Here is a 115,036-nt window from a genome sequence, read left to right on the forward strand (position 1 = left end):
TGGCGTCGCTGGCCGGTTATCGGCTCCACCTGAACATTCCACGCGCAAAAATATGGATTTAACAGGCCAAAGCGCCGTTTCAAATCCCAGCTTCCGGCGAAAAAGCCCTTACCCTGACACGCGTGACCAGTTCGAATGAATCGCCATGGCAGCGGCCTGACCTCATCGGAGGTCCAACCGCAGTGCCAACCTCAAGCCGTCCCACCTCGGCAAGCCTGGTCGACCCCGAAGATGATCTGACGCCGGCGGGCTATGCGGGCGACTTCGGCAACACCGGAACCACCACGATCATCCCGCCCTATGACGCCAACTCCGGTGCCGTCCCGGGATACAGCCCGCTGGACTCGCAGGAGCCGCTGCCTTACGTCGCGCCGCAGGCCGCACGCCAGGTGCCGGCGGCGCCCGCGGCGATCGACTTTGACGACGAAGACGACCGAATCCGCGCTGCGGGCCGGCGCGGCACGCAGAACTTCGGCCTGCTGGTGCTGCGCGTCGGCCTCGGCGTGGTGCTGATCGCGCACGGGCTGCAGAAACTGTTCGGCTGGTGGGGCGGATCGGGCCTACACAGCTTCAAGAACGCGCTGACCGACGTCGGCTTCCAGCACGCCGACATCCTGGCCTACGTCGGGGCTGGAGGCGAGATCGTCGCCGGCGTGCTGCTAGTCCTGGGACTGTTCACGCCGATTGCCGCCGCGGGTGCGCTGGCATTCCTTATCAACGGCTTGCTCGCGTCGGCCTCAGCGCGGCCGCGCTCGCACACCTTCACCTATTTCCTGCCGGACGGGCATGAATACCAGATCACCCTGATCGTCATGGCCGTCGCCGTCATCCTGGTCGGCCCGGGCCGCTACGGGCTGGACGCGGGACGTGGCTGGGCAACCCGCCCGTTCATCGGCTCGTTCGTGGCGTTGCTGAGCGGCATCGCCGCCGGTATCGCGGTGTGGGTGCTGCTCAACGGCGTCAACCCGCTCGCCTGATCAGCGATACGGGTTCGGCACCCGTCCCGAACTGGCCTCGGTCAGCTGCGGCAGCGTCGCGAAGGTGACCGCGGGCAACCGCACCTCCGACCCGTCCTTGAGCTTGGCGCGGGCCCAGTTCCCTCTGTGGAACCGCAGTCCGTCGATGTCCTCCCAGGCGAGCGTCCGGCTGCCCAGCAGCGTCCGCACCCTCACCCCCCGGTCGTCGGCGACAGTACGCAGCCGGACGATCATCGCCGACAAGAGGATGGGAATGACCAGCAGTGGCAGCGTCCAGGGAAAGGCCGTGACCGGCACCAGCAGGCACAGCGTCAGAAAACCGACCGCGATATGCGCCACCGGCGAGACCTTGATCACCACGGGTGAGTCAGTAACCACCCTCGCATCATCCCATCGTGGCCCAAACGCACCGGATTTGACTGCTGAGCTGTGCGAAGACTACCGTCGGACGCTATGCAACACGGAATGCTCGTAGTAATTAGTCGGCGCGTTGGTGCCTGACTAGCTCTATCGAGCACCAACGCGACCCTCGTGCAGCAGCTCAGCTGGCGGGGGTTTTTTCTTGCCCCGAGACGCCAAAGCAGAAAAAGACCTAAGAGGAAACAGTGAGCGCACCCACCAAGTCAGCGGCACCGGCCCCGACGCCCGCCTCGCGCGAGGCCGCCGAAATCGCCTCGGACGCCGGCAAAGCGGCGTCCAGGCCGGCCACCGGCCAGCCCAAACGCATTGCACCGCAACAACTTACCGGTGCACAGGCGGTAATCCGGTCGCTAGAGGCGCTCGACGTCGACGTCATCTTCGGGATTCCGGGTGGCGCGGTGCTGCCGGTGTATGACCCGCTGTTCGACTCGCAGCAACTGCGCCACGTCCTGGTGCGCCACGAGCAGGGCGCCGGCCACGCTGCCAGCGGCTACGCGCACGCCACCGGCCGGGTCGGGGTTTGCATGGCGACCTCGGGTCCCGGCGCCACCAACCTGGTCACCCCACTGGCAGACGCGCAGATGGACTCCATCCCGGTGGTCGCGATCACCGGTCAGGTCGGCCGGCAGCTGATCGGAACCGACGCCTTCCAGGAGGCCGACATCTCTGGCATCACTATGCCGATCACCAAGCACAACTTCCTGGTGCGCACCGGCGACGAGATCCCGCAGGTGATCGCCGAGGCGTTCCACATTGCGGCGAGCGGACGTCCCGGGGCTGTTCTCGTCGACATCCCGAAGGACGTGTTGCAGGGCCAGTGCACCTTCAGCTGGCCGCCGCGCATGGAGCTGCCGGGCTACAAGCCCAACACCAAACCGCACAACCGGCAGATCCGTGAGGCCGCCAAGCTGATCGCAGCGGCGCACAAACCGGTGCTGTACGTCGGCGGCGGCATCATCCGCGGCGAGGCGACCGAAGAACTCCGCGAGCTGGCCGAGCTGACCGGCATCCCGGTGGTCACGACCCTGATGGCCCGCGGTGCCTTCCCCGACAGCCATCGGCTGAACATGGGCATGCCGGGCATGCACGGCACCGTCGGCGCGGTGGCCGCGCTGCAGCGCAGCGACCTGCTGATCGCGCTGGGCACCCGCTTCGATGACCGGGTGACCGGCAAGCTGGAATCGTTTGCACCCGAGGCCAAGGTGATCCACGCCGACATAGACCCGGCCGAGATCGGCAAGAACCGGCACGCCGACGTGCCGATCGTCGGCGATGTCAAGAACGTCATCACCGACCTCATCGAGATGCTGCGGCATTACGAGGTGCCCGGCAATATCGAAATGAGTGACTGGTGGGCCTATCTGGAGGATGTCCGCAAGACCTACCCGCTGAGCTACGACCCGCAGAGCGACGGCAGCCTGGGCCCGGAGTTCGTCATCGAGAAGCTGGGTCAGATTGCCGGTCCGGACGCCATCTATGTGGCCGGCGTCGGCCAGCACCAGATGTGGGCAGCGCAGTTCATCAAGTACGAAAAGCCGCGCACCTGGCTGAATTCCGGGGGTCTGGGGACCATGGGCTTCGCCGTCCCGGCGGCCATGGGCGCCAAGATCGCCCTGCCGGACACCGAGGTGTGGGCGATCGACGGTGACGGTTGTTTCCAGATGACCAACCAGGAACTCGCTACCTGCGCCATCGAGGGGATCCCGATCAAGGTGGCGCTGATCAACAACGGCAACCTGGGCATGGTGCGGCAGTGGCAGACCCTCTTCTACGAAGAGCGCTACTCGCAGACCGACCTGGCCACCCATTCTCACCGCATCCCGGATTTCGTGAAGCTGGCCGAGGCGCTGGGCTGTGTCGGAATGCGTTGCGAGCGCGAGGAAGACGTCGAAGAGATGATCAACCGCGCGCGGGAGATCAATGACCGCCCGGTCGTCATCGACTTCATCGTCGGCGCCGATGCGCAGGTCTGGCCGATGGTCGCCGCAGGCACCAGCAACGACGAGATCCAGGCCGCCCGCGGCATTCGTCCGCTGTTCGACGACATCACCGAGGGACACGCCTGATGGTTACCAGTTCGACGAAGACCCACACGCTGTCTGTTCTAGTCGAAGACAAGCCAGGTGTGCTTGCCCGCGTGGCAGCACTGTTCTCCCGACGGGGCTTCAACATCGAGTCACTGGCGGTCGGTGGTACCGAACAGAAGGACATGTCGCGGATGACCATCGTGGTCTCCGCCGATCAGACACCGCTCGAGCAGATCACCAAGCAGCTCAACAAGCTGATCAACGTGATCAAGATCGTCGAGCAGGATTCCGACAACTCGGTGGACCGGGAACTGGCGCTGATCAAAGTCCGCGCCGACGCGGGCACCCGCAGCCAAGTTATCGAGGCGGCAAACCTGTTCCGGGCCAACGTGATCGACGTATCCCCGGAATCGCTGACCGTCGAGGCCACCGGCAATCGCGGCAAACTTGAAGCGTTGCTGCGGCTGCTGGAGCCGTTCGGCATCAAGGAGATCGTCCAGTCCGGTGTGGTGTCGATGGCCCGCGGTCCGCGCGGTATCAGCAACGCCAAATAAGTTCGCACTAGTGAAAAGACAGATTAGAAGGAGATATTGACGTGGCAGATGTGCCGGCGCAGACGCTGGAGATGTTCTACGACGACGACGCAGACCTGTCGATCATTCAGGGCCGCAAGGTCGGCGTGATCGGTTACGGCAGCCAGGGGCACGCGCACTCACTGAGCCTGCGTGACTCCGGCGTCGAGGTGAAGGTTGGCTTGAAAGAGGGTTCGAAGTCCCGCGCCAAGGTGGAGGAGCAGGGGCTGGAGGTCGACACTCCCGCCGAGGTGGCCAAGTGGGCCGACGTGATCATGCTGCTCGCGCCGGACACCGCGCAGGCCGAGATCTTCACCAACGACATCGAGCCCAATCTGAAGGACGGCGACGCGTTGTTCTTCGGCCACGGCCTCAACATCCACTTCGATCTGATCAAGCCGCCGGCCAATGTCACCGTCGCGATGGTCGCACCCAAGGGGCCGGGCCACCTGGTGCGGCGCCAATTCGTCGACGGCAAGGGCGTTCCCGCGCTGATCGCCGTCGACCAGGACCCGACCGGTGAAGGCCAGGCGTTGGCGCTGTCTTATGCCAAGGCGATCGGCGGCACCCGCGCCGGGGTCATCAAAACCACCTTCAAGGACGAGACCGAGACTGACCTGTTCGGTGAGCAGGCCGTATTGTGCGGTGGCACAGAGGAACTGGTGAAGACCGGCTTCGACGTGATGGTCGAGGCGGGTTACCCGCCGGAGATGGCCTACTTCGAGGTGCTGCACGAGCTGAAGCTGATCGTCGACCTGATGTACGAGGGTGGCATCGCGCGGATGAACTACTCGGTGTCCGACACCGCGGAGTTCGGCGGCTACCTTTCTGGGCCGCGCGTGATCGACGCCGACACCAAGGAGCGGATGCGCGCGATCCTGCGCGATATTCAGGACGGCACGTTCACCAAGAAGCTGGTCGCCAACGTCGAGGGCGGCAACAAGCAACTCGAGCAGCTGCGTAAAGAGAACGCCGAGCACCCGATCGAGGTCACCGGTAAGAAGCTGCGCGACTTGATGAGCTGGGTTGACCGCCCAATCACCGAGACCGCCTAGCGCTTGAACACTTAACGCCGAGTGTCACGCCAGCGTGGCGCTCGGCGCCAGCGGTCACGCTGGTGTGACGCTCGGCGGATTACGACGACGCTAGGCGTCCGGCAACCCGGACCACCCGCCGCGCCAGGTGGTCAAGCGCGTTGGCCGTGGCCTCGTCGATGTCGGTGATGTTCTCGCGGTTGGCGACGAGACTTGCCCCGTACGGGTTTCCATCGACGAACTTCAGTGGGTCGGTGTACCCAGGCGGCACGATGATGCCGCCCCAGTGCATCAGCGACAGGTAGAGACTGACGAGGGTCGTCTCTTGGCCGCCGTGCGGGGATTCCGTCGACGTCCATGCCGCGTACACCTTGTCGGCCAGCTTGCCCTGCGCCCACAAGCCGCCGAGTGAGTCCATGAACGTCTGAAATTGTGATGAGGTGGAGCCGAAGCGGGTCGGCGAGCCGAAAATCACCGCGTCCGCCCAGACAATGTCGTCACCGGTGGCAGCTGGAAGATCTTTGGTTGCTTCGTAATTCGCGGTCCAGGCGGGGTTCTGCGCGAACGCCTCCGGGTCGCGAGTTTCGGCGATGTGGCGGACGCGAACTTCGGCGCCTGCAGCTTCGGCCGCCGCCGCGACGCGCTTTGCCATCGACGTGCCATGCCCGGTGGCCGAGTAGTAGATGATCGCAAGTTTCGTCATGGAAAGAGCTTAGGCATCTCTTTGATCCCGAACTCACGCCGCAGCAGCGTTCGTGCCGCGTAGTAGCCGCCCATGCCGTGCACACCGGCGCCCGGCGGGGTCGCCGCTGAACACAGGTACGCCTTGGGAATCGGTGTGCTCCAGGGGTTTAGCCGTGGCGTAGGACCCAGCGTCGCGCGGAACACCGAGGCGCCGCCCACGGCGATGTCGCCCCCGACATAGTTCGCGTTGTGCTCGGCCATCCGCGCGGCCGGCACACTGCGCACCCCCACCACGATGTCACGGAATCCGGGCGCAAACCGCTCGACTACGGTGGTGACAGCCTCGGTCGCGTCGACGGTCGATCCCGCGGGCACGTGGGCGTATGTCCAGAACGGCCGATGACCGTCGGCGTCCACCCGGCCGGGATCGGCAAGGTGCGGCAACGATCCGAGCACCATCGGCAACTGCGCGTGGCGCCCCGCGGCGATGTCTGCTTCGGCCCGCGCCATCTCCGCGCGGGTACCTCCGAGATGCAGGGTCGGCGCCTGATTGAGTCGCGGATCCGACCACGGAATCTCGTCATTGAGGACGAAGTCAACCTTGGCCGCACCGGATCCAAAGCGGTAGTGCTGCAACGCTTTTGCGTAGCGATGGGGGATCGAGTCGCGGTACACCCGCAGCAGCGCCGTCGGTGCCGTGTCGAAGACCGCGACGCCTTCGGGCGGGGAATCGACTTCCACGCCCGACGTCAATGAGCCACCGTGCGCCCGCAAATCGGCGATCAGGGCGTCCGAGATCTGCTGGGTGCCGCCCACCGGTATCGGCCAGCCGACCGAATGGGCAAGCGTGGAAAGCAACAGCCCCGCACCCGCCGAGGCCAGCGACGGCAATGGCGTGATCGCATGCGCGGCAACGCCGGTGAACAGAGCGCGCGCGTCGTCGCCACGCAGTGTGGCCCAAGCGGGGGTGCCTTGACTGAGCATGCGCAAGCCCAGTCGCATCGGGGTCAGTATCGACCTCGGCACCGAACGTTTGTCGCCCAGCAAGAAGGCGACCACCGCATCGGAGTTCGTCAACAACGGGCCCAGGAAGCGTCGCCACGCCGCGCCGTCGTCCAACTCAGCGCAGGTCCGCTCCAGGTCGCGATACGCGATTGCCGCGGGCCGGCCGGGTAGTGGGTTGGCATAGGAAATCTCGGGCACCGCCAACTCAACCCCGCGCGCGGACAGGTCGAACTCTGCGAAAAACGGCGAGGCGTAACCCAGCGGGTGCACCGCCGAGCAGACGTCGTGCAGGATTCCGGGAAACTCAGAGTCGGCCTGCGTTCGTGCCCCACCGCCAAAAGTCGGCTGAGCTTCGACAACTTGCACCTTCAGGCCCGCGCGTGCGCATATGACGGCCGCGGCGAGCCCGTTGGGTCCGCTGCCGACGACGGTGACGTCCATGTGTGAATTACAGCCGACGACGCCATCGAAGGGAATCCGGGGCAACTACCCCGAGGCCGACTGGATGCACAGCACCTCGTCGAGGGTGGCGGTCGCCAGCCCGGCCGCTGCGGCCCGCCGGCCCAGTCCGGCGAGGGGATCCGGATCCGTGTCACGGATACTGCCGGCGCGATCGAGTAGGGCGGTGTTGAACATTGCCGGGCCGTGCGCGGCTTGACTGCCCAGCACATAGCGTCCGGCGCCGGGCGCTCGGCGCACCGTGTCCTCTGCCGCGCTCGCGGCGCTCAGCGTGACCGCATCGCCGAAATTTATCCCCACCTGGTACACGTGCTCCTCGGCCTCCAGCACGCTGATCAGGCGGGTGATCAAGCGCTCCGGGACATAGAGCTGCCAGCCTTGGCCCAGGTGCAGCCAGAATCGTCCGTGGATCTGAGCCCGCAGGTAGGTGAGGTGGGCAGCCGGCCCATTGGCGGGGGCGGCGTCGGTGAACTCGAGAAACCCGTAGCGCTCGAGGAGGTCGGCCCGATCTGCGGCGGACAGGCCGGCATCAACCACCAAGAAGCGTCCGACCTGCGACACGTCGGTGCAGCAGTTCAGGAATGAGTTCAGGGTCAGATCGGTGCCGGCGCGATCCGGGCCGGCGACCAGGCTGACGGTGACCTCGGCGTCGCGCGGACCGGCAAAAAGGCCCTGCGCCAAGGCCTCCGGGTAGCGGGACGCCGCGTCGATCACTGGCGGTGCACACACGTCGAGGTTCGCGGCCATCCGCTTGCGGTCCTCCTCGGGGATGTCAGGCCGCGCCAGCACCCGCCGCCAGATCGCGAACGCATCGGCCTTCTTGTCGATCCACGACGCGCACACCGCCAGTTCGTCGAGCGCGCGCCAGTTGTAGACATCCGCGGCGACGAAGACGATGTCGTCTTCGGGGTAGGGGATCTCGGTCGCGCGCTTGGCAAACAAGTAGCCAGGGTGATAGCGCTGCTGCCTGCAATACCACCGCGCAATGGCATATAGAGGCTCGGCCCGGCTCGGCCGGTATTCCCAAGCCTTCAGGTAACTGTGCTGTACCTGATCCCACGGCTCGCCGAGTTCGGCCATCGACGCCGCGGCCCGCAAGAGCGAGTAAAAGACCTCTTCATCCCAGCCCCCCATCTCGACGCGCCGTTCATACCACTTTCGCGCGTTGGCGTAATCGCTCAGGCAGAAGTAGCTCTGAGCGAGGTAGAAGACGGACCGAGAATCGCTGGGATTGCGTTCGACCTCGGCAAGCAGCAAATCGCGGTCGCTGGCGTGCTTGCGTTTCGGGTCGCTGTTGCGTGCGCCGAGTCGACGAGATTCGACGTGGTAGTCGCCGTCCAATCGGTCGTGGCGGAAACTCACGTCGTCCGTGACGTATTCATGTACAACGCCTTCGTAGCTCACCGCCAACCCGTCTCGAAATAAATGCGGTCGCCAAAAGGTGTTGGTGTCTGAGTCCCGGCAGCGCAGCCAGTAGACGTCGGCGCTGAGCCCGGTGAAGTCGATCGTGCCTTCGATGGTGTCGTCAGCATCCATGACCCAGATGTAATCGCCATGGCCCTGGGCCAGGGCCAGCGCCTCGGTGCGGTTGTGGCCGAAGTTGCGCCAGGGCCGCTCGTGCAGCTCGCCGGGGATGCCGAGCCGGGCCATCTGGTTGCAAACCAGCTCTTGGGTGCCGTCGTCGGAGCCGGTGTCCACAATGACCCACGCACTGATGTATGGGGCCACCACGTCAAGCACTTCGTGGAGGATATGAGCCTCATTGCGCACGATCATGTTGAGGCAGATCGCGGGCTGGGCGGGCACGGCGAGATCCTATGTCTGCGTCGGTGTGTCGCTGCTCAGCGGTCGGCCGACAGGCTCGCCGGTGGCACCGTATTGATGCACAGCACCTCATCCAGGGTGGCAGTCGCGAGACCGGCGGCGGCTGCCCGCCGGCCCAGTTCGGCGAGGGGATCCGGATCTATGTCACGGATCCCGCCAGCACGATCCAGTAGGGCGGTGTCGAACATTGCCGGACCGTGCGCCACTTGACTGCCCAGCACATAGCGTCCGGCGCCGGGCGTGCAGGACACAATGTCATCCGTCGCGCTCGCACCGATCAGCTTGTCCGCATCGGTGAAGTTGACCGCCACCTGATAGACGCTTTCCTCTGCCTCCAGCACGCTGGTCAGACGGGTGATCAGGCGCTCATGGGCATAGAACTGCCAGCCCTGGCCCAGGTGCAGCCAGAATCGTCCGTAGATCTGGTCTCGGATCCGCGACAGTAGGGCGCCCGCAGGCTCTCCGACCGCAATCGGAGAAAACTCCAGAAACGGATACCGTTCGAGCAGCATCGCGCGATCGCCCGCGGCCAAGCCGGCATCGACCACCAGGAATCGCCCGATTCGCCACACGTCGGTGCAACAGTTCAGCAATGAGTTCAGTGTCACCTCGGTGCCGTCGCGGTCCGGCCCGGCGAGGAGGCTGAGCACCACTTCGGCGTCGCGGCGACGGCCCATCAGCTCGGGCGCCAACTCACTGGGATACGCGACGGCCGACTCAAGGAGCCTCGGCGCACTGTTGTCGCAGTTGGCGGAAATACGTTGCCGATCTTCGACCGGAATGTTGTCCTTGGCCAGGACTCGTCGCCAGAGCGTGACCGCCTCGGCATGCTCGCCGATCCATGATGCGCAGACGGCGGCCTCGTCGAGCGCACCCCAGGTATAGGTGTCCGCACTGACAAACAACGTGTCCTCGAGGGGAAACGGGATCTCGGCGGCGTGCTTGGCGAACAGATAGCCGAGCCGGTAGCGCTCGTCGAGACGGTACCGAAAAGCAATGGCGTACAACGGTTCCGCGCGGCTCGGCCGGAACTCCCAGGCCTGCAGGTAGGCGCTTTCTACCTCATGCCATGGCGCGCCCATCGACCACATCGACTCCGCGACGCGATACATCGATTGGTAGACCTCTTCGGCCCACCCGCCCATGTCGACGCGGTGCTGGTACCACTTGCGGGCGTTCTCGAAATCGCCGAGGTCGAAATAACTCTGCGCCAGATAGAAAACCGACCGTGCATCCTCGGGATTGCGTTCGAGCTCGGCGAGCAGCAGGTCGCGGTCGCTCTCGTATTTATGCTGTGGATTCAGGTTGCGCGCTCCGAGGCGGCGAGAATCGATGAAGTAGTCACCGTCGAGTCGGTCGTGACTGAAATCGGAGTCGACCATGACGTATTCATGGACCACGCCTTCATAACGGACCGGCAACCCGTCGCGGAAGAGGTTCGGCCGCCAGAAGATATCGGTCACTTGGCCATAACGAAGCTGGTAGAGATCTTTGCCCAACTCCCCGAAATCGAGGTCGCCCATGACCTTGTCGTCAGCGTCGAGGACCCAGATGTAGTCGCCGTGTCCCTGGGCGAGGGTCAACGCCTCGGACCGGTTGTGCCCGAAATTGCGCCACGGCCGCTCGTGGAGTTCGCCCGGAATGCCGAGATGCGCCATGTGGTCGCGGACAATGTCCTGGGTCCCGTCGTTGGAGCCGGTGTCCACGATCACCCAGGCGCTGATGTACTGCGCGATGTTGTCGAGAGTTTCCCGGATGATCGCCGCTTCATTGCGGACGATCATGTTGACGCAGATCGTCGGGCGTCGCGAGGAGGACACGGCCGGATCGTACTCAGCGCCGCCGGTTGTGGTTAAGGGATTTACGCGAGTGATGTGTGGCCGCGCTCGCGATCCCCGACTACGCCGATGGCGGCGACCCGCATCGCCCGGCTCCGCCGCGCTCGCGATCCCCGACTATGCCGATGGCGGCGACCCGCTTCGCCCGGCTCCGCCGCGCTCGCGATCCCCGACTATGCCGATGGCGGCGACCCGCTTCGCCCGGCTCCGCCGCGCTCGCGATCCCCGACTACGCTGTCCGCGTGAACCTGCCTGTTGTATTGATCGCCGACAAACTTGCCCAATCAACTGTCGCTGCCCTGGGAGACCAGGTTGAGGTGCGCTGGGTAGACGGGCCTGACCGGGAGAAACTTCTGGCCGCGGTGCCCGAGGCGGACGCGCTGTTGGTCCGGTCGGCCACCACGGTGGACGCCGAGGTGCTGGCCGCCGCCACCAAGCTCAAGATCGTTGCCCGAGCCGGCGTCGGTCTGGACAACGTCGACGTGGATGCGGCCACCGCTCGTGGGGTGCTGGTGGTCAACGCCCCGACGTCGAACATTCACAGTGCCGCCGAGCACGCGATCGCGTTGCTGCTGGCCGCCGCGCGCCAGATCCCGGCCGCCGACGCGACATTGCGCGAGCACACCTGGAAGCGGTCGAAGTTCTCCGGCACCGAAATTTTCGGCAAGACCGTCGGCGTGGTGGGACTGGGCCGGATCGGGCAGCTCGTCGCCCAGCGGATCGCCGCCTTCGGCGCCCACATCGTCGCCTACGACCCCTACGTCTCATCGGCTCGCGCCGCCCAGCTGGGCATCGAACTGCTGTCCCTGGACGACCTGCTCGCCCGCGCCGACTTCATCTCGGTGCACCTGCCCAAGACGCCGGAGACGGCGGGACTGATCGACAAGGAGGCGCTGGCCAAGACCAAGCCCGGCGTCATCATCGTCAATGCCGCCCGGGGCGGCCTGATCGACGAGGCTGCGCTGGCCGAGGCCATCAACAGCGGCCACGTGCGCGGCGCCGGGCTCGACGTGTTCGCCACCGAGCCCTGCACGGACAGTCCCTTGTTCGAGCTGCCGCAGGTGGTCGTCACCCCGCACCTGGGCGCCTCCACCGCCGAGGCCCAGGACCGGGCCGGCACCGACGTTGCCCAGAGCGTGCGGTTGGCGCTGGCGGGGGAGTTCGTCCCTGACGCGGTCAACGTCGGCGGCGGCGTCGTCAGCGAGGAGGTGGCGCCTTGGCTGGATCTGGCCCGCAAGCTCGGGGTGCTGGCGGCCGCGTTGTCCGATGAGTTGCCGGTGTCGTTGTCGGTACAGGTGCGCGGTGAGCTGGCCGCCGAGGAGGTCGAGGTGCTGAAGCTCTCGGCGCTGCGCGGCCTGTTCTCGGCGGTCATCGAGGAGACCGTGACGTTCGTCAACGCGCCGGCGCTGGCCGCCGAGCGTGGGGTGACCGCCGAAATCGGCAAGGCCACCGAGAGCCCGAACCACCGCAGTGTGGTCGACGTACGGGCCGTGGCCGCCGACGGCTCGGTGGTCAACGTCGCGGGCGCGCTGTCCGGGCCGCAGCTGGTGGAGAAGATCGTGCAGATCAACGGCCGCAACTTCGACCTGCGCGCCCAGGGCATCAACCTAGTGATCAACTACGCCGACCAGCCCGGTGCGCTGGGCAAGATCGGCACGCTGCTCGGAGCCGCCGGGGTGAACATCCAGGCCGCTCAGCTGTCCGAGGACACCGAAGGAGACAGCGCCACGATCCTGCTCCGGCTGGATCAGGACGTGCCCGCCGAAGTGCGGACGTCGATCGCCGACGCGGTGGGTGCCAACAAGCTCGAAGTGGTTGACCTGTCATGAATCGCGCCGGCGACGATGCAGAGTTCCCCGGTGAGGAGGAGCGGCGCAGATGAAATTGGCGGTCATTGGCGGCGACGGCATCGGTCCGGAAGTCACCGCGGAGGCGCTTAAAGTCCTCGATGTCGTGCTGCCCGGGGTCGAGAAAACCGAATATGACCTCGGTGCCCGGCGGTATCACGCGACCGGCGAGGTGCTGCCGGATTCGGTGGTGCCCGAGCTGCGCGAGCATGACGCGATTCTGCTCGGCGCGATCGGTGATCCGTCGGTCCCCAGCGGGGTATTGGAGCGGGGTCTGCTGCTGCGCATGCGCTTCGAGCTTGACCATCACGTGAACCTGCGGCCCGCGCGGCTGTATCCGGGGGTGCGGAGCCCGTTGGCCGGGGACCCCGAGATCGACTTCGTGGTGGTGCGCGAGGGCACCGAGGGGCCTTACACCGGCAATGGTGGCGCGATTCGCGTCGGCACGCCCAACGAGGTGGCGACCGAGGTGAGCGTCAACACGGCGTTCGGGGTGCGCCGGGTGGTCACCGACGCCTTCGAGCGGGCGCAGGCGCGGCGCAAGCACCTGACCCTGGTCCACAAGACCAACGTGCTGACGTTCGCCGGTGGGCTGTGGTTGCGCACGGTGCAGGAGATCGGCGAGAAGTATCCCGACGTCGAGGTGGCCTATCAGCACGTCGACGCCGCCACGATCTTCCTCGCCACCGACCCGGGCCGATTCGACGTGATCGTCACCGACAACCTGTTCGGCGACATCATCACCGACCTGGCCGCGGCGGTCTGCGGCGGAATCGGGTTGGCGGCCAGCGGGAACATCGATGCGACGCGCACCAATCCATCCATGTTCGAGCCGGTGCACGGCAGCGCGCCCGACATCGCCGGTCAGGGCATCGCCGATCCGACGGCGGCGATCATTTCGGTGGCGCTGCTGCTTTCCCACCTCGGCGAGACCGACGCGGCGGCCCGGGTGGACCGGGCGGTCGAGGCCCACTTGGCAACTCGCGGGACCGAACGGCTCGCCACCACCGATGTCGGCGAACGGATTGTCGCCGGGCTGTGATCTCCAGGCCCGGCGGCAGCACGCGGGCCGGCACCAACGCCGCCGCCACCAGAGGGAACAGACCGCATAGCGCCCACGCCAACGGGTAGGCGGCCGTGGTGATCAAGGCGCCGAACATCGGCGGACCTGCCGCGGCCATTAGGCGCTGAGTGGTGTTCTGGGTGCCCAGGGCTCGTCCGCTCCAGTACGGCCCGGCGAATTCGGTGATGGCGGTGGCTTCCAGCCCGTTGTCCAGGACCGCAATGACGGAGATGACAACCATCAGCAGCACGTCGTAGCGCGAGCCGATGTTGTCGGCGAGGGCCAACAGGAACAGCGTCAGCGCGGAGGCCAGCGCGATGAAGCGGACCGGTCGCATCCGGGAGCCGACGCGATCTGACCAGCGGCCCACCAGAATTCGGCCACCCGCGCCGATCAACTGCGAAATCGTCACCAGGCCACCGGCCGCGGCCACCGACCAGCCGTGGTGATTGATCAGCCACACCAGCATGAAGGTCACCGTCACCGTCTGCGGCATCATCAGCAACGCCGAGGCCGCGTGTATGCGCCACAGCACCCAGGAGCCGCGGTACGGGCTGGCGAGTTCTTCGTCGCTGGCCGACGCGCGCGACTTGCGCGGCGGGTCGGTGACACCGATCAGGCTGATCACCGCGGCGATGCCGCATGCCACCGCCGGGAACATCAGCGCGGTGTGGGCGCCGTGCTCGGCCAGCCCCGGAATCACCAACGCGCCCACTGCGATTCCCACCGGTTGTGCGGTCTGGCGGATACCCATCGCCAGGCCGCGTTGGTGCGGCGGGAACCAGCCGGAGACCAGCCGGCCGCCCGCGCTGTTGCAGCTGGCTGCGGCCATGCCGCCGAGGAACAGGAAGACACCCATCAGAAGTAGCGAGTGCACGGAGGCCGCGGCGTAAGCCGCCGCAGCGGTGAGCGCGGAGCCGACCGTCAACACGATCCGCTCACCGACGCGGTCCAGCACATACCCCCAGGCGACCAGCGTGACGACCATGCCCCAGCTGGGCATGGACGCCAATAGACCCGCCTGCGTCAGCGGCGTTCCGCGCGCGGCTTCCAGCCGCGGTATCAGGAACGCGACGCCGTTGATAAACAGGAATGAGCTTGCCGTGACGAACAGCGAAACGACCACGATCGTCCAGCGAGCGGCGGGGCTGGTCGGCTCCCTGGGCATTTATCCATGCTTGCACAGGTTCGGGGATCGCCCCGTGCGCTAGCTGCGCGACCGGACCAGCCGGTCGCGAAGGCGGCCGGTGGCGGGTTGCTGACGCGCCCGTTCCTCCAACCCGGGCGCGACCAGTCCGGTTGGCACTACCGGTACGGCCGCCAAGGGGAACAGGCCACACAGCGCGAACGCGGCCGGGTAGCCGAAGGCACCGATGATCGCGCCGAACATCGGCGGCCCGGTCAGCGTCATCAGCCGCTGGATGGTGTTTTGCACCCCCAGCGCGCGTCCACTCCAGAACTGACCGGCGAACTCGGTGATCGCGGTCGCTTCTAATCCGTTGTCCATCACCGTAATAACCGACGTCGTGACCATCAGCGACACCGCCAGGGGACCGTAGAAGTTGTTGGTGACGGCCAGCAGCAGCATCGTCACGCCGGTGCCGGTTGCGATAAACCGAATCGGACGCATGCGGGATCCGACGCGGTCCGACCACCGGCCCGCCGCGATGCGGGTGACAGCGCCGAGCAGAGCCGTGAGCGTCACCAGGGTGCCGGCGGCCTCCACAGACCAGCCTTGGTTCTTGTTCAGCCAGACCAGCATGAACGTCACCGTCATCGACTGCGGCATCACCATCAACGCGGAAAGCGCATGGATGCGCCACAACACGGTGGTTCCTTGGTAGGGGTTGGCCAGTTCGCCGTCCCGCGCGACCGCGCGCGGCTTACGCGGCGGGTCATGCGCGACGACGGCGGCGACCACCGCCGAGAATGCGCATGCCAGCGCTGGAAACAACAGCCCGTGGGCCGGTGGCCCGTGTTCGGCCAGATGCGGAATCATGAAGGCGCCCATGGCAATCCCGAGCGGCTGCGCGGTCTGGCGGACCCCCATGGCCAGACCCCGCTGCTCGGGCGGAAACCAGCCGGCGACCAGTCGGCCGCAGGCGGGGTTGCAGCTCGCCGCACCCATGCCGCCGAGAAATAGCAAAATTCCCATTGTCAGCAGCGAGTCAACTGTCGACGCCGCATACGCGGCCACCGCCGTCACCATCGAACCCACTGTCAGCACGATCCGTTCGCCGATGAGATCGGCCACGTAGCCCCAGCCGATGAGCGTCACCACCATGCCCAGGCTCGGCATCACCGACAGCAGACCGGATTCCGACAGCGGGGTTCCATGCGCGGCTTCCAGCGCCGGGATCAGGAATGGGACCGCGTTGATGAAGCTGAACGCGCTGGCAGTCACCACGAGCGCGACGGCCACCATCGACCAGCGCGTCGCCGCGCTGACCGCGTGCGATGACATCAGGCAATGCTTGCACAGATATGACGTCATAAGGAGGGCGGATTTGAACGGAGGGTTTCAGGTACAACGACGCCGAGACTGCAAATTTGCAGGGCTCCACTCGCACTTTCGCTGCAGATTTGCAGTCTCGGCGAGTGTGCGGTTGATAAGCGGGCCCTGCGGGCCCGCATCGTCACCCGGCTCGGCTTGATCGCCGGGCTCCTCCTCGGGCCCTGCGGGCCCGCATCGTCACCCGGCTCGGCTTGATCGCCGGGCTCCTCCTCGGGCCCTGCGGGCCCGCATCGTCACCCGGCTAGGCTCATCCGAATGCGCCTTGGTCGAATCGCCAGCCCAGACGGAGTCGCCTTCGTCAGCATCGAAGGCCAACTGGATGAACCCGCCAGCCTCACGGCCCGCGAAATCGCCGAGCATCCGTTCGGCACCCCGACTTTCACCGGCCGCTCCTGGCCCTTGGCCGACGTCCGGCTGCTGGCCCCCATACTGGCCAGCAAGGTGGTCTGCATCGGCAAAAACTACGCCGACCATATCGCCGAGATGGGCGGTCAGGCGCCCGCCGACCCAGTGATCTTCATGAAGCCCAACACCGCGATCATTGGGCCGAACGTGCCGATTCGCTTGCCGGCCAACGCCTCACCCGTGCACTTCGAGGGGGAGCTGGCGGCGGTGATCGGGCGGGCCTGCAAAGACGTCTCCGCAGCGCAGGCCGCCGACAACATCCTTGGGTACACCATTGGCAACGACGTGTCGGCCCGCGATCAACAGCAGGCGGACGGTCAGTGGACTCGTGCGAAGGGCCACGACACCTTTTGCCCGATCGGGCCCTGGATCGTCACCGATGTCGACCCCGCCGATCTGGCACTGCGCACCGACGTCAACGGCGAGGTCAAGCAGAACGCCCGCACCTCGTTGATGATTCACGACGTCGGCGCCATCGTGGAATGGATCTCGGCGGTAATGACGCTGCTGCCGGGCGATCTGATCCTGACCGGAACACCGGCCGGAGTGGGCCCGATCGAAGATGGTGACACGGTCTCCGTCACCTTGGAAGGAATCGGTACCCTTACCAATCCCGTTGTCCGCAAAGGAAAGCCGTGACCGCAACCGACCACGTTCGGGTTCGCTTCTGCCCGTCGCCCACTGGCACCCCGCACGTCGGGATGGTCCGCACGGCGCTGTTCAACTGGGCCTACGCCCGGCACACCGGCGGCACCTTCGTCTTTCGCATCGAAGACACCGACGCCCAGCGTGACAGCGAGGAGAGCTACCTGGCCCTGCTCGACGCCCTGCGCTGGCTGGGCCTGGACTGGGACGAGGGTCCCGAGGTGGGCGGGCCGTACGCGCCATACCGACAGTCCCAACGCGCCAACCTCTACCGCGACGTGGTGGCGCGACTGCTGGAAGCCGGCGAGGCCTACTACGCGTTCTCGACGGCGGAGGAGGTCGAGGCACGACATATCGCCGCAGGCCGCAACCCGAAACTGGGTTACGACAACTTCGACCGTCATCTCACCGACTCGCAACGCGCGGCATACCTAGCCGAGGGTCGCCAGCCGGTGGTGCGGCTACGTATGCCCGACGAAGACCTCAGCTGGGATGACATGGTGCGCGGCCCGACCACGTTCGCGGCCGGCACGGTGCCCGACTTCGCGCTCACCCGCGCCAACGGAGATCCGTTGTACACCTTGGTCAATCCGTGCGACGACGCGCTGATGAAGATCACCCACGTGTTGCGGGGTGAGGATCTACTCCCGTCGACGCCGCGCCAGCTGGCCCTGTATCAGGCGCTGATCCGGATCGGGGTGGCCGAACGCATCCCGAATTTCGCCCATCTGCCAACGGTATTGGGTGAGGGCACCAAGAAGCTTTCCAAGCGGGACCCGCAATCCAACTTGTTCGCCCATCGCGATCGCGGGTTCATTCCCGAGGGCCTGCTGAATTACCTTGCCTTGCTCGGCTGGTCGATCGCCGACGACCACGATCTGTTCAGCCTCGACGAGATGGTCGCGGCGTTCGACGTGGTCAATGTCAATTCCAACCCGGCCCGCTTCGACCAGAAGAAGGCCGACGCGCTCAATGCGGAGCACATCCGGTTGCTCGCCGTCGACGACTTCACCCGCCGGCTGCGCGATTACCTGGAGACACACGGGCATCATCTCGCCTTGGACGAGCAGAGCTTCGCCACCGCCGCCGAACTGGTGCAGACCCGCATCGTCGTACTCGGAGACGCGTGGGCGCTGCTCAAATTCCTCAACGACGACGAATACGCCTTGGACCCGAAGGCGGCAGCCAAGGAGTTGAGCTCGGATTCGGCCGCGGTGCTGGACGCTGCCATCGCCGCGCTGACGGGCGTCGCGGACTGGACCACCGCGCAGATCGAGGAGGCGCTCAAGGAAGCCCTGATCGAAGGCTTGGCGCTCAAACCACGCAAAGCATTCGGTCCGATCCGTGTCGCCGCCACCGGAACCACGATCAGCCCGCCGTTGTTCGAATCTCTGGAGTTGCTGGGCCGCGATCGCAGCCTGCAGCGGCTGCGATCCGCGCGTGAGCAGGTGCCAGGGCTGTAGGCATGCGGATCGGGCCGCAAGTCTTTGGTAGTCTGCACTTCGGCTTCGAAAGGCCTGCAACGGCTGGCAGCAGTGGATCCGGAGACCTGAGATAGGTTTCGGTAGCGCTCTGACCAGCGGTTATAGGTAGCCGATGGGGTATGGTGTAATTGGCAACACAGCTGATTCTGGTTCAGCCATTCTAGGTTCGAGTCCTGGTACCCCAGCAAAACCTCGCCAGCTCAAGCGATTAGGTGGGGTTTCCGGGGTGAGCTATGCTGGCACTCCGGATTGTGTCTGGCCCCGTCGTCTAGCGGCCTAGGACGCCGCCCTCTCACGGCGGTAGCGTGGGTTCGAATCCCATCGGGGCTACAAATCGAAATTCTGCGGTTATTCGCCGCCTCGCCTCGCCGCCGGTGCGGTGGTCCCGCCCACCGGCATGCTGGGCATTCCCAACTTGCGGTGGTCCCAGGAACGGGCACGTCTGCTGACAATGCGGACACAGACCCGCTTGTTCATCATCTGCTCGACGAACGGCTTCATATCGTCGGTGTAGGGACCGGTGTAACGCTCCCAGACGCTGACCCCAACCCGGTGAGCGGTTTCTGGATCATCGACGATCTCGGCAACGCCCTCGAAAGACACCCCGCGCAGCGTGTCATAGGTGTCCCCGTCCTCTATGAGGAAACTCACCCGCGGGTCCCGCTTGAGGTTTACCGCCTTCTGCGACTTGGCTTTGGTCTCCAACCAGATCTCGCCATCTACCACGGCGTACCACATTGCCGTCAGGTGCGGCTGACCATCGGAGCCGATGGTGGCCAGCGTGCCGGTCCGGCTGTTGTTCACGAAGTCGGTGATTTCCGCCTCGGACATGACGATGCTTGCGCGCTGATTGGTTCCCATAGGCGTCAGTCTGACAGGCGGGCGGTTGCGCGTCTGCGCCGGTGGCGCTGAGACTCTCACCTACAGCAGGCGAGTGATCGCGTCCGCGGCGGCCAATAGGTCGGCGGCCCAACGCGCCCCGGGCCGTCGCCCCATCCGATCGACCGGTCCCGAAACCGAAATCGCAGCCACCACCGCACCGCGGCTATCGCGCACCGGGGCGGATACGCTCGCGACGCCCGGTTCGCGCTCGGCGACGCTCTGCGCCCACCCGCGCCGGCGCACCTCGGCCAGCACCCGGTCCGTGAACATCGCCTGCGGCAGGACCGCCTGCTGGGTGGCGGCGTCGCTGTGGGCAAGCAGCACTTTGGCGCCCGAGCCGGCCGTCATCGGCAGCCGTGCCCCGACTGGCACCGTATCGCGAAGCCCCGCAGGGGGTTCCAGGGCGGCGATGCAGACGCGCGAGGTGCCCTCCCGGCGGTACAACTGCACACTCTCACCCGTCGTCTCGCGCAATTGCGGTAGCACGGCAGCGCTCGCCGCGAGCAGGGGATCGTTGACGTGCGCGGCCAGTTCGGTCACAGCAGGGCCAAGCCGCCAACGGCCGTCCTCGTCGCGTCCCAGCAGCCGATGGACTTCCAGGGCGGCCGCCAGTCGATAGGTCGTCGCCCTCGGCATACCGGTTCGTTCGCAGAGTTCGGCCAGACCACAGGGGGATTCCGCGACCACCTGCAGGATGCCGACGGCTTTGTCCAGAACGCCGATGCCGCTATGCTGTCTCACAAGGAGATACTAGCGTCTCGCATTATGAGATCCCAGTCCTGGATCATCGCGAGCCGTGAACGAGCGAATCGAGGCAAACCGAGATGGCGGATCAGACGCAAGCCGCGGCCCGGCCGCGCACTTTGGCCGAGAAGGTATGGGACGACCACGTTGTCGTATCGGGCAACGGGACCGAACCGGACTTGATCTACATTGACCTGCACCTCGTTCACGAGGTCACCAGCCCGCAGGCCTTCGACGGTTTACGGCTGGCCGGTCGACAGGTGCGGCGTACCGATCTGACTATCGCCACCGAGGACCACAATGTGCCCACCCTCGACATCAACAAGCCGATCGCCGACCCGGTTTCGCGCACCCAGGTCGAGACGTTGCGGCACAATTGCGCCGAATTCGGTGTCCGCCTTCACCCGATGGGGGATATCGAGCAGGGGATCGTCCATGTGGTCGGACCGCAGTTGGGGCTCACCCAGCCCGGAATGACGGTCGTCTGTGGCGATAGTCACACCTCGACGCATGGGGCCTTCGGCGCAATCGCTATGGGAATCGGCACCTCTGAGGTCGAACACGTGCTCGCCACCCAAACGCTGCGGCTGCGCCCGTTCAAGACGATGGCGGTCAATGTGGACGGCCAATTGCCCCCGGGTGTGACGGCCAAGGACATCATTCTCGCGTTGATCGCGAAGATCGGCACCGGCGGTGGACAGGGTCACGTGATCGAATACCGCGGCAGCGCCATCGAATCGTTGTCGATGGAAGGCCGGATGACGGTTTGCAACATGAGCATCGAAGCCGGTGCCCGCGCCGGCATGGTGGCGCCGGACGAAACCACCTACGAATTCCTGCGCGGCCGCCCGCACGCACCCACGGGTGCGGACTGGGACGCCGCGCTTGCCTACTGGCAACAGCTGCGTACCGACCCCGGTGCGGTTTTCGACACCGAGGTGTACCTCGACGCCGCCTCGCTGAGCCCGTTCGTGACCTGGGGGACGAACCCGGGTCAGGGGGTGCCGCTGGCCGCGGCTGTGCCGGACCCCGAGTTGATGACCGATGACGCCGAGCGGCAGGCCGCCGAGAAAGCCTTGGCTTACATGGACCTTCGGCCCGGGACGGCGATGCGCGACATCACCGTCGACACCGTGTTCGTCGGGTCGTGCACCAACGGCCGCATCGAGGACCTGCGGGTGGTGGCCGACGTATTGCGTGGCCGCAAGGTCGCCCCGGACGTGCGGATGCTGGTGGTCCCGGGCTCGATGCGGGTACGCGCGCAGGCCGAAGCCGAAGGGCTGGGGGAGATTTTCACCGCGGCCGGCGCCGAATGGCGGCAGGCAGGCTGCTCGATGTGCCTGGGGATGAATCCCGATCAGCTGGCGCCGGGGGAGCGTTGCGCCGCAACTTCGAACCGCAATTTCGAAGGGCGGCAGGGCAAGGGCGGCCGCACGCACCTGGTTTCCCCGGCGGTCGCGGCGGCCACCGCGGTGCGCGGCAAGCTATCGGCGCCCGCTGATTTGAACTAGTCGACACCTGAATACACGCTGAGAAATAGAGGACGAGGATGGAAGCCTTTCGCACCCACACCGGTATCGGAGTACCGCTGCGGCGGTCCAATGTCGACACCGACCAGATCATTCCCGCGGTCTTTCTGAAGCGGGTCACCCGAACCGGTTTCGAGGACGGTTTGTTCGCAAGCTGGCGCACGGACCCCTCATTCGTGCTCAATCTCAGTCCCTTTGACCGGGGCTCAGTCTTGGTAGCTGGACCGGATTTCGGCACCGGATCCTCCCGCGAGCACGCCGTCTGGGCGTTGATGGACTACGGATTCCGGGTGGTTATCTCGGCTCGCTTCGGCGACATTTTTCGCGGCAACGCCGGCAAGGCCGGGCTGCTGGCGGCCGAAGTCGACCAAGACGGTGTCGAACTTCTTTGGAAGCTCATCGAGCAGAGTCCAGGCTTGGAAATCACTGTCAATCTTCAAGATCGAAATATCACCGCGGGAACGGCGGTGCTGCCGTTCAGGATTGACGACCACACCGCATACAGACTGCTCGAAGGTCTCGACGATATAGCCCTTACGCTGCGGAAACTCGATGAAATCGAGAATTTCGAAGCTGGTCGTCCGGCCTGGAAACCGCGAACGATCCCAGCCGTCTGAAGCGCCGGGCGGGGCCGAATTTCGACTCCGCCGCCACGCTAAACCGGGCCGAATTCGCCGCCGTGCCACTGACCAAGGGCGGCAATCGGATTCCGAAATTGTCAGCCATTCGCGTCTGAAAATGCGCGTGGCTCTTGGCAATTTGCCAGGTGAGGGTTTACCGTGTCCTCTAGTCGGTTCGAAAACGAGGACCACTGGCTTCGGAGGGTTGAATGAACAAAGCAGAGCTCATAGATGTGCTCACACAGAAATTGGGCTCAGACCGTCGGCAGGCGACGGCCGCTGTCGAGAATGTCGTCGACACGATTGTGCGCGCGGTCCACAAAGGCGACAGCGTGACGATTACCGGTTTCGGTGTCTTCGAACAGCGTCGCCGCGCGGCCCGGGTGGCCCGCAATCCGCGTACCGGTGAGACCGTCAAGGTGAAGCCGACGTCGGTGCCGGCATTCCGTCCGGGTGCCCAATTCAAAGCGGTTGTGGCTGGCGCACAAAAGCTCCCGGCTGAGGGCCCCGCTGTGAAGCGCGGTGTGGTTGCGAGCGCGGCCAAGAAGACGGCAAAGAAGGCTCCGGCCAAGAAGGCGGCCACCAAGGCTCCGGCCAAGAAGGCCGCCAGCAAGGCTCCGGCCAAGAAGGCCGCCAGCAAGGCTCCGGCCAAGAAGGCCGCCAGCAAGGCTCCGGCCAAGAAGGCGGCCACGAAGGCTCCGGCCAAGAAGGCCGCCACGAAGGCTCCGGCCAAGAAGGCCGCCAGCAAGGCTCCGGCCAAGAAGGCGGCCACCAAGGCTCCGGCCAAGAAGGCCGCCAGCAAGGCTCCGGCCAAGAAGGCTCCGGCCAAGAAGGCCGCAAGCACCCGGCGCGGCCGCAAGTAGGTCTCACACGCGAATACCCTTCGGTTGGCAGCGATGCCTTCCGGAGGGTATTTGCGTTGTCAGGTCCGAACGTTCGCCGCGAGCGCCCCGCCGATGTGATCGGCGGCGATCAACCGCCCGTCCGACAGGGAGAGCACCCAGGTGCTGCCCTTGAGGTTGCGCGACTTGTCGGGGCGCACGCCGTCGCGCTCGCACCACCAGGCGATCAGATCGGGAATCACCTTGCCCTGCGTACAGATCACGGGGGTACCCGCCCGCCTGGCGATCTGCAACACTCGTTGCCGGCCGCGCTTGGGGTTCTTGGCGTAGGCCTCTTCGGTTAAGTGCGGCTCGGGATGTATCTCGACATCCAATTCCGCGGCCAGCGGTTCCACCGTCTGATGGCACCGCACCCGGTCGGCTGAATACACCTCGGTGGCGCCGAAAGCCAACAGCTGGGGCACTAGCGCCTCGGCTTGGGCGCGTCCCTTCTTATCCAGCGGCCGCTTGGTGTCGTCACCGCGGAAGCGTGACTTGCTGCCGGCGGTACCGTGCCGCACCACCAACACCGTCTTGGTGTCGGCGGGTTGCTTGATGAACCGGCGCAAGACCTTTCGATCCTGCGGGTAATCGAGCTTCTTCATGGCGTCGGGAACCGGTAGCCAGAGCAACTCGTCGACCTCGTCGCCGGGGGTGAACTCTCCGCCGGTGCTGGCCGCCGCCCAGTAGTGCACCTTCTTGACGCCTTGGTCGATCTTGTAGGTGATGGTGGTGAGGCACCGGCCCAGGCGACTGTGGTGGCCGGTCTCCTCGAGCACCTCGCGTACGGCGGCCACCGGTGCCGTCTCGCCGGGGTCGAGCTTGCCTTTGGGCAGCGACCAGTCGTCGTAGCGTGGCCGGTGAATGACGGCGACCTCGACCGACTTGGCCGACTTGCCGCGGCCCGGTCGCCACAACACCGCACCGGCGGCGTAGACGGTCCGGCCTGCCCCGCGTCGACGGCCCGACGATTCTTCGATCGACACCTTTACTCCTGCAGGTCAATTCGGCCGGGACAGGGCACGGGTCACGGACTGCGGTGTCGCTCCATCAACGAAACCTGGTGGTCGCGCACGCGTTCGCCCTCCCGCGGCGAGGCGGTCCACTGACCGTCGGGCCCGAGCTCCCAGCATCGGGTGGCCGGATCCAGCGCCGACTCGAACAGATCGTCCAGCTGTGCGGTCAACCGCGGATCCTTGACTTGCGCCATGACCTCGACGCGGCGGTCCAGATTGCGGTGCATCATGTCGGCGCTGCCGATCCAGAATTCGTCGATGGCTTTGAAATGCAGAATCCGGGAGTGTTCCAGGAAACGGCCGAGAATGGAGCGGACGAAAATGTTCTCGGAGATGCCTTCGGCGCCTGGGCGCAGCGCACAGATACCCCGCACCACAACCTCCACCCGCACACCGGCCTGCGAGGCCCGGTAGAGCGCGTCGATAACCTGCTCATCCACAAGGGCGTTCATCTTCAACCGAATCCGGCCGTCGTTGCCGCGGCGGTGCGCTTCGACCTCGCGTTCGACGCGCTCGATGATCCCGGTGCGAATCCCGTGCGGCGCCACCAGGAGATTGCGATAGGTCAGCTTGCGGGAGTACCCGGTGAGCGTGTTGAACAGATCGGTGAGGTCGGCGCCGATGTTCGGGTCGGCCGTCAGCAGGCCGACATCCTCGTACAGCCTCGCCGTCTTCCCGTTGTAATTGCCGGTACCGACGTGGCAGTACCGCCGGATGATGGGACCTTCACGGCGCACCACAAGGCAGGTCTTGCAATGGGTTTTCAGACCGACGAACCCGTACACCACGTGCACGCCCGCCTGCTCCAACGTTCGGGCCCACCGGATGTTGGCCTGCTCGTCGAAGCGGGCCTTGATCTCCACCATCGCCACCACCTGCTTACCGGCTTCGGCGGCGTCGATCAGCGCCCGTACGATTGGCGAGTCACCCGAGGTGCGGTACAGCGTCTGCTTGATCGCCAACACATTCGGGTCGGCGGCGGCCTGCTCGATAAAGCGTTGCACGCTGGTGGAGAACGAGTCGTAGGGATGGTGCACCAGCACATCGCCCTCACGCAGCGTCGCGAAAATGCTCTTGGGTGTCTCCCGGTCGGCGAACGCTGGATGGGTGGCCGGCACGAACGCCCGGTCCTTGAGGCCCGGCCGGTCCAGGTCGTAGATCTGCCATAACGACGACAGGTCCAGCAGCCCAGGCACTTCGATGACATCGCCGGGATGCACGTCGAGTTCGCGCAGCAACAGCTCCAGCATGCTCTCGGTCATGTCGTTGGCGACCTCGAGCCGCACCGGCGAGCCGAACCGTCGCCGCGCCAGCTCACGCTCCAGGGCCTGCAAGAGGTCCTCGTCGCGATCCTCTTCCACCTCGAAATCGGCGTTGCGAGTAATGCGGAAAGCGTGGTGCTCCACGATTTCCATGCCCGGGAAGAGTACCGGAAGGAAAGCCGCGATCAGCTCTTCCATCGGCAGGAACCGGACCACCACCCGTGCGTCGTCCTCGTCGCCGCCCTCGGTGTCGAGTTCTACGAACCGGTCGACGTTGTCGGGCACCTTGACCCTGGCGAAATGCTGGGTACCGTCCTCGGGCTGCTTGACAGTGATGGCCAGGTTGAGGCTGAGCCCGCTGACGAAGGGGAACGGGTGCGCCGGGTCGACGGCCAGCGGCGTCAGGACGGGAAAGACCTGTTCGTTGAAATAGGTGGACAGATGCTCGCGTTCGGCATCGTCGAGATCGGCCCATGTGACGATGTGGATGCCTTCTTCTTCCAGAGCCGGCAGCACCAGATCCAAGAACACCCGGGCGTGCCGGCTCGCGATCTGCTGGGTCTGTTCCCCGATGCGGCGCAGTTGTTCGCGCGGCGTCAAACCGTCGGCTGACCGTACCGACAAGCCCATCTGGTCGCGGCGCTTGAGTCCGGCGACCCGAACCATGTAGAACTCATCGAGATTCGAGGCGAAGATGGCCAGGAACTTGGCGCGCTCCAACAACGGCATCGAATTGTCCGCGGCCAGCGCGAGCACGCGAGCGTTGAAGTCAAGCCAGCTCAGCTCGCGATTGAGGTAACGCTCGTCCGGCAGCGCGTCACTGATCGCGGCCGGGGTCGCCGCGGGCGGCGCAGCGGGTGCCGAGTCGTCTGGGTGCCATGTGTTCTCGTCGTGGCGCGGGTGCGCCTCCGGGCTGGCTTCGATGTCGGTCACCCTGCGATCATGTCCTATCACCCGGTATTGCTGCCACCAGTAAACCGACATCGGTTAGCTGTTGGCCGGCCGTTCACCGCACGTACGACCGCCGAGGGTGTCAGCGGTGGCCGAGGGCCCGGGCGGTCGCGGCACCCACCCCAAGCTGACGCGCGGCGGCCAGATCCGCGGGCGTGTCGACATCGCAACGCAGACCCGGCCATGCGCCGGTGAGTTCGATGGCGCCCGAACGACGGTGCCGCGCGCAGGAATCCGGCCCGAATTGCGGTCTGAGTGGTGTCCCGAACGCACACAATGCGGCGGTTCCGGTGCCCAACCGGTCGGCGACGAAGCTGCGCTGATACTGCCGCGCCGCCGAGATTGCCTCGGCAAGTTCCTGCGTTTGCAGCGCGGGCAGATCACCTTGCAGCACAACAAGATTAGCGACTTCGTTGGTCATCGACCGCTCGGCAACGGCGATCGCGCTGTTCAGCGGGTCAGGATCGTCCACGCTGGTGGGGTCACCGAGCACGTAGGCCCCCAGATCCGCCGCCGCCGCAGCTGCCGCCTCGTCGGGAGTAATGACGGTGATCGAACGCAGCGAACTCACGCCGGCAGCGGCGGTCAGCGTGTCAACCAGCATGGCCAGCACCACGTTTTCGCGGGTGGGTGCCGAGAACACGGGCGCCAGCCTGGTCTTGGCAGCCGCCAGCCGCTTGACGGCGATGATCAAACCGACGTCGGCGGCGCGCCCCGAGCTCATGAAGGTCATCCTGCCAGCGCCGCGCGGCGCGTCGTCCGAGAGCCGTCCGCCGGGCGTGACGGCGGCGGGTCCCTGGGACTACTGTTTAGCGGCTGCAGGTGGCACAGGCGAGACAGTGGGGTGGTGAATGGCGAGCACGGGAACGGTCGCGGTGATGGGCGCCGGTGCGTGGGGCACGGTCCTGGCCAAGGTTCTCGCCGACGCCGGCGGCGAGGTCACCTTGTGGGCCCGCCGCTCGGATGTCGCCAAACAGATCAACACCACCCGATACAACTCCGATTACCTGCCGGGCACATTGCTGCCCGCCGGCATTCGGGCCACCTCCGACGCGGAGGAGGCGCTGTCCGGTGCCACCACGGTGCTGCTGGGTGTTCCGGCTCAGACGCTGCGAGCAAATCTCGAGCAGTGGAACGGCCTGTGGGAAGACGGCGCCACGCTGGTCAGCCTGGCCAAGGGCATAGAGCTCGGCACGCTGATGCGGATGAGCCAGGTGATCGTGTCGGTCACCGGTGTCGACACGTCCCAGGTTGCGGTGATCTCCGGGCCCAACCTGGCCAGCGAGATCGCGCAGTCCCAGCCCGCCGCCACCGTCATCGCATGCAGCGACTCCGGCCGTGCGGTGGCGCTGCAGCGTTTCCTGAACAGCGGCTATTTTCGTCCCTACACCAACGCCGACGTGGTGGGCACCGAGATCGGCGGCGCCTGCAAGAACGTGATCGCCCTCGCCTGTGGGATGGCCGTCGGTGTGGGTCTGGGCGAGAACACCGCCGCCGCGATCATCACCCGGGGGCTGGCGGAGATCATGCGGTTAGGGCTGGCGCTGGGCGCCAAGGGCGCCACACTGGCGGGTCTGGCGGGGGTCGGTGACCTGGTTGCGACGTGCACGTCGCCGTATTCGCGCAACCGCTCCCTGGGCGAGCGCCTGGGCCGCGGTGACAGCGTGCAGACCGCGCTGCACGGCAAGGACGGTCACGTGGTCGAGGGCGTCACCTCGTGCGAATCGGTGCTGGCACTGGCGTCGAGTTACGACGTGGAAATGCCCCTCACTGACGCCGTGCACCGGGTCTGTCACAAGGGGCTTTCGGTGAACGAGGCGATCGCGTTGCTGCTGGGCCGCAGCACCAAGCCGGAATAGGTACCCGCCTACCGGTAGCCTCTTGAAGTTGTGACTGCCAGCAATCGGGTTCGCGTCGCCGTTGTTTTCGGCGGTCGCAGCAACGAGCACGCCATTTCGTGCGTATCGGCGGGCAGCATTCTGCGCAATCTCGACCCGCAGCGCTTCGAAGTCCTGGCGATCGGCATCACCCCGCAAGGTTCGTGGGTGCTCACCGACGGCGATCCGGATGCCCTTGCCATCACCAACCGGCAGCTTCCCGGTGTGAGCTCCGCATCGGGCACCGAACTGGCGCTGCCGGCCGATCCGCAGCGCGGCGGCCAGTTGGTGTCACTGGCCCCCGGAGCGGGCGAGGTGCTGGCCTCCGTCGATGTGGTGTTCCCGGTGCTGCACGGACCCTACGGTGAGGACGGCACCATCCAGGGCCTGCTGGAGCTCGCCGGTGTCCCATATGTGGGCGCCGGCGTGCTGGCCAGCGCCGCCGGCATGGACAAGGAATTCACCAAGAAGCTGCTCGTGGCCGAGGGGCTGCCGGTCGGTGAGTACGCCGTGCTGCGTCCGGCGCAGGCGACCCTGCACCCCGAGGAGCGCGAGCGGTTGGGTTTACCGGTTTTCGTCAAGCCGGCCCGCGGCGGCTCGTCGATCGGTGTCAGCCGGGTGGTCAGCTGGGACCGACTTGACGCCGCGGTCGCCGAGGCCCGCCGGCACGATCCCAAGGTGATCGTCGAGGCGGCCGTCACCGGCCGGGAGCTGGAATGCGGTGTCCTCGAAAAGCCTGATGGCTCAATCGAAGCCAGCACGCTCGGCGAGATCCGGGTGGTCGGGGTGCGCGGACGCGAAGACGGTTTCTACGATTTCGCCACCAAGTATCTGGACGACGCGGCCGAATTGGATGTGCCGGCCAAGGTGGATGACGACGTGGCCATCGCGGTGCGGCAGTTGGCGATTCGGGCGTTCGAGGCGATCTCTTGCCAGGGGCTGGCCCGGGTCGACTTCTTCCTCACCGACCACGGTCCGGTCATCAACGAGATCAACACGATGCCGGGATTCACCACGATCTCCATGTACCCACGGATGTGGGCGGCCAGCGGAGTCGACTACCCGACGTTGTTGGCCACCATGGTGGAGACGGCACTGGCCCGCGGTGTGGGACTGCGTTAGCGAGCCGGATTGGGGTCGATCGGAACCGCCGCGATGGTGCGGTCGATGACGCCGGACAAGTCCTGGATCGGGGCGGCGCCAGATTGTGCGGGCAGGGTCAGCGCCACATAGACCGGCCGATCCACGGTGTACCAGGTGAGTGTGCCGCCGTTTTGGGACCCGCCGCCGAACCATTGGACCCGGTCGACGACCTGAATCGGCGAACCCACCACGAAGTCGCCGGGCCGCTCGACACCGCAACGCACGATGACCGGTTCGGTTTCGCCCGCAGATCGCCACGCGCTGGCGCCATCGGGCGCAGGTGCGGCAACCGGCGCTCGCTCGAAATCACCGAGGCGCTGCGGTAGCGCGGCGGTCAGTGACTGGCAGACCGGGCTGGCGGCCTGCGGCGCGGCCGTCGCGGCGATGACGACCGGACCTCGCGGTGATTGACGCAGGGCTGCGAAAACCAGAATGGCCACAACGGTCCCCACTGCCAGGGCCAGCGCGGCGAACATCGCCGGGCGCGGCGGCCCGCCGGTATCGGAGTCGCCGCCCACCTGGCCACCTTGCCTCACGTTTACACTGACGCGATCCGCCCGTACGGGCAGGGACCAACTTACCGCAGGTCGGCGGACCCTTTGGGGCTGGACGGCGCGGCAGGAGGTGGCGTGCGCGACGACGCAGCGGGGGAGTCCCCGACGCTGGAGCAGTCCGGTGAATTCGCGGTGATCGACCGGTTGGTCCGGGATCGCCGGCAACCCGCCGCCGTCATCCTGGGCCCGGGTGACGACGGTGCGGTGATCGCGGCCGCCGATGGTCGCGCCGTGGTATCGACCGACATGTTGGTGCAGGATCGGCACTTTCGGCTCGACTGGTCCACTCCGTATCAGGTCGGCCGTAAGGCGATCGCGCAGAACGCCGCCGACATCGAAGCGATGGGCGCTCGGACGACCGCGTTTGTGGTGGGCTTCGGCGCACCCGGCAGCACGTCGACTGCGCAGGCGAGTGCGCTGGTCGACGGCATGTGGGACGAGGCGGAATGCGTCGGTGCCGGTATCGCCGGTGGCGACTTGGTCAGCTGCCCGCAGTGGGTGGTGTCGGTGACGGTGCTGGGTGATCTGGAGGGCCGGAGGCCGGTGCTGCGGTCTGGGGCCGTCGCCGGCTCGGTGGTCGCCGTCAGCGGGGAGTTGGGCCGCTCAGCCGCGGGATATGAGTTGTGGCGCAACGGGATTGACGATTTTACCCAATTGCGTGACCGGCATCTGGTGCCCCGGCCGCCCTACGGTCAAGGCGCACTGGCCGCCGCGGCGGGCGCCGTCGCGATGATCGACGTCTCCGACGGCTTGATCTCCGATCTGCGGCACGTCGCCAAGGCATCCGGAGTGGGCATCGACCTGTCCGCCGCCGCGCTGGCGGCCGACCACGACGCGGTGGCCGCGGCGGCAGCCGTGCTTGGCGCCGACGCTTGGGCTTGGGTGTTAGGCGGCGGCGAAGATCATGCGCTGGCCGCGTGTTTCGCCGGTGCCGTGCCCGCCGGCTGGCGGGTGATCGGCCGGGTTCTTGACGGACCCGCGCGGGTACTGGTCGATTCGAAGGAGTGGGAAGGGTACGCGGGGTGGCAGTCGTTCGAAGGATAGGCTGCCCACGATGACCGTCTACGCGATCGCCCAGCTGAAATTCACCGACCGGGCCGCCTATGACCGGTACCAGGCCCGCTTCATGGATGTCTTCCGGCGCTATCAGGGCACCTTGCTGGCCGCGGACGAAGCACCCCAGGTAGTGGAGGGCCGCTGGGACCGGGAGAAGGTGGTGGTGATGTCCTTCCCCGACGAGTCCGCCTTCCGCAGTTGGGCGCAATCGCCGGAGTATCAAGCGATCTCGAAAGACCGGCGGGCGGGGGCTGAGGCCGTGGTGCTGCTGGTGCAGGGACTGCAATGACGGCGCGCCCATTGAGCGAACTCGTCGATCCGGGCTGGGCGGCGGCGCTGGCGCCGGTGGCAGACCAGGTGGCGGCCATGGGCCAGTTTCTGCGATCCGAGATCGCGGCGGGCCACCGCTATCTGCCGGCCGGGCCGAATGTGTTGCGCGCCTTTACGTTTCCATTCGAAAAGGTTCGGGTGCTGATCGTGGGCCAGGATCCGTACCCCACACCCGGTCACGCCGTGGGCCTGAGCTTCTCGGTGGCGCCCGATGTGCGCCCGCTGCCGCGCAGCCTGTCCAACATCTTCGACGAATACGCCGCCGACCTTGGGCACCCGCCGCCGTCGAGTGGTGATCTGACGCCGTGGGCGCAACGCGGCGTATTGCTGCTGAACCGGGTGCTCACCGTCCGGCCGAGCAACCCGGCATCGCACCGCGGCAAGGGATGGGAAGCGGTGACCGAGCAGGCGATTCGTGCCCTCGTGGCTCGCGAGCAGCCGCTGGTGGCGATCCTGTGGGGCCGCGACGCCTCGACCCTCAAGCCGATGCTGGCCGAAGGCAAGTGCGTTGCCATCGAATCTCCGCACCCCTCGCCGCTGTCGGCGTCGCGCGGTTTCTTCGGGTCGCGGCCGTTCAGCCGCGCCAACCGACTGCTCGCGGAGCTGGGTGCCGAACCGATCGACTGGAGGCTACCGTGACCGAGACGATGAGAGCGCTGCGGGCCGGCCGTCGCGGCGGTCCCGAGGTGCTGACGGTGGAGCTCGCACCGGTGCCTGTCCCGGCGCCCGGTGAGGTGCTGGTCGCGGTGCACGCCGCCGCGATCACATTCGACGAGTTGACCTGGGAAGAGACATTTACCCGCGACGGTGTCGACCGTACGCCGTCGGTCGTCTCGCACGAGGTGTCCGGTGTGGTCGCTGAAACCGCCGCCGGTGTCACTGATTTCCGTCCCGGCGATGAGGTCTACGGGTTGATCGACTTCGATCGGGATGGCGCGGCCGCCGAATTCGTGACGGTGCCCGCCGCCGATCTGGCGGCCAAGCCGTCGACGGTGCCGCACCCGGTGGCGGCGGCGTTGCCGTTGGCCGGGCTCACCGCGCTGCAGGCGCTGGTGGATCACGCGGCGGTGCGTCCCGGCGAGACGGTGCTGGTGCACGGCGGAGCCGGGGGAGTCGGCGCCTTCACGGTCCAGCTCGCCGCCCGCGTCGGGGCCGAGGTCACCGCAACCGTGCGCAGCGACGTCGCCGAGCTGGTCCGAGGCTTCGGCGCCCAACATGTGATCGACACGCGCACAACGGAGTTCGACCAGACGGGCGCGGCGTACGACGTGGTGGTGGACACCGTCGGCGGCCAAACCCTGGACCGGTCGTACGGGGTGTTGCGTCCCGGCGGACGGCTGATCGCCCTGGTGGCACCTCCGCCGGAAGGCAAAGCCGAGGAACACGGGGTCACCGCGACCTTCTTCATCGTGCGCCCCAGTCGAGATCAGCTCGTCGAACTCGCGGCGCTGGTGGACAGCGGCGGCCTGCACGTTGAAGTCGCCCAGACATTTCCGCTCGCGCAGGGCAGGGAGGCGTTCGAGAGCCGGCGAAACCCTGGCCGGCGGTCCGGAAAAACCGTCATCGTGGTCCGCGACTGACGCGCGCGCTGTCAGCATTGAGGGGTGTACGACCTAGAGGACACCATCCGGCAGCGCCGATCGACCCGCATGTTCCTGCCTCAACCGGTACCCCGGCACCTGGTCGAGGAATCGCTGGAGCTGGCGATGTGTGCGCCGTCGAACTCGAATGTGCAGCCGTGGCAAGTCGTTTTCACCGCTGGCGCCGCCCGCGACCGGCTGGTGGCGGCGCTGCTCAAGCAGGCCCGCGACCGGCCGCCGGTGGTGCCGCAGTTGCCACCCGCTTTCGCGCACTTGCGCCGTGACCTCGGCGCGCAGGTCTACGGCGCCATGGGTATCGCCCGGGACGACGCGGACGCCCGGCGCGAGGCGGTGCTGCGCAACTGGGAGTTCTTCCGTGCTCCGCTGGGCGGCGTCGTATTCATGCATCAGGATCTCGACCACGTCGACAGCATGGGCGTCGGCATGTTCGTTCAGACGCTGTTACTGGCACTGACCGCGCGTGGGTTGAGTACCTGCGTTCAGGTCTCGATAGCCGGCTACCCCGAAATCGTGCGCCGGCAACTGAGCATCGCTTCGGACATGCGAATTCTGTGCGGCCTCGCGATCGGCTATTCCGACCCGGACTTTCCCGGCAACGATATCCGGGTACGGCGCGACCCGGTCGACGCGCACGCGATATTCCTGGACTCCTAGGCGTTCGGGAAGTTCACGTCCTTGGTCACCGCTTTCCACTCCTCGATCGACGCGGACAACGCGGAGATCTTGTCGCGCATCGCTTTCAGCACGTCACGGCCCAGCAGCAACCGCAACGGCGGATCGTCGAGTTCGCTGACCATGAGCACCGCCTCGGCCACCTTGCGGGGGTCGCCAGGCAGGTGATCGGCGAACTGCTTGATCAGATCCTTGCGGGCAGCGACATCGGCGTAGTCGGCGATCGGGCTGCTGGATTCCTTCATCGATCTGGTCGCCCAATCGGTGCGGAAGGCGCCCGGTTCGATGGCGGTGACCTTGATGCCCAGCGGCCGCACTTCGGTGGCGAGGGCTTCGGTGATCGCCTCGAGCGCGAATTTGGTCGACGAGTAATAGGCGTTGGGCGGGTTGGCCACCAGCCCGGTCATCGACGACATGTTGATGATGCGCCCGGACCCGCGGGCCCGCATGTCCGGCAGTACCGCTTTGATCATGTTGACGGCACCGAAGTAGTTGACGTCGAACAACTTCCGTACCTCGGCGTCTTCGCCCTCCTCTACGGCGGACAGGTAACCGTGGCCGGCGTTGTTGACCAGGACGTCGATGCCGCCGAACGCGTCGATGGCGGTGGACACAGCGGCCGCGATCTGACCGGGCTCGGTGACGTCGAGCGCCATCGGCAGCGCCCGGTCACCGAATTCGTCGGCGAAACCCTGCACGGTCTCGGCGCGCCGCGCGGTGACCACCACGCTGTGCCCCGCTTCCAGTGCGGCCTGGGCGATTTCGCGGCCGAAGCCGGTCGAGCAGCCGGTGATCAGCCAGCGCGCCATCTCAGGCCGTCCCTTCCGGCAGCCGGCGCAGGTACGCTGCGCGGCGTTGTGCGAGTTGACTGGCGCGCAGCTGCGCGGTCACCCGCGGCAGGTACGGCACCTCGGCATCGAGAAGGTCACGCTTGACCACTCGTCCCCGAGCGCCCAGATCCTCGCGTGGCCCAGCTTCGCCGAACTCGGCCATGCGCAGCGTGAGGATGCCTTCGCGCAACCCGTCGGAGTCGATCCAATTCGCCAGCCCGGGATCTTCCGGCGCGATGACGTAGGTGTAACTGCCGTCCTCGTTGGCCACCGACTGTGCCTTGTTCAAGCTGCCGGTGCGGTCGACGATGTCCAGCGTGGTGCCCCAGATATTGCTCAGGGGCACGGTGAAGTACTCGGCGCCGCCGTCGTTCACGTCGACGACGAACGCCTCGTCGGGAGCCAGGTCGAAGCGGCCCATCACGTAGACCTGGTTGCGCATCGCGCCGACCTTGTCGGCCGACCAGGCCAGGTTGAAGTGGTTGGCGGGCATCTTGTACACCCCGTGGCTGAGCTTGCCGGTGAAGTCGGCGAAGTACGCCATCATCGACGCGGTCGCCTCGGCCTGCTCGTCGAGGGTCCGGGACGGGGCGGCCGGCGGACCGCCAAGGCGTTGCACCTCAAAGTAATTCGGGTCATCGCGTTCCCAGTCCAGCAGTACGTCCCGGATATAGAACTCATGCGCCTCGCCGGTGGTTTGGACATGATTGGGTCGCCCGCCGGCGGGTTCGGCGTCGACGGTGATGGTGAAGCTACCGTCAGAGCCGACCTCCATGGTGCGGCCGTTGAGTACGGCGACCGTGCCCATGCGGGCGTCCCACAGGGTGAAGTAGTTCTCGGTCATCCGGTGTTCGCCGACCCGACCGTGGATCTCGTAGCGCTCCTCACCGGAGATCGGGATGACCCGATAAACGCTGTCCGGATTGTCGATGCCCCAACGAGATCCGGGAATGCGCCGGCCTTCCACCGGGTGGGCCAACCGGGTGATGCAGGTTACTTTCGGTCGCAGCTTGTCCTGGTTCGACGACCACATCGCCGCCGAGAACATCACCTCGGCGTAGGCAGCGTCGAAACGCTCCCGCATCGCCTCCGACGGCTTCGCCCGGCCCAGCCAGGTTTCCGCCACGCTCCGGTAGGCCGCTTTGACGGTGGGATGTTCGATCAACTCCAGGGCGGCCAGTTCCTGTTCGCGCTGGGAAGCCGTCGAGACCGGATTGTCAACCACGGGTCGCTCCTTCGGTAAAACTACGAAAACGCTTGTTGTACAACGCGAAACGTTCATCAATCTGCTCGGGCACCAGGCCGTAAGTGGCCGGCTCGTACGGCGGGCGCGGAACCTCGCGGGGCCGTACGGCCAGCCAGTGTCGCATCGCTGTCTCGGCCTCGTCGGTGAGCGGGATCCCGATGGCGTCATACACCCGGGCCACCTGTCCGATCGGATCCGCGACCGCCGCGTCGAACCCGACATCGGTGACGCGTGCCGCGTCATCGACCCAGCTGTCCCGGACTGCCATTGCCCGGTCGTTGGTCCAGCCCATCCGGGCCAGCCATTGCGCACCTACGCGATGCAGGTCGACGGTGTCGGCGTGCATGGCGTGCAAGGTCGCGTTGAGGCTCGCTCCGGACGCCACGGTAGTGCGCGGATCCCGGTGCATGTGCACGATGTGCAGTCCCGGGAACTGTGCCCGCAACAAGTCCAGATACCCCAGGTGCGCCGGTGATTTGAGCACCCAACGCCGGCCCCGCACACCGCGGCGTTGCTTCTGCCACTGCAAGAACTGCAGCATGCGATGCAGATATCGGTAAGCCGGTGTGAAATCCTGCGTGTCCAGCCAGGACCGGTATCGCGGGACGTTTGCGCCCGATTCGGGGACGTGCGACAGGAACGCGTCGGCAAGGAAGACGATCTCTTCTTCGGCTTCCCGCGCGTACATCGGATGAATCGCAAACAATTCCGGTGCCAGTTCACGGGATTTCGCCTCCCGTGCCTCGCTGACGGCGATGCGGGGATCGACGCCGGTGAACCGATAGTCGAGGCGGGGAGCGACCTCGACGACCTCCCAGCCGTACGCGCAGACGGACCGCGGGTCGGCGGCCAGCAGCCGCTGCAGCAGCGTGGTGCCGCTGCGCATCATTCCGACGACGACGATCGGCGGTGCGACCTGTTCGTCCAGTATCTCCGGGTGGCGGCGGATCCACTCCTGCGTGCGTAGTCGCATCCGCAAGCTGTGCACGATCCCCGACCGCAGGATGTGAACCCCGATCGCGTTCAGGTCGGCGCGCGCGTAGTCGGCCAGCAGCACCCGCAGCGGGCCTTCGAACTCACCTGGCCCCCAGCCGTCCAGTGCCTCCTTGCGTCGCGCATCCGCCAACACGGCCGCCGGCTCGAATGGGTTGTCCACGCGTCAGAACTTCAGGTGCTGGCTGAGGTCGCCGGTCTGGTCGATGAACATGGTGCGGGTGTCGAACCACCAGACACCGTCGATTCTTTGAAAGGTGTCCTGGTAATGCCCGGTGACTATCACCTGCAACGGCAATTCGGACGTCGCCTGGGTGACGCAGTAATAAGAGGTACTGCGCGCGGTTCCCCGGTCCTCGTCGATGAAAAGTTGCACGTTCGTGGTGAGGTGCTTGGTCTTGGGCGTGCCGTCCTCATAGATGCGGGTGGCCATCTCATACATCTCCCGCACCCGGGCGGTCCCGGCGAAGACGGTTTCTGGGGGACCGTCCTGAACGCCGCAGATGCGGCCCTGTTCGAAGAGCCGGGCGACCCCGTCGAGGTCGCCGCCGTCCAGCAATTGCGCGTAGCTGTAGATCAGATTGGTGATTTCAGTTGCGCTAGTGGTCATGTCGGGTCACCTCGGGTTTAGTGTGATCGTCGTGACGTTACCTTGCGCGCTCAACCGGCCCGGCAACCTGACCGTGTCGTCGTCTCATGGGTGAACTCGACGACACCGTTGCCGTCATCACCGGCGCCGCGCGCGGCCAGGGACGCAGCCATGCCGTCGCGCTCGCCGAACAGGGCGCTGACATCATCGCCGTGGACATTTGCGCTGACATCGAAGCGATTCCGTACGCGCTGGGTACCAGCGCCAACCTCGACAAGACGGTACGGCTGGTCGAGGAGACCGGACGCAACGCGATACCCGTCGTCGCCGACGTGCGCGACCTTCAGCAGCTGCAGGCCGGGGTGCAGGCCGCTATCGATGAACTCGGCGATATCGACATCGTCATCGCCAACGCCGGTGTGGTTGCGATGGGCGACACCCAGATCGATTCCGAGCCGGTGTTCAACACGATTGTCGACACCAACCTCAAAGGAGTCTGGCACACAATGCTGGCCACGGTGCCCTCCATCATTCGCAAGGGCCGGGGCGGTTCGGTGGTCTTGATCAGTTCGTCGCAGGGCCTCACCGGGCGCGGCGGTGACGGCAGCGCGGCGATGTTCGCCTATGCCGCATCCAAGCATGCGGTGGTGGGTTTGATGCGGTCGGCGGCGAACGCGTACGGGCCGCACAAGATCCGGGTCAACTCGATCCACCCGGGCGGAGTGGCGACGCCGATGATCATCAACGACTTCGTGATCAACCGGATGACGGAGAACCCCAACCCGGCGGTCACCCAGACGTTGTTGCCCGATGTGCCGCTGGTCGAAGCGCAGGACGTCACGGCCGCGGTGCTCTGGCTGGTCAGCCCCGGGGCGCGTTACGTGACGGGCGTCTCGATCCCTGTGGACGCCGGGCACGTCGCCATGTGACGGTTCGCCAGAAACACCGCCCGGCTCCGCGGAAGCCGGGCGGTGTCGCATCAGTGCTCACTGACTCTGGTGAATCCCGTCATTCACCGAGCCGATGCGCTGCTCGGCGAGCCAACCCAGCACGTCGTCGGCGATCTCGCGCCAGCCGTTGTCGACCACCAGGGAATGGCCGCGGTCGGCGTACTGCTTGAGGTCGGTGACCGCCGCCGAATCGCCGTACAACTTATATGCGGCGCGCGTCACGACATCGGGCACAGTGTGGTCCTGCTGTCCCGAAATGATCAGCAGCGGGCCGCGGGATGCGTTGGCGGTATTGACTTTCGCGGGCGAGTTCCGGTGGAAGTTCGCTGAAGCGGCTTCGAACAGCGGCCGGGCCGGGGAGGGGATGGTGTAGCGGTCATACAGCGCGTCGGACTCGGCCTCGTCGATGGCATTGCCGAAACCGTAACGGAACTGCCTGGCCGTCAACGACACTGCCCGTTTTTTGTTCAGCGGGTTGCCGAGAACCGGGAAACTGGAACGCAATTGGGCCAACGGAAGCGGCTTGACGCCTTTGATCTGGGCCGGGTCGATTGCGACGGCTGCGCGGGCGTAGCCCAGGTCGAGCAGTTTCTGCGCGATCAGGCCGCCGAACGAATGCCCGACGACGACCGGGGGCTCCGGCAGCGCTGCGGCGATTGCCGCGAAATGCTGCACGACCGCGTCGATGCCGAAGTTGGCCACCCGTTCCGGATGCTCACGTGCCTCGGTGACGGTGGCGGGTTCGTTCGGCCAGCCGGGTGCGACGACGTCGTATCCGTGCCGGGCGAACAGGTCCATCCAGGGCCGCCAGGAGTCGGCGTGCAACCACAGGCCGTGGATGAAGAGGACCGGAGTTTTGGACATTTCGCGTGTCTCCTTGGAGTGCGTCATTTTTGTTGGACGCTCATATCAACATCGCCGGTGCCAGGCCCGGATCTGTCGAATGACTTAACGCGGCAAAGTTAGGTATCCGACTGCGCAGTCAAGTCGTCGAGGGCTTGACGGAGCCCGGCGCGCCGGGCGATGCCCAGCTTGGGGAAGATGCGGTACAAGTGCGCCCCGACGGTTCTGGGCGACAGATACAGCCGGTCGGCGATCTCCCTGTTGCTCAAGCCCGCCGCCGCCAACTCCGCGATGCGCAGCTCCTGTGCGCTCAACTCTTCACCTTGCAGTCGTCGGGTGGTGGAGCCGGCCGCGCGCAACTCCGCGGCGGCGCGTTCGGCCCACGGTGCGGCGCCGATTTGGGCGAAAGACGACCGGGCCGCCTCGAGGACCGGTGCGGCATCTCGGTAGCGGCGTTGACGCCGCAGCCACATCCCGTAGGCCAATCGTATGCGTGTGTGTTCGAATGAAAACCGTTCGGCAGCAGGGTGTTTGGCCGCCTCGGCGAACTTGCGGTCCGCATCGTCGTCGGCGGCGGTCATCGCCGCGGCACCCGCGCACAGCAGCCCCAGCCGCGGCGAAATGTCGGGCAGCCCCAATGTCTGCGCCGCCGTCACGTGCCGGCGGGCATCGTCGATCCGGTCGACGTGCACGGCCGCTTCGACCAAGTCCATCAGCGTGTCGAGGGCGTGATGTGAATAGTGCGGGATAACACCGGGCTCGGCAATCTCGGTCGCCGTCGCGTACGCGGCCTGGTAATCACCGTCGGCGAGCGCGCCGATCAATACGGCGCGTTGGCAGTAGCCCAGCAGTAAGCCCAAGCCCCGTGGCCTGGCCCAGGCCGCCACCGCCGCGGCGAGGTCCCGAGCGCGTGCCGTCTCACCCTTGCCGGCCGCGAGCAGCGCCGAGAACACCCGGAACTGCTGTTCGTAGGTCTCGTGCCGGTGCGTGACGGTCAACTCCAGCCCGCGACTGACCGTTTCTTCTGCCTGTTGCCACTGACCGGTCTCCATCTGGTCGAGCAGCAGCATGTGCAGCATCGTCATCGCGTTGGTGACCACACCGTCGTTTTGTTCGCGGTCGAACAGCTCGCGGATCACCGAGCGGAAATCCCCCAGCATCCCGGCGTAGAAACCGGCCACCGCCAGTCGCATCACGTCCCAAGGCTGCAGGTCGGAAAGCCGCAGCAGCTGGTCGGTTAGCCGCTGTTGGACCGTCTCGCCACGGTAGGCGAAATCGCCCCAGGCGTCTCGGTAGATCAGGGACAACGGGTCGATCCGGTGCGCCACCGAGTCGACGATTGCGTCGGTCTGATCCCAGCGGATCCGGTTGCCCGCGTACTGGCTGATCGCCAGCAGCACGTTGACCGCCCGGGTGAGCGTCGCGTCGTCGAGCGCGGCGACGGCGCCGGCGTCGCGTAGCGCTCCCATCAGGCGGCGATGACCAGCGACGACATCACCCTGCAAATACAGCTCTACGTAGGCCGCCGTCATAGCGCTGTTGACGCGGCCGACGGCGCTGGCACCATCCGGCTGCTGCGACGCCAGCTCGACGGTGACCTCGAGCTGGCCCGCCTGGCCGGCGACGAACGCCGCCTCGGCCATCAGCTCCGCCCGGCGGGCGGGTCGCTTGCTCAGCTCCGCGGCCCTGCGCAGCAGTCCGACGGCCGACCTCGCCCCGCCGCGGCGAATGCTGAGCTCGGCGGCGTGTACAAGCTGGTCCGCGACCGTTTGGTCCGGATCCACGGTGGCCACCGACAGGTGCACCGCCCTGCGCAACGGGTCTTTGGTGCACTGCGCAAGGTATGCATGGGCGGCCCGGCGCTCGTTGGGTGTGGCCTGCTGGATCACGGCGGTCCGGACCAGAGGATGGCGGAACACGGGCTCGCCGTCTGCACCTATGACCAGCAGTTCATGCTCGGTGGCGGCCTCAACGCCGCGCATGACGTAGCAGCCCGAGTGCGTGCCGCCAGCTCCGGCACCGTCGAGGGCAGCTCGCAGCAGCTCTTGGCGGGTGTGTTGGTCGAGGGGGCCGATTCGGGCACCGAAGATCGCCTGCAGACGGTCGCTCAGTGCGATCCCTGCCGGCGCGGTGCCATCCTCGGAGTGGCGCACCTGGCGAGGAAGCTCCTCGAGGGCGAGCGGATTGCCCGCCGCCTGCTCGAGCACCGCGCGCTCAGCAGAAACCGTCAAGGTGTCCGGAAGCGAGCGGAGGAACTCCCGCGCGGCCTGGTCGTCCAACCCGGCCACATCAAGGGTTCGCCATCCGGCGCGATTCAGGACCGTCGGCGTGTCCGAGCGGCACGCCGCAATGAGCCGAACGCCGGGTTGTCGCAGTCGCTGCGCCGCGATCGACACAACCGTCGCGCTCAACTCATCCAGCCAGTGCGCGTCGTCGACCACGATCAGGACCCGCTCCCTGCTGCCGGCGAGCGTCAGCACGTCGAGCAGGGCCGTGCCCATCGCCAGGGTCGACGGAGGATTGGCGGTGTCGTGCCCTAGAGCAGGGCCCAGGGCCGCCGCCGCATCCCCGCCGAGTTCGGCAACCAAGTCGCGATATGGCAGAACCAGCTGACTCAGCCCGGCCAGCGGAATCGACGACTCGAACTGCACGCCCCGGACCTGCTGCACGCGCCATCCGGCTGCACGGGCCGTAGCAGCGATGACGTCGAGGAGGGCGGTTTTGCCGATGCCGGCGTCACCGCGCAGCATCATGGCCGCGTGTTCACCGTCCAGGAAGCGCCGCAACTCGGCGAACTCGCGGTCACGGCCGAACAGTCGGCGCGCAGCGGAATCCACAGCAGGATTATCGCGCCTGCCGGCGGAATCGTCGGACGGTCAGAGCGGGGCCCGAAACGTCAGCCGCAACGTCAGCCGCGGGTCACCTTGCCGGCCTTGATGCACGAGGTGCACACGTTGAGCCGCTGCTTGTTGCCGCCGGGACGGGTCACGGCGTGCACGGTCTGGACGTTGGGGTTCCACCGGCGGCTGGTGCGGCGGTGGGAGTGCGACACCGACTTACCGAAGCCGGGGCCTTTCCCGCAGATATCGCACACAGCGGCCATGGTTCGAACTCCTCAAGTCTGTCTGGGGCCCGGCGACGCCTCGTGGGTCTGCCGAACGAGCCGGAATAGCCCAGGCTAGCCCAGGCCGTCCCAGGATACCGACTGTGGTCGTCAACCACCAAAACGGCACCGCGCCGAACAGCGCGATCACCTGTGCTGTCGCAGCCGGTCGCTAGGCTCGTGTGCCGGTGCGGACCGAGGCTACGCTGGCGCGCAATCGGGGCCCCATGAGCGGCAGAGGAGGTGGGGTCGGGTTGAGTACTTCGGATCGTCCGTTGGACGGCCTGGCCCTGCGAGACTGGGCGCACACGGTGGTCAGTGACCTGATCACGCACATTGACGAGATCAACCGGCTGAACGTGTTCCCGGTCGCCGACTCCGACACCGGGGCGAACATGCTGTTCACCATGCGTGCGGCGCTGGCCGAAGCCGATGCGGGCGACGTCGCCGGCGTCGTCGACGTCGCTGGTGTCGCGGCGGCGCTCTCGGCGGGGGCAGTCAAGGGCGCCCGCGGGAATTCCGGGGTCATCCTCTCGCAAATCCTGCTCGGCATCGCCGACGTCACCGGGAACGTGGTCGCCGAATCCGGTGGCCAGCTGACCGTGATCGACGCCGCGACCTTCGGCTCCGCCCTGTGGCGTGGTCTCGACCTGATCGTCGCGTCCATGGGCGGTGAGGAGGTGCCGGGAACCATCGTCTCGGTGCTGCGAGCGGCCGCCATGGCCGTCGAGCAGTGCGCCGCCGCCGGCGAGACGCTCGCCCGCGCGGTTATCGACGCCGGCGACGCGGCGGTGGTCGCGCTGGAACGAACCCCCGAGCAGCTCGACGTGCTCGCCGACGCCGGTGTGGTGGACGCCGGGGGCCGCGGCCTGCTGGTCCTGCTCGATGCGCTGCGATCGACGATCACCGGACACGCCCCCGCGCGGCCAGTCTACGAGCCGTCACCGGCGGCACAGCAGGCCGACCCCGGGACGCGGCGGCCGGCTCCGCAATTCGAGGTGATGTACCTGCTGGCCGAGTGCGCTGCCGAGGCCGCGGACACGCTCCGGGAACGGCTCGGCGAGCTCGGGGATTCGGTGGCGATCGCGGCCGCGCCCGAGCATCGCTACTCGGTGCACGTGCACACCGACGACGCGGGCGCGGCGATCGAGGCGGGCCTGGCCGCCGGACGGCCCAGCCGGATCGTGGTTTCCGCGCTGAGCGCCGGCATCTCCGGCCTGGGCGCCGGCAGCTGGACCCGCGACCGTGCGGTGCTGGCCGTCGTCGACGGAGATGGCGCCGATGAGCTGTTCGCCGGTGAAGGCGCCTTCGTGCTTCGGCCGGGACCCGACCAGGATCCGGAAGCTGCCGTGGGCATCAGTGCCCACCAACTGGTGCGCGCCGTCGTGGACACCGGCGCCGCCCAGGTGATGGTGCTGCCAAACGGGTATGTCGCTGCCGAGGAGCTGGTCGCCGGTTGCACCGCGGCGATCGGCTGGGGAGTCGACGTGGTCCCGGTGCCTACCGCGTCGATGGTCCAGGGGCTGGCGGCGCTGGCCGTGCACGACCCCGGTCGCCAAGCCGTCGATGACGGCTACACGATGGCCCGGGCCGCGGGCGGCGCCCGGCACGGATCGGTGCGGATCGCCACCGAGACCGCCTTGACCTGGGCAGGCACCTGCAAGCCGGGGGACGGTCTGGGCATCGCCGGCGACGAAGTGCTGATTGTGGCGGAGGATGCCGCGGCGGCGGCGATTGGCCTGCTCGACCTGCTGTTGGCTTCCGGTGGCGATCTGGTGACGGTCCTGGAGGGCGCCGCGCTGGACGGCGACGATGCCGAGGCCATCCAGACCGTGCTGGAAGGCCACATGCACGATCGCCATCCGGGCAGCGAGTTGATGGTCTACCGCACCGGCCACCGTGGTGACGTGCTGCTGATCGGGGTGGAGTAGTGGCCACGCTCGACGATCGGCTCGACTACCTGTTGACCGACAAGACGATCAAACTCCTCGACGAGGAGTTCGGCATCTGCACCGTCGGTGAACTGCTCCGGCATTACCCCCGCAGCTACTTCGAGGGCGCGTCCCGGCTCGGCGCCGAGGACCAGCGCCCGGAACCCGGCGAGCACATCACAATCGTCGACGTCATCACCGCCACCGCGACCGGGTGGATGCGACAGAAGGGGCCGAAAGGCAAGCCGAGGCAATGGCTGCGCATCACGCTCGGCAGCGGCCGCGGCAAGGTGACCGCCACCTTCTTCAACGCGGATTACCTCAAGCGGGACCTCACCGAGCACACCAAGGTGATGCTGTCCGGCGAGGTCGGTTACTACAAAGGCGCCATGCAGCTGACCCACCCGGCGTTCCTGCTGATGGACAAGCCCGGTAAGAACCGCGGCACCAATTCGCTGCGTAACATCGCCGACGCGTCGCAGGCCGTCAGCGGCGAGGTCGCGATGTCGGAGTTCGAGCGCCGGTCATACCCGATCTATCCGGCCAGCACCAAGCTGCAGAGTTGGGACATTTACCGCTGTGTGCGGCAGGTCGTCGACATGCTGGATCCGGTCGCGGATCCGTTGCCCGCGGACCTGCGCGCCGAGCTCGGCCTGATCTCCGAGGACCAGGCACTGCGCGACATTCACCTCGCCGAGGAACCCACCGAGCGCGAGCGTGCGCGCGAGCGTCTCACCTTCGACGAAGCCGTCGGACTGCAGTGGGCGCTGGTGTGCCGCAGGCACGGCGAGTTGTCCGAGTCGGGGCCCCCAGCCCCGCCGCGGCCCGATGGTCTGGCGGCCGAGCTGCTGCGGCGGCTGCCGTTCTCGCTGACGGTGGGACAGCGTGAAGTGCTCGATGTGCTGTCCGACGGGTTGGCCAGCACCCGTCCACTCAACCGCCTGCTGCAGGGCGAAGTGGGCTCGGGCAAGACCATCGTCGCGGTGCTGGCCATGCTGCAGCTGGTCGACGCGGGTTATCAGTGCGCGCTCTTGGCGCCCACCGAAGTGCTTGCCGCACAACACCTGCGTTCGATCACCGACGTGCTGGGGCCGTTGGCGATGGCGGGCCAGCTGGGCGGTGCCGACAACGCGACCAGCGTGGCATTGCTCACCGGGTCGATGTCGGCGGCGCAAAAGAAGCGGATCCGCGCGCAGATCGGCAGCGGGCAGGCCGGCATCGTGGTCGGTACCCACGCGCTGCTGCAGGACGCCGTGGAATTTCACAACCTGGGCATGGTGGTCGTCGACGAGCAACACCGCTTTGGTGTCGAGCAGCGAGATCGCTTGCGCGCCAAGGCGCATGCCGGGATCACGCCGCACCTACTGGTGATGACCGCGACGCCCATTCCGCGCACCGTCGCGCTCACCGTCTACGGCGACCTGGAAACACTGACGCTGCGCGAACTTCCGCGCGGACGTCAGCCGATCAACACCCAGGTGATCTATGCGTGGGACAAGCCGGCCTGGCTCGAACGCGCGTGGCGACGCATCCACGAGGAAGTCGCCGCGGGTCGGCAGGTCTACGTGGTGGCGCCCCGGATCGATGAGAACGACAACGCCGGCGAAGAGGGCGGCACCAAGCCGGCAATCACCGCCGAGGGACTTTTCCAGCGGTTGCGCGCCGGAGAACTCGCCGGGCTGCGGCTGGCGCTGATGCACGGACGGTTGTCGAGCGACGAGAAGGATGCTGCGATGGCGGCCTTCCGGGCTGGCGAGGTCGATGTGCTGGTGTGCACCACCGTCATCGAGGTCGGCGTCGACGTCCCCAACGCCACCGTGATGCTGATCATGGACGCCGACCGGTTCGGCATCAGCCAACTGCACCAACTGCGCGGGCGGATCGGACGGGGCGAGCATGCCAGCCTGTGTCTGCTGGTGAGTTGGGTGTCGCCGGACTCACCGGCCAGTCGGAGACTGAATGCGGTGGCGGCGACCATGGACGGATTCACCCTCGCCGACCTCGACCTGGACGAGCGTAAGGAAGGAGATGTGTTGGGCCGCAACCAGTCCGGCAGGCCGATCACCTTGCGGCTGCTGTCACTGGCCAAGCACCTCGCCTATATCGAGGCGGCCCGGGAATTCTGTGTCCGAGCGCACGGCGAAAACCCGGGAGATCCCGGATTGAATTCTTTGGCAGCGCATTTCGTCACAGACGATCGCGTCGAATACTTGGACAAGTCGTGACCCGCAAGCGGCTTTGGTGGCTGGCCGCAGTAGCGACGCTGGCCCTGGTGGTCGCCTACCAGACCGTCGGCTCGACGGTGACCAGGCACGCCGACGAGTTCGCCGCCCGGGCAGACATCCCGACCGTGCAGCCCGGGGTCGACGTGCTCGCCGGTGTCGCGGTGGTGCCGCGGCGCAACCATCGTTTCGACTACCGTCGCTCGGCGTTCGGGGACGCCTGGGACGACAACAACGATGCGCCGTTGGGGCACAACGGTTGTGACACCCGCGACGACATCCTGGCCCGCGATCTCGTCGACGTCACCTTCGTTTTCACCAAGCGCTGTCCCAACGCGGTGGCGACCGGCACTCTGCACGACCCCTACACGAACGCGGTCATCGCCTTCCAGCGCGGTGCCAAGATCGGCGAAGCAGTGCAGATCGACCACATCGTGCCCCTGGCGTACGCCTGGGACATGGCCGCGGCGAGTTGGCCGGCCCGGCTGCGGGTGAAGTTCGCCAACGACCCGGGCAACCTGCTGGCCGTGCAGGGGCAGGCCAACCAGGACAAGGGCGATTCCCCACCGGCGCAGTGGATGCCACCCAACGGAGCGTTCGCGTGCCAGTACGCGATGCAGTTCATCGCCGTGATGCGCGGCTACGCGCTGCCGCTCGACCAGGCCTCCGCCGACGTGCTTCGCCAGGCCGCAGGCACCTGCCCGCCGGCCTGACTCGCAGCGAAGCGCCGCTAGCTGCCGGCGTAGGTCAGCGGGTCCGGGCGCAGCCGGGTCCCGTCATTTAGCCCGTTGAGCGCATCCACGTGCTCCGCCGCCAATTCGAAATCGAAGATGTCCAGGTTGCCGGCAATGTGCTCGGGCTTTGCGGAGCGGAACACCACCGAGTTGCCCAGCTGCACGTTCCACCGCAGCAGCACCTGTGCCGGCGTCTTGCCGTATTCACCGGCGACCGAGGTGACCGCCGGGTTGTCGTTCAGTTTGCCCAGGGCCAACGGCGTGTAGGACTGGGTGACGACTTCGTGCTGGGCGTTCGACTTGCGCAGCTCGTCTTGGTTCAGCAGCGGATGCAGCTCGATCTGATTGACCGCAGGGGTGACGAAGGTCAGGTCGATGACCATCGACAGGTGCTCTTCGGTGAAGTTGGACACCCCGATGGAACGGGCAAGTCCATCACCGCGGGACTGGATCAAGCCGCCGAACGAGTCCACGTACTTGCCCACCGTGGGTGCCGGCCAGTGGATCAGATAGAGGTCGACGTAATCCAGGCCGAGGCGCTCCAGGCTGGCCTTGCAGGCGTCTTGCGATGCGGCGAAACCCTGGTCCTCGGTGGCCAGCTTGGTGGTGACGAACAATTCCGCGCGGGGAATGCCGGACGCCGCGATCGCACGCCCCACCGCGGCCTCGTTGCCGTAGGCGGCGGCGGTGTCGATGAGCCGGCAACCGGCCTCCAGCGCGGCGGACACCGCCCGTTCGGTCTCGTCTTCCGACAATTCGGCGACGCCCAGCCCTAAAACCGGAATCGTGTTCTCGTCATTGAGGGCAATGGACGGTATGTCGGCGCCCGACTCGCCAGTCACGTGGTCTCACCTACCTGGTTGAAGTGAAAGTTCTCGGATCAGGACCAAGCCGCGTTCCGTCGTCCAGCGAGGAGATCGACGCCATTTCACTGGCACTGAGTTCGAAATCGAACACGTCGAAGTTGCTCGCAATCCGCGCGGGGTTAACCGACTTGGGAATCACGATATTACCGAGTTGGATATGCCATCTGATCAACACCTGCGCTGGTGTCCGGCTGTGATCTTCGGCGACGGCGGTGACGGTTGGGTGGCTCAGCAGCGATCCGCGCCCCAGCGGAGACCACGCTTCGGTGGCAATACCCAGGTGGGCGTGCACTTCTCGCAGCTCCTGTTGCGTAAGCCGTGGATGCAACTCGATCTGATTGACCGTCGGAACGATTCCCGTCGCGTCGATCAGAACCATCAGGTGCTCGGGCTCGAAATTGCTGACCCCGACGGATTTGACCCGGCCCTGATCGCGCAGGCTCGCAAACGCCTTGAAGGAGTCCACAAATTTGTTCAGCTGCGGCTGCGGCCAATGAATCAGGTACAGGTCGAGATAATCCAGCCCGAGACGGTCCATGCTGGCGTCGAACGCCCGTAACGTGCTGTCGTAGCCCTGGTCCGGATTCGCCAGTTTGGTCACGACGTAGAGTTGGTCGCGGGGCACGTCGGAGTTGGCGAGCGCGCGCCCGGTCTCCCGTTCGTTTAGGTAGGCCGCCGCGGTGTCAATATGCCGATAGCCGGCGCGCAGTGCGGCACTGACCGCCTGCTCGGTATCCGTCGGTTCGATCTTGAAGACGCCGAGGCCGATGACGGGAATCGAATTGCCGTCGTTTAGCGTGACGAGGGTTTTTTCAAGGGAGCGGCCCATGACGAAAAGTCTGCCAGGCGCGGCGGAAGTCCAATCCGGAGCGACGCGCGCACCGATCGGGTGGATGACTCGCGTCCAGAACACCGTCACAGGTGCCGGCGTGAAGGTCATTCCGCTGATTCCGTCGGCCGCCAAGCGGCTGCTGACCCGGGGCCGCTCGGTGATCATCGACGGCAACACCCTGGATCCGACGTTGCAACTGATGCTGACCGGCCTGCGCGCCGTCGGCATCGACGGCCTGGTGGTCGACGACGATCCCAGCACCTCCCGCGACCTGATGCACCAGAACATGGTGGACATGCCAGGTCCGCAGATCCACGTCGAGGTGAGGGAGCTGTCGCTGGCCGGACCGGCGGGAGACCTGCGGGCACGGCACTACCGGCCGACCGAGGGCGCCGACGGTGCGCCGTTGCTGGTCTTCTATCACGGCGGCGGCTGGGTGATCGGCGATTTGGACACCCACGACGCGCTTTGCCGCCTGACCAGCCGCGACGCGGGCATCCACGTCCTGTCCGTCGATTACCGGTTGGCGCCGGAGCATCCGGCACCGGCGGCGATCGAGGACGCCTATGCCGCCTTCACATGGGCCAGCGAACACGCCGCCGAACTCGGCGCGGCGCCCGGGCGGGTTGCCGTCGGCGGGGACAGCGCGGGCGGCAACCTGGCGGCCGTCGTGAGCCAACTGGCCCGGGACAGCGGTGGTCCGGCGCCGGTGCTGCAGTGGCTGCTCTACCCGCGCACCGACTTCACCGCGCAAACCCGGTCGCTGAGCCTGTTTGCGCGCGGGTTCCTGCTGACCAAGCGCGACATCGACTGGTTCACCGCGCAGTACCTGCGCAAGTCCGAGATCGATCTGACCGATCCTCAGGTGTCGCCCGCGCTGGCTGAGTCGTTGGCCGGGTTGGCGCCCGCCCTGATCGCGGTCGCCGGGTTCGATCCGCTACGCGACGAGGGACAGGACTACGCGACCGCGCTGCGGGCCGCCGGTACCGCCGTGGACCTGCGCTACCTGGGCTCGCTGACGCACGGCTTCGCGAACCTGTTCCAGCTCGGCGGTGGCAGCGCCGCGGGAACAAAGGAGCTGATCTCGGCGCTGCGTGCGCACCTGAGCCGGTGCTGACCGGCCTTCACCAGTGCCGTCGGTACTCTAGAGGCGCCTGAACCCCGCCCGGGGTACAGCCAACACACGTGAGGATCACTGTGGCCGACAAACCCAAGCGCCCAGCGCGACTCGACCTGCAGTCCGGCGACGGCAAGTTCGGCCGGCTCATTCAGATCGGCGGCACCGCGGTGATCGTGATCTTCGCGGCCGTGCTGGTGTTCTACATCGTCAACTCGAACCACAAGAAGGCCGTCGGGGGCCAAGAGGGTGCGGTCCGGGTGTCGTCGAGCAAGTTGGTCACCGACGCCGGCAAGCCCAAGGCTTTGGTGTCGTTCTACGAGGACTTCCTGTGCCCGGCCTGCGGCAACTTCGAGCGCGGTTTCGGTCCGACGATCTCCAAACTCATCGACATCGGCGCGATCGAAGCCGACTACTCCATGGTGACCATCCTGGACAGCCCGCGCACGGACAACTACTCCTCACGCGCGGCCGCGGCGGCCTACTGCGTCGCCGACGAGTCCATCGAGGCGTTCCGGCGTTTCCATTCGGCGCTGTACAGCGAAGGCATCCAGCCGTCGGAGACCGGAACGAAATTCCCCGACAACGCCCGGCTGATAGAACTCGCGCGCCAGGCCGGCGCAGCGGGGAAGGTGCCCGACTGCATCAACAGCGGCAAGTACATCTCCAAGGTCACCGGTCTCGCGGGGGCCAACAACATCCGCGCAACCCCGACGGTCAAGATCAACGGGCAGGAATACGAGTGGTCGACACCCGATGCGCTGGTCGCCAAGATCAGGGACATCGTCGGCAACATTCCCGGGATGGACGACGCCGCGGCTACCGCGAAGAGCTGACCGCGTGTCGGCTGACCCTGCCCCCGAAACGGCCCCTGAAACCGACCTCTGGGTGCCGGCCCGCAGCGCGTGGTGGGTGCTGATCGCCGGCGCGATCGGACTGCTTTCCTCGATCACGCTGACGGTCGAAAAGATCGAACTGCTGCGGAACCCGTCCTATGTTCCGTCATGCAACATCAACCCGATCGTTTCGTGCGGTTCGGTGATGGTGACGCCGCAGGCATCGCTGTTCGGCTTCCCCAACCCGCTGCTCGGCATCGCGGGCTTCACCGTGGTGGTGGTCACCGGCGTGCTGGCCGTGACGAAAGTGCCGTTGCCCCGGTGGTATTGGGTGGGACTGGCCGTCGGAGTGTTGCTCGGCACCGTCTTTGTGCACTGGCTGATTTACCAGAGCCTGTACCGCATCGGGGCCCTGTGCCCGTACTGCATGGTGGTATGGGCCGTCACCATCACGTTGTTGGTGGTGGTGTTGTCCGTGCTGGTGCGGCCGGTGATCCGGGATCGGACGGCGGTGCGGCTGCTCTTCTCGTGGCGGTGGTCGCTCGTCACGTTCTGGTTCACCGCGGTGATCCTGCTGATCATGGCCCGCTTCTGGAATTATTGGTCGACACTTCTAAGTTAGGGGCCGGCCGTGTTCTCCAAAGTGCTGGTGGCCAACCGCGGCGAAATCGCCATCCGGGCGTTCCGCGCCGCCTACGAGCTGGGTATCGGCACCGTCGCCGTCTACTCGTACGAGGACCGCAACTCGCTGCACCGGACGAAGGCCGACGAGTCCTACCAGATCGGTGAAGTCGGCCATCCGGTGCGGGCGTATCTGTCGGTGGACGAGATCGTCGAAACGGCGCAGCGTTGTGGGGCCGACGCCGTCTATCCCGGCTACGGATTCCTCTCGGAGAACCCGCAATTGGCGGCGGCATGCGCGGCCGCGGGCATCATCTTCGTCGGGCCCGGCGCCGACGTGCTTGCGCTGACCGGCAACAAGTCCCGTGCCGTCGCCGCGGCGCGCGAAGCCGGACTGCCGGTCCTCGAGTCGTCGGCGCCCTCGGCTTCGGTGGACGACCTGGTGGCGGCGTCCGAAGACATGCAATTTCCGTTGTTTGTCAAGGCGGTCGCCGGCGGCGGCGGTCGCGGCATGCGCCGGGTCACCGACAGCGCCGCGCTGCCAGAAGCGATCGAGGCGGCCAGCCGGGAGGCCGAGTCCGCATTCGGGGATCCCACGGTGTATCTGGAACAGGCCGTGCTGCGACCGCGTCACATCGAGGTGCAGATCCTGGCCGACAACCACGGCAACGTGATCCATCTTTATGAGCGGGACTGCAGCGTGCAGCGGCGTCATCAGAAGGTGATCGAACTGGCGCCCGCCCCGAACCTGCCCGCGGAATTGCGCGAGCGGATCTGCTCGGATGCGGTGGCTTTCGCACGCCATATCGGCTACAGCTGCGCCGGCACGGTCGAGTTCCTGCTGGACGAGAACGGCGCATACGTCTTCATCGAGATGAACCCGCGGATTCAGGTGGAGCACACCGTCACCGAGGAGATCACCGACGTCGACCTGGTGTCCAGTCAGCTGCGGATCGCCTCGGGGGAGACGCTGGACAACCTCGGCTTGACGCAGGACGCCGTCCGCCCGCACGGCGCCGCGCTGCAATGCCGCATCACCACCGAGGATCCGGCCAACGGATTCCGGCCGGATACCGGGCGGATCAGCGCGTTGCGCACGCCCGGCGGCGCGGGTATCCGGCTCGACGGCAGCACCAACCTCGGCGCCGAGATCTCCGCGCATTTCGACTCGATGCTGGTCAAGCTAACCTGCCGCGGGCGGGATTTCCCGACCGCGGTGAGCCGGGCCCGACGGGCCATGGCGGAGTTCCGGATCCGCGGCGTCTCGACGAATATCTCGTTCCTGCAAGCGGTTCTGGACGATCCGGACTTTCAGGCCGGTCACATCACCACCTCGTTCATCGACGACCGGCCGCAGTTGCTGACCGCGCGCACCTCGGCGGACCGCGGCACCAAGATCCTGAACTACCTGGCCGATATCACCGTCAATCAGCCGCACGGTGCGCGGCCGTCGACCGTGTATCCCCAGGACAAGCTGCCCGAGGTCGACCGGGAGGCGGCGCCGCCGTCCGGCTCCAAGCAACGGCTGGTCGAGTTGGGCCCGGAGGGTTTTGCGCGGTGGCTGCGCGAGTCGCCGGCGGTCGGGGTCACCGACACCACCTTCCGCGACGCGCACCAGTCGCTGCTGGCCACCCGGGTGCGCACCAGCGGATTGATGATGGTCGCACCGTATCTCGCGCGCACCATGCCGCAGTTGCTGTCGGTCGAATGTTGGGGTGGCGCAACCTATGACGTGGCGCTGCGGTTCCTCAAGGAGGACCCGTGGGAGCGGCTGGCCGCGCTGCGGGAAGCGATCCCCAACATCTGCCTGCAGATGCTGCTGCGGGGCCGAAACACGGTGGGGTACACGCCCTATCCGGAGATCGTCACGTCGTCGTTCGTCGAAGAGGCGACGGTCACCGGCATCGACATCTTCCGCATTTTCGACGCACTTAATAATCTCGACTCGATGCGGCCGGCCATCGACGCGGTACGCGAAACCGGTTCGGCGATAGCCGAAGTCGCGATGTGCTACACCGGGGACCTGTCCGATCCCGCGGAGCGCCTGTACACCCTGGACTACTATCTCCGGCTGGCCGAGGGGATCGTCGAAGCGGGTGCGCATGTGCTGGCGATCAAGGACATGGCCGGGCTGCTGCGGGCACCGGCCGCCCACACTCTGGTCAGCGCGCTGCGGAGCCGCTTCGACCTGCCGGTGCACGTGCACACCCACGAACACCCCGGGTGGGCAGCTGGGGAGCTACGTGGCGGCGTGGCAGGCCGGGGCGGATGCGGTCGACGGCGCCTCGGCACCGATGGCGGGCACCACCAGCCAGCCCGCGCTGAGTTCGATCGTGGCCGCAGCCGCTCACACGCCGTATGACACCGGCTTGTCGCTGGCGGCGGTGTGCGCGCTGGAGCCCTACTGGGAAGCCTTGCGAAAGGTGTACGCGCCCTTCGAATCCGGGCTGCCCGGGCCGACAGGGCGGGTGTACCACCACGAGATCCCGGGCGGGCAGCTGTCCAACCTGCGGCAGCAGGCGATCGCGCTCGGACTGGGGGACCGGTTCGAGGAGATCGAAGAGGCATATGCGGGCGCCGACCGGGTGCTGGGCCGGTTGATCAAGGTCACGCCATCGTCGAAGGTGGTGGGCGATCTCGCGCTGGCGTTGGTGGGTGCGCAGGTGAGCGCCGACGAATTCGCCGCCGAGCCGGCGCGATTGGACATCCCGGAATCGGTGCTGAGTTTCCTGCGCGGCGATCTGGGCGATCCGGCCGGAGGATGGCCGGAGCCGCTGCGGTCAGCCGCGCTGGCCGGCCGCGCTCCGGCCAAGCCGGATCCGGAGCTCAGCTCGGACGACGAGAACGCGTTGTCGGCGCCGGGGCCCAAACGGCAGGCGGTGCTGAACAGGTTGTTGTTCCCCGGGCCGACAAAGGAATTCGAAGAGCATCGGGAAACCTACGGTGACACCTCGCAGTTATCGGCCAACCAGTTCTTTTACGGACTGCGCCAAGGCGAAGAGCACCGGGTGAAGCTGGAGCGCGGCGTCGAGTTGTTGATCGGGCTGGAGGCCATTTCCGAACCGGACGAGCGCGGTATGCGCACGGTGATGTGCATCATCAATGGTCAGTTGCGGCCGGTGCTGGTGCGCGATCGCAGCATCGCTAGTGCCGTTCCAGCGGCGGAGAAGGCTGACCGGGGCAACCCCGGGCACGTCGCGGCGCCCTTCGCCGGGGTGGTGACGGTGAGCGTGTCCGAGGGCGATGAGGTGAGCGCGGGGGACACGATTGCCACCATCGAGGCCATGAAGATGGAAGCTCCGATCACCGCGCCCAGTGAGGGCACCGTGGAGCGCGTGGCGGTATCAAGCACCGCTCAGGTAGAGGGTGGGGATCTGCTGGTGGTGTTGAGTTCGCCGCAGGCGGGTGGTAAGCCCTGACCCGAATCATCGGCGGGGTGGCCGGCGGCCGGCGTCTCGCGGTCCCGCCGAAGGGGACCAGACCGACCACCGATCGGGTGCGCGAGTCGCTGTTCAACATCTTGACGGCGCGGCTGGATTGCACGGGTTTGGCCGTGCTGGATCTGTATGCAGGTTCGGGTGCGCTGGGGTTGGAGGCGCTTTCCCGCGGGGCCGCGTCGGCGCTGTTCGTCGAGTCCGACCCGCGCAGCGCGGCAGTGATAACCCGCAATATCAAGGCCGTGGATCTGCCGGGCGCCACGGTACGCAGAGGCATGGTGTCGACGGTGCTGGCCGGCGGGACGGCGGCGCCGGTGGACCTGGTGCTGGCCGACCCGCCCTACGACGTCGATAGTGCGGAGATAAACGCTGTCCTTGTCGCGTTGAGTGCGCACGGCTGGGTGCGAGCGGGAACTGTTGCGGTGGTGGAGCGCGGTGTGGGGAGCCCGTGGCTGACTTGGCCGAGCGACTGGTCGGTGTGGCCCGAGCGGGTGTACGGCGACACCCGTCTGGAGCTGGCTGAACACGACTGAGTGCCGGTGCTAGCGTTTTCACCCATGGGCGCCGCTCCTCCGCATCACTTCGTTCTGCATCGTCGCGGGCGCGGCCTATGAGCGGCGCGGTTTGTCCCGGGTCTTTCGACCCCGTCACCCTGGGCCACATCGACGTGTTCGAGCGCGCTGCCGCCCAATTCGACGAGGTGGTGGTGGCCATCCTGGTGAACCCCGCCAAAAAGGGCATGTTCGACCTCGACGAGCGGATCGCGATGATCGAGGAGTCGACGACGCATCTGCCCAACCTGAAGGTGAAGTCGGGCCAAGGTCTGGTCGTCGACTTTGTCCGCTCTTGTGGGATGAACGCCATCGTCAAGGGTCTGCGCACCGGTACCGACTTCGAGTACGAGCTGCAGATGGCGCAGATGAACAAGCACGTGGCCGGTGTGGACACCTTCTTCGTGGCGACCGCCCCGCGCTATTCGTTCGTTTCGTCGTCGTTGGCCAAGGAGGTCGCGATGCTCGGCGGCGACGTGACTGAGCTGCTGCCCGAACCGGTGAACCGTCGACTGCGGGAACGGATCGCTGAGCGGTAGCCACTAGGTCAGCTGGATGTAGTGCGCCGGGTTGATGGTGTTTTCGCCCGACCATCGGTAGGCGGTTATCGCGCCGCCCTTGGCCACGCTGAAATCCACGCAGGCACAGTGCGCGGTCCAATCGCGTGCCTGCTGAGGCTTGCCGCGCCGCCAATAGTGGCCGAAGAACACCGGAACGGTGTCGCTGTATACGAAGGACCGTTCCTTTGCATCGACCTCGATGTCAGGCAGCGCCGGGTAGGGCTTGCCGTCCTCGGTCGTGTAATTGCTTGCTATCTCGGCGATTTCACGCAGCGTCGTTGCGCCGTCATCCCACCATCGGATTCGGGCGCTGTCGCGTAAGTGTCCGTCCTTGTCCTGGTAGGCAGGCTGCCCATGGGCGGTGAGGCTGATCTCCGGCCCTTTGAGCAGGATTTCAACGCTCGTGTAGAGCGGATCACCTTTCGCGGAAGCTCTCACGAACTGATCCGGGTGTCGGAATCGGTTCGAACCTAGTTGTCCCGCAACATATCCGATCGACTCGCCGTGCCAGCACGCGTGCACAACCCGAATGTCGCCGAGGTCCAGCCACAGGGGCAGCGTTGCGAACCAATGTATGTAATCGGTGCGCTGTTTGAAGGTGAGCTGCTTGAGAAACGCCTGGTGCTGGTGCGTGTTCTTCTTGGTGCGCCTTCGCAGGTAACGACCGGTGTTCTCCGGATCCCTGGTGGCATAACAGATCGCGTTGAATTCGTGGTTGCCCATGACAATCTGGGCGCTACCGGTGTCCACCATCGGCTTGACGAGCTCGAGAACGCGGAGCTGTTCGCTGCCTCGGTCGACCAGATCACCCACGAAGATCGCCTGCCGCTCGGGATGCCGGTAGGCGCCCTCGCGGACCCGATAGCCGAGTTCCGCGAGGAGACCCTCCAGCTGCGAGGCGCAACCATGGACATCCCCGATGATGTCGTAGCCCTGCATGACTCGATCTTCGCATCTGGGTCTGACGCGTTTCTGCCCATGAAAAACGGACCCGGTCCGGTGGGGGACCAGGTCCGTTGTTATCGCCCGGACTAGCTGGGGTCGAAGCAGGTGTAGAAGGTCTGCGTCGCGTAGTCGTAGCAGGTGTACGTGCCGTACTCGGGCAGGTGGTTCGGGGCGGCGTTGGCGGTGCCGGCCCCAAAAGCGGCCAGGCCGATCGCGGAAGCCAACAGTGACATCCCGGCGAGGGCACGGATGCGGGTGGTGGACATATTTGGTACCTCGTCTTTCGTGTCGTTGCGGTTTGGTGGGCGGCGGTTGCCGTTGCAGAAACAATGACGGCGGCAGCTTGACGAAACCTTCTGGGATCCTTGGCGAGTGACCTACCAGTGCGAGCAGACGCAGAATCGCACGAAACGAAGCGTTTGCGTGCGATTGTGCGTCTGCTCGCCCGCAAAAAAGCCGGCTCGCACAAAGGACACGGCGCGCACCCGAATCCTGAGACGCCGCCCCCGCAAAAGAGTTACCGTCCTTCCAAGAACAACGATGTTCTACGGGATCGGGGACGCCATGTCGGAAACCGTGCTGATTACCGGCGCTTTCGGTTTGGTCGGATGCGATACCGTGCGGCGATTTGCCCGGGACGGCTGGCGGGTGGTGGCCACCGCTCACCGCCGGGCCGACGTGGCGCTACCGCGCGGGGTGGAAACTCGTTGGACCGATCTGACCGATCCTGAATGCGTCGATGGCCTGGTCACCGAGGTTTCACCCGATGTGATCGTTCACCTGGCCGCGGTGATTCCGCCGCTGACCTACCGCTACGCGCGATTCGCTCGCAAGGTGAACGTGGATGCCACCGCCGCTCTGGTGCGGGCCGCCGAGAGCCAGCCGAATCCGCCCCGGTTCCTGCACGCCTCGAGCGTCGCAATCTACGGCTCGCGTAACCCTTACCGCCACGCCGACCTGCTCGATGTGGACACGCCGCTGCGGCCATGTGAACTCTATGGAGGCCACAAGCTCGAAGCAGAACTCTTGGTCCGGTCGTCAACCCTGGATTGGGTGGTGCTGCGGCTCGGCGGGGTCCTCAGCGTCGACCCCGTTGCCATGCCCTTCACCCCCGACATCGTGTATTTCGGTAGTGCGTTGCCGACCGACGGCCGGGTGCACTGCGTCGATACCCGCGATGTCGCAGCGGCTTTCGCCGCATGCGCGGATAAAGACGTAGTCGGGCAGATCCTGCTGATTGCCGGTGATGACACACATCGGTTGCGGCAGGGCGGGATTGGGTCGGCGATGGCGGCAACTCAGGGCATGGTCGGCTTGCTGCCGCAGGGGCGGCCCGGCGATCCGGACAGTGACGACGACTGGTTCCCCAATGATTGGATGGACGTTTCCCGCGAGCAAAGGTTACTGCGTTTCCAGCAACATCCATGGCCGGATATGCTGGCCGAGATGTCCGCACGGGCTGGCTGGAAGCGCACTCCGAGACGGCTTGTCGCGCCACTGGCTCAGCAGCTCGTCAAACACCATGGGGCATATCGCAATTCGCCCGGTCGGTATGCCGGCGTCTGGGAAGCACTCCGCGCACGATTCGGTGAAACGGCGGTGGAAGTCGTCTCCTAGAAGACATCCTAGAAGACAATCGTCTGGTTGTTGTGCACGATGACGCGGTCCTGACAGTGCCAGAGCACCGCCCGGGACAACACCGCGCGCTCGACGTCAGCACCGACACGCACCAGGTCGTCGACGGTGTCAGTGTGGCTGACGCGCACCACATCCTGTTCGATGATGGGTCCCTCATCGAGAATTGCGGTGACATAGTGGGCGGTCGCGCCAACGAGTTTGACGCCCCGCTCGCGGGCGCGCTTGTAAGGGGCTGCGCCGATGAAGGCGGGCAGGAACGAGTGGTGAATGTTGATGAGTGGGCAGCCGATCGCGGCGAGAAAATCCGGGGTGAGTATCTGCATATATCGGGCCAGGACGACCAGATCGACGTTGCCACTGAGCAATTGGAGTTGACGCTGCTCGGCTTCGGCGCGTGTGTCGCGGGTGGCGGGAATGTGGATGAATGGCACCCCGAAGGGCCGGACCCGCTCGGCCAGATTTGGATGGTTGGCGATCACCATCGCGATCGACATAGGGAGTTCCCCGCGCCGATTGCGCCACAACAGATCCAGCAGGCAGTGGTCTTCCTTGGATGCCATGATTGCCACCCGCTTGGGATTCGCGGCCTCGGTGAATCGGTAGTCGATGCCGAATTTTTCGGCCACCGAGTTGGCGAAGTCACGTTCCAGCCCGTCGATTGCCGCGGTGAGCCCGGGTAGATGAAATATCGCCCGCTGCAGGAAGGTGCCGTCCTCCGGTGCGGTGGAATGCTGATCCAGCGAGATGATGTTCGCGCCGGCATTGGCGAGGAAGGCGCTCACGGCCGCGATGATTCCCGGCCGGTCGTGGCAGCGCAGCAACAAGCGTCCGATGTCGGCGGGTGGCGGCGGGCCGGCGGGTCGTACCGGGAAGTCGCCGGGTTCGCTCGGCGGTGACATGCTCGACCTCCCTTCGCCGGGAAATGACGCAGGACACGATACCGCCGAGAGTTGGTGTTTCGGCAGCTATGGCTCGTCTTCGTCCTCGTCGCTTTCGCAAAGCAGCTTTTCGGGGTGGTGGAATTTGTTGGTCCGGGGCTGGCCATGGTCCAGGTGGGCGGGCGGAAGCCATTCGGTGTCGCCGTGTTTGGTGGTGCGGGTAAGCCAACCTTTCTCGGCAATGGGGTGATGGCCGGTGCAGGCGAACGTGAGATCGTTGACGTCGGTGATGCCGGACTTGGCGTAGGGCGTCACATGGTGCACGTCGCAGTTGTAGCCCTTGGTCGAGCACCCGGGAAAGGTGCAGCCGCGGTGCTTCGCGTGCATGACGAGTCGTTGTGCGGCGTTCGCGAGGCGCTTGGTGTGGTACAGCGCCAAAGCCTTTCCGTCGTCGAAGATCGCCAGATAGTGGCGCGCGTGGCCGGCCAGCCGGATCACATCGGACATCGGCAGGATGGTGCCCCCACCGGTGAGACCACGTCCGGCAGCGGCTTCGAGTTCCTTGAGGGTGGTAGTGACCACAATGGACGTCGGTAAACCGTTGTGCTGCCCCAACTTCCCCGACATCAGCAACGCCCGCAGGCCTACCAGTAGCGCATCGTGGAAGCGCTGGGCCTTGGATCGCAGGTCGTGCCGCGCCGCTTCGTCGGTGGGCTTCTCGTCGACGACGGGAGTCTCGTCCTCGGGATTACACATGCCCGGTGCGCCAAGTTTTGCCTCGACGGCCTCTACTGTTGCCCGCAGTTCGGGGCTGATGTAGCCGCTGATGCGTGACATGCCATCGGATTCCTGCTTGCCCAAAGTTATGCCGCGCTTGCGGGCGCGGTCGTCGTCGCTGAAGTTGCCATCGGGGTTGAGGTAATCGGCCAACTCGTCGGCCAGCCCGCGCAGATCATCGGGGCGGCGGTCGATCGCGAGCTTGGCCAGTTGCCTCTCGGCTTCTTCCCGTGTCCAAACGTGTACCGATGCGGGTAGATCGCGGAAAAAATCGCGGATCACCCGCACGTGCCCTTCGCCGATCTTCCCTTCGCGTTGGGCGGCGGCCGTGGCCGGCAGCAGTGGCGGCAGTGGCTCGCCCGTCAGCGCCCTGCGTTCACCCAGGTCCTGCGCTTCGGCGATACGGCGGCTGGCCTCGTTCGGGGTGACGTGCAACAAATCGGCTAGCGCTTTGCCCAGTGGGCCACCGAGTTCCTCCGGGCAGGCCTGCGCGCCGAGTTGATTGATCAGTGTGTGCTGCGGTGCCCGCAGCCGGCGCGCCATACGTTCTATGCGCTGCAACGTCCGCTGCCGCTCCGGAGTGACGAATATGTCGAAAGTCAACTCGCACAGTCGATCCAAGCCCTTGTCGAGCAGATCCAGCACCTCGCTGATCTCCTCACGAGTGCTGGAAGCCATGCCTGAATTCTACGAACGACCACTGACACAAATGCTGGCTCAGCGGTTGAGAACAAGCGGCACAGACTATTTCGCTGAGAGCAAAGTTCGACTAGTGGCAACCCGGCTGACGATCCGGATGACCGCCATGGTGATCGTGATGAGGACCATGGTGATCGTGCCCTTCATCCGGCGAGCCACCCATCATCCGCAGCATCGGCATGCCGCCGCTGGTGAAGAACCGCGCGACCAGCACCCCGGCAATCACCAGGAAGACGATGTTCAGCCAGGTGGTGTAGTTCCACGAGATGCCGGCCGACATCACCATCGCATTGCGTTCGCTCGGAATGAGATTGGCGGTGCCGAAGATCAATTCGACCAAATAGCCGGCGGCGACCATCGACACATAGAAGGTGGCCAACAATGTCAGCATCATTCTGGTGCCGTAGTACTTCCGGTAGATGTTGAGGATCGGCAGGATCAGCAGGTCCGCAAAGATGAATGCGATCACCCCGCCGAAGCTGATGCCGCCATTCCACAGCACCGCGGCCAGCGGCACATTGCCGATCGAGCAGACGAACGACAAGATCGCGACAAGCGGTCCGACGATCGGTCCCCACACCACCGACCACGTCGGGTGACTGGTCAAAAAGAAGTCCCGCCAGAAGGTTTCGGGGACCCAGGCCGCTATGGCGCCCGCGATGAACAAACCCAGGATCAGATCCCGCAGGATCGCCAGCCACTCCATCACGAACACATGTGACACCGACGTCAGGCCCGGGCCGGAAAACAGCCGCCGCAGGAAAGACCCGCCACCCTGGATGGACATGTCCATCGCCGCATGGCCTTCCATGGATCCGGCCAGGCCCTTCTCTGCCTGCTCCCGGGCGGCGTCGATCAGCCGCGTGCGTACGAAGAACCGGAACAACAGCGCCAGCACGATAATCATCAACGGCCCGCCGACGAACTCCGCCGCGGTGAACTGCCAGCCCATCAGCAGAGCCAGGATGATGCCCAACTCGACGACTAGGTTGGTGGAGCCGATCTCGAAAGCCATCGCGGCGGTGAAATTGGCGCCCTTGCGGAACAACGACCGAGCCAACGCCACCGCGGCATACGAGCACGAGGACGACGCGGCGCCGAGGCCGGCCGCGACGGCCAAAGTGCGGGGGCGGTCGTCTCCCATCAGCGACACGATCGTCGAACGCCGCACCACGGCCTGCACCACCGCGGACAGCGCGAAGCCCAGGATCAGCGCCCACAGGATCTCCCACGTCATCGAGCCGGTGAGGGCCAATGCATGACCGAGGGCTCCCAGCACTTTGTCCGCCATCCGTCCTCCTCCGTCATATATACCCCCAGGGGGTACCTGACATTGTGGCCCGCCGGGCTGTCGCCGTCAAGCTCTGCGTACCCGCCGATTTATCGTCCTGCCAGCGGTGACCCGGCAGCGATAGGCTGTAGCAAACCACGTGCGCCCGGATCGTCGGCTGGTGAAATGGAAATTGAGCCCGACACACCGGTGTTATCACCGCTGTCACAGGCGTAACACCAGGCACACTGGTCACAACAATTGATGCCAGGAGGGTATGGCCGTGTACCGAGTCTTTGAAGCGCTGGACGAATTGAGCGCCATCGTCGAAGAAGCCCGTGGCGTACCGATGACGGCGGGCTGCGTCGTGCCCCGCGGTGACGTGCTGGAACTGATCGACGACATCAAGGACGCCATCCCCGGCGAACTCGACGACGCTCAGGACGTTCTGGATGCCCGCGACTCGATGCTGCATGACGCAAAGGCGCACGCCGACTCCATGGTGTCCGCGGCTACCACCGAGTCGGAGTCGATGGTCAACCACGCCCGCGCTGAGGCCGACCGCCTGCTCTCCGACGCCAAGGCACAGGCCGACCGGATGGTGAGCGAGGCGCGCCAGCACAGCGAGCGGATGGTTGCCGAGGCGCGTGAGGAAGCCATGCGCATCGCGGCCTCGGCCAAGCGCGAGTACGAGGCCAGCGTCAGCCGGGCCAAGACTGAATGCGACCGGCTGATCGAAAACGGCAACCTGTCCTACGAGAAAGCCGTGCAAGAGGGCATCAAGGAGCAGCAGCGACTGGTGTCGCAGAACGAGGTCGTGCAGGCCGCCCACGCCGAATCCACCCGCCTCATCGACACCGCCCACGCCGAGGCCGACCGGTTGCGCGGCGAATGCGACATCTACGTCGACAACAAGCTCGCCGAGTTCGAAGAATTCCTCAACGGCACCCTGCGCTCCGTCGGCCGCGGCCGCCACCAGCTGCGCACGGCGGCCGGTACGCACGACTACGTCACTCGCTGACCGAGCGGCCCCGGACGGGGCGAAAACCGATGGGCCCGCGGCGGGCGCCGTAGGATTCCGGTATGGCCAAGCACCACAGCCAAACGGCACAGCGACCCGTGCGGACGCCACTGACCATCGACATTGCCAAGCTCGGTCGACGCCCGGGTGCCATGTTCAGGGTCCAAGACACAGTGGATAGTCCGACGCGCATTGGCGTCGAGCTGATCGCGATTCCGAAAGGCGCACCGCTGGACCTGGACCTACGGGTGGAGTCGGTGTCCGAGGGAGTACTGGTCACCGGGGATGTCGCCGCAGCCACCGCGGGTGAGTGCTCACGCTGCCTGTCGCCTATTCAGGGACGGGTCCAGGTTGAGCTGACCGAGCTGTTCGCGTATCCGGACAGTGCTACCGAAGCGACCACCGAGGAGGACGAGGTGGGACACGTCGTCGACCAAATGGTCAACCTGGAGCAGCCGATCATTGACGCCGTGGGTCTGGAACTGCCCTTTTCACCGGTGTGCTCGCCCGATTGCCCGGGACTGTGCCCACAGTGTGGGGTTTCCCTGGCCGCCGACCCGGAGCACCACCACGAGCAGATCGACCCGCGGTGGGCCAAACTGGCCGGGATGTTCGATGACGACGACGGCGGTGAGCGGTGACGCGGTCACGGCACACGCTGCTGGACGCGCTCGGTGTCGAGCTGCCCGACGACCTGCTCTCACTGGCGCTGACGCACCGCAGCTACGCCTACGAGAACGGTGGGCTACCGACCAACGAGCGGCTGGAGTTCCTCGGCGACGCCGTGCTGGGGCTGACCGTCACCGACGCGCTCTATCATCGCCACCCCGAGCGGTCCGAGGGTGACCTGGCCAAACTTCGGGCGAGTGTCGTCAACACCCAGGCGCTGGCCGATGTCGCGCGCAATTTGACCGACGAGGGCCTGGGCGTGCACATCTTGCTGGGCCGCGGCGAGGCCAATACCGGCGGCGCCGACAAATCCAGCATCCTCGCCGACGGCATGGAGTCCCTGCTGGGCGCGATTTACCTGCAACACGGCATCGACGTGGCGCGCGAGGTCATCCTGCGGCTGTTCGGCCCGTTGCTGGACGCCGCCCCGACGCTCGGTGCCGGCCTGGATTGGAAGACCAGCTTGCAGGAACTCACCGCGTCCCGGGCGCTGGGCGCGCCGTCTTACTCGGTCACCTCCACGGGCCCCGACCACGACAAGGAGTTCACCGCCGTCGTCGTCGTGATGGACGCCGAATACGGGTCGGGCGTAGGGCGCTCCAAGAAGGAAGCCGAGCAGAAGGCGGCGTCGGCGGCCTATAAGGCGCTGGAAGCCATGGAAGTGCTCGACAGCGCGGGGAAATCCTCCGTCTAGTGCCTGAACTGCCCGAAGTCGAGGTGGTGCGTCGCGGCCTCGAGACCCATGTGCTGGGCAAGACGATCACCGCCGTCCGCGTCCATCACCCGCGCGCGGTGCGCCGCCACGAAGCTGGGCCCGCCGACCTCACCGCTCGGCTGCTCGACGCTCGCATCACCGGCACTGACCGGCGCGGCAAGTATCTGTGGCTGATTCTGGACAAGGCCACCGACCCCGACGCCGCGCTGGTGGTGCACCTCGGCATGAGCGGGCAGATGTTGCTGGGGACGGTGCCACGCGCGGACCACGTCCGGATCTCCGCCCTGCTCGACGACGGGACCGTGCTGAGCTTCGCCGACCAGCGGACCTTCGGCGGGTGGCTGCTCGCCGACCTGGTGACCGTAGACGGCAGCGTGGTGCCGACACCGGTCGCGCACCTGGCGCGCGACCCGCTGGACCCCCGATTCGACGCCGACGCGGTGGTCGAGGTGTTGCGGCGCAAGCATTCCGAGATCAAGCGACAGCTGCTGGACCAGCAAGTGGTGTCGGGCATCGGCAACATCTACGCCGACGAGGCGCTGTGGCGGGCCGAAGTCAACGGCGCCCGCATTGCTGCCAACCTGTCACGCCGCCAACTGGGGTCGGTGCTCGCTGCTGCCGCCGAGGTGATGCGTGAGGCGCTGGGGAAGGGCGGCACGTCCTTCGATTCGCTGTACGTCAACGTCAACGGCGAGTCGGGCTACTTCGACCGATCGCTGGATGCCTACGGTCGCGAAGGCCAGCCTTGCCGGCGCTGCGGAGCGGTGATTCGTCGGGAGAAGTTCATGAACCGCTCGTCGTTTTACTGCCCGAAATGCCAACCGCGACCGCGCCGGTAAGGATCCGCGCCGGGTCTGCGTTGAGTTCAGCGAACTGACTGCGTTGTAGAAAGGGAGCCATGACTGATCTGTGGGTCGAACGCACTGGCACGCGCCGGTACACCGGACACAGCTCACGCGGCGCGCAAGTACTTGTCGGCAGCGAGGACGTCGAGGGCGTTTTCACCCCCGGCGAGCTGATGAAGATCGCGCTGGCCGCCTGCAGCGGGATGTCCAGCGACCAGCCGCTGGCTCGCCGCCTCGGTGACGATTACCGTGCGACGATCAGGGTCTCCGGTGCCGCCGACCGGGAAAAGGAGATCTACCCGCGGCTCGACGAGAAGCTGGAACTGGACCTGTCCGGGCTGTCCAACGACGAGAAGGCGCGCCTGCTCGTGGTCGTCAACCGCGCCATCGACGCGGTCTGCACAGTCGGTCGCACCCTGAAATCCGGCACCACGGTGAACTTCGAGGTAAACGATGTCGGCTCCTGACGTGCGGCTGACCGCCTGGGTCCACGGCCACGTCCAGGGCGTCGGTTTCCGCTGGTGGACACGCTGCCGGGCGCTGGAACAGGGCCTGACCGGCTATGCAGCCAACCAGGCCGACGGCCGTGTGCTGGTGGTGGCGAACGGTCCACGCGAGGCAGGTGAACGGCTGCTGGAATTGCTTCGGGGGGACAGCACCCCGGGACGGGTGGACAAGGTGGTCGCCGACTGGTCGGAACCCACCGAGCAGTTCACCGGATTCGTCGAACGGTAGCCACTCGTGGTGCATTTGGGGTCAGAGCGACTCGATTGACCAGCGGTGTGCAAGGGGTCTCGAACACCGCTCGTGACACGCCCCGAGCGGGCGGAGGCGGACGCTCGCACCGGTAATCTGGCCCCTCGTGTACCTCAAGAGTCTGACGCTGAAGGGATTCAAGTCCTTCGCCGCGCCGACGACTCTGCGCTTCGAACCGGGCATCACTGCCGTTGTCGGGCCCAACGGTTCCGGCAAATCCAACGTCGTCGACGCCCTGGCCTGGGTGATGGGGGAGCAGGGGGCAAAGACCCTGCGCGGCGGCAAGATGGAAGACGTCATCTTCGCCGGCACCTCCTCGCGCGCGCCCCTGGGCCGCGCTGAGGTCACCGTCACCATCGACAACTCCGACAACGCGTTGCCGATTGAGTACTCCGAGGTGTCGATCACCCGCCGGATGTTCCGCGACGGAGCCAGCGAATACGAGATCAATGGCAGCAGTTGCCGGTTGATGGACGTTCAGGAGCTGTTGAGCGACTCGGGCATCGGCCGCGAGATGCACGTGATCGTGGGCCAGGGCAAGCTCGACGAGATCCTGCAGTCCCGGCCCGAGGACCGGCGCGCGTTCATCGAAGAGGCGGCCGGGGTGCTCAAGCACCGCAAGCGCAAGGAAAAGGCGCTGCGCAAACTTGACGCCATGGCCGCGAACCTGGCCCGCCTCAACGACCTGACCACCGAGCTACGCCGACAACTCAAACCGCTGGGCCGCCAGGCCGAAGTGGCCCGCCGCGCTCAAACTATCCAGGCCGATCTGCGCGACGCCCGCCTGCGCCTCGCCGCCGACGACCTGGTCAACCGTCGCTCGGAGCGTCAGGCGATCTTCGATGCTGAGACAACCATGCGCCGCGAGCACGACGAAGCGGTCGCCAGGCTGGCGGTGGCGTCCCAGGAGCTGGCATCCCACGAGGAAGCCCTGGCGGTCCTGTCGCAACGCGCGGAATCGATACAACAGACCTGGTTCCGGTTGTCCGCGCTGGCCGAACGGGTCAGCGCCACCGTCCGCATCGCCAGCGAACGCGCGCAACACCTCGACGTCGAGCCAGCGCGCACCAGCGACACCGACCCCGACGCACTGGAAGCCGAGGCCGAGGAGGTGGCCCAAGCCGAGCAGGAGTTGCTGGCCGAACTGGCCGAGGCCCGCGCCCGACTGGATGCCGCGCGCGCCGAACTCGCCGAGCGGGAGCGCCGCGCCGTCGAGGCCGAGAAGGCGCACCTGGCGGCGGTGCGCGCCGAAGCTGACCGGCGCGAGGGCCTGGCCCGGCTGGCGGGGCAGGTCGAGACAATGCGGGCCCGGGTGGAATCGACCGACGAAAGCGTCGCGCGGTTGTCCGAGCGGATCGAACACGCGGCCACGCGGGCCCAGCAGACCCGAGCGGAATTCGAGAGCGTGCAGGGCCGCGTCGGCGAACTGGATCAGGGTGAGGTGGGCCTCGACGAGCAGCACGAGCGGACGGTCAGCGCGCTCCGGCTGACCGACGAACGCGTCTCGGAGCTGCAAACCGCCGAACGCACCGCGGAACGCCAGGTCGCGTCGCTACGAGCCCGCATCGAGGCGCTGTCGATGAGCCTTGAGCGCAAGGACGGGGCCGCTTGGCTAGCGCGAAATCATTCTGGCGCAGGGCTTTTCGGTTCCGTGGCGGAACTGGTCAAGGTGCGCCCAGGGTATGAGGCGGCGCTGGCCGCGGTGCTGGGTTCGGCGGCCGATGCCCTGGCGGTCGATGGCCCCGGCGCCGCGCACACCGCCGTGGCCGCCCTCAAGCAGGCCGACGGTGGCCGTGCCGCCCTGGTGCTCACCGACTGGCCCGCCCCCGCCGACGCCGCCCGGACCGCGGAGCTGCCCGACGGGGCCGCCTGGGCGCTGGACCTGATCGACTCGCCGCCGCGACTGCGGGGCGCGATGGCGGCGATGCTGGCGGACGTCGCGGTGGTAGGCGATCTGAGCCAAGCGCTGGAACTGGTGGCGCGGCATCCTCGACTGCGGGCGGTCACGCTCGACGGTGATCTGGTCGGCGCCGGGCGGGTGAACGGTGGATCCGACCGCAAGGTCTCCACTTTGGAGGTCGCCTCCGAGATCGAGAAGGCTCGCGGCGAACTGGCCGCCGCCGAGGCCCAGGTGGCTCAACTGAGCGCGGCGCTGTCCGGCGCATTGACCGAGCAGAACGCTCGTCAGGACGCGGCCGAGCAGGCCCTGGCCGCCCTCAACGAATCTGACACCGCCATCTCGGCGATGTACGAACAGCTCGGGCGCCTGGGGCAAGAGGCTCGTGCGGCCGAGGACGAGTGGAGCCGGCTGCTGCAGCAGCGCGAGGAACTGGAAGCCGGACGGGCGCGCACCCTCGAAGAGGTCGTCGAGCTGGAAACCCGGCTGCGCAACGCTCAGGAGACCGAGCATGTGCAGGCCGCCGAGCCCAACCTGGTCGAGGCCCGGCAGGAAATCGCCGCTGCCGCCGAGGGCGCGCGCAGTGCCGAGGTCGAGGCCCGGCTGACGGTACGCACCGCCGAGGAGCGCGCCAACGCCGTGCGCGGCCGGGCGGACTCGCTGCGTCGCGCGGCGGCGGCCGAGCGGGAGGCGCGAGTGCGGGCCGAGCAGGCGCACGCCGCCCGGCTACGGGCGGCCGCGGTGGCCGCCGCAGTGGCCGAGTCTGGCCGGCTGCTGGCCAGCCGGTTGAACCGGGTGGTGGAAGCGGCCTCGCGCCTGCGCGACCAACTCGCCGCCGAACGGCAACACCGTACGGCGGCCATGACCGCGGTGCGCGAGGAAGTGAACACGCTGAGCGCGCGGGTGGCCGCCCTCACCGATTCGCTGCATCGCGACGAGGTGGCAAACGCCCAGGCCGCGCTGCGGATCGAGCAGCTCGAGCAGATGGTGCTCGAGCAGTTCGGCATGGCGCCGACCGACCTGATCGCCGAATACGGCCCCGACGTCGCGTTGCCGCCCACCGACCTGGAGATGGCCGAGTTCGAGCAGGCCCGCGAACGGGGTGAGCAGGTGGTGGCGCCCGCTCCGATGCCGTTCGACCGGACCACCCAGGAGCGGCGCGCCAAACGCGCCGAACGCGAGCTCGCCGAACTCGGCCGGGTCAACCCGCTGGCCCTGGAGGAGTTTGCTGCGCTGGAGGAGCGATACAACTTCCTGTCCACCCAGCTCGAAGACGTCAAAGGCGCCCGCAAGGACCTGCTGGATGTCGTCGCCGAGGTGGACGCCCGCATCCTGCAGGTATTCAGCGAAGCGTTCGTGGACGTCGAGCGCGAATTCCAGACAGTGTTCACCGCGCTGTTCCCTGGCGGGGAAGGCCGGCTGAGGCTGACTCAGCCCGACGACATGCTCGCCACGGGCATCGAGGTCGAGGCCCGTCCACCCGGCAAGAAGGTCACCAGGTTGTCGTTGCTCTCAGGGGGCGAGAAGGCCTTGACGGCGGTGGCCATGCTGGTGGCGATCTTCCGGGCTCGTCCGTCGCCGTTCTACATCATGGATGAGGTGGAGGCCGCCCTGGACGACGTCAACCTGCGTCGCCTGATCGGCCTCTTCGAGATGCTGCGCGACCAGTCGCAGCTGATCATCATCACCCACCAGAAGCCCACGATGGAGGTCGCCGACGCGCTCTACGGGGTGACCATGCAGGGTGATGGGATCACCGCGGTCATTTCGCAGCGCATCCGCGGCCAGCAGCTGGATCAGCTGGTCTCCAGCTCCAATTAGTTCGCTTAGTTCGCTCCGGGTTTCACCCGAGATGCATTGGGAAGGGATAGTCAGCGTGTCCGAAGGTTTGTGGATTGCCATCGCGGTCGCCGCCGCCCTGATCATCATCACGGCGTTGGTCATCGGCCTCGTGCGCTACCGCAAGCGCCGGATCAGGCTGGCGCCGACGCCCAAGCCGGACGCGATCGACCGGTCGGGCGGGTACACAGCTTCCTCGGGAATCACTTTCAGCAAGTCACCGACCGCCGAACCGGTGGTCGACACCAGCGGACTGCCCGCCGTCGGCGACGACGCCACCATTCCGCGCGATGCTCCCAAGCGCACCATCTCTGAGGTCCACCTGCCCGACCCGGAGCTGGAAACGGTCCCGGAGACCGAGCCCGAGATCGAGGTCGAGCCGGAGCTTGAGATCGAGGTCGAGCCGGTACCGGAGATCGAGGCCGAGCCGGCACCAGAGGCGCCGCAGATCGAAGCCATCGAACCGACCGAAGGGCGGCTGGAACGGCTGCGCGGGCGGCTCGCACGGTCGCAGAACGCGCTGGGCCGCAGCATGCTGGGCCTGATCGGGGGCGGCGATCTCGACGAGGACTCCTGGCAGGACGTGGAGGACACGTTGCTGGTCGCCGACCTGGGTCCGGTGGTCACCGAGTCGGTGGTGTCGCAGCTGCGTAGCCGACTGGCCAGCGGCAACGTCCGGAACGAGGCCGATGCCCGGGCGGTACTGCGCGAGGTGCTGATCCGCGAGCTGCAACCCGCCATGGACCGCTCGATCCGCGCGCTGCCGCACGCGGACCACCCGTCGGTGCTGCTCGTCGTCGGCGTCAACGGGACCGGAAAGACCACCACCGTCGGCAAGCTGGCCCGGGTGCTGGTGGCCGACGGGCGCCGCGTGGTGCTGGGCGCCGCCGACACGTTCCGGGCCGCCGCGGCGGACCAGCTGCAGACCTGGGCGTCGCGGGTGGGCGCGGAAGTGGTGCGGGGCGCCGAGGGCGCCGACCCGGCGTCGGTGGCCTTCGACGCCGTGGACAAGGGCATCCAGTCCGGCGCCGACGTCGTCGTCATCGACACCGCGGGCCGGTTGCACACCAAGGTCGGGCTGATGGACGAACTGGGCAAGGTCAAGCGGGTCGTGACCCGCCGGGCAGCTGTTGATGAGGTGCTGTTGGTTCTCGATGCGACGATCGGGCAGAACGGGCTAGCTCAGGCGAAGGTGTTCGCCGAGGTCGTCGACATCACCGGCGCGGTGCTGACCAAGCTGGACGGAACGGCCAAGGGCGGCATCGTATTCCGGGTTCAGCAGGAACTCGGCGTGCCGGTGAAGCTGGTCGGGCTGGGTGAAGGAGCCGACGACCTGGCGCCGTTTGAGCCGGCAGCATTCGTCGACGCCCTGCTCGGCTGATCGGGGACGGTGGCGACCCGCCGCGCCCGGCGACGCCGCGCTTGCGATCACCACGAGCAGCTATTACACAGCAACTTTTACGTTAATCCTGCCGAAACATCGCTGCCCCATTCGCGCAACAACTTATGCGCATGGTTCTGGATCAGGTCGCCAGTCATTTATCTGGGGCCCTCCCAACGCTGACTGGAGGTGATAGCGAGTGAGTTTCCCACTGATGGGCCATCCCGATACCGGCGACACGGCCTGGATGCTGGCGAGTTCCGCGCTCGTCCTGTTGATGACGCCGGGCCTGGCGTTTTTCTACGGCGGCATGGTGCGTGCCAAGAGTGTCCTGAACATGATCATGATGAGCATCAGTTCGATGGGCGTCATAACGGTGCTTTGGGTGCTGTACGGCTACTCGATGGCATTCGGCAATGACACCGGAAATGTTGTCGGCAACCCGACCCAGTTCTGGGGACTGAAAGGACTCATCGGTGGCAATTACGTCGCCGCCGATCCGAGCAAGACCCCGCCTGTGGCCGAGACAACTATCCCGCTGGTAGGCACCTTGCCGGCCACGGTGTTTGTGGCCTTCCAGCTCATGTTCGCGATCATCACCGTGGCCCTGATCTCGGGTGCGGTAGCGGACCGGATGAAGTTCAGTGCCTGGTTGATCTTCTCCGGGCTGTGGGCGACACTCGTCTACTTCCCCGTCGCGCACTGGGTGTTCGCGTTCGACGGCAGCGTCGCCGAGTCGGGCGGGTGGATCGCAAACAAGCTGAAAGCGATTGACTTTGCGGGCGGCACGGCGGTCCACATCAACGCCGGTGTGGCGGGCTTGGTGCTGGCTATCGTCCTGGGCAGGCGCAAAGGCTGGCCGACGACGCTCTTCCGGCCGCACAACCTGCCGTTCGTGATGCTCGGCGCCGGCCTGCTGTGGTTCGGTTGGTACGGGTTCAACGCCGGTTCGGCCACCAGCTCCAACGGTGCCGCCGGTACGACGTTCGTCACCACGACGATCGCCACGGCGGCCGCCATGCTCGCCTGGCTGCTCACCGAGCGCATCCGCGACGGCAAGGCCACCACCCTGGGTGCGGCCTCGGGCATCGTCGCTGGACTGGTCGCCATCACGCCGTCCTGTTCTTCGGTCAACGTGGTCGGCGCGCTGGCGATTGGTGCGGTGGCCGGCGTGCTGTGCGCGTTGGCGGTTGGGCTGAAGTTCAAGCTCAAGTTCGACGACTCGCTCGACGTGGTCGGCGTCCACCTGGTCGGTGGATTGGCCGGCACCCTGATGGTCGGCCTGGTCGCCACGCCACAGGCACCGGCGGCCGTTACGGGGCTGTTCTACGGTGGCGGTTGGGGCCAGCTGGGCAAACAGGCCATCGGAGCGTTCGCGGTGTTGACCTACTCCGCTATTGGCACCTTGATCATTGCCCTTATCCTGAAGTACACCATCGGACTGCGTCTCGGGGCTGAGCAGGAGGCCGCGGGCGTCGACGAGTCGGAGCACGCCGAGAGCGGCTACGACTTTGCGGTCGCCAGCGGTTCGGTGCTTCCTAGGGCCAGCCTGCCGGAAAGCAGCCTCAACGGCCTGGAAGACCGGGAGCGAGTGGGCGAGAAAGTGGAGGCGGAATAGATATGAAGCTGATTACCGCGATCGTTAAGCCGTTCACCCTCGACGACGTCAAGACCAGCCTTGAGGACGCAGGCGTCCTGGGCATGACGGTCAGCGAAATCCAGGGGTACGGCCGGCAGAAGGGTCACACCGAGGTTTACCGGGGTGCTGAGTACTCCGTGGACTTCGTGCCGAAGGTGCGGATCGAGGTCGTGGTCGACGATTCCATTGTCGACAAGGTCGTGGACAGCATCGTCCGAGCGGCACGGACCGGCAAGATCGGCGACGGCAAGGTATGGGTCAGCCCGGTCGACACCATCGTGCGGGTGCGCACCGGAGAGCGCGGACCCGACGCGTTATGACAATGGTTCGGCATTGCTGAACCGAGCCGGATGGGCCCCCCGGGTGTGAACCCGCACCCGGCGGACCCGTCCGAACTGGGAGGAGCAACGGAAAGCGCCTGTGCCGCAGTCGATTTGGCTGCCGCCAGGCGCGATCTGTTGTCTGACGGGCATCGCGACATGGCACCGGCCGAGTTGCGTCAGGCATGCCTGGAGTTGCACGAGACCTGGTTGGTCGCCAAGGCCGGACAGATCGGGATCACCGAGGACAGCGGGTTCGCGATCGTCGGTGTCGGTGGTCTCGGGCGCCGCGAATTCCTGCCCTACTCTGACCTGGACCTGGTGCTACTGCACGACGGCAAGCCTGCCGACGAGCTGGGGCCCGTCGCGGACAAACTGTGGTATCCGTTGTGGGACGCCAACATTCGGCTTGACCACAGTGTGCGCACGGTCGGTGAGGCGCTGGCCACCGCCGGCTCGGATCTGACCGCCGCGCTGGGAATGCTGGAAGCGCGGCACATCGCCGGCGAACAGCGGCTCTCGGCCGAGCTGATCGACGGCGTCCGGCGGCAATGGCGCAGCGGAATCCGTTCTCGCATGGACGAACTCGTAGAGATGACGCATGCCCGGTGGCTGCGGCTGGGTCGGATCGCCCATCGCGCCGAACCCGACCTGAAGTCGGGCCGTGGCGGTCTGCGCGATGTCCAGCTACTCAACGCGCTGGCGCTGGCGCAGCTGATCGACCGGCACGGCATGGCGCGAGCCGACTCAGCGGTCGGTTCGCTCGACGACGCGTACCTGACGTTGCTCGATGTGCGGACCGAGCTGCACCGGGTGTCTGGGCGGGGCCGCGACCAGCTGCTGGCCCAGTTCGCCGACGAGATCAGCGAGGCGCTGGGCGTCGGCGACCGCTTTGACCTGGCCCGAATGTTGTCCAGCGCGGGCCGCACCATCAGCTTCCACGCGGTCACCGGTCTGCGCACGGCCGCCAACGCGTTGCCCCGGCGCGGCATCTCGGCGCTGGTGCGGCGGCCCAAGCGGCGCCCGCTGGACGAGGGCGTCGTCGAATACGCCGGCGAGATCGTGCTGGCCCGCGAGGCGCAGCCGCAGCACGATCCCGGCCTGGTGCTGCGGGTCGCCGCGGCGGCGGCCGACACCGGCGTGCCCATCGGCGCGGCGACCCTGAGCCGGCTGGCCGACAACGTGCCCCCGCTGCCGACGCCGTGGCCGCGCGAGGCACTGGACGACCTGTTGGTGGTGCTGCTGGCCGGCCCGACCGCGGTGCCGACCATCGAGGCGCTGGACCGCACCGGCTTGTGGGGCCAGCTGCTGCCCGAATGGGACGCGATCCGGGACCTGCCGCCGCGCGACGTGTCGCACAAGTGGACGGTGGACCGCCACGTGGTGGAGTGCGCCGTGCACGCCGCGCCGCTGACCACCAACGTGGCCCGACCGGATCTGCTCGCGCTGGGGGCGTTGCTGCACGACATCGGTAAGGGGCGGGGAGCCGACCACAGCGTGCTGGGAGCCGAACTAGTGGTTCCGATCGGTGAGCGATTGGGGCTGGCACCCGCTGACATCGACACGCTGTCCAAGATGGTTCGCCACCATCTGCTGCTGCCGATCACGGCGACCCGCAGCGACCTCAACGACCCAGCCACCATCGAGGCCGTGTCGGAAGCGCTCGGCGGGGACCCGCAGCTGCTGGAGCTGATGCACGCCCTTTCGGAGGCCGATTCGAAGGCCACCGGTCCGGGTGTGTGGAGCGACTGGAAGGCGTCCCTGGTCGACGACCTGGTGCGGCGTTGCCGCATGGCGATGGCGGGTGAGGAGCCGCCGCAAGCGGAACCGACTGCGCCGCATTACCTTTCGTTGGCGGCGCGGCAGGGCGTGCACGTCGAGATCAACCCGGGCGCCGGCGAGCGCCTGCATGCCGTGATGGTGGCGCCCGACGAACGCGGGTTGGTGTCGAAGGCCGCCGCCGTGTTGGCGTTGAACTCACTGCGGGTCCATTCGGCTTCGGTCAACATCCATGAGGGCGTCGCGATCACTGAGTTCGTGGTGTCGCCGCTGTTCGGTTCGCCACCGGCGGCCGATTTGCTGCGTCAATCGTTCGTGGGCGCGCTGCGCGGTGACGTCGACGTATTGGGCGCGTTGGAGAAGCGGGACAGCGACGCCGCCAGCGAAGCGACCGCCCGAGCCGGAGAGGTGCAGGTGGGCGTGCCGGTCACCCGTTCGACCGCGCCGCCGCGGATCCTGTGGCTGGACACCGACACCCCGGGACAGCTGATCCTGGAAGTGCGCGCCATGGACCGCACGGGACTGCTAGCGCTGCTGGCCCGCGCGCTTGAGCGCGCCGAGACCGACATCGTCTGGGCCAAGGTAAACACCTTCGGGTCGACGGCCGCCGACGTCTTCTGCGTGACGGTGCCGACGGACACCGACGCCCGGTCCGCGGTGGAGAAGAACCTGTTGGCCGTGCTGGGTGCGCCGGCGGTGGTCATGGTCGACGAGCCCGTCGGTGACTAGTGGCGATCGCTAGCGCGGCGCAGCCGGGCGCAGCGGGTCGCCACCATCGGGTCTAGTGGCGATCGCCAGCGCGGCGCAGCCGGGCGCAGCGGGTCGCCACCATCGGATCACGCCGGTTCGGAATTGAGCTGGCGCACGGCCTCGATGCGGGCCTTGAGCTGATCCCGGGTCGCCGCCGCGATAGGGGGTCCACCGCACCGGCGGCGCAGCTCGTTGTGAATCCAGCCGTGCGGCTTGCCGGTCCGGTGGTGGGCGACCGACACCAGCGAGTTGAGTTCGCGGCGCAACTCGCGCAGCTGCCCGTGGGTAGTGATCGGCGTGGGCGGGCTTGACGCCGTCGCGGCGCGTTTCTGCAACTGCTCGTCCTGCCGCCGGTGCAGCAGCGCGCGCATCTGCTCGGCGTCCAACAGCCCCGGGATGCCCAGATAGTCGGCCTCTTCTTCGCTGCCGGCGGGGGCGGCGGTGCCGAACGAGGAGCCGTCGAAAATCACCTGATCCAGCTCGGCGTCCGCGCCCAGTGAGGTGAAGCCGTTCTCTTCGGTCTTTTCGTTCTGCGTCCTGACCGCGGGATCTTCGTCAAGCGGATCACCCTCGGACACGCGGTGCGGTTTGCCCAGCACGTGATTGCGCTGCGCCTCGAGCTCGCTGGCCAGTTGCAGCAGGTTGGGCACCGACGGCAGGAAGATGCTGGCCGTCTCGCCGGGGCGCCGCGAGCGCACGAACCGGCCGATCGCCTGCGCGAAGAACAGGGGAGTGGAGGCGCTGGTCGCGTAGATACCGACCGACAAGCGGGGCACGTCAACGCCTTCGGACACCATGCGCACCGCGACCAGCCATCGAGTGTCGCTCGCCGCGAACTCGCTGATGCGCGCCGAGGATCCGGGGTCGTCGGAGAGCACGACGGTCGGTGCTTCGCCGGTCAGCTTCTTGAGGAGGGTGGCGTAGGCGCGAGCGGCCGTTCGGTCGGACGCGATGATCATGCCGCCCGCGTCGGGCACGTGCTCGCGCAGCTGACGCAGCCGCTGGTCGGCGGCGGTGATCACGGCCGGCATCCATTCGCCGGCCGGGTCCAGTGCGGTGCGCCACGCCCGTGCGGTCTGTTCGGCCGACAGCGGCTCGCCGAGCCGCGCCTCGTGCTCCTCGCCCGCGCTGTCGCGCCAGCGGGCCTGGCCGGAATAGGCCATGAACACCACCGGGCGCACCACCCCGTCGGCCAGTGCTTCCGCGTAACCGTAGGTGTGGTCGGCCTGCGAGCGCATCAGGCCCTCGCTGTCGGGCTCGTAGTTGACGAACGGGATGGGGCTGTCGTCGGAGCGGAACGGCGTCCCGGTCAGGGCAAGTCGACGGGTCGCGTCGCTGAACGCCTCCCGGATCGCGTCGCCCCAGGTCTTGGCGTCCCCGCCGTGGTGGATCTCGTCGAAGATCACCAAAGTCTTGCGCTGCTCGGTCCGCACCCGGTGCAACGTCGGATGAGAAGCCACCTGGGCGTAGGTGACCACCACGCCGTGGTACTCCGGCGAGGTCTGCGGGTTGGAGTTGGAGAACTTGGGGTCCAGCGCCAGGCCCTGACGCCCGGCGGCCTGCGCCCATTGGATCTTGAGGTGTTCGGTGGGGACGACGACGGTGAGCTGCTCGACGGCGCGGTGGCCCATCAGTTCACCCGCGATCCGCAGCGCGAACGCCGTCTTGCCCGACCCGGGAGTTGCGACGGCCAGGAAGTCGCGCGGCTCGGTGCCGAGGTACTTCACCAGCGCACGGCGCTGCCAACCGCGCAGCGGCCGGCTGCTATCGGCGGAACCGACCGGCTGCAGCGACAAAGATCCCCCCGAGTGGCTGGCTGGACTGATGCGCCTGTCGATGCCAGGTGCGGCTGTAAAATCTAGCATGGCAACGCTTTTCGCCGTAGTTGCGACATGGCGATGCTGGTCGGCTCAGCGTGCCGCGCCGAGATTGAATTCAGGTACACCTCCCCCGGCGTGTCGTGTACCTGGTTTCAGTGTCGCGGGATCAAGTCGTGGCTCAACGGGGCCGCGGTGGCCCGGCTAGGCTGGCGGTCGTGTTTGAATCGCTCTCCGATCGCTTGACCGGTGCCCTTCAAGGGCTACGCGGCAAAGGCCGCCTCACCGACGCCGATATCGACGCCACCACCCGTGAGATCCGGCTTGCGCTGCTGGAAGCCGACGTTTCGCTGCCCGTCGTGCGGGCGTTCGTGCATCGGATCAAGGAACGCGCCCGGGGCGCCGAGGTGTCCGGTGCCCTGAACCCGGCGCAGCAGGTCGTCAAGATTGTCAATGAGGAACTCATCGGCATCCTCGGCGGGGAAACCCGGGAGCTCGCGTACGCCAAGACCCCGCCGACCGTCATCATGCTCGCCGGCCTGCAGGGCTCCGGTAAGACGACGCTGGCCGGCAAGCTGGCCTACCGGCTCAAGAATCAGGGCCATACGCCGCTACTGGTGGCTTGCGACCTGCAGCGTCCGGCCGCCGTCAACCAGCTGCAGGTCGTCGGGCAGCGGGCCGGCGTGCCGGTGTTCGCGCCGCACCCCGGCGCATCCCCCGAGTCCGGCCCGGGTGACCCGGTCGCGGTCGCGGCGGCAGGCATCGCCGAGGCCAAGGCCAAACACCACGACTTCGTCATCGTTGACACCGCTGGCCGGCTGGGTATCGACGAGGAGCTGATGGCCCAGGCCGCCGCCATCCGCGACGCGGTCAATCCCGACGAGGTGCTGTTCGTCCTGGACGCGATGATCGGTCAGGACGCCGTCGCCACCGCCCAGGCGTTCGGGGACGGCGTCGGATTCACCGGCGTCGTGTTGACCAAGCTGGACGGCGACGCCCGTGGTGGCGCCGCGCTGTCGGTCCGCGAAGTCACCGGGGTGCCAATCCTTTTCGCCTCCACCGGGGAGAAGTTCGAAGACTTCGACGTCTTCCACCCGGACCGGATGGCCAGCCGCATCCTGGGCATGGGCGATGTGCTGAGCCTGATCGAGCAGGCCGAACAGGTCTTCGACGCCCAGCAGGCCGAGGCGGCCGCCGCCAAGATCGGCACCGGGGAACTTACGTTGGAAGACTTCCTCGAGCAGATGCTGGCGGTGCGCAAGATGGGCCCGATCGGCAACCTGCTGGGCATGCTGCCCGGCGGCGCGCAGATGAAGGACGCGCTGGCCGAGGTCGACGACAAGAGCCTCGACCGGCTACAGGCCATCATCCGCGGAATGACGCCCGAGGAGCGCGCCGACCCAAAGATCATCAATGCTTCCCGACGGCTGCGCATCGCCAACGGCTCCGGCGTCACGGTGTCCGAGGTCAACCAGCTGGTGGACCGGTTCTTCGAGGCCCGCAAGATGATGTCGTCGATGCTCGGTGGCATGGGGATACCGGGAATCGGGCGCAAGTCTTCGACACGCAAGTCCAAGAACGCAAAAGGCAAGAAGGGTAAGAAGGGCGGCCGCGGCCCGACGCCGCCGAAGGTGCGCAGCCCGTTCGGACCTGGAGCTGGGATGCCGGGCATGCCGGCCGGGTTCCCGGACCTGTCGCAGATGCCCGAGGGGCTCAACGAGTTGCCGCCCGGTCTGGCTGACTTCGACCTGTCCAAGCTGAAGTTCCCGGGCAAGAAGTAGTCCCGCCGTGCGGCTGCACGTGCGCGGTTCGGCTCTGCCTGGCGACATTCCCACCGAACTGTGGATCGTCGACGGCCACATCAGCACCGAACCGGTGTCCGGCGCCGACACCCTCTTCGAGGGCGGCTGGATCCTGCCGGGCCTGGTGGACGCGCATTGCCACGTCGGCCTCGGCGAGCATGGCGCCGTCGAACTCGACGAGGCGATCACCCAGGCCGAGACCGAACGTGATGTCGGGGCGTTGTTGCTGCGGGACTGCGGCTCACCGATCGACACCCGCAGCCTCGACGATCACCACGACCTGCCCCGGATCATCCGGGCCGGTCGGCACCTGGCCAGGCCCAAACGCTACATCCCCGGCCTGCCAATTGACCTCGAAGACGAGTCCCAACTGCCGGCCGCGGTGGCCGAGCAGGCCCGGCGCGGTGACGGCTGGGTCAAGCTGGTCGGCGACTGGATCGACCGCAAGATTGGTGACCTCGCGCCGTTGTGGTCCGACGACGTCCTGCGGGAGGCCATCAATGCCGCGCACGCCGAGGGTGCCCGGGTCACGGCGCACGTGTTCGGCGAGGATGCGCTGCCCGGACTGATCCGCGCCGGCATCGACTGCATCGAACACGGCACCGGCCTCACCGACGACACCATCGCGCTGATGGTCGAACGCGGCACCGCGGTGGTGCCCACCCTGATCAACCTGGAGAACTTCCCCGGCATCGCCGATGCCGCGACCCGCTATCCGACATATGCCGCGCACATGCGCGACCTGTACGACCGCGGGTACCGCCGGGTGGCGGCGGCGCGCGACGCCGGCGTGCCGGTATATGCAGGCACCGACGCCGGCGGCATGATCCGGCACGGTCGCATCGCCGACGAGGTGGACGCCTTGCGCGGGATCGGCATGAGCGCTGAGGAGGCGTTGGGTGCGGCGTGCTGGGACGCCCGGCGCTGGCTGGGCCGGCCAGGCCTCGAGGACGGGGCATCGGCAGATCTGTTGTGCTACTCGCAGGACCCACGACTGGGCCCGGGGGTGCTGACCCGGCCCGATCTGGTGATCCTGCGCGGCAACCCGTTTCGGCCCTCCTGACCAGGCAAGTATTCGCCCAGTGTTAGCCGCGCGCTGACTGCGCCCCGCGCGGGGATGGTTACTATCGCTGGATGGCGTTGGCCAGCGGTGCGGCCTTTGCCGGGTACGTCGTGGTGCGGATGCTGAGTTCCTCCGCGACCGGTGGGCTGTACCTGGTGCAACGGCCTGATGTGCGCGGGTGGCGGGCCTTAAAGGTGCTGCCGTTGACGTTGTCGGCGGACGGCGATTTCCGCCGGAGGTTCCACCAAGAGACCCAGGTCGCAGCGACCATGTACCACCCCAACATCGTCGAAGTGCACGACCGCGGCGAGTTCGAGGGACAGCTGTGGATCGCGATGGACTACGTGGAAGGCACCGATGCTGCCCAGCTGATGGCCAGTCGGTTCCCGGCGGTGCTGCCGCTGGCCGAAGCGCTGGGCATGATCACCGCGGTGGCCGGGGGCCTGGACTTCGCCCACCAGCGGGGGTTGCTGCATCGGGACGTCCGGCCGGCCAACATCCTGCTGGCGACGACGGACGAACCGCGGATTCTGTTGACCGACTTCGGCTTGGCGCGTCCGCCCACCGAATCGGCCTACGCCGCGCCGGAGGAGCTCGCCGGTGCCGAGCCCGACGGTCGTGCCGACCAGTACGCGCTGGCCGCGACCGCCATGCACTTGTTCACCGGCGCGCCGCCTGCGGTCGGGACGCGACTGCGCGATCTGCGTCCCGACCTGGACCGGCTGGACGGGGTGCTGGGCCGGGCGATGGCCGAGAATCCGTCCGACCGGTTCGGTAGCTGCCGTGAGTTCGCCGAGGCGCTGGCCGCGCACGCCGGCGTCCCGGATCTGAGCGATCTCAACCACGGGGCCGCAGAGGCAGCCACGGTCGCCCAGGTCGCCGAGGTCGCCGAGCAGCCCGTTCCGGAACCCGCCTACGTCGTCGACTACCCGGCCTATGGCTGGCCCGAACCGCCGCAACCGCCGCCGCCAGCTCCGCGACCGGCCACCGTCCCGCCGCCGCGGCAAAACACGATGTTGCAGTCCGCCGCCGGGTCGCTGGCGCGACGGTTGGATGAGTTCTCCAATCGCACCAAACCGCGGCGGGGGCCGCGGCGGATCCTGGTCGGTGTCGCCGCGGTACTGCTGCTGGCCGGCCTGTTCGCAGCCGGCGTCTCGATCGGGCGCAAGACCATGACGATGTCGACTCAGGCGGGCAACCCCGCCACCACGACGCCGGCTGCGTCGAGCACCACACCGAGTAGCACCCCCGCCGGCTCACCGCTTCCGCTCGAGGGCATGTACGTGATCGAGGTGCAGCGCTCGAGGCAGACCTTCAACAACACCCCGACCCCGCAGCCGCCGGACGTCGCCACCTGGTGGGCGTTCCGGTCGTCGTGCACGCCCACGCGCTGCGTGGCGGCGGCGACTCTGCTCAACGACGCGGACCACACCCAGGCGAAGTCTCCGGACGTGCACCCGCTGCTGCTCGAGTTCCAGGGCGGACAGTGGCGATCGCGGCCGGAAACCACCAAATTTCCCTGCATCGGGCCCAATGGCGTGGCCAGCACCCAGACCACCGTGCAGGTGGTGGCACTGCGTCCAGAACCGGAGGGCAACCTGGCCGGCGAGATGACCGTCACGGTGAAGACCGACGAATGTAGCCAGCAGGGGGGAGTCATCCGCATCCCCGCTCAAGCGAGCCGGACCGGCGAGACGCCGCCCGGGGTGAACGTCCCGGACCCGGTGCGGATCACGCCCACTAGCGAACCGCCCACCGTGACACTCACGGGTCCGCCAACCACCACACACCGTTAGATCCACGAGATAAAGATTGCGAGTGATCGCTATCTATGTTAGCGTCTTGCCAACGCGACGACTTGGAGGAAACTGTGACTTTCGACGTGATCATCCGCGACGGCCTATGGTTCGACGGCACCGGTGCGGCGCCGCAGACTCGTAGCTTGGGCATTCGCGACGGCGTGGTGGCAACCGTGTCGGCCGGGCCGCTGGATGAGACCGGCTGCCCGGAGGTGATCGACGCCGGGGGCAAGTGGGTCATGCCTGGCTTCCTCGATGTGCACACGCACTACGACGCCGAGATCCTGCTCGACCCCGGCCTGCGCGAGTCGGTGCGGCACGGCGTGACCACCCTGTTGCTGGGCAATTGCTCGCTGTCGACGGTCTACGCGAATTCCCAGGACGCTGCCGACCTGTTCAGTCGTGTCGAGGCGGTGCCGCGCGACTTCGTTCTCGGCGCGTTGGAAAGCAACAGGACCTGGGCGACGCCCGCGGAGTACGTCGAGAAGCTCGACACGTTGCCGCTGGGGCCCAATGTCGGCTCGATGCTTGGTCATTCGGACCTGCGCACGTCGGTGCTCGGCCTGGAGCGGGCCACCGACGGTGATGTCCGGCCGACCGACGCCGAGTTGGAGAAGATGGCCAAGCTGCTCGAGGAGGCGCTGGACGCCGGGATGCTGGGCATGTCCGGGATGGATGCGCCGATCGACAAGCTCGACGGTGAGCGGTTCCGCTCCCGGGCGCTGCCGTCGACGTTCGCGACCTGGCGAGAGCGGCGCCGGCTGATCAAGGTGCTACGCAAGCGCGGCCGGATACTGCAGAGCGCCCCAACGTCGACAGCCCGGTGTCGGCGCTGATGTTCTTCCTCACCAGCAGCCGAATACTGAACCGCCGCAAGGGCGTTCGGATGAGCCTGTTGGTGTCCGCCGACGCCAAGTCAATGCCGTTGGCCGTGCACACCTTTGGACGCGGCGCTCGCCTGCTGAACAAGCTGCTGGCGTCCAGCGTGCGGTTCCAGCACCTGCCAGTGCCGTTCACGCTGTACTCCGACGGCATCGACCTGCCGGTGTTCGAGGAGTTCGGCGCCGGCACGGCCGCCCTGCACCTGCGTGACCAGCTGGAGCGCAACCAGCTGTTGGCCGATGAGTCCTATCGCCGGAAATTCCGCCGCGAATTCGACCGCGCCAAGCTGGGCCCGTCGCTGTGGCATCGCGACTTCCACGACGCGGTAATCGTGGAATGCCCCGACAAGACGTTGATCGGCAAGAGCTTTGGCGCGATCGCCGACGAGCGCGGGCTGCACCCGCTGGATGCGTTCCTCGACATCTTGGTGGAGAACGGTGAGCGCAACGTGCGCTGGACCACCACCGTCGCCAACCATCGGCCCAAGCAGCTGGACAAGCTGGCCGCCGACCCGGTTGTCCACATGGGCTTCTCCGACGCCGGCGCGCACCTGCGCAACATGGCCTTCTACAACTTCCCGCTGCGACTGCTGAAGCGCGCCCGCGACGCCCACCGGGCCGGTAGGCCGTTCCTGACGATGGAGCGGGCGGTGTACCGGCTGACCGCGGAGGTGGCCGAGTGGTTCGGCATCGATGCCGGCACGCTGCGGGAAGGCGACCGCGCGGACTTCGTCGTGATCGACCCCGCCCGCCTGGACGACTCGGTGGACGGCTACTACGAGGAGGCGGTGCCGTTCTACGGCGGACTGCGCCGCATGGTCAATCGCAACGACGCGACGGTGGTCGCGACGGGTGTCGGCGGGGCGGTCGTCTTCCGCGATGGCGAGTTCTGCGAGGGCTACGGCGAAACGGTGAAATCCGGTCGGTACCTGCGCGCGGGCCAGCGGCATGCGCACGGGGCCGGACGGGCCCTGAGCGCCACCGCGTAGCGATGGCCAGGACCCAGCAGCAGCGCCGCGAGGAGACGGTCGGCCGGCTCCTCGAGGCCTGCATCGACACCATCATCGAAGTCGGCTACGCCCGCGCTTCGGCGGCGGTGATCACCAAGCGCGCGGGGGTGTCGGTCGGGGCACTGTTCCGGCACTTCGAGACCATGGGCGACTTCATGGCAGCCACGGCATCGGAGGTGCTGCGCCGGCAGCTGGAGACGTTCACCAAGCAGGTCGCCCAAATACCGGCCGATCGGCCCGCGCTGGAGGCCGCGCTGGCGATTCTGCGGGACATCACCAGCGGACCCGCCAACGCCGTGCTCTACGAATTGTTGATCGCCGCCCGCACCGATGAGAAGCTGAAAACGACTCTGCAGCATGAACTTTGGCAGTACCGTGCGAAGATTTACGATGCCGCGTTAACTATGCCGGGGACGGAGAACATCCCGCAGGACACGCTGCCGGTGCTGGTGGCGCTGTTGACCAACGTGTTCGACGGAGCCGCGGTGGTGGAGGGCGTGTTGCCCCAGCCCGAGATCGCCGAGCGCCGGATTCCGGTGCTGACCGCGCTGCTGTCCGCGGCGTGGCCGGCTAGGTGAGCGCGACCAGACGCGAAAGCGCGCTACAGCGAGCCGATGCTGGCTTGCGGGCTGAGCGCGAAGCCCCAGTCGAACAGGCTGGCGGCCTGATCCCAATAGGTCGGCCCGCCCTCCTTGACCAGCCCGTACATCATGGCGATCACCAGCCGGCGGCCGCCGCGCGCCGCCGCGCCGACGAACGTCTTGCGGGCGGCGTTGGTGAAGCCGGTCTTGCCGCCGATCGCGCCGGGGTAACGCTGCAGCAGCTCGTCCTGGTTGGTGATCACCAGGTCACCCCCGTCACCGGGGCCGCCGGGAAACATCGCCGACGGCTTGGCGGTGATCGCCGCGAATACCGGGTTGGCCATGGCGGCCCGGAATATCACCGCGAGGTCGTGGGCGGTCGATGCGCCGGGGCCGTCGGGGCCGTCCAGTCCGGACGGCGTCGACGCATGAGTGCTCGAAGCTCCCAACGACGCTGCCTTGGCATTCATCTTGGCCACCGTGGCGCCCGGTCCACCCAGCATGTGCGCCAAGGTATTGGCGGCGTCGTTGCCCGAGACCAGCAACAGGCCGTCGAGCAACTCGCGCGTGGTGTAGCTGTGGCCCGCCTTGACCCCCACGCAGTTGCATTCGACATCGGTGTCTGCGGCGTCCGCGACCACCGTGGAGTCCAGGCCCAACTCGTCCAGCACGACCAGCGCCAGCAGCACCTTGATCGTGCTCGCCGGGGGATGCACCGCGTACTGGTCGCGGCCGGCCAGCACCTGACCGCTGTCGAGGTCGGCGACGATCCAGGTTTGGGCGGGACCGTCGGGAATCGGCATCGAACCGGCCGGCTGTACATCGGTGTCGGCCGACGCGGTGCCGGCCACAAGACAGATCGCCACCAGCGCAGCGGCGGCGGCCAAGAGCTTTCGCATGGGCGCTGAGTGTAACCGTCCTGGCCCCGGTGTTGAATCGATGCATGTTGAGCTTGGCCGAAATTTCTGACCGCCTGGAGATCCAGCAACTCCTGGTGGATTACTCCACCGCCATCGACTCGCGTCGTTTCGACGACCTGGACAACGTCTTCACCCCGGACGCCTATATCGACTACACCGCCCTCGGCGGGATCGCCGGCGAGTATCCGGAGGTCAAAAAGTGGCTGTCGGAGGTGCTGCCGAACTTCCCGGTGTATTCGCACATGTTGGGCAACTTCTCGGTCCGCATCGACGGTGACACGGCGTCGTCGCGGGTGATCTGCTTCAACCCGATGGTGCTGGGCGGGGACAAGGAGCAGATCCTGTTCTGCGGGCTCTGGTACGACGACGAGTTCGTGCGCACCGAGCAGGGCTGGCGGATGACGCGGCGGGTGGAGACCAAGACGTTCCAGAAAGTGCTCTGATTTCGTCCGGAGCACCCGGTTCTGGCACAATTGGCCGCTGTCCGCCGCGCGATCAAGATCGTTCGGTGGTCACACACGCGAGGCGAAACCGGGCCCGGGCATCCTGCCCGTGTCGCTGAATTGCAGCGTGACACACACAGGAGAAGTCGCTTAACCATGGCTGTCAAGATCAAGCTCACTCGGCTTGGCAAAATCCGCAATCCCCAGTACCGCATCGCTGTCGCCGACGCGCGCACCCGTCGCGACGGCCGTTCCATCGAGGTGATCGGCCGGTACCACCCGAAGGAAGAGCCGAGCCTCATCGAGATCAACTCCGAGCGCGCGCAGTACTGGCTGTCCGTGGGCGCCCAGCCCACCGAGCCGGTGCTGAAGCTGCTGAAGATCACCGGTGACTGGCAGAAGTTCAAGGGCCTGCCCGGCGCCGAGGGCCGGCTGAAGGTCAAGCCCGCCAAGCCCAGCAAGCTGGAGCTGTTCAACGCTGCGCTGGCCGAGGCCGAGGGCGGTCCGACCACCGAGGCCACCAAGCCGAAGAAGAAGTCCGCGCCGAAGAAGGCCGCCAAGAGCGAGGAAGCCGCGCCTGAGGCGGGAGCCGAGACCGGGGCGGAGAAGGCCGCGGCCGTGGCTGAGACCGAGCAGGGCGAGCAGTCCGCGCCGGCGACGGAAAGCTGACCAGGCCATGAGCACCGTCGTGGTCGACGCGGTCGAGCACCTGGTCCGGGGGATCGTCGACAACCCCGACGATGTGCGGGTCGACCTGGTGACCAGCCGTCGTGGCCGCACCGTCGAGGTCCACGTTCATCCCGATGACCTGGGCAAAGTGATTGGTCGCGGTGGTCGTACCGCGACCGCACTGCGCACCCTGGTCGCAGGCATCGGTGGCCGCGGTATCCGCGTCGACGTGGTGGACACCGACCAGTAGCGCAGCCGATGGAGCTGATCGTCGGGCGCGTGGCGAAAGCCCACGGCATCACCGGCGAACTCGTCGTCGAGGTACGCACCGACGATCCCGACGTACGGTTCGCGCCGGGCAGCACACTGCGCGCCCGTAAGCCCCGCGACGGCGGCCCCTCCCGCAGCTACGTGGTGGAAGGGGCGCGGCCGCATGGTGCCCGACTGCTGGTGCGGCTGGCCGGTGTGGCCGACCGGGACGCCGCTGACGCGCTGCGCGGCAGTCTGTTCGTCATCGACTCGGATGAACTGCCGCCGATCGATGAGCCCGATACGTATTACGACCACCAGCTGGAAGGCTTGCGGGTCGCGACGACGGCAGGGCAGGAGATCGGTGTGGTGGCCGAGGTACTGCACACCGCCGGTGGCGAACTGCTGTCGGTCAAGCGCGAGGCCGGTGAACTGTTGATCCCGTTCGTCAGCGCCATCGTCACGTCGGTGTCGCTGGACGACGGCACTCTCGAAATCGAACCGCCCGACGGTCTGCTGGACCTGGGGTAAGCGTGCGCATCGACGTCATCTCGATCTTTCCGGCCTACCTCGACCCGCTGCGACAATCATTGCCCGGCAAGGCGATTGCGTCCGGTCTGGTGGATCTGCAGGTGCACGACCTGCGGCGGTGGACCCACGATGTGCACCACTCGGTGGACGACGCGCCGTACGGTGGCGGGCCCGGCATGGTGATGAGGGCGCCGGTTTGGGGGGAGGCGCTGGACGAAATCTGTTCGGCGGAGACCCTTTTGGTGGTGCCTAGCCCGGCCGGCGTGTTGTTCACCCAGGCCACCGCCCAGCGCTGGAGCAGCGAGCGGCACCTGGTCTTCGCCTGCGGTCGCTACGAGGGCATCGATCAGCGGGTGGTCGACGACTCGGCACGCCGGATGCGCGTCGAAGAGGTGTCGATCGGCGACTATGTGCTGCCCGGTGGCGAGTCGGCCGCGCTGGTGATGATCGAAGCAGTGCTACGGCTGCTGACCGGTGTATTGGGCAATCCCGCGTCACACGAGGACGATTCGCACTCACCGGCGCTGGAGCGGCTGCTGGAGGGGCCGAGCTATACGCGGCCGGCCAGCTGGCGTGGGCTGGACGTGCCGGAGGTGTTGCTGTCCGGGGATCATGCCCGCATTGCGGCCTGGCGGCGTGCGGTGTCGTTGCAGCGCACCCGCGAGCGGCGACCGGAGTTGCTGGATTAAGTGGTGGCGAGCAGGGAAACGCGGGGTGCGCCGTGGGCGGGGGACGCTAGATGCGGCCGTTGGGGAAGATGGTCTTGACCGCTTGGGTGATCGTCTCGCGCGCGGTGGCGTCGTCGGAGGGTTGCAGGGATTCGATGACCATGATATAGCGGCGGTCGGCGCCGATGATCCCAGTGGACAGGTGCATCCAGTCGGCGCCGACGCAGCACATCCAACCCTGTTTGACGGCAACGGGTTCGGCGTACAGACCGTCTGGAATGCCGAATCGCTGCGGGTAACCGTCGACTCCCGTCGGGGTGGAACGGGCCAGGTCGTTGACGATGAGCCGGGCGCGATCGGGCGGCAACCCGCCGGAGCCGTCGAGCAGCCGCTCGTAATAGCGGATCAGGTCCGGCGCCGAGCTGATCGTGTTCCACCAGCGGCCGTCGCTGGGCGGCGTGGTCGAGGTGAGTCCGTAGCGGCTGGCCACCTGCGTGATGATCGCGTCGCCGCCGTCCTGGCCCCAGAACTGCTCAGCGGCGCCGTCGTCGGAGGACTGCAGCATCAGGTCCAACGCCTGGTGATCCTCAGCAGACAGCGTCACCCGGCCGACGGATTCCTGCAGCAGCAGGTTGTCGGCGATAAAGAGTTTGGCCACCGATGCGGTGGCGATGATCTGGCTGTTGCCGTTGGACACCAGCTGATGGGTAGCGCGGTCGAGAATGGCCACCGCCAGGGTCGCGCCACTGGCAGCGGCCTGATCGGTGGCCTGCTGGATACGCGCCTGCACGCCCGTGAGCCCGCCCAGGCCGATGGTCGGCAGCGCCATCGGCGCCGCGGTCGGGGTGATGGCCCGCAATAGCAGCTCTACCAGCTGCTGCTGCGGCTGCGGTTCGGGCTGGGACGTCGCCTGACCGGTCGAAGTGAACGCCTTGGCGTGGACCGTCGCCTCACAACCGGCAACCACCACCAGAGCCGCCGCGGCGACGGCGGTCAGCATGGTCAGCGGCCGGGCTCGCATTGCACTCCTTCGGCGTTCTCAGGCGTAAAGCAACGTGAAGCTGGGCCGGGATTTGGGTATACCGATGGTTTCGGATCAGCGCGGTTCAGCCCCAGTCATATGTACCATTTGCAGCGGCTTTGCGTCGGGCGCGAATCACGACAGTTTCCTGTGATTTTCACTGCATGACCCGCATCTGGCACAATTGGCCAGTTGTCTCCAGCGGTTGCCGGCGGGCCAGGTGCCTACCGCCTGCTGCGAGGTACACCCAGAAGCCCTAACCATCGGCTTGGTGACCGTTGCACGCCCGCGTGCGCCCGGTTGACGAAGCCGCGACCCCGAGGAAGTGTCTTTCCAATGAACAGGCTGGACTTCGTCGACCAGGCGTCGCTGCGCGACGACATCCCTGCCTTCGGCCCAGGCGACACCATCAACGTGCACGTGAAGGTCATCGAGGGCGCCAAGGAACGCATCCAGGTCTTCAAGGGCGTGGTGATCCGGCGGCAGGGCGGCGGCATCCGCGAGACCTTCACGGTGCGTAAGGAGAGCTACGGCGTTGGCGTGGAGCGGACCTTCCCGGTGCATTCGCCCAACATCGACCACATCGAGGTGGTGACCCGTGGGGACGTCCGTCGCGCCAAGTTGTACTACCTGCGTGAACTCCGCGGCAAGAAGGCCAAGATCAAGGAGAAGCGCTGACCTTGGTGGGGTCCCGGCGTCCGCAGCTGCGCGCCTAGTGCTGGCTACGCTGATCTCGTGACTGGAACCGAGGACTCTCCTCCGGAGGATTCCCCGTCGGCCGCTGATCCTGGAACCGAGCTCGAATCGGAGTCCAAGACCGACGACTCGAACACCAAGAAGCGCTCGACGCTGCGCGAACTCACGTGGCTCGCCATCGTTGCGATCGGCATCTACTACTTCGTGCTGACGTTCGTCGCGCGTCCGTATCTGATTCCGTCCGAGTCGATGGAACCCACCCTGCACGGGTGCGCGACCTGCGTCGGGGACCGCATCATGGTCGACAAGCTCACCTACCGCTTCAGCTCGCCGCAACCCGGCGACGTCATTGTGTTCAAGGGCCCCCCGTCCTGGAACGTCGGCTACAAGTCGATCCGCTCGTCCAACACCGCCCTGCGCTGGCTGCAGAACGCGTTGTCGTTCATCGGCTTCGTGCCGCCCGACGAGAACGATTTGGTGAAGCGGGTGATCGCGGTCGGCGGGCAGACGGTGCAGTGCCGGGCCGACACGGGGCTGACGGTCAACGGCAAACCCCTCAAAGAGCCGTACCTGGACGCGAACACCATGATGGCCGACCCCTCGGTCTATCCGTGCCTGGGCAGCGAGTTCGGGCCGGTCACCGTCCCGCCGGGACGGCTGTGGGTTATGGGTGACAACAGGACCCATTCGGCGGATTCCCGCGCGCACTGCCCGATGCTGTGCACCGGTGATCCGATGGCGGGGACGGTGCCCGTCGCCAACGTGATCGGCAAGGCCAGGTTCATCGTCTGGCCGCCGTCGCGGTGGGGTGGCGTAGGTTCGGTGAACCCTCAGCAGGCGCAATAGTCATGGCCACCACCTGGCCGCCCCGGACGGTGATCCGCAAGTCTTCCGGATTACGCACTTTGGAGTCCGCGCTGCACCGCAGCGGGTTGGGGCCGGTGGCCGGAGTCGACGAGGTGGGCCGCGGAGCATGCGCGGGCCCGCTAGTGGTCGCGGCCTGCGTCCTCGGCCCGAACCGTCTGGAAAGCCTTGCTGCTCTTGATGATTCGAAGAAGCTTACGGAGAAGGTGCGGGAGAAGCTGTTCCCGTTGATCTGCCGGTATGCCCTCGCCTATCACGTGGTGTTCATCCCGTCGACCGAGGTGGACCGGCGGGGCGTGCACGTGGCCAATATCGAAGGGATGCGTCGTGCGGTGGCTGGCTTGTCGGTGCGCCCGGGCTACGTGCTGAGCGACGGTTTCCGGGTGCCGGGGCTGGCCGTTCCGTCACTGCCGGTGATCGGTGGTGATGCGGCCGCCGCGTGCATCGCCGCGGCCAGTGTGCTGGCCAAGGTGAGTCGGGATCGGTTGATGGTCGCCATGGACGCCAAGCACCCCGGGTACGGTTTCGCCGAACACAAGGGCTATAGCACTCCAGCGCACAGCCGCGCTCTGGCCAGCCTGGGGCCGTGCCCCGAGCACCGCTATTCGTTCATCAACGTTCGGCGGGTGGCCACGGGATCCACCGTCCGGACCGTGGCCGAGTGCCTGCCCGACCCTCCGGGCGAGCACGGGTCATACCAGTGAGGAAAGATGGGGCATCAGCTCCGGGAGAAGGACGTCTGAACAGATGAGCGCAGAAGATCTCGAAAAGTATGAAACCGAGATGGAGCTCTCGCTGTACCGCGAATACAAGGACATCGTCGGGCAGTTCAGCTACGTCGTGGAGACCGAACGCCGCTTCTACCTGGCCAACAGCGTGGAGATGGTGCCGCGCAACGCCGATGGCGAGGTCTACTTCGAGCTGCGGCTGGCCGACGCATGGGTGTGGGACATGTACCGTCCGGCCCGGTTCGTCAAGCAGGTGCGGGTGGTGACGTTCAAGGACGTCAACATCGAAGAGGTCGAAAAGCCCGAGTTGCGGCTGCCGGAGTAGGCCGGCCTAGACGTTCTCGTCGGCCGGCAGGTTGCCGCGGGCGTCGATGACCCGCCGCGCCACGTCGGCCAGCTTGATGTTGAGGCTCTGCGAGTGCCGCCGCAGCAGGTCGAACGCTTCGTCTTCGCCTAGGCCGTGCAGCATCATCAGCATGCCGACCGCCTTGCCGATCTCGCGGTTGCTCAACAGACCTCGTCGCAGGCTCGACGCGTCCTCGCCGTGGGCGATCGCGTTGATCGCCACGCTGGCGAATGCCGCCAACACCGCCGCCCGTCCCGCCGACTCGGAATTGAACGTGTTGGGCGTCTCGCTGAACAGGTTGAGTGCGGCGCCCTTGCGTTTGTCGATCAACAGCCGGAAACCCATGGCGCCGCGGATCGGTGTCTCTTCGACCAGGCGGGCCGCGAAGTGCTGCCATTGGGTGGGTTTGGTCAAGTCCGGCTCGATCTGCGGAGTCTCCTCCTCGATGGCGTCGATGCAGGGTCCGTCGCCGGCGCGCCGCTCCAGGTCGTCGACTTGATGCGCCAACCTGGAGCTGGCCCCCACGGTGACGTAACGATCGTTGCGTTTCACGAGCAGGCTGGCATGGTCGCAACCGGGCACGATAAGGGTCGCCGCCACGCAGATCGCGGCGTACATCTGCGTCACGTCCGAGCCCTGGTAGATGATCTCCGCCAACGCAGCGAACACCGTCGCTGGATCTGCGGTCAGGGCACCTGGTGCCTCGCCGGACCCGGTGTCGGGCTGGTTGGCCACGTCTCTACCTCCCTCGGCTGCTGCGTTCCGATGGCCGTAGATTAGCTGGCCGCCGTTCCCCTTACACGCCGACGGCGCGTTCGAGATCCTTCAGCGACGTCTCCAGGTGGCTCAGCATGTGTTGCAGGTGGGGCACGCTGCCTCGGGCGCCGACGATTCCAAAGTCTATGTTCTCGGCGTTGTTCGTGACGGTGATATTCATGGCCTGACCGTCCAATGTGATCGACAACGGGTAATTGCCGACCATTTGGGCGCCGCGCCAGTACAGCGGCTCCTTGGAACCCGGCACGTTGGAGATCACGATGTTGAACGGCGGCGGGGCGGTGCGGATGAAGCCCGGGATCAGACCGAGGAACAAGCCGCCGGTCATGAATGCTGACAGGGCGAGTTGCTGCGCCTTGGGCAGCTGATTGAAGACCTGCTTCTGTTCGCGCATCGAGGAACTGATCCCCGCGATGCGGTCGCCGGCATCCTCGACGTCGGTGTTCAGGTTGCACAGCACGGTGCCCACCGCGTTGCCGCCGCCTTCGGCATCGCCTTCCTTGCGCAGGCTGACGGGAACCATCGCGATCAGCGGCGCATCCGGAAGCGCGTTCTGCTCGATCAGGTACGCGCGCAGGGCGCCGGCCGACATCGCGAGCACGACGTCGTTGAAGGTCGCGCCCGCAGCGCTCTTCACCGCATTGATGCGGTCCAGGGACCACGATTGTGCAGCGATGCGCCGGGCACCGCCGATGCGCACGTTGAACATCGTCTTGGGCGCTCGGAAGGGGAAGGTGAGCTGCTGCTCGAGCAACGCTGCGCGGGCCAGGTTCAGTGTGGACGGGCCGAGGGCGACGGCTGATCCCAAGGTGCCAGTCAACGCGTCCAGTGGGGACGAACCGCCGCCCCTGTCCGGCCGATGCCTGGGCTTGAGCTCCCAGGGCACGCGGACCTCGTCGTCGGTCGGGTCGTCGGTGAACGCACGCTGCATCAACCGCAGCGCGGAGACGCCGTCCATCAGCGAATGGTGGAACTTGGTGTAGACCGCGTAGCGGCCGTCGTTGAGCCCCTCGACCAGATGTGCTTCCCACAGCGGCCGGTGGCGGTCGAGCAGGCTGCCGTGCAGCCGGGAGGCCAGCTCCAACAGCTCACGTACCCGACCCGGGCGGGGCAGGGCCGAGCGTCGGAAGTGGTAGTCGAGTTCGACCTCTTTGTCGAGCGCCCAAGCCAGATTGGTGAGCGGGCCGAAGAACGCCGGGTGCTTGCGGAAGGTGGGCTGCACGTCGGTGCAATTGAGCATCGAGTCGTAAGCCTCGGTCACGAAGTCTTCGTCGGCGCCTTCGGGCGGCTTGAAGAGTTGCAGAGCGCCGACGTGCATCGGATGTTCACGTGACTCGCCGACCAGAAACATGGAGTCGGCTGGAGCAATAAGCTTCATGGCCACACTTTCGCTTAGACCCGTTAATGGACCGGGTATGAATAGCCATCTGTTGCGTTTCGCACACATTCGCTTGCCCCGTTTGACCGGTGACGACCCAGGGAAGATCAGTGTGAGTGGGCATCACTGTAGCGGTCACTGGACCGACCGGAGAGATAGGCATCTCGGCCATTACGGCGCTGGAGCGCGAGCCCACGGTGGACAAGATCATCGGGATGGCCCGCCGGCCTTTTGACCCGCTGACGCACGGCTGGGCCAAAACGATTTACAAGCAAGGCGACATCCTGGATCGCGAAGCTGTCGACGAACTGGTCGCCGAGGCCGACGTGGTGATCCATCTGGCCTTCATCATCATGGGGTCGCGGGAAGAGAGCGAACGGGTGAACCTGCAGGGCACCCGCAATGTCTTCGAAGCCACGGTCGCCGCCGAGCGGCCGCGACGACTGGTTTACACCTCGTCGGTCGCGGCCTATGGATATCACTCCGACAACCCGGTGCCGCTGACCGAGGATGTACCGGCCCGTGGGTCCGCCGAGCATTATTACTCGGCGCAGAAAGCGGCTTGCGAGGCGATGCTGGCCGAAGTCACCGAGGGCTCCTCGCTGGAGGTCTTCGTGCTGCGGCCCTGCATCGTCACCGGGCCGGAAGCGCCCGCGCTGGCGGCGCCCCTGCAGAGTCTGCCTGGCATTGTGCGCGCGGCGAGCAGGGCGGTGCCGCTACTGAAGCCGGTGGTTCCCGACCCCGGGTTTCCCTTGCAACTGGTCCACCACGACGATGTCGCCACCGCGATTGCGCTGGCTGCCACCGCGCCTGCCCCACCGGGGGCCTACAACATTGCCGGTGATGGAACGGTGACGGTCAGCGAGGTGGCCCGCGCGCTGGGCGCGCGTGCCGTGCGCGTCCCCGCCGCGGCGGCATCGGCGGCCTCCGCAGCGATTACCCGGTTGCCATTCGTGCCGTCCCTGTTGGAATGGCTGCACGTCGCACGCGCGTCGGTGGTGATGGACACCGCGAAGGCCAAGAACGAACTGGGCTGGCAGCCGACTCACACATCGGCCGAAGCGCTGGAGTCGCTGGCTTCTGCGGTGTAACCACGGCCGGGGTACGTTGAGGCCGTGGCAGCCGGAAAGACGCCGTGACAACTGGAAAGACGCAGTGACAGCCGGAAGAACGCAGTGACAGCCGGAAGAACGCAGTGACAGCCGGAAGAACGCAGTGGGGCATGTAACGGCGCGCCGGCGCGTCGCGCATCTGTCGGCTGGCCAAGCGATCACCCGCCAGGAAACCCTCGCCGTCGAAGAGCCGCTGGAGATCCGCGTCAACGGGACAGCGACCACTGTCACCATGCGGACGCCCGGCTCCGATTTCGAACTGGCGCAGGGATTTCTGTTGACCGAGGGCATCATCGGGCAACGCGGTGACGTACACACCATCCGTTACTGCGACGGCCGCGGCGACGACGGCGTCAACAACTACAACGTCCTGGACGTCACGCTGTCGGCGGACCTCCTTTCGCCCGACCTGGACCTCACCCGCAACTTCTACACCACCTCCTCGTGCGGGGTCTGTGGGAAAGCGTCCCTGGATGCGGTGCAACTGATCAGCCGTTACTCGCCCGGCGACGATCCCGCGACCGTCGCCGCCGACACCCTGCGAGCCATGCCGGACAACCTTCGGGATGCACAAAAGGTATTCGCGGCGACTGGCGGCCTGCACGCCGCGGCGCTGTTCGGAGCGGATGGGACCATGCTGGCCGTTCGCGAGGACATCGGTCGCCACAACGCGGTCGACAAGGTCATCGGATGGGCGCTCGAACACGACCGAGTGCCGCTGGCCGCCTCGGTGCTGCTGGTCAGCGGGCGGGCCTCGTTCGAACTGACCCAAAAAGCTTTGATGGCCGGGATCCCTGTGCTGGCTGCCGTATCCGCACCGTCGTCGCTGGCTGTCTCGTTGGCCGAGGAGTCCGGGATCACGCTGGTGGCGTTTCTGCGGCAGGACTCGATGAACGTGTACACCAGACCGGACCGCGTCACCTAGCGCCTCGCCAGCTGGATTGGGAAGCTCGGGACGCGGGTAGCCGGTCGTATCGCTGCACACAGCTGAGGAGCCGACCATGCTGCATGAATTCGTCCTTGCCGCGCAAAGCAATCCTGAGGCAGCAGGTTTCATCCTGCGCGGGATCAAAGGGATTTTCGTCGCGATTGGCAGCGTGATCGCGGCCATCGTCTGCGCCGTGATCGCGTCGATGAAAGGACGCAGCGCCCTGATCTGGGGGATCTGCGGCCTGTTCTTCAGCATCGTCACGCTCATCATCGTCATCATCATTCCGAGCAAACGGACTTGATTCGCCGACCTGGGCCGCTCCCCGGAGCGGGCTGTGGATGGATGCTCGACTGGGGATAACTCCATGCCCTGCGGCGGTTTTCGGCCCCATCGCCGTCGAGGTGTCAGCGCCGCCGCGCACTCTGGGCCGCATGACGACGTTAACTCGCACCCAACTGGGAGCGTTAGGCGAGCAGCTGGCCGTAGATCATCTGACTCGGCTGGGCCTGCGGGTCCTGGCACGCAATTGGCGTTGCCGTTATGGCGAGCTGGATGTGATCGCGACCGACCCGACCACGGGCACAGTGATTTTCGTCGAGGTGAAGACTCGCACGGGAGACGGCTATGGCGGGCTCGCGCAAGCAGTCACCGCGTCGAAAGTCCGCAGGCTGCGTCGCCTGGCCGGGCTTTGGCTGGCCGGACAAGATCAGCGGTGGCCGGCAATCCGCATCGATGTGATCGGTGTGCGGATCGGCCGCCGTCCAGTTCCCGAGCTCACGCACCTTGAGGGGATCGGCTGATGGCGCTGGGGCGGGCGTTCTCCGTCGCGGTCCGTGGGCTGGACGGGCACATCGTCGAGATCGAAGCCTTCATCACCTCGGGACTGCCGGGTGTGCACCTGGTCGGTCTGCCGGACGCGGCGTTGCAGGAATCCCGCGACCGGGTGCGGGCGGCGGTCGCCAATTGCGGCGACGAATGGCCTCAATCCCGGCTTACCCTTGCGCTTTCGCCGGCGACGTTGCCGAAGATGGGCTCGGTATACGACATCGCCCTGGCTGCTGCCGTGTTGTCGGCCAAGCGCAAGAAGCCATGGGATCGCCTCGAGAAAACAGTGCTGCTGGGGGAGCTGGCGCTGGACGGCCGGGTACGGCCGGTGCGTGGGGTGCTGCCCGCCGTGTTGGCCGCAAAACACGAAGGCTGGCCGTGCGTCGTGGTTCCGGCTGAGAACCTGGCCGAGGCCAGCCTGATCGACGGCATTGACGTGTGTGGAGTGCGCACCCTCGGTCAGTTGAAAAGCTGGCTGAACGGGGCAGCGCCGCTGGATCCAGCGATCCCGGGGGCCGCCGCCAGTGATGAGCCGGCCGCCGACCTGGTCGACGTCGTCGGGCAGTCACAGGCCCGCTTCGCCGTCGAGGTGGCCGCGGCGGGAGCGCATCACCTGATGATGACCGGTCCACCGGGGGTGGGCAAAACAATGCTGGCACAACGGCTTCCGGGGTTACTGCCGCCGCTCTCGCACGCGGAGTCACTGGAAGTGACCGCGATACATTCGGTGGCTGGGCTGCTGTCCTGCGACACCCCGCTGATCACCAGACCGCCGTTTGTGGCGCCGCACCACAGCTCCAGCGTTGCCGCCCTTGTCGGCGGTGGCTCGGGGATGGCGCGTCCGGGGGCGGTGAGTCGGGCGCATCGTGGCGTGCTGTTCCTCGATGAGTGCGCCGAGATCGGCGTCCGGGCGCTGGAAGCACTGCGAACGCCGTTGGAAGACGGGGAGATTCGCCTCGCCCGCCGTGACGGTGTGGCGTGCTATCCGGCGCGGTTTCAACTGGTGCTGGCCGCGAATCCGTGTCCGTGCGCGCCGGCCGACCCGCAGGACTGCGTCTGCGCGGCACCGGTCAAACGGCGCTATCTGGGCAAGCTCTCCGGCCCGCTGCTGGACCGCGTAGACCTGCGGGTGCAGATGCATTCGGTGCGGGCTGGCGCGTTCACGGGCACCGATGGCGAGTCGACCGCGCAGGTGCGGGAGCGCGTGAAGAAGGCCCGCGATGCGGCGGCCGAGCGCTGGCGGCGGCACGGCTTCAGGACCAACGCCGAGGTCAGCGGCCCGTTGCTGCGCAGGAAGTTCCGGCTCAGCAACGCCGCGATGCGGCCACTGCGCGACGCGCTGGATCGTGGCGCGCTCAGCATCCGCGGCGTGGACCGCACGCTGCGCGTCACGTACGCAACAAAATAGCTTAGGTGGGATACGATGCGGGCATGCGTGCAGCGATCTACCTGCGTCAGTCCCAAGACCGAACCGGCGACGGGCTCGGCATCGACCGCCAACGCGACGAGGTGCGCCAGCTCATCACGGCACGCGGCTGGACCGTCGCCGGGGAATTTGTCGACAACGACGTATCCGCGCTCAGCCGTAAATCGCGCCCGCAATTTGACCGGATGATGGCCCGCGTCGACGCCGGCGAATTCGACGTGATCGTGGCTCGACACATCGACCGGCTACTGCGCCGGCTGGCCGAGCTCGAGAATGTGCTTGAGCGATGCCAGGCCACCAACACCGCCGTAGTGACCGCCGCCGACGGTGTCGACACCTCAAGCGACGGCGGCCGCTTGGTCGCGCGCATCCTGTCATCCGTCGCCCAGGGCGAAGTCGAACGCAAAGGCGCCCGGCAGCGCTCAGCGGCCGTGCAGGCCGCGCAGCAGGGCCGCTGGGTGGGCGGCCGCCGCGCGTTTGGCTACGAGGCTGACGGCGTCACTGTCCGCGAGGACGAGGCCGCGCTCATCAAGCAGGGCTACGCCGACCTACTCGCCGGCGAGTCAATTTCTGAGATCGCGCGCCGCTGGAATGCGGCCGGCGCCGTCACCGGCCAAGGCCACGAGTGGCGGCGCGGCGCGGTCAAAGACGTGCTCACCAATCCACGCAATGCCGGTCTGCGCCGCTACCGGCCGACCGAGGACCGCTGGAAAGTCCGCGTGAACCCTGAGCTCGGCATCACCGGCACCGCTGAATGGCCGGGCATCGTCGACGAGACCACCTGGCGCGCGGCCGTGCGCAAGCTGAGCGACCCAGCGCGCCGGCGCGCACCAATCGGCGGCAAAGGACTGCTGACCGGCCTGGCCGTCTGCGGAGTGTGCGCGGAGACCGTGCACCGCGGCGGCGCATCGCACCACAAGCCGATGTACCGCTGCCGCAGCGGCAGGCACGTCGGACGCATGTCCGAGCCCGTAGACGAATACGTGACCGAGGTGGTGCTGGCACGGCTGACCCAGCCCGACGCCGCCGAGCTGTGGGCCGCCGAACTGCCCGACGCATCCGAGCTGATGGCTGAGGCCGACACGCTGCGCCGCCGCCGCGACGACCTCGCCCTCGACTACGCCGACGGCGCCATGACCCGCGAACAGTTCCGCGCCGCCAACACCCGCGTGCTCGAGCGTCTCGGCGAACTCGAGGCCCGCATCGCCGCCGCCGGCACAACCTCCCCATTGGCCATCGTCGCCGCCGCCGACGTTCGCGGCACCTGGGCAACCCTGTCGACCGCCCAGCGCCGCGCCATCATCGCCGCCCTGATGACCCCGGCGCTGCACCTCGTCGGTGCCGGAGTCCGCAACTTTCGGCCCGAGAGCGTCGAAATCCGTTGGAAGGTCGGAGCATGACAGCTGTCGACCGCATCGAGGTGTACTGCAAAGAGTCATCTCACTCCGAGAAGCGTTGGCGTGTAGGCACATTCGAGCGACACGAGGGCCACGCAGAATGGCGCATCGACGCACATCTCACGCGTGGCGGCCAGCAGCACACACTCATTGGTAACCGCCGGCTGCCGGCGGTTTTCCTGGCCGACGGTAACGAGCCCGACGAGCGAGTGAGGTACCCGCTCCGCTGCGGCCGCTGCGACCTATCGGTGCCGATCAGCGAGGGCTCTGCGCGGATGCGCCGGTTGCAGTCGGCACTCGACCAACTCGCACGAGCTGGCGTGTCAGAAATCAGCTTGTCGGGACTAATCACTATTCTCTAAAGCCAATAGCGCCGGGCAGCACGAGACGGCGTTCCAAGCCTCCCAGCGGGGGCACTGGAATGCTGCTCGGAGGCACCTGTCATGGCGATGTCAAAAGCCGCTGCCCATCAACGCGCCAAACTGGCGTACCTGTCGCGCGGGGGACGCGACCCCCAGGACCCCGAAATCGTTGAGGCCCGCCGCAACCTGCGCGCGCAGAGACTCGCCGACCACGTCGCCGAAGTCGTCGCCCAGGCGCCGCCGCTGACCGCGGAGCAGCGTGACCGCATCGCAGCGATTCTGCGCGGGGGTGGCGCTGCGTGAACGACCGGGCTGGCAGCCTGATCGACTACGAGCGAGCGGTTTGCCTGTGCGATGTCGGCGCACCCGACTACCTGGCCGCAGTCTGCGTGACCGGCGCGGGGGACGAGGTGCTCTGGCTGGTGAGCAGGACCGCACTCGTCGAGGAGCACGCGCAGTGCGGCAACCCATCGCAGCTGCATGAGCGGCTCGGCCGGCTGCCAGCGTCGGTGCGTGAACGCATCTGGGGCGACAGCCTGCGCTGCGGCCGACCCACCTCAGCCGGCCAACCGTGCCGCCAGCGCGTCAAGGAACCCGGCCAGGCGTGCGGGCTACACACCGCCAAGGCCGCGACGTGAGGCCGCCGTTCGTCCGAGTCATGCCCGACGAGGTCGAGCGTTACGGCGCGGCGCCGGCGGTCGTGCTGGCGCACATTCGGTACCGCTGTGAGTCGGACGGGCCAGGGCGCGTGGTGGTCGCGGGCATGCGATGGTGGCGGGTCTCCTACGCTGAATTCGGCTCCGAAGTCGGGTTGAGTGGCAGCGCAGTCCGTCGAGCGTTGGAGCGGCTAGCAAACACCGTCGAGGTCGCACACCACGAACCGCGCGACGATCCCCGCCGGTCTTACCGGATAGCTGCTGAGCAGCCAAAATACGATTCCGGCACACCGGCGACCAGCGATAATACGAATCCGACAAACCATTTGCCGAATTCGTACGAGGGTCTGCCGAATTCGACACACCCCCCTGCCGAATCCGACAGATGTACTACCTATAGAGAACTTGGAGAAGTAACAAGAGAAGGGGGAGAAGCGCCCACCCTCCACGGCGAGCTCGTCGACCGACCCACACAGGCGCTCGAGCAAACCAGCGTTCCACCCGAGCCCGCCCGCTACTGCTCCAAGCACATGCCCGAGGGAACCACCCAACCGTGCGGGGCATGCGGGGACGCTCGACACAACTACACACGCTGGCAGAAGCGATACGGCGCGGCCTGGGACGCGCTGCACCCGCCGCTGATCGGCAAGGCCACAGCCAAAGCTCTCGCAACACTCGAGGCAGGCCGCCGCCTAGCCGACGATATGGCCGACGAAGCCGACCGACCCCAACGCGTGGCGCCGCGCTACCGGTGCAACCGCTGCCGTGACCGTGGAATCGTCCTTAACAGCGACGGTAAACCGGGGCGAGTTATCCGCATCTGCCATTGCGACGGCTATAGCCACCACCCCGCAGTCGAGGGAGAACTCACCGATGACCAACTCGCCTACGCTCGCCAACTCGACACCCCACCAGGCCGGCCTAGTAGATCGCGGGATTGACCGTTCCGCTAACCCGCGGCGGGTGATTTTTATCGGCAACGACGCTCTTCCAAACCGTCGGCGGGTAGTACCCGACCTGGGCGTTCTGTTCGGGCGGAACGACTTTGAGGACGCCACCTTCCAAGAACTGGTAGGTCGCCTGGTCTCCAAATTCGTCCTTCGCCGGCGTGACGTGATCTTGGTATCTGACTGTGAATGCCATGCCTGGAGCCTGCCACGCCAACCGCTTGGGACGGGGGAGGGCCGAATCTTGGCGAGCGGTGTGTGCCGACCGCCTTGTTAAGGCCCCACACGTGTCGGCAAAATTCGGAGTTTTTTGCTATTCCGCTGGAATCGAGATAAAGGCAGGTCAAACATGAAATATTTCGCACCGAATTCAACAAAAGCCCAGGTGGCAATTCGCCAGATTCGCGGTGTGCGGTGAGGGTCGAGGATCGCCGATTGTGCGACGAGTTCGTGTCGAGGATGCGCGCCGAGGATCGTATCGGCCCCGACGAGTTGGCGATGGCTCACCGGGTGGCCGGCATTTGCGGAAACGCCGACACGGTCGAGGAGGTCGCGCTGTACCGGCTGGCTGTGGCGACGGTGGGACTGTTGTCTGTCGACGATGGCGGCCGCGGGTGGCTGATTGCGCGTGCGGAGTTGGTGGAGGCGCAGCTGGACGCTGCCGTCGCAATCGCCTCGGCGGACCATCTCTGCGACGGGTCGGAATCGGGCTGAGTGCGGCCCTCGGCGGCGAACACGCGCCGCCGAGGGTAGTTGCACCCTGAATCGCATCCGTGTCATTCTCGGAGCAGCCGCGGTGATTCCCGGCCGAGCAATCGGCCGGGTTATCCGCGGCGAGGAGACCGCCACCGAACTGTCCCGCCGCCGAGGATCGACCGCCGCCAACCGGCCGCCGCCGTGAATCCGCCGCCGCTCAGCGACGTCGCCGCCGCCGAAATCGCCCGTCTAGGGCATTCCTATTTGACGCTGCGCGGAACACGTTGCTGCGCATCATATTTCGGAGGCATTTTGCGATGAATCTCGCAGAGGAAGTCAAGGCCAAGGCCGCCGCGTACCGGGCCGGCCAGATCACCGGCGACGAGTTCTCGGCGTTCATGGACGACGCCGAGGCGCGCGCCAGTCAAGCGGCCCGCGGCCAGCAGGCTCGGCAGTGGCGCAACGCCGGCTACGCGGCAGCAGAGGGGCTGGTCACGGCCAAGCACGTCACTGGGCGCCAGGCGGCGCCTCTGGGCCTGGACGAGGAGTCGCTGCAAGCGTTGCACGGCGCCGTGATGTCGCGGCAGTCGCTGCAAGTGAAGGCGTTTTCCTCGCCGACTTCGCTGCTGCCGGCGCAGCTAGCGTCCAACGTCCTGGGGCCGGTGCACGAGAACCGGCTGCTGGACCGGCTGCCGGTGCAGGCAGTCACCGCGCCGGCCGTCGAGTACATCAGGCACAACAGCACGACCGGCGCCGCGGCCGTGGTCGCCGAGGGTGGGCTCAAGCCCGAGCTGGTGCTCAACACGCAGCAGATGACCGCGACGGCCCAGAAGATCGCCGCGCACACCGCGACCACCTACGAGGCGATATCGGATTGGGACTCGTGGACCGGCTATGTGCAGGCCGAGCTGTTCCGGCAGATCATCGACGTCGAGAACGCCGAACTGCTGGGCGGCGCCGGCACGACGGGGCACCTGACCGGGCTGCTGCACACCTCGGGAATCCTGACGCACGATCACAGCGCCGACGCGACTGGCGTCACCTCGTTGGACGCCGTGGAGATGAGCATCGCCGCGCTGCGGACCGGGGCGGCGCTGGCCGAGCCGGACCTACTGGTGCTCAACCCGCTGACCTGGTCGGCGATGCGCCGCGAGAAGGACAGCCAGAACCGCTATCTGGTGGCGCCTGACCCCACCCAGGGCGCAGCATCGAGTCTGTGGGGTGTCGAAGTGCTCGTCACCACGGTGCAGGCCGCCGGCACCGGGCTGCTGATCGACAGCAGCAAGTTCGGCCGCGTCCTGCTGCGCGAGGGCCTGTCGCTGCGCACCGGCAGCGCCAACGACGACTTCACCCACAACCTGGTGCGGTTCGTCGGCGAGGAGCGCCTGGCGCTGGCCGTCGAGCGGCCGGCGGCGCTGCTGTCCATCACAGGCCTGCCGACCAGCTAGGGGGCCGACCGATGAAAGTCAAGGTGCTGCAACCGTTTCAGGTCTGCTACGACGGCGCGATCCACCGACCCGGCAAGACCGCCGAGGTGCCCGACCACATCGGGGAGCTGTGGCTGGCCTCGGGATGGGTCGACGAGGTGGGCGGCCGCAAGCGCAAAGCGGGCTGGATACCTCAGGTGACGTCGGACGCCGGCGTGGTAGTCGACGAGTTCGGCAGGCCGGTCCCAGCGGCCGGCGACAGCAATCCCGTCGACGAGTGACCGCGCCGGCGAGCTCGACGCGCCGGGGCATGTGTTACCCGGTGCGCGGTGAAGCCGCGTTCGACATCGTCATCAGCGGCGGCCACCGCGAACGCGGCGGCGTGGTGCTCACGCCGAGCCAGTGGCGGCAACCGTTCACGCGGGTGCCGATCACCGTGATACAGCACGGCACCCGCCATGCCATCGGCGAGGGCGTACCGTTCGTCGACCGCAAAAACAACTTGCGTATCCGCGGAATGTGGGCCTCCACACCGCTAGGCGAATACGTGAGAACACTCGTGGCGCAACGCGTTCTGCGTGATGCCAAGCTCGAGTACGCCGACACCATCGACGACGCAGGCCAGCTGGTGCGCGAGGTGCTCGGCGGGGTGTTCAGGCTGCCCGCCGGGCCGCCGCCTGTCGGCTGCGGCGCTGAGCCGGCGGCCGAACTGCTCGGTCTGGCCGCCCGTATCTACACCGCCACACCGGCCCAGCGGGCCGCGTTGGCCGACCAAGTCATTGCCTGCGCCGTCGCGCTGGGCGGCCAGACGGGAAAGGGGAATTGAGATGCCCGCACCGGATTCTTTCCCTGCGCCGGATTTGCGGACTCGGACGTGGATGAAACCGTCGCGGCCCATTGCCACGAAGGTCACCTTCAACACGGTTCGGGTCGTTGTCCCTAACTTCGCGGAGTTGGTCTACGGCAAGTACAAGCCCGATGGCTCACGTTATCGGTGATGAACTGATGAGTGATGACTTCGTCGACGTGATGGCGCTCGACAGGGGGCGGGGGTTTCGGCTGCTGAGCGCCCAGGGGCCCGTGTTTACGCCGTGGGAGGGAACCTATGTCTTGACTCGCCGCGAGGACATTCTGGCGGTGTTGCGCAACCCCGAGTTGACCGTTTCGGCGCGGACCTCGCCGGTGACCGGGTTGCCTCTCGACAAGCGACAACACGACCTGTTCGTGAAGCTGTTTGACCGCGCTGCCACGTCGGTGATGACCGTGGTAATCCGTGAAAGCGCCCGAGAAGTGATCGAACATGTAGCCGGCGGGCAAGGCTGCGACGGCATCGCCGACGTGGCCCTGCCGTTCGTTTCCTCGGTGCTGCAGGGCATCTGCGACCTGGACCCCGACGATGCCTACGTCGAGCTGGTCGAAACACACGACGGGGCCGGGTCCCTCCATTGCTTGGACATGGCGGAGGGCGTGATCGCTGCGCGGCGCGAGAATCCCGGCGGCGACATCATTTCACGGATGCTCGTCGAGGCGCCGGAACTTCCCGACCAGGAAATCGACTGGCTGACGTCCCAGTTCGTCTGCCCTGCAACCATTTTCATCGCAACGCCGCTAGGGCATGCACTGCTTGAGCTTGCGCGTCGCCCCGAACTGCGGGACCGGCTGCGCGGTAACCCCAAGGATCAGCCGGTTTTCGTCAACGAAATGCTGCGCCTGGAAGGCTCGGCGATGGCCGGTGCTCGTACGGTGGCGCCCCTCACTGTGGCGGGTGTGAACATTCCGGTGGGCTCAACCCTGCACCTATGGATGGCCCTGCTCAACCGGGACGGCTCCGACGAGTTTTCGACCGATGAGCTGCGCATGGACGGCCGGCACCGCCAATACGCGTTCGGCGTCGGCCCGCGGCGCTGCCCAGCAGCTCACTTCGTCCGTACCGTCCTGGCCGTGTTCGTCGACGAATGGCTCTGCCGCATCCCGACGTTCGACGTCGACCCTGATTGCACACCTCGGGTGTACTACCCAGACCGCTTCCTCGGCTCCGTGGACCTGATGTTTGTCCTACGCGAGCTGCCGCTGCGATGGCCTGTCACCGGCCTCGTTGTCGCGTGGTCGTGAGATCGATCTGAGGCGACAACCTCGGCCGTCTCGTACCTACACGTGAAAGGCTGGCGCGCTACGCAGATGCAGCGTCACCACCGACTTGCTCAAGATCAATCTTTAGCTCTTTCGGCGGCCGCTCGGTCTTAATTACGCCACCATAATCCATTTCTTCGAGTGCGCGGATCACGTCGCCCGCGGGAATGCCGCGGTAGAAAGGCGGACTGGCCGGTCCGGAGTCACTCGCCTCCGCATCGGCCGAATCTTCAACGACGAGTCCAATTACCCGACCGTCGGCCGCAACGATAGGTCCACCGCTATTGCCAGGCCGCGTCATCGCCGAGAATAGGAAAATGTTCTGACGGTCGGTCGTCTGGGTTGTCGGGTTGACGACTTCTCCACGCTGCACTACGTATTCGTTCGATCGGGGCATGCTCACGACTTCGCCACGTTGGACACCGATTGCCATCTCGGAAGTCATTGGTACACGTGGGTATCCGAATACGAAGACCTCGTCGGCCCAGCGGGGATCGCGAAACACTATCCCAGGCAATTGCGGCAGTGGCGGTTTGCCGTCTAGCGGGGGCACTTCGATGACAGCAACGTCGAGCGTTTTATGGCCGCTTACCTTGCAAGGGTGACTGACTCGTGCGGTGTGGTGGGCGGAACACGAGGGGTGCACGTCAATCTCGGCCCCCTCGGCCTGGATCCCTTCGACGACGTGCTTGTTTGTGATGATGTGGCTTCCGTCGACAACAAGACCTGTTCCCCAATGTTCGCTAGGCGTGCCATCGGGGCGCAGTCCGGCAAGGAGCACCGTGACGAGGTTGTAGCTCGGGATGATGAGTTCCGCTCCAAGAACTGAAGCCAGCCATAGGCGCCCCGCGGACTGCGGCGACCGTAAACCCTGAGCAATGTATTGCTGGCCTAACAGTGGCAGCGGCTGATGCCACCCGGCGGGCAATAGGAGGCCGGCGCGTTCCATCGCGCTTAGGATTCGGGTTAATTCAGCGACGTTCACTTTTATGTCGTTTTCCTGGAGAAAGTGAACGAAGTCCGCGACGCACCATAGATCGATAACGCCGGCTGCCGGCATCGTCTTGCCAATTACTTGTGCGATCTCGGGGTCATGAATTAGGGAAAAGAATTTGAACGCCGTGTCAGCGATGAGCACCCGAAGCTCGACCGAGTCCTCCCTGAGGGTGAAGGTGGTTAGCTCGGACGACGTCAGGTCGGGTGTATCACCAGTGCTCACTGGGACGACGGTATTTCAGACGTCGCCTCATTGTCGATGTCGCGCGTCATCCTGCAGCCGACTTGGCCGCCGCGCGTAGTTCGTCGTCGTCTACCGCGGTGTAACGCTCGGTGGTCGCTACCGAGGTGTGGCCGAGTAGCACTTGGACGGCGCGCAGGTTGCGGCTGCCGCGGTAGGCCCGGGTGGCGAAGCGGTGGCGCAGCTTGTGCATCGACCAGCCGGCGGGCAACGCCGCGGCGACCAGCTTCCCGACATGCTCGGCCGTGAGGTGACTGCCGGTCGGCCACGCCGGGAACAGCCAGCCGGCGGCTGGCAGATAGGGCGTGTGGCCGGCGGGGCCGGCGCGCAGAGCGGTTGCCAGCTCGTCGGTGATCGGCACGACGCGCGTTTTGCCGCCCTTGCCGTGCACGACCAGCTGCGGTCCGCCGCAGCCCTCGACGACGTCGCGGGTATGGACCTGGGCCACTTCGGCCCGGCGCAGCCCGGCCTCGGCGGCCAGCCGCATCATCAGGCCCACCCGCGCATCAGCCGTCGACATGGCTTGCCGCCACGCGTCGTCGGGCACCGGCCGCGGCACTGCAGGCGGTATCCGCACTGCCGGTAGGTCGTCGGCGATGCAGGCCGGCACTCGGCCGGCGCGGTGCGCCCACCGGAAGAACTCGCGTGCGGCCGCCCGGTAAAAGCGCCGCGTCTCGGGTTTCCATTGCTGCCGGCCGAACCATTCGACAAGCTGCCCGCCAGTCACCTCAGCGGGCGGCCGGTCCACGCTGCGGGCGATGCGGGCCAACGCGCGCCGACGTGCGTCGACCGTGCGGGTGCTTTGGCCGGCGGCGGCCAGGTGCAGGCAGTAGTCGGCGATGGGTTGTCGCCACGCCGCGGGGATCATTGAGGGCGCCGGTCCCGGACGGCGCGCTGTCCGTTTCCGCTCTACGTCGCTGGCGCTCATGTCAGCGCGTCGAGGGAGTCGGCGGCATTGAGCAGCGCGGCGGCCAACTGGCGCGCTTGCACGGCGGTGAGCTCCTCGGTGTTCTCGTATACCGATATGCAGCGGCTGATGAGTTGGCCGTCGCCGGCCTGCGTGCCCTCGACCGCGATCACCGCACCAGCCGCATCGTGGCGGGACCAGGTGAGATAACGCATGACATCGCCGGGGACACCAGAAAATTCAAACCAGTTGCCGGCGACGGCGCCGGCAGGAGTTGTTGTCATAGCGGGTGAGCGTATTGCCATCAAATGCGTTGCGGAACAACAATTTTGAGACTAGTCGCTACTCGCCGATTCTATTCAGCAGGCGTATGGCGTATGCGCTGAGCGACTAGCTCGCCGAGGCCCTTAATCCGCTAATTTGCAGCGTTTGCAGTCGCGTGGAGCCTGGCCGACTTGGCCGGACGCACTTCGCCGGACCTGGCCGAGGTCGCCGCCGCGTTGAGTTTTCGGCAATCCGGGACACGGCGATGAGCGCCGATCCCACATTGTTGGCTTGGGCCTATCTGTCCCGGGTGGCCGAACCGCCCTGCGCCGAACTGGCCGCGCTGGTCGCGGCCGTCGGCCCCCGCGAGGCGGCCGAGCGGATCCGGCGGGGGCTGGTGGACGGCGAATTGCTGCGGCGCACCGCCGCTCGACGAGAAATCGACTCTGCTGCAGCAGATCTGGAGCTGGTTGCACGGCGAGGCGGCCGATTGATCACACCCGAAGACGACGAATGGCCGGTGCTGGCGTTCGCCGCGTTCGACGGCACGCGGGCACCGAAAACTGCGCCGCTGGTGGCACCGCTGGTGCTGTGGGGGATGGGTCCGGCACGCCTCGACGAGGTCGCTCAGCGCGCGGCCGCCCTCGTCGGCACCCGGGCCTCGACGACTTATGGCGAGCATGTAACCGCCGAATTGGCGACCGGCTTGGCCGAACGCGACGTCGCGGTCGTCTCGGGTGGCGCCTACGGGATCGACGGTGCGGCTCATCGCGCGGCGCTGGCCGTCGACGGGATCACGGTGGCCGTCCTGGCCGGTGGGCTCGACATCCCTTATCCCTCGGGGCATTCCGCGCTCCTGCATCGCATAGGCCAGCACGGCTTGTTGTTCACCGAATACCCGCCCGGTGTCCGGCCGGCGCGCTATCGCTTCCTGACCCGCAACCGTTTGGTGGCTGCGGTCTCGGGCGCCGCTGTGGTCGTCGAGGCCGGTCTGCGCAGCGGCGCCGCCAACACGGCCGCCTGGGCGCGGGCCCTGGGCCGGGTGGTCGGTGCGGTGCCCGGGCCGGTGACGTCGTCGGCGTCGGCTGGATGCCACGTGCTGTTGCGCACCGATGCGACGCTGGTGACCCGCGCCGACGACATCGTCGAGATGGTCGGACGCATCGGCGAGTTGGCCGCCGAGGAGCCGCGACCGGTCACGGCGCTGGACGGGTTGGGCGAACCGGAGCGTCAGGTTTACGAAGCTTTGCCGGGTCGGGGCGGTGCCACGGTCGAGGAGATCGGCATCGCGTCGGGTTTGGTCCCCGAGCGAGTGCTGGGGCCACTGGCGATGCTGGAACTGGCCGGCCTGGCCGAATGTCGCGACGGCTACTGGCGGATCGTCCGTCAGCGTCGCTCGAAGGCGCGACTCGTATAGTCGATCAAGGGGCGGGGTCTGATCAGGGAGGATAAGTGGCAGGTCGGCCGCTGCAGGCGTTCGAGGTAGTCAGCACCGAAGAACTCACGCCGCACATGGTTCGGGTGGTGCTGGGCGCCAACAACTTCGAGGCCTTTGTGCCCAGCAAATTCACCGACTCTTACGTCAAGCTGGTCTTTGTCTCCGACGGCGTTGACCTGCAGGAGTTGCCGCAACCGCTGACGATGGACAGCTTCGCTGACCTACCCGCCGAGCAACGGCCGCCGGTGCGCACGCTCACCGTGCGTCGTGTCGATGAGGAGGCCGGGCAGATCACCCTGGATATCGCGGTGCACGGCGAGCACGGCGTGGCCGGACAGTGGGCCGCCGCGGTCCAGCCCGGCGAGCCGATCCACCTGATGGGGCCGAGCGGCGCGTATAAGCCCGACCCCACCGCCGACTGGCATCTGCTGGCTGGCGACGAATCAGCGCTGCCGGCGATCGCCGCGGCGCTGGAGGCGTTGCCCGAGACGGCGGTCGGCAAGGCATTCATCGAGGTCGCGGGTCCAGATGACGAAATCGAGTTGATCGCGCCGGAGGGTGTCGAGGTGAACTGGGTGCTGCGCGGGGGCCGCGCAGACCTTGTTCTCGAAGACCGGGCAGGGGACCACGCGCCTCTTATCGAGGCGGTCACCACCGCGCCGTGGCTGCCCGGCCAGGTGCACGTGTTCATCCATGGCGAAGCCCAGGCCGTCATGCACAACCTGCGGCCCTACATCCGCAAGGAGCGCGGCGTCGAAGCCCAGTGGGCGTCGATATCCGGCTACTGGCGGCGCGGCCGCACCGAAGAGTCCTTCCGGCAGTGGAAGAAGGAGCTGGCCGAAGCCGAGGCCGCGGAGCAGTAGCGCGGGCCACTGGCATTCTCTAGGGCATGGCATTCGGCGACTATCAGCTCGAGATCTACTTCCAGGGTCTGGCCGGCATAACGCCTCCGCTCCCAATGGCCTTCGCGGAACTGGAAGCCAAAGCGGCGATGGCGATGCCGCCCTCGGTCTGGTCCTACGTTGTCGGCGGGGCCGGTGACGAGCGCACCCAACGCGCCAACCGCGAGGCATTCGATCGTTGGGGCCTGATGCCGCGCATGTTCGTCGGCGCCACCGATCGCGACCTCTCGGTCGACCTGTTCGGAATGAAGCTGCCCTCGCCGCTGTTCATGGCGCCGATTGGCGTCATCGGACTCTGCGCCCAGGACGGGCACGGCGATCTGGCGACCGCACGTGCTGCCGCCCGCACCGGAGTTCCGATGGTGGTGTCCACGCTGACCGCCGACCCGATGGAAGAAGTCGCGGCCCAGTTCGGCGACACCCCCGGCTTCTTCCAGCTGTACACACCCAAGAATCGAGACCTGGCCGCCAGCCTGGTGCACCGCGCCGAAGCCGCCGGATTCAAGGCCATCATCGTCACCCTGGACACCTGGATCCCGGGATGGCGACCGCGCGACCTGAGCACGGCCAACTTTCCTCAGCTGCGCGGGCTCTGCCTGAGCAATTACACGAGCGACCCCGTGTTCCGCGCCACCCTGGCCCGACCGCCCGAAGAAGACCCGCAAGGCGCCGTGCTGAGCTGGGCGCAGACGTTTGGCAATCCATTGACCTGGGACGACCTGAGCTGGTTGCGGTCGCTGACCGACCTGCCGCTGATCATCAAAGGCATCTGCCACCCCGACGACGCCCGGCGCGCCAAGGACGGCGGCGTCGACGGCATCTACTGCTCCACTCACGGCGGCCGCCAGGCCAACGGCGGTCTACCCGCCCTGGACTGCCTGCCCGACGTGGTCGAGGCGGCCGACGGCCTGCCGGTGCTGTTCGACTCCGGGATCCGCAGCGGCGCCGACATCGTCAAGGCGCTGGCCATGGGTGCCACCGCCGTCGGCGTCGGCCGGCCCTACGCCTACGGCCTGGCCCTAGGCGGCATCGACGGCGTCGTACACGTGCTGCGCATGCTGCTCGCCGAAGCCGACCTGATCATGGCCGTCGACGGCTACCCGACCCTGAAAGATCTCACCACGGACACACTGCGGCGCGTCCTGTAGAAACGCCACGCCGCATCGGCCAGCGTGGGGGAGTGCCGGAAAACAGCGAGGCCATCCTCGAGGAGTTCGACGACTACCTTCAGCTGCAGTGCGGTCGTTCGGCGCACACTCGCCGCGCCTACCTGGGTGACCTGCGGTCGCTGTTGGACTTCCTGGCCGAACGCGGTTCCGCGCTAGAGGCGCTGACTCTGCCGGTGCTGCGGTCGTGGCTGGCTACCTCAGCCAGGGCCGGTGCCGCGCGCACGACGCTGGCCCGCCGGACGTCTTCGGTCAAGGCCTTCACCGCCTGGGCCGCCCGGCGGGGGCTACTCGCCAGCGACCCCGCCGCGCGGCTCCAGGTCCCGAAGGCCCACCGCACCTTGCCCGCGGTGTTGCGGCAGGACCAGGCGCTGGCGGCGATGACGGCGGCTAAATCCGGCGCCGAACAGGGCGACCCGCTGGCGTTACGGGACCGGCTGATCGTCGAACTGCTCTATGCCACCGGAATCCGGGTCAGCGAGCTGTGCGGTCTGGACGTCGACGACGTCGACACCAGTCATCGGCTGGTCCGCGTGCTGGGAAAGGGCAACAAGCAGCGCACGGCGCCATTCGGGCAACCGGCCGCCGAGGCGCTACGGGCCTGGTTGAGCGACGGACGGCCCGCGTTGACCACCGCCGAGTCTGGACCCGCGCTTTTGCTGGGTGCGCGCGGCCGTCGCCTCGATGTACGGCAGGCGCGGACCGTGGTGCACCAGACGGTGGCCGCGGTGGACGGCGCACCCGACATGGGACCGCACGGCCTGCGGCACAGCGCGGCCACCCACCTACTCGAAGGCGGGGCCGATCTGCGGGTGGTGCAGGAACTGCTCGGCCATTCCAGTCTGGCCACCACACAGCTGTACACCCACGTCGCGGTCGCCAGGCTGCGCGCGGTGCACGACCAGGCGCACCCCCGCGCATAGGGTGCCGAGAAGACGCGAAGCCCCCTCATTTCCGCAGGAAATGCGTGCTCTAGGGTCTGGTCGCGCGGCCAGCGAGTGGCTTGAGCCGGATAGGCGTGGACTCCAACAGTCCGATCGGGTCGACGTAGTCGGCCCGCGACGCCGCACCCCACATCGCGCCCCAGTGCAAACATGCCGCGACCGGGCAACCCACGTGCCCGGCCACCAGCTCGCCGAGGATCGAACCCATCCCCACTTGCTGACCCACCGAGACAACGGCGCGCACCGGCTCGTAGCTGGTGCGCAGACCGCCCGGATGCGCCAGCGACACCACGGGCCGGCCGGCCAGCAGCCCGGCGAACACCACCACTCCCTCACCCGCGGCGTACACCGGCTGTCCCGCTTGCCCCGCCAAGTCGACCCCGCGATGCCCGGACAGCCAATTGGGCGACGGTGCGTCGAACGTGCGCACCACCGCCGGCGGACGCAGCGGCCAGTCCAGCCGCCTGCCTTCGGCCTCGGCCGGTGGCGCGTTCAGTAGCACCCAACCCAGTAAGAGCAGCAGCGCCCAACGCATCTGCTCAGTGGACCGCCCACCGGCAGAAAGGGCGAGCCACCCGTAGCCCCCGCTGTGGATGGAAAAAGCACTGTGCGCAGCCGTGTAGACTTTCCGTCGCAGCTCGCTTGAGCGGGCTGACTTCGCGTGTCTGCATCGCGACCCAGTAGTTCAGGGATCCGCAACAGCATGCCGAGCGGTCCCGGAAGCCGGAAATCGGCCGACGGGTTCGGCATCGCAGCAGGCACCAGGGCCCGGCCTCACCCGATGCCGGGCGACAACCGACACATGAAAGCTGGGCTAGTCATGGCTGTTGTGACCATGAAGCAGCTGCTCGACAGCGGCACCCACTTCGGGCATCAGACCCGTCGCTGGAACCCCAAGATGAAGCGGTTCATCTTCACCGACCGCAATGGCATCTACATCATCGACCTGCAGCAGACGCTGACCTTCATCGACAAGGCGTACGAGTTCGTCAAGGAGACCGTCGCCCACGGTGGAACGGTGCTGTTCGTGGGCACCAAGAAGCAGGCGCAGGAATCCGTCGCGGCCGAAGCGACCCGCGTCGGTATGCCGTATGTAAACCAGCGCTGGCTGGGCGGCATGCTCACCAACTTCTCCACCGTGCACAAGCGCTTGCAGCGCCTCAAGGAGCTCGAGGCGATGGAGCAGACCGGTGGCTTCGAGGGCCGCACCAAGAAGGAAATTCTCGGCCTGACCCGCGAGAAGAACAAGCTGGAGCGGTCCCTGGGCGGTATCCGGGACATGGCCAAGGTGCCGTCGGCGATCTGGGTCGTCGATACCAACAAGGAGCACATCGCCGTCGGCGAGGCGCGCAAGCTGGGCATCCCCGTCATCGCGATCCTGGACACCAACTGCGACCCGGACGAGGTCGACTACCCGATCCCGGGTAACGACGACGCGATCCGCTCGGCCGCCCTGCTGACCAAGGTCATCGCCTCGGCGGTCGCCGAGGGCCTGCAGGCCCGCGCCGGCCTGGGCCGCGGTGACGGCAAGCCGGAGGCGGACGCCGCCGAGCCGCTGCCCGAGTGGGAGCAGGAGCTGCTGGCCGGTGCCGCTGCTACGGCCACCCCTGCCACTGAGGGCGCAACCGAACCAACTACAGACGCATCCTAGGAAAGGCTGAGCATTGGCGAACTACACTGCTGCCGACGTCAAGCGACTTCGGGAGCTGACCGGTGCTGGCATGCTCGACTGCAAGAACGCGCTGGTGGAAACCGACGGTGACTTCGACAAGGCCGTCGAGGCGCTCCGCATCAAGGGCGCGAAAGACGTTGGCAAGCGCGCCGAGCGGGCTACGGCCGAAGGCCTGGTCGCCGCCAAGGACGGCGCGCTGATCGAGCTGAACTGCGAGACGGACTTCGTCGCCAAGAACGCGGAGTTCCAAGAGCTGGCCAACAAGGTCGTCGAAGCCGCGGTGTCCGCCAAGGCCACCGATGTCGACTCCTTGAAGGCGGCCAGCGCCGGCGGGCAGACGGTCGAGGAGGCCATCGCT

At 66.8% G+C, this 115,036-nt stretch carries 105 protein-coding genes, 2 tRNA genes and 6 pseudogenes (1 of these 113 cut by a window edge); 76 read left to right on the plus strand and 37 right to left on the minus strand.

The annotated features are described in order from the left end of the window. The first annotated feature begins 122 nt into the window (after positions 1-122). The gene (locus tag BN972_RS07035) at positions 123-977 is read left to right on the plus strand and encodes a DoxX family protein (RefSeq protein ID WP_036354436.1); all 855 of its coding nucleotides are present in this window, start codon (positions 123-125) and stop codon (positions 975-977) included. On the opposite strand, the gene BN972_RS07040 is transcribed toward BN972_RS07035, so the two are convergent. Then, positions 978-1,355, minus strand: coding sequence for a PH domain-containing protein (locus BN972_RS07040; RefSeq protein ID WP_036354439.1), 378 nt, complete (start codon positions 1,353-1,355; stop codon positions 978-980). 227 nt (positions 1,356-1,582) lie between these two features. Here BN972_RS07040 and BN972_RS07045 point away from each other — a divergent pair, with 227 nt between their 5' ends. From BN972_RS07045 to ilvC, 3 genes are all read left to right on the plus strand, one after another. Continuing rightward, positions 1,583-3,463, plus strand: a complete 1,881-nt coding sequence (locus tag BN972_RS07045) for an acetolactate synthase large subunit (RefSeq protein WP_036354441.1) — start codon at positions 1,583-1,585, stop codon at positions 3,461-3,463. Then, positions 3,463-3,978, plus strand: a complete 516-nt coding sequence (ilvN, locus tag BN972_RS07050) for an acetolactate synthase small subunit (RefSeq protein WP_036354444.1) — start codon at positions 3,463-3,465, stop codon at positions 3,976-3,978. Before BN972_RS07045 ends, ilvN begins: the two co-directional genes overlap by 1 nt. A gap of 71 nt (positions 3,979-4,049) precedes the next feature. Next, positions 4,050-5,051, plus strand: a complete 1,002-nt coding sequence (gene ilvC / locus BN972_RS07055; protein WP_036356838.1) for a ketol-acid reductoisomerase — start codon at positions 4,050-4,052, stop codon at positions 5,049-5,051. A gap of 79 nt (positions 5,052-5,130) precedes the next feature. Here the strand turns inward: ilvC and wrbA are convergent, their stop codons facing one another. Genes wrbA through BN972_RS27620 form a run of 4 tightly spaced genes read right to left on the minus strand, consistent with a single transcriptional unit; the run spans position 5,131 to position 10,822 of the window. Further along, positions 5,131-5,733 (minus strand): NAD(P)H:quinone oxidoreductase, encoded by a 603-nt coding sequence (gene wrbA / locus BN972_RS07060; protein ID WP_036354447.1) that lies wholly within the window; start codon positions 5,731-5,733, stop codon positions 5,131-5,133. Further along, positions 5,730-7,160, minus strand: coding sequence for a phytoene desaturase family protein (locus tag BN972_RS07065; protein WP_036354450.1), 1,431 nt, complete (start codon positions 7,158-7,160; stop codon positions 5,730-5,732). Before BN972_RS07065 ends, wrbA begins: the two co-directional genes overlap by 4 nt. A gap of 45 nt (positions 7,161-7,205) precedes the next feature. Then, positions 7,206-8,984 (minus strand): glycosyltransferase, encoded by a 1,779-nt coding sequence (locus BN972_RS07070; protein WP_235192391.1) that lies wholly within the window; start codon positions 8,982-8,984, stop codon positions 7,206-7,208. A 35-nt stretch (positions 8,985-9,019) separates the two neighbouring features. Continuing rightward, on the minus strand, positions 9,020-10,822 hold the full coding sequence (locus BN972_RS27620; protein ID WP_235192392.1) for a tetratricopeptide repeat-containing glycosyltransferase: 1,803 nt from the start codon (positions 10,820-10,822) through the stop codon (positions 9,020-9,022). Positions 10,823-11,082: 260 nt separating this feature from the next. Between BN972_RS27620 and serA the strand changes: the two genes are divergently transcribed. Continuing rightward, positions 11,083-12,669, plus strand: coding sequence for a phosphoglycerate dehydrogenase (gene serA / locus BN972_RS07080; RefSeq protein ID WP_036356846.1), 1,587 nt, complete (start codon positions 11,083-11,085; stop codon positions 12,667-12,669). Positions 12,670-12,718: 49 nt separating this feature from the next. Next, positions 12,719-13,729, plus strand: a complete 1,011-nt coding sequence (locus BN972_RS07085; protein ID WP_036354452.1) for a 3-isopropylmalate dehydrogenase — start codon at positions 12,719-12,721, stop codon at positions 13,727-13,729. 133 nt (positions 13,730-13,862) lie between these two features. Here BN972_RS07085 and BN972_RS28145 read toward each other — a convergent pair. Together BN972_RS28145 and BN972_RS07105 are read right to left on the minus strand one after the other, a co-directional pair. Then, positions 13,863-14,918: pseudogene (locus BN972_RS28145) on the minus strand (MFS transporter); the annotation flags it as partial. Between the two features lie 39 nt (positions 14,919-14,957). Next, the gene (locus BN972_RS07105; protein ID WP_036356848.1) at positions 14,958-16,214 is read right to left on the minus strand and encodes an MFS transporter; all 1,257 of its coding nucleotides are present in this window, start codon (positions 16,212-16,214) and stop codon (positions 14,958-14,960) included. Positions 16,215-16,520: 306 nt separating this feature from the next. Between BN972_RS07105 and BN972_RS07110 the strand changes: the two genes are divergently transcribed. The 4 genes from BN972_RS07110 to BN972_RS07125 all read left to right on the plus strand — a co-directional run bounded on the left by BN972_RS07110 (position 16,521) and on the right by BN972_RS07125 (position 19,129). After that, positions 16,521-17,309: a fumarylacetoacetate hydrolase family protein gene (locus tag BN972_RS07110; RefSeq protein ID WP_036354463.1), complete on the plus strand. Its 789-nt coding sequence runs from the start codon at positions 16,521-16,523 to the stop codon at positions 17,307-17,309. After that, positions 17,306-18,778: a glutamate--tRNA ligase gene (gene gltX, locus BN972_RS07115; RefSeq protein WP_080696725.1), complete on the plus strand. Its 1,473-nt coding sequence runs from the start codon at positions 17,306-17,308 to the stop codon at positions 18,776-18,778. Before BN972_RS07110 ends, gltX begins: the two co-directional genes overlap by 4 nt. 134 nt (positions 18,779-18,912) lie before the next feature. Further along, positions 18,913-18,984 (plus strand) — tRNA-Gln (locus BN972_RS07120). 72 nt (positions 18,985-19,056) lie between these two features. After that, positions 19,057-19,129: transfer RNA gene (locus tag BN972_RS07125), tRNA-Glu, on the plus strand. Between the two features lie 18 nt (positions 19,130-19,147). Here the strand turns inward: BN972_RS07125 and BN972_RS07130 are convergent. Together BN972_RS07130 and BN972_RS07135 are read right to left on the minus strand one after the other, a co-directional pair. Next, positions 19,148-19,660 (minus strand): pyridoxamine 5'-phosphate oxidase family protein, encoded by a 513-nt coding sequence (locus BN972_RS07130; RefSeq protein WP_036354469.1) that lies wholly within the window; start codon positions 19,658-19,660, stop codon positions 19,148-19,150. A 60-nt stretch (positions 19,661-19,720) separates the two neighbouring features. Next, positions 19,721-20,422, minus strand: a complete 702-nt coding sequence (locus BN972_RS07135; protein WP_036354472.1) for an IclR family transcriptional regulator — start codon at positions 20,420-20,422, stop codon at positions 19,721-19,723. Positions 20,423-20,505: 83 nt separating this feature from the next. Between BN972_RS07135 and leuC the strand changes: the two genes are divergently transcribed. From leuC to BN972_RS07150, 3 genes are all read left to right on the plus strand, one after another. After that, positions 20,506-21,936: a 3-isopropylmalate dehydratase large subunit gene (gene leuC / locus BN972_RS07140; RefSeq protein WP_036354474.1), complete on the plus strand. Its 1,431-nt coding sequence runs from the start codon at positions 20,506-20,508 to the stop codon at positions 21,934-21,936. Positions 21,937-21,974: 38 nt separating this feature from the next. After that, positions 21,975-22,571: a 3-isopropylmalate dehydratase small subunit gene (gene leuD / locus BN972_RS07145; RefSeq protein ID WP_036354477.1), complete on the plus strand. Its 597-nt coding sequence runs from the start codon at positions 21,975-21,977 to the stop codon at positions 22,569-22,571. A gap of 212 nt (positions 22,572-22,783) precedes the next feature. Continuing rightward, positions 22,784-23,437 (plus strand): HU family DNA-binding protein, encoded by a 654-nt coding sequence (locus BN972_RS07150; protein WP_036354480.1) that lies wholly within the window; start codon positions 22,784-22,786, stop codon positions 23,435-23,437. Between the two features lie 59 nt (positions 23,438-23,496). On the opposite strand, the gene mutT1 is transcribed toward BN972_RS07150, so the two are convergent. From mutT1 to cofC, 3 genes are read right to left on the minus strand one after another with little or no spacing between them, the layout of a single operon-like run. Further along, the gene (gene mutT1, locus BN972_RS07155) at positions 23,497-24,441 is read right to left on the minus strand and encodes an 8-oxo-(d)GTP phosphatase MutT1 (RefSeq protein WP_036354481.1); all 945 of its coding nucleotides are present in this window, start codon (positions 24,439-24,441) and stop codon (positions 23,497-23,499) included. Between the two features lie 41 nt (positions 24,442-24,482). Further along, a complete protein-coding gene (locus BN972_RS07160; protein ID WP_036354484.1) occupies positions 24,483-26,717 on the minus strand; it encodes an RNA degradosome polyphosphate kinase in 2,235 nt (744 codons plus the stop codon). Between the two features lie 49 nt (positions 26,718-26,766). Next, positions 26,767-27,408, minus strand: a complete 642-nt coding sequence (gene cofC / locus BN972_RS07165; RefSeq protein WP_099051058.1) for a 2-phospho-L-lactate guanylyltransferase — start codon at positions 27,406-27,408, stop codon at positions 26,767-26,769. A 127-nt stretch (positions 27,409-27,535) separates the two neighbouring features. Here cofC and BN972_RS07170 point away from each other — a divergent pair, with 127 nt between their 5' ends. Together BN972_RS07170 and BN972_RS07175 are read left to right on the plus strand one after the other, a co-directional pair. Next, positions 27,536-28,543 carry an NAD(P)H-dependent glycerol-3-phosphate dehydrogenase gene (locus tag BN972_RS07170; protein WP_036354489.1) on the plus strand — a complete coding sequence of 336 codons (1,008 nt, stop codon included), beginning with the start codon at positions 27,536-27,538 and terminating at the stop codon, positions 28,541-28,543. A 30-nt stretch (positions 28,544-28,573) separates the two neighbouring features. Then, complete coding sequence (locus BN972_RS07175; RefSeq protein WP_036354492.1) at positions 28,574-29,683, plus strand: D-alanine--D-alanine ligase family protein; 1,110 nt, start codon at positions 28,574-28,576, stop codon at positions 29,681-29,683. Here BN972_RS07175 and BN972_RS07180 read toward each other — a convergent pair. Beyond that, a complete protein-coding gene (locus BN972_RS07180; RefSeq protein WP_051545318.1) occupies positions 29,680-30,180 on the minus strand; it encodes a DUF3515 domain-containing protein in 501 nt (166 codons plus the stop codon). The two genes, BN972_RS07175 and BN972_RS07180, sit on opposite strands and share 4 nt — an antisense overlap. A gap of 153 nt (positions 30,181-30,333) precedes the next feature. Here BN972_RS07180 and BN972_RS07185 point away from each other — a divergent pair, with 153 nt between their 5' ends. Genes BN972_RS07185 through BN972_RS07205 form a run of 5 tightly spaced genes read left to right on the plus strand, consistent with a single transcriptional unit; the run spans position 30,334 to position 33,899 of the window. Then, a complete protein-coding gene (locus BN972_RS07185; RefSeq protein ID WP_036354497.1) occupies positions 30,334-31,302 on the plus strand; it encodes a thiamine-phosphate kinase in 969 nt (322 codons plus the stop codon). Positions 31,303-31,312: 10 nt separating this feature from the next. Next, positions 31,313-31,603, plus strand: a complete 291-nt coding sequence (locus tag BN972_RS07190) for a DUF1330 domain-containing protein (RefSeq protein ID WP_036354500.1) — start codon at positions 31,313-31,315, stop codon at positions 31,601-31,603. Beyond that, positions 31,600-32,283, plus strand: coding sequence for a uracil-DNA glycosylase (locus BN972_RS07195; RefSeq protein ID WP_036354503.1), 684 nt, complete (start codon positions 31,600-31,602; stop codon positions 32,281-32,283). The genes BN972_RS07190 and BN972_RS07195 overlap by 4 nt, the downstream gene beginning before the upstream one ends. Positions 32,284-32,291: 8 nt before the next feature. After that, positions 32,292-33,224, plus strand: coding sequence for an NADP-dependent oxidoreductase (locus BN972_RS07200; protein WP_036356850.1), 933 nt, complete (start codon positions 32,292-32,294; stop codon positions 33,222-33,224). 24 nt (positions 33,225-33,248) lie between these two features. Then, positions 33,249-33,899 (plus strand): nitroreductase, encoded by a 651-nt coding sequence (locus BN972_RS07205; protein WP_036354506.1) that lies wholly within the window; start codon positions 33,249-33,251, stop codon positions 33,897-33,899. Here BN972_RS07205 and BN972_RS07210 read toward each other — a convergent pair. Genes BN972_RS07210 through BN972_RS07225 form a run of 4 tightly spaced genes read right to left on the minus strand, consistent with a single transcriptional unit; the run spans position 33,896 to position 37,596 of the window. After that, positions 33,896-34,726: an oxidoreductase gene (locus BN972_RS07210; protein WP_036354508.1), complete on the minus strand. Its 831-nt coding sequence runs from the start codon at positions 34,724-34,726 to the stop codon at positions 33,896-33,898. The two genes, BN972_RS07205 and BN972_RS07210, sit on opposite strands and share 4 nt — an antisense overlap. A gap of 1 nt (position 34,727) precedes the next feature. Further along, on the minus strand, positions 34,728-35,972 hold the full coding sequence (locus BN972_RS07215; RefSeq protein ID WP_036354511.1) for a DUF1214 domain-containing protein: 1,245 nt from the start codon (positions 35,970-35,972) through the stop codon (positions 34,728-34,730). Next, positions 35,965-37,149 (minus strand): sulfotransferase family protein, encoded by a 1,185-nt coding sequence (locus tag BN972_RS07220; RefSeq protein ID WP_036354514.1) that lies wholly within the window; start codon positions 37,147-37,149, stop codon positions 35,965-35,967. The genes BN972_RS07215 and BN972_RS07220 overlap by 8 nt, the downstream gene beginning before the upstream one ends. A gap of 3 nt (positions 37,150-37,152) precedes the next feature. Next, positions 37,153-37,596 (minus strand): nuclear transport factor 2 family protein, encoded by a 444-nt coding sequence (locus BN972_RS07225; RefSeq protein WP_036354517.1) that lies wholly within the window; start codon positions 37,594-37,596, stop codon positions 37,153-37,155. 86 nt (positions 37,597-37,682) lie between these two features. Between BN972_RS07225 and BN972_RS07230 the strand changes: the two genes are divergently transcribed. After that, positions 37,683-38,504: a mycofactocin-coupled SDR family oxidoreductase gene (locus tag BN972_RS07230; RefSeq protein WP_036354520.1), complete on the plus strand. Its 822-nt coding sequence runs from the start codon at positions 37,683-37,685 to the stop codon at positions 38,502-38,504. Positions 38,505-38,561: 57 nt separating this feature from the next. Here BN972_RS07230 and BN972_RS07235 read toward each other — a convergent pair whose 3' ends face one another. The 3 genes from BN972_RS07235 to rpmB form a co-directional block, all read right to left on the minus strand. Next, positions 38,562-39,389 carry an alpha/beta hydrolase gene (locus BN972_RS07235; RefSeq protein ID WP_036356853.1) on the minus strand — a complete coding sequence of 276 codons (828 nt, stop codon included), beginning with the start codon at positions 39,387-39,389 and terminating at the stop codon, positions 38,562-38,564. 98 nt (positions 39,390-39,487) lie between these two features. Continuing rightward, entirely contained in the window at positions 39,488-42,205 is a 2,718-nt protein-coding gene (locus tag BN972_RS07240; protein ID WP_036354523.1) for an AAA family ATPase, read from the minus strand. A gap of 71 nt (positions 42,206-42,276) precedes the next feature. Continuing rightward, complete coding sequence (gene rpmB / locus BN972_RS07245) at positions 42,277-42,471, minus strand: 50S ribosomal protein L28 (protein ID WP_036354526.1); 195 nt, start codon at positions 42,469-42,471, stop codon at positions 42,277-42,279. 227 nt (positions 42,472-42,698) lie between these two features. On the opposite strand from rpmB, the gene BN972_RS07250 reads away from it, so the two are divergent. The 3 genes from BN972_RS07250 to BN972_RS07260 are packed head-to-tail and all read left to right on the plus strand — an operon-like array spanning position 42,699 to position 47,337. Then, positions 42,699-44,402: a DAK2 domain-containing protein gene (locus BN972_RS07250; RefSeq protein WP_051545321.1), complete on the plus strand. Its 1,704-nt coding sequence runs from the start codon at positions 42,699-42,701 to the stop codon at positions 44,400-44,402. Next, positions 44,402-46,627, plus strand: coding sequence for an ATP-dependent DNA helicase RecG (gene recG, locus BN972_RS07255; RefSeq protein ID WP_036354530.1), 2,226 nt, complete (start codon positions 44,402-44,404; stop codon positions 46,625-46,627). Before BN972_RS07250 ends, recG begins: the two co-directional genes overlap by 1 nt. Then, a complete protein-coding gene (locus tag BN972_RS07260; RefSeq protein ID WP_036354533.1) occupies positions 46,624-47,337 on the plus strand; it encodes an HNH endonuclease family protein in 714 nt (237 codons plus the stop codon). Before recG ends, BN972_RS07260 begins: the two co-directional genes overlap by 4 nt. Before the next feature lie 17 nt (positions 47,338-47,354). On the opposite strand, the gene BN972_RS07265 is transcribed toward BN972_RS07260, so the two are convergent. After that, entirely contained in the window at positions 47,355-48,200 is an 846-nt protein-coding gene (locus tag BN972_RS07265) for an aldo/keto reductase (protein ID WP_036354535.1), read from the minus strand. Between the two features lie 10 nt (positions 48,201-48,210). Continuing rightward, positions 48,211-49,053, minus strand: coding sequence for an aldo/keto reductase (locus BN972_RS07270; RefSeq protein WP_036354537.1), 843 nt, complete (start codon positions 49,051-49,053; stop codon positions 48,211-48,213). On the opposite strand from BN972_RS07270, the gene BN972_RS07275 reads away from it, so the two are divergent. The 6 genes and pseudogenes from BN972_RS07275 (at position 49,052) to coaD (ending at position 56,157) form a co-directional block, all read left to right on the plus strand. After that, positions 49,052-50,173, plus strand: a complete 1,122-nt coding sequence (locus BN972_RS07275) for an alpha/beta hydrolase (RefSeq protein ID WP_036354539.1) — start codon at positions 49,052-49,054, stop codon at positions 50,171-50,173. The genes BN972_RS07270 and BN972_RS07275 overlap by 2 nt on opposite strands. Before the next feature lie 80 nt (positions 50,174-50,253). Beyond that, on the plus strand, positions 50,254-51,009 hold the full coding sequence (locus BN972_RS07280) for a DsbA family protein (RefSeq protein ID WP_036354542.1): 756 nt from the start codon (positions 50,254-50,256) through the stop codon (positions 51,007-51,009). A gap of 4 nt (positions 51,010-51,013) precedes the next feature. Beyond that, complete coding sequence (locus BN972_RS07285) at positions 51,014-51,631, plus strand: vitamin K epoxide reductase family protein (protein WP_036354545.1); 618 nt, start codon at positions 51,014-51,016, stop codon at positions 51,629-51,631. A gap of 9 nt (positions 51,632-51,640) precedes the next feature. Further along, positions 51,641-55,049: pseudogene (locus BN972_RS07290) on the plus strand (pyruvate carboxylase). Then, positions 55,046-55,600, plus strand: a complete 555-nt coding sequence (gene rsmD, locus BN972_RS07295) for a 16S rRNA (guanine(966)-N(2))-methyltransferase RsmD (protein ID WP_036354548.1) — start codon at positions 55,046-55,048, stop codon at positions 55,598-55,600. Before BN972_RS07290 ends, rsmD begins: the two are co-directional and overlap by 4 nt. A 77-nt stretch (positions 55,601-55,677) precedes the next feature. After that, a complete protein-coding gene (gene coaD / locus BN972_RS07300) occupies positions 55,678-56,157 on the plus strand; it encodes a pantetheine-phosphate adenylyltransferase (RefSeq protein ID WP_036354550.1) in 480 nt (159 codons plus the stop codon). Between the two features lie 3 nt (positions 56,158-56,160). Here coaD and BN972_RS07305 read toward each other — a convergent pair whose 3' ends face one another. After that, positions 56,161-57,117: a metallophosphoesterase gene (locus BN972_RS07305; RefSeq protein ID WP_036354553.1), complete on the minus strand. Its 957-nt coding sequence runs from the start codon at positions 57,115-57,117 to the stop codon at positions 56,161-56,163. A gap of 92 nt (positions 57,118-57,209) precedes the next feature. Then, on the minus strand, positions 57,210-57,389 hold the full coding sequence (locus BN972_RS07310) for a hypothetical protein (RefSeq protein ID WP_036354555.1): 180 nt from the start codon (positions 57,387-57,389) through the stop codon (positions 57,210-57,212). 298 nt (positions 57,390-57,687) lie between these two features. Between BN972_RS07310 and BN972_RS07315 the strand changes: the two genes are divergently transcribed. Next, the gene (locus tag BN972_RS07315) at positions 57,688-58,740 is read left to right on the plus strand and encodes an NAD-dependent epimerase/dehydratase family protein (protein ID WP_036356856.1); all 1,053 of its coding nucleotides are present in this window, start codon (positions 57,688-57,690) and stop codon (positions 58,738-58,740) included. Positions 58,741-58,748: 8 nt separating this feature from the next. On the opposite strand, the gene purU is transcribed toward BN972_RS07315, so the two are convergent. From purU to BN972_RS07330, 3 genes are all read right to left on the minus strand, one after another. Further along, complete coding sequence (gene purU / locus BN972_RS07320; RefSeq protein WP_036354558.1) at positions 58,749-59,660, minus strand: formyltetrahydrofolate deformylase; 912 nt, start codon at positions 59,658-59,660, stop codon at positions 58,749-58,751. 66 nt (positions 59,661-59,726) lie between these two features. Further along, on the minus strand, positions 59,727-61,094 hold the full coding sequence (locus BN972_RS07325; RefSeq protein ID WP_036354561.1) for an HNH endonuclease signature motif containing protein: 1,368 nt from the start codon (positions 61,092-61,094) through the stop codon (positions 59,727-59,729). A 91-nt stretch (positions 61,095-61,185) separates the two neighbouring features. Beyond that, a complete protein-coding gene (locus BN972_RS07330) occupies positions 61,186-62,406 on the minus strand; it encodes a permease (RefSeq protein ID WP_036354563.1) in 1,221 nt (406 codons plus the stop codon). A gap of 262 nt (positions 62,407-62,668) precedes the next feature. Between BN972_RS07330 and sepIVA the strand changes: the two genes are divergently transcribed. From sepIVA to BN972_RS07385, 11 genes are all read left to right on the plus strand, one after another. After that, positions 62,669-63,406, plus strand: a complete 738-nt coding sequence (sepIVA, locus tag BN972_RS07335) for a cell division protein SepIVA (RefSeq protein WP_036356859.1) — start codon at positions 62,669-62,671, stop codon at positions 63,404-63,406. Between the two features lie 62 nt (positions 63,407-63,468). Then, entirely contained in the window at positions 63,469-64,047 is a 579-nt protein-coding gene (locus BN972_RS07340; protein ID WP_051545110.1) for a YceD family protein, read from the plus strand. After that, on the plus strand, positions 64,044-64,769 hold the full coding sequence (rnc, locus tag BN972_RS07345; RefSeq protein WP_036354565.1) for a ribonuclease III: 726 nt from the start codon (positions 64,044-64,046) through the stop codon (positions 64,767-64,769). The genes BN972_RS07340 and rnc overlap by 4 nt, the downstream gene beginning before the upstream one ends. Then, positions 64,769-65,629, plus strand: coding sequence for a DNA-formamidopyrimidine glycosylase (gene mutM / locus BN972_RS07350; protein WP_036354568.1), 861 nt, complete (start codon positions 64,769-64,771; stop codon positions 65,627-65,629). Before rnc ends, mutM begins: the two co-directional genes overlap by 1 nt. Before the next feature lie 59 nt (positions 65,630-65,688). Beyond that, entirely contained in the window at positions 65,689-66,102 is a 414-nt protein-coding gene (locus tag BN972_RS07355; RefSeq protein ID WP_036354571.1) for an OsmC family protein, read from the plus strand. Further along, positions 66,089-66,370, plus strand: a complete 282-nt coding sequence (locus BN972_RS07360; RefSeq protein WP_036354573.1) for an acylphosphatase — start codon at positions 66,089-66,091, stop codon at positions 66,368-66,370. Before BN972_RS07355 ends, BN972_RS07360 begins: the two co-directional genes overlap by 14 nt. Positions 66,371-66,497: 127 nt before the next feature. Next, complete coding sequence (smc, locus tag BN972_RS07365) at positions 66,498-70,109, plus strand: chromosome segregation protein SMC (RefSeq protein ID WP_036354575.1); 3,612 nt, start codon at positions 66,498-66,500, stop codon at positions 70,107-70,109. Between the two features lie 55 nt (positions 70,110-70,164). Continuing rightward, positions 70,165-71,508, plus strand: a complete 1,344-nt coding sequence (gene ftsY, locus BN972_RS07370; protein WP_036356865.1) for a signal recognition particle-docking protein FtsY — start codon at positions 70,165-70,167, stop codon at positions 71,506-71,508. 214 nt (positions 71,509-71,722) lie between these two features. After that, entirely contained in the window at positions 71,723-73,126 is a 1,404-nt protein-coding gene (locus BN972_RS07375) for an ammonium transporter (RefSeq protein WP_036354577.1), read from the plus strand. 2 nt (positions 73,127-73,128) lie between these two features. Next, a complete protein-coding gene (glnB, locus tag BN972_RS07380) occupies positions 73,129-73,467 on the plus strand; it encodes a nitrogen regulatory protein P-II (protein ID WP_036354580.1) in 339 nt (112 codons plus the stop codon). Positions 73,468-73,497: 30 nt separating this feature from the next. Further along, on the plus strand, positions 73,498-75,975 hold the full coding sequence (locus BN972_RS07385; protein WP_080696727.1) for a [protein-PII] uridylyltransferase: 2,478 nt from the start codon (positions 73,498-73,500) through the stop codon (positions 75,973-75,975). A 107-nt stretch (positions 75,976-76,082) separates the two neighbouring features. On the opposite strand, the gene BN972_RS07390 is transcribed toward BN972_RS07385, so the two are convergent. Continuing rightward, positions 76,083-77,861 (minus strand): DEAD/DEAH box helicase, encoded by a 1,779-nt coding sequence (locus tag BN972_RS07390; protein ID WP_080696728.1) that lies wholly within the window; start codon positions 77,859-77,861, stop codon positions 76,083-76,085. Between the two features lie 170 nt (positions 77,862-78,031). Here BN972_RS07390 and ffh point away from each other — a divergent pair, with 170 nt between their 5' ends. The 5 genes and pseudogenes from ffh (at position 78,032) to BN972_RS07415 (ending at position 84,946) form a co-directional block, all read left to right on the plus strand. Then, entirely contained in the window at positions 78,032-79,594 is a 1,563-nt protein-coding gene (gene ffh, locus BN972_RS07395) for a signal recognition particle protein (protein ID WP_036356871.1), read from the plus strand. Positions 79,595-79,601: 7 nt separating this feature from the next. Further along, entirely contained in the window at positions 79,602-80,678 is a 1,077-nt protein-coding gene (locus BN972_RS07400) for a metal-dependent hydrolase family protein (protein WP_036354586.1), read from the plus strand. Between the two features lie 71 nt (positions 80,679-80,749). Further along, on the plus strand, positions 80,750-82,474 hold the full coding sequence (locus BN972_RS07405) for a serine/threonine-protein kinase (protein WP_036354589.1): 1,725 nt from the start codon (positions 80,750-80,752) through the stop codon (positions 82,472-82,474). 35 nt (positions 82,475-82,509) lie between these two features. Beyond that, positions 82,510-84,347 (plus strand): annotated as a pseudogene (locus tag BN972_RS07410) (N-acyl-D-amino-acid deacylase family protein). A gap of 2 nt (positions 84,348-84,349) precedes the next feature. Continuing rightward, complete coding sequence (locus tag BN972_RS07415; protein ID WP_036354592.1) at positions 84,350-84,946, plus strand: TetR/AcrR family transcriptional regulator; 597 nt, start codon at positions 84,350-84,352, stop codon at positions 84,944-84,946. Positions 84,947-84,969: 23 nt separating this feature from the next. Here the strand turns inward: BN972_RS07415 and BN972_RS07420 are convergent, their stop codons facing one another. After that, a complete protein-coding gene (locus BN972_RS07420) occupies positions 84,970-85,848 on the minus strand; it encodes a D-alanyl-D-alanine carboxypeptidase family protein (protein ID WP_036354595.1) in 879 nt (292 codons plus the stop codon). Between the two features lie 44 nt (positions 85,849-85,892). On the opposite strand from BN972_RS07420, the gene BN972_RS07425 reads away from it, so the two are divergent. The 5 genes from BN972_RS07425 to trmD all read left to right on the plus strand — a co-directional run bounded on the left by BN972_RS07425 (position 85,893) and on the right by trmD (position 88,450). After that, the gene (locus tag BN972_RS07425) at positions 85,893-86,312 is read left to right on the plus strand and encodes a nuclear transport factor 2 family protein (protein ID WP_036354598.1); all 420 of its coding nucleotides are present in this window, start codon (positions 85,893-85,895) and stop codon (positions 86,310-86,312) included. Between the two features lie 156 nt (positions 86,313-86,468). After that, positions 86,469-86,981, plus strand: a complete 513-nt coding sequence (gene rpsP / locus BN972_RS07430; RefSeq protein WP_036354601.1) for a 30S ribosomal protein S16 — start codon at positions 86,469-86,471, stop codon at positions 86,979-86,981. A gap of 7 nt (positions 86,982-86,988) precedes the next feature. Continuing rightward, positions 86,989-87,231 (plus strand): RNA-binding protein, encoded by a 243-nt coding sequence (locus tag BN972_RS07435; RefSeq protein ID WP_036354608.1) that lies wholly within the window; start codon positions 86,989-86,991, stop codon positions 87,229-87,231. A gap of 8 nt (positions 87,232-87,239) precedes the next feature. After that, positions 87,240-87,761 carry a ribosome maturation factor RimM gene (gene rimM / locus BN972_RS07440; protein ID WP_036354610.1) on the plus strand — a complete coding sequence of 174 codons (522 nt, stop codon included), beginning with the start codon at positions 87,240-87,242 and terminating at the stop codon, positions 87,759-87,761. 2 nt (positions 87,762-87,763) lie between these two features. Beyond that, entirely contained in the window at positions 87,764-88,450 is a 687-nt protein-coding gene (trmD, locus tag BN972_RS07445; RefSeq protein ID WP_036354613.1) for a tRNA (guanosine(37)-N1)-methyltransferase TrmD, read from the plus strand. A 46-nt stretch (positions 88,451-88,496) separates the two neighbouring features. Here the strand turns inward: trmD and BN972_RS07450 are convergent, their stop codons facing one another. Next, entirely contained in the window at positions 88,497-89,450 is a 954-nt protein-coding gene (locus tag BN972_RS07450) for a serine hydrolase (protein WP_036354615.1), read from the minus strand. 336 nt (positions 89,451-89,786) lie between these two features. Between BN972_RS07450 and rplS the strand changes: the two genes are divergently transcribed. From rplS to BN972_RS07470, 4 genes and pseudogenes are all read left to right on the plus strand, one after another. Continuing rightward, positions 89,787-90,128 carry a 50S ribosomal protein L19 gene (rplS, locus tag BN972_RS07455; protein WP_036354618.1) on the plus strand — a complete coding sequence of 114 codons (342 nt, stop codon included), beginning with the start codon at positions 89,787-89,789 and terminating at the stop codon, positions 90,126-90,128. A gap of 57 nt (positions 90,129-90,185) precedes the next feature. Further along, positions 90,186-90,992, plus strand: a complete 807-nt coding sequence (lepB, locus tag BN972_RS07460) for a signal peptidase I (protein ID WP_036354621.1) — start codon at positions 90,186-90,188, stop codon at positions 90,990-90,992. A gap of 2 nt (positions 90,993-90,994) precedes the next feature. Continuing rightward, a pseudogene (locus BN972_RS07465) lies at positions 90,995-91,736 on the plus strand (ribonuclease HII); the annotation flags it as partial. 21 nt (positions 91,737-91,757) lie between these two features. After that, entirely contained in the window at positions 91,758-92,063 is a 306-nt protein-coding gene (locus BN972_RS07470; RefSeq protein WP_012393608.1) for a DUF2469 domain-containing protein, read from the plus strand. Between the two features lie 6 nt (positions 92,064-92,069). Here BN972_RS07470 and BN972_RS07475 read toward each other — a convergent pair whose 3' ends face one another. Together BN972_RS07475 and BN972_RS07480 are read right to left on the minus strand one after the other, a co-directional pair. Beyond that, the gene (locus tag BN972_RS07475; RefSeq protein WP_036354627.1) at positions 92,070-92,819 is read right to left on the minus strand and encodes a GAF and ANTAR domain-containing protein; all 750 of its coding nucleotides are present in this window, start codon (positions 92,817-92,819) and stop codon (positions 92,070-92,072) included. A gap of 61 nt (positions 92,820-92,880) precedes the next feature. After that, on the minus strand, positions 92,881-94,239 hold the full coding sequence (locus tag BN972_RS07480) for a WS/DGAT/MGAT family O-acyltransferase (RefSeq protein ID WP_036354630.1): 1,359 nt from the start codon (positions 94,237-94,239) through the stop codon (positions 92,881-92,883). 116 nt (positions 94,240-94,355) lie between these two features. On the opposite strand from BN972_RS07480, the gene BN972_RS07485 reads away from it, so the two are divergent. The 8 genes and pseudogenes from BN972_RS07485 (at position 94,356) to BN972_RS07525 (ending at position 100,930) form a co-directional block, all read left to right on the plus strand. Beyond that, positions 94,356-95,330 carry an NAD-dependent epimerase/dehydratase family protein gene (locus BN972_RS07485; RefSeq protein WP_036354631.1) on the plus strand — a complete coding sequence of 325 codons (975 nt, stop codon included), beginning with the start codon at positions 94,356-94,358 and terminating at the stop codon, positions 95,328-95,330. A gap of 124 nt (positions 95,331-95,454) precedes the next feature. Next, positions 95,455-96,276 carry a formate dehydrogenase accessory sulfurtransferase FdhD gene (gene fdhD / locus BN972_RS07490; protein ID WP_036354632.1) on the plus strand — a complete coding sequence of 274 codons (822 nt, stop codon included), beginning with the start codon at positions 95,455-95,457 and terminating at the stop codon, positions 96,274-96,276. A 76-nt stretch (positions 96,277-96,352) separates the two neighbouring features. Continuing rightward, positions 96,353-96,583: a hypothetical protein gene (locus BN972_RS07495; protein WP_036354633.1), complete on the plus strand. Its 231-nt coding sequence runs from the start codon at positions 96,353-96,355 to the stop codon at positions 96,581-96,583. A gap of 130 nt (positions 96,584-96,713) precedes the next feature. Beyond that, a complete protein-coding gene (locus BN972_RS07500) occupies positions 96,714-97,082 on the plus strand; it encodes a YraN family protein (protein WP_036354634.1) in 369 nt (122 codons plus the stop codon). Next, positions 97,082-98,506 (plus strand): annotated as a pseudogene (locus tag BN972_RS07505) (YifB family Mg chelatase-like AAA ATPase); the annotation flags it as partial. The gene BN972_RS07500 and the pseudogene BN972_RS07505, both read left to right, overlap by 1 nt. A gap of 32 nt (positions 98,507-98,538) precedes the next feature. Then, positions 98,539-99,933, plus strand: coding sequence for a recombinase family protein (locus BN972_RS07510; protein WP_051545112.1), 1,395 nt, complete (start codon positions 98,539-98,541; stop codon positions 99,931-99,933). A 440-nt stretch (positions 99,934-100,373) separates the two neighbouring features. Continuing rightward, positions 100,374-100,595, plus strand: coding sequence for a hypothetical protein (locus BN972_RS07520; RefSeq protein WP_200869699.1), 222 nt, complete (start codon positions 100,374-100,376; stop codon positions 100,593-100,595). Next, positions 100,592-100,930, plus strand: coding sequence for a hypothetical protein (locus tag BN972_RS07525; protein WP_036354637.1), 339 nt, complete (start codon positions 100,592-100,594; stop codon positions 100,928-100,930). The genes BN972_RS07520 and BN972_RS07525 overlap by 4 nt, the downstream gene beginning before the upstream one ends. A 939-nt stretch (positions 100,931-101,869) precedes the next feature. Here BN972_RS07525 and BN972_RS07535 read toward each other — a convergent pair. Beyond that, a complete protein-coding gene (locus BN972_RS07535; RefSeq protein WP_036354641.1) occupies positions 101,870-102,091 on the minus strand; it encodes a hypothetical protein in 222 nt (73 codons plus the stop codon). A 218-nt stretch (positions 102,092-102,309) separates the two neighbouring features. Here BN972_RS07535 and BN972_RS07540 point away from each other — a divergent pair, with 218 nt between their 5' ends. The 5 genes from BN972_RS07540 (at position 102,310) to BN972_RS07560 (ending at position 106,130) form a co-directional block, all read left to right on the plus strand. Further along, positions 102,310-102,609, plus strand: a complete 300-nt coding sequence (locus tag BN972_RS07540; RefSeq protein ID WP_036354642.1) for a hypothetical protein — start codon at positions 102,310-102,312, stop codon at positions 102,607-102,609. Between the two features lie 299 nt (positions 102,610-102,908). Beyond that, positions 102,909-104,039, plus strand: a complete 1,131-nt coding sequence (locus tag BN972_RS07545; RefSeq protein WP_051545113.1) for a phage major capsid protein — start codon at positions 102,909-102,911, stop codon at positions 104,037-104,039. 11 nt (positions 104,040-104,050) lie between these two features. Further along, positions 104,051-104,299: a hypothetical protein gene (locus tag BN972_RS07550; protein WP_036354645.1), complete on the plus strand. Its 249-nt coding sequence runs from the start codon at positions 104,051-104,053 to the stop codon at positions 104,297-104,299. Then, positions 104,296-104,844 carry a hypothetical protein gene (locus tag BN972_RS07555; protein WP_036354648.1) on the plus strand — a complete coding sequence of 183 codons (549 nt, stop codon included), beginning with the start codon at positions 104,296-104,298 and terminating at the stop codon, positions 104,842-104,844. Before BN972_RS07550 ends, BN972_RS07555 begins: the two co-directional genes overlap by 4 nt. A gap of 179 nt (positions 104,845-105,023) precedes the next feature. Beyond that, a complete protein-coding gene (locus tag BN972_RS07560) occupies positions 105,024-106,130 on the plus strand; it encodes a cytochrome P450 family protein (RefSeq protein WP_142277102.1) in 1,107 nt (368 codons plus the stop codon). A 58-nt stretch (positions 106,131-106,188) separates the two neighbouring features. Here BN972_RS07560 and BN972_RS07565 read toward each other — a convergent pair whose 3' ends face one another. The 3 genes from BN972_RS07565 to BN972_RS07575 are packed head-to-tail and all read right to left on the minus strand — an operon-like array spanning position 106,189 to position 108,576. Next, positions 106,189-107,367 (minus strand): S1 family peptidase, encoded by a 1,179-nt coding sequence (locus BN972_RS07565; RefSeq protein WP_235192393.1) that lies wholly within the window; start codon positions 107,365-107,367, stop codon positions 106,189-106,191. 46 nt (positions 107,368-107,413) lie between these two features. Beyond that, positions 107,414-108,313 carry a tyrosine-type recombinase/integrase gene (locus tag BN972_RS07570; RefSeq protein ID WP_080696730.1) on the minus strand — a complete coding sequence of 300 codons (900 nt, stop codon included), beginning with the start codon at positions 108,311-108,313 and terminating at the stop codon, positions 107,414-107,416. Continuing rightward, positions 108,310-108,576 (minus strand): hypothetical protein, encoded by a 267-nt coding sequence (locus BN972_RS07575; protein ID WP_036354653.1) that lies wholly within the window; start codon positions 108,574-108,576, stop codon positions 108,310-108,312. The genes BN972_RS07570 and BN972_RS07575 overlap by 4 nt, the downstream gene beginning before the upstream one ends. A 150-nt stretch (positions 108,577-108,726) precedes the next feature. On the opposite strand from BN972_RS07575, the pseudogene BN972_RS31135 reads away from it, so the two are divergent. The 5 genes and pseudogenes from BN972_RS31135 to BN972_RS07595 form a co-directional block, all read left to right on the plus strand. Continuing rightward, positions 108,727-108,825: pseudogene (locus tag BN972_RS31135) on the plus strand (hypothetical protein); the annotation flags it as partial. Continuing rightward, a complete protein-coding gene (gene dprA / locus BN972_RS07580; RefSeq protein WP_036354656.1) occupies positions 108,822-109,973 on the plus strand; it encodes a DNA-processing protein DprA in 1,152 nt (383 codons plus the stop codon). The pseudogene BN972_RS31135 and the gene dprA, both read left to right, overlap by 4 nt. 35 nt (positions 109,974-110,008) lie before the next feature. Beyond that, the gene (locus BN972_RS07585) at positions 110,009-110,857 is read left to right on the plus strand and encodes a siderophore-interacting protein (protein ID WP_036354659.1); all 849 of its coding nucleotides are present in this window, start codon (positions 110,009-110,011) and stop codon (positions 110,855-110,857) included. A gap of 26 nt (positions 110,858-110,883) precedes the next feature. Then, positions 110,884-112,044, plus strand: a complete 1,161-nt coding sequence (locus BN972_RS07590) for a lactate 2-monooxygenase (RefSeq protein ID WP_036354660.1) — start codon at positions 110,884-110,886, stop codon at positions 112,042-112,044. A gap of 32 nt (positions 112,045-112,076) precedes the next feature. Then, positions 112,077-112,985: a tyrosine recombinase XerC gene (locus tag BN972_RS07595; protein ID WP_036354663.1), complete on the plus strand. Its 909-nt coding sequence runs from the start codon at positions 112,077-112,079 to the stop codon at positions 112,983-112,985. Positions 112,986-113,034: 49 nt separating this feature from the next. On the opposite strand, the gene BN972_RS07600 is transcribed toward BN972_RS07595, so the two are convergent. Beyond that, positions 113,035-113,541, minus strand: a complete 507-nt coding sequence (locus BN972_RS07600; RefSeq protein ID WP_036354665.1) for a M23 family metallopeptidase — start codon at positions 113,539-113,541, stop codon at positions 113,035-113,037. Between the two features lie 285 nt (positions 113,542-113,826). On the opposite strand from BN972_RS07600, the gene rpsB reads away from it, so the two are divergent. Together rpsB and tsf are read left to right on the plus strand one after the other, a co-directional pair. Then, positions 113,827-114,657, plus strand: a complete 831-nt coding sequence (gene rpsB, locus BN972_RS07605; protein WP_036356891.1) for a 30S ribosomal protein S2 — start codon at positions 113,827-113,829, stop codon at positions 114,655-114,657. Between the two features lie 13 nt (positions 114,658-114,670). Continuing rightward, positions 114,671-115,036 carry the start of a translation elongation factor Ts gene (gene tsf / locus BN972_RS07610; protein ID WP_036354668.1) on the plus strand. The gene runs 450 nt beyond the window's last position, so only the first 366 of its 816 coding nucleotides appear in the window; the start codon lies at positions 114,671-114,673; the stop codon falls past the right edge of the window.

The organism is Mycobacterium asiaticum DSM 44297 (genome assembly GCF_000613245.1).
In the GTDB taxonomy this organism is placed as follows: domain Bacteria; phylum Actinomycetota; class Actinomycetes; order Mycobacteriales; family Mycobacteriaceae; genus Mycobacterium; species Mycobacterium asiaticum.

Coding starts and splice junctions, on each gene's coding strand:
- purU (WP_036354558.1), bottom strand. CDS start 59,660: ATGTCACCGCCGAGCGAACCCGGCGACTTCCCGGTACGACCCGCCGGC.
- BN972_RS07190 (WP_036354500.1), top strand. CDS start 31,313: ATGACCGTCTACGCGATCGCCCAGCTGAAATTCACCGACCGGGCCGCC.
- BN972_RS07600 (WP_036354665.1), bottom strand. CDS start 113,541: ATGCGTTGGGCGCTGCTGCTCTTACTGGGTTGGGTGCTACTGAACGCG.
- BN972_RS07495 (WP_036354633.1), top strand. CDS start 96,353: ATGCTGCATGAATTCGTCCTTGCCGCGCAAAGCAATCCTGAGGCAGCA.
- BN972_RS07065 (WP_036354450.1), bottom strand. CDS start 7,160: ATGGACGTCACCGTCGTCGGCAGCGGACCCAACGGGCTCGCCGCGGCC.
- BN972_RS07250 (WP_051545321.1), top strand. CDS start 42,699: ATGAGCGGCAGAGGAGGTGGGGTCGGGTTGAGTACTTCGGATCGTCCG.
- BN972_RS07085 (WP_036354452.1), top strand. CDS start 12,719: ATGAAATTGGCGGTCATTGGCGGCGACGGCATCGGTCCGGAAGTCACC.
- BN972_RS07180 (WP_051545318.1), bottom strand. CDS start 30,180: ATGTTCGCCGCGCTGGCCCTGGCAGTGGGGACCGTTGTGGCCATTCTG.
- BN972_RS07200 (WP_036356850.1), top strand. CDS start 32,292: ATGAGAGCGCTGCGGGCCGGCCGTCGCGGCGGTCCCGAGGTGCTGACG.
- BN972_RS07510 (WP_051545112.1), top strand. CDS start 98,539: ATGCGTGCAGCGATCTACCTGCGTCAGTCCCAAGACCGAACCGGCGAC.
- BN972_RS07195 (WP_036354503.1), top strand. CDS start 31,600: ATGACGGCGCGCCCATTGAGCGAACTCGTCGATCCGGGCTGGGCGGCG.
- BN972_RS07170 (WP_036354489.1), top strand. CDS start 27,536: ATGGCGAGCACGGGAACGGTCGCGGTGATGGGCGCCGGTGCGTGGGGC.
- BN972_RS07375 (WP_036354577.1), top strand. CDS start 71,723: ATGGGCCATCCCGATACCGGCGACACGGCCTGGATGCTGGCGAGTTCC.
- BN972_RS07150 (WP_036354480.1), top strand. CDS start 22,784: ATGAACAAAGCAGAGCTCATAGATGTGCTCACACAGAAATTGGGCTCA.
- BN972_RS07450 (WP_036354615.1), bottom strand. CDS start 89,450: ATGCGAGCCCGGCCGCTGACCATGCTGACCGCCGTCGCCGCGGCGGCT.
- BN972_RS07235 (WP_036356853.1), bottom strand. CDS start 39,389: ATGTCCAAAACTCCGGTCCTCTTCATCCACGGCCTGTGGTTGCACGCC.
- BN972_RS07230 (WP_036354520.1), top strand. CDS start 37,683: ATGGGTGAACTCGACGACACCGTTGCCGTCATCACCGGCGCCGCGCGC.
- BN972_RS07435 (WP_036354608.1), top strand. CDS start 86,989: ATGAGCACCGTCGTGGTCGACGCGGTCGAGCACCTGGTCCGGGGGATC.
- BN972_RS07360 (WP_036354573.1), top strand. CDS start 66,089: ATGTCGGCTCCTGACGTGCGGCTGACCGCCTGGGTCCACGGCCACGTC.
- BN972_RS07535 (WP_036354641.1), bottom strand. CDS start 102,091: ATGGCATTCACAGTCAGATACCAAGATCACGTCACGCCGGCGAAGGAC.
- BN972_RS07560 (WP_142277102.1), top strand. CDS start 105,024: ATGAGTGATGACTTCGTCGACGTGATGGCGCTCGACAGGGGGCGGGGG.
- BN972_RS07105 (WP_036356848.1), bottom strand. CDS start 16,214: ATGTCATCGCACGCGGTCAGCGCGGCGACGCGCTGGTCGATGGTGGCC.
- BN972_RS07385 (WP_080696727.1), top strand. CDS start 73,498: ATGGGCCCCCCGGGTGTGAACCCGCACCCGGCGGACCCGTCCGAACTG.
- BN972_RS07325 (WP_036354561.1), bottom strand. CDS start 61,094: ATGGCTTCCAGCACTCGTGAGGAGATCAGCGAGGTGCTGGATCTGCTC.
- BN972_RS07405 (WP_036354589.1), top strand. CDS start 80,750: ATGGCGTTGGCCAGCGGTGCGGCCTTTGCCGGGTACGTCGTGGTGCGG.
- BN972_RS07340 (WP_051545110.1), top strand. CDS start 63,469: ATGGCCAAGCACCACAGCCAAACGGCACAGCGACCCGTGCGGACGCCA.
- glnB (WP_036354580.1), top strand. CDS start 73,129: ATGAAGCTGATTACCGCGATCGTTAAGCCGTTCACCCTCGACGACGTC.
- BN972_RS07355 (WP_036354571.1), top strand. CDS start 65,689: ATGACTGATCTGTGGGTCGAACGCACTGGCACGCGCCGGTACACCGGA.
- BN972_RS07420 (WP_036354595.1), bottom strand. CDS start 85,848: ATGCGAAAGCTCTTGGCCGCCGCCGCTGCGCTGGTGGCGATCTGTCTT.
- BN972_RS07500 (WP_036354634.1), top strand. CDS start 96,714: ATGACGACGTTAACTCGCACCCAACTGGGAGCGTTAGGCGAGCAGCTG.
- BN972_RS07130 (WP_036354469.1), bottom strand. CDS start 19,660: ATGGGAACCAATCAGCGCGCAAGCATCGTCATGTCCGAGGCGGAAATC.
- BN972_RS07330 (WP_036354563.1), bottom strand. CDS start 62,406: ATGGCGGACAAAGTGCTGGGAGCCCTCGGTCATGCATTGGCCCTCACC.
- ilvC (WP_036356838.1), top strand. CDS start 4,050: ATGTTCTACGACGACGACGCAGACCTGTCGATCATTCAGGGCCGCAAG.
- BN972_RS07545 (WP_051545113.1), top strand. CDS start 102,909: ATGAATCTCGCAGAGGAAGTCAAGGCCAAGGCCGCCGCGTACCGGGCC.
- BN972_RS07275 (WP_036354539.1), top strand. CDS start 49,052: ATGACGAAAAGTCTGCCAGGCGCGGCGGAAGTCCAATCCGGAGCGACG.
- BN972_RS07270 (WP_036354537.1), bottom strand. CDS start 49,053: ATGGGCCGCTCCCTTGAAAAAACCCTCGTCACGCTAAACGACGGCAAT.
- cofC (WP_099051058.1), bottom strand. CDS start 27,408: ATGAGCTCGGGGCGCGCCGCCGACGTCGGTTTGATCATCGCCGTCAAG.
- rimM (WP_036354610.1), top strand. CDS start 87,240: ATGGAGCTGATCGTCGGGCGCGTGGCGAAAGCCCACGGCATCACCGGC.
- rpsB (WP_036356891.1), top strand. CDS start 113,827: ATGGCTGTTGTGACCATGAAGCAGCTGCTCGACAGCGGCACCCACTTC.
- BN972_RS07415 (WP_036354592.1), top strand. CDS start 84,350: ATGGCCAGGACCCAGCAGCAGCGCCGCGAGGAGACGGTCGGCCGGCTC.
- BN972_RS07570 (WP_080696730.1), bottom strand. CDS start 108,313: ATGAGCGCCAGCGACGTAGAGCGGAAACGGACAGCGCGCCGTCCGGGA.
- BN972_RS07110 (WP_036354463.1), top strand. CDS start 16,521: ATGCGCCTTGGTCGAATCGCCAGCCCAGACGGAGTCGCCTTCGTCAGC.
- BN972_RS07310 (WP_036354555.1), bottom strand. CDS start 57,389: ATGTCCACCACCCGCATCCGTGCCCTCGCCGGGATGTCACTGTTGGCT.
- BN972_RS07575 (WP_036354653.1), bottom strand. CDS start 108,576: ATGACAACAACTCCTGCCGGCGCCGTCGCCGGCAACTGGTTTGAATTT.
- BN972_RS07210 (WP_036354508.1), bottom strand. CDS start 34,726: ATGGCGCGCTGGCTGATCACCGGCTGCTCGACCGGCTTCGGCCGCGAA.
- BN972_RS07480 (WP_036354630.1), bottom strand. CDS start 94,239: ATGAAGCTTATTGCTCCAGCCGACTCCATGTTTCTGGTCGGCGAGTCA.
- wrbA (WP_036354447.1), bottom strand. CDS start 5,733: ATGACGAAACTTGCGATCATCTACTACTCGGCCACCGGGCATGGCACG.
- dprA (WP_036354656.1), top strand. CDS start 108,822: ATGAGCGCCGATCCCACATTGTTGGCTTGGGCCTATCTGTCCCGGGTG.
- coaD (WP_036354550.1), top strand. CDS start 55,678: ATGAGCGGCGCGGTTTGTCCCGGGTCTTTCGACCCCGTCACCCTGGGC.
- BN972_RS07315 (WP_036356856.1), top strand. CDS start 57,688: ATGTCGGAAACCGTGCTGATTACCGGCGCTTTCGGTTTGGTCGGATGC.
- rplS (WP_036354618.1), top strand. CDS start 89,787: ATGAACAGGCTGGACTTCGTCGACCAGGCGTCGCTGCGCGACGACATC.
- BN972_RS07225 (WP_036354517.1), bottom strand. CDS start 37,596: ATGACCACTAGCGCAACTGAAATCACCAATCTGATCTACAGCTACGCG.
- rpmB (WP_036354526.1), bottom strand. CDS start 42,471: ATGGCCGCTGTGTGCGATATCTGCGGGAAAGGCCCCGGCTTCGGTAAG.
- leuC (WP_036354474.1), top strand. CDS start 20,506: ATGGCGGATCAGACGCAAGCCGCGGCCCGGCCGCGCACTTTGGCCGAG.
- BN972_RS07590 (WP_036354660.1), top strand. CDS start 110,884: ATGGCATTCGGCGACTATCAGCTCGAGATCTACTTCCAGGGTCTGGCC.
- BN972_RS07470 (WP_012393608.1), top strand. CDS start 91,758: ATGAGCGCAGAAGATCTCGAAAAGTATGAAACCGAGATGGAGCTCTCG.
- ilvN (WP_036354444.1), top strand. CDS start 3,463: ATGGTTACCAGTTCGACGAAGACCCACACGCTGTCTGTTCTAGTCGAA.
- BN972_RS07520 (WP_200869699.1), top strand. CDS start 100,374: ATGGCGATGTCAAAAGCCGCTGCCCATCAACGCGCCAAACTGGCGTAC.
- BN972_RS07305 (WP_036354553.1), bottom strand. CDS start 57,117: ATGCAGGGCTACGACATCATCGGGGATGTCCATGGTTGCGCCTCGCAG.
- leuD (WP_036354477.1), top strand. CDS start 21,975: ATGGAAGCCTTTCGCACCCACACCGGTATCGGAGTACCGCTGCGGCGG.
- BN972_RS07550 (WP_036354645.1), top strand. CDS start 104,051: ATGAAAGTCAAGGTGCTGCAACCGTTTCAGGTCTGCTACGACGGCGCG.
- BN972_RS07425 (WP_036354598.1), top strand. CDS start 85,893: ATGTTGAGCTTGGCCGAAATTTCTGACCGCCTGGAGATCCAGCAACTC.
- BN972_RS07390 (WP_080696728.1), bottom strand. CDS start 77,861: ATGCTAGATTTTACAGCCGCACCTGGCATCGACAGGCGCATCAGTCCA.
- BN972_RS07160 (WP_036354484.1), bottom strand. CDS start 26,717: ATGTCGGTTTACTGGTGGCAGCAATACCGGGTGATAGGACATGATCGC.
- rpsP (WP_036354601.1), top strand. CDS start 86,469: ATGGCTGTCAAGATCAAGCTCACTCGGCTTGGCAAAATCCGCAATCCC.